General features: G+C 43.0%; 98 protein-coding genes, 2 tRNA genes and 2 rRNA genes (2 of these 102 running past the window's edge). 74 read left to right on the forward strand and 28 right to left on the reverse strand.

Going from position 1 to position 115,343, the window contains the following annotated elements; translation table 11 throughout:
* The 6 genes from WC473_03505 to WC473_03530 form a co-directional block, all read right to left on the reverse strand.
* Nucleotides 1-1,688: the 5' portion of an AAA family ATPase gene (locus WC473_03505; GenBank protein ID MFA5124858.1), read on the reverse strand. 262 nt of this gene lie to the left of the window's left edge; 1,688 of the gene's 1,950 nt are visible here — the first part of the coding sequence; it begins with the start codon at nucleotides 1,686-1,688; its stop codon lies beyond the left edge, outside the window.
* Nucleotides 1,678-2,910 carry a hypothetical protein gene (locus WC473_03510; GenBank protein ID MFA5124859.1) on the reverse strand — a complete coding sequence of 411 codons (1,233 nt, stop codon included), beginning with the start codon at nucleotides 2,908-2,910 and terminating at the stop codon, nucleotides 1,678-1,680. The genes WC473_03505 and WC473_03510 overlap by 11 nt, the downstream gene beginning before the upstream one ends.
* Nucleotides 2,911-3,001: 91 nt before the next feature.
* Nucleotides 3,002-4,327 (reverse strand): hypothetical protein, encoded by a 1,326-nt coding sequence (locus tag WC473_03515; GenBank protein ID MFA5124860.1) that lies wholly within the window; start codon nucleotides 4,325-4,327, stop codon nucleotides 3,002-3,004.
* 383 nt (nucleotides 4,328-4,710) lie between these two features.
* A complete protein-coding gene (locus WC473_03520) occupies nucleotides 4,711-5,583 on the reverse strand; it encodes a hypothetical protein (GenBank protein ID MFA5124861.1) in 873 nt (290 codons plus the stop codon).
* The gene (locus tag WC473_03525; protein ID MFA5124862.1) at nucleotides 5,580-6,374 is read right to left on the reverse strand and encodes a hypothetical protein; all 795 of its coding nucleotides are present in this window, start codon (nucleotides 6,372-6,374) and stop codon (nucleotides 5,580-5,582) included. The genes WC473_03520 and WC473_03525 overlap by 4 nt, the downstream gene beginning before the upstream one ends.
* Nucleotides 6,371-7,099: a hypothetical protein gene (locus tag WC473_03530; GenBank protein MFA5124863.1), complete on the reverse strand. Its 729-nt coding sequence runs from the start codon at nucleotides 7,097-7,099 to the stop codon at nucleotides 6,371-6,373. Before WC473_03530 ends, WC473_03525 begins: the two co-directional genes overlap by 4 nt.
* A gap of 810 nt (nucleotides 7,100-7,909) precedes the next feature.
* Between WC473_03530 and WC473_03535 the strand changes: the two genes are divergently transcribed.
* Nucleotides 7,910-11,632 (forward strand): 23S ribosomal RNA (locus WC473_03535).
* A 129-nt stretch (nucleotides 11,633-11,761) separates the two neighbouring features.
* A 5S ribosomal RNA gene (gene rrf / locus WC473_03540) occupies nucleotides 11,762-11,869 on the forward strand.
* A 149-nt stretch (nucleotides 11,870-12,018) separates the two neighbouring features.
* Here rrf and WC473_03545 read toward each other — a convergent pair.
* The 3 genes from WC473_03545 to WC473_03555 form a co-directional block, all read right to left on the reverse strand.
* Nucleotides 12,019-12,462 carry a hypothetical protein gene (locus WC473_03545; protein ID MFA5124864.1) on the reverse strand — a complete coding sequence of 148 codons (444 nt, stop codon included), beginning with the start codon at nucleotides 12,460-12,462 and terminating at the stop codon, nucleotides 12,019-12,021.
* A 62-nt stretch (nucleotides 12,463-12,524) separates the two neighbouring features.
* Entirely contained in the window at nucleotides 12,525-13,154 is a 630-nt protein-coding gene (locus WC473_03550; GenBank protein MFA5124865.1) for a hypothetical protein, read from the reverse strand.
* A 77-nt stretch (nucleotides 13,155-13,231) separates the two neighbouring features.
* Nucleotides 13,232-13,483 carry a hypothetical protein gene (locus tag WC473_03555; protein MFA5124866.1) on the reverse strand — a complete coding sequence of 84 codons (252 nt, stop codon included), beginning with the start codon at nucleotides 13,481-13,483 and terminating at the stop codon, nucleotides 13,232-13,234.
* A 113-nt stretch (nucleotides 13,484-13,596) separates the two neighbouring features.
* Between WC473_03555 and WC473_03560 the strand changes: the two genes are divergently transcribed.
* The 8 genes from WC473_03560 to WC473_03595 all read left to right on the forward strand — a co-directional run bounded on the left by WC473_03560 (nucleotide 13,597) and on the right by WC473_03595 (nucleotide 19,939).
* Nucleotides 13,597-13,668: transfer RNA gene (locus WC473_03560), tRNA-Gly, on the forward strand.
* A gap of 90 nt (nucleotides 13,669-13,758) precedes the next feature.
* Nucleotides 13,759-14,028 (forward strand): hypothetical protein, encoded by a 270-nt coding sequence (locus WC473_03565; GenBank protein ID MFA5124867.1) that lies wholly within the window; start codon nucleotides 13,759-13,761, stop codon nucleotides 14,026-14,028.
* Nucleotides 14,029-14,034: 6 nt separating this feature from the next.
* Nucleotides 14,035-14,991, forward strand: coding sequence for a GerMN domain-containing protein (locus WC473_03570; GenBank protein MFA5124868.1), 957 nt, complete (start codon nucleotides 14,035-14,037; stop codon nucleotides 14,989-14,991).
* A gap of 155 nt (nucleotides 14,992-15,146) precedes the next feature.
* Entirely contained in the window at nucleotides 15,147-16,040 is an 894-nt protein-coding gene (locus tag WC473_03575; GenBank protein MFA5124869.1) for an EamA family transporter, read from the forward strand.
* A gap of 25 nt (nucleotides 16,041-16,065) precedes the next feature.
* Complete coding sequence (locus WC473_03580) at nucleotides 16,066-17,085, forward strand: hypothetical protein (protein ID MFA5124870.1); 1,020 nt, start codon at nucleotides 16,066-16,068, stop codon at nucleotides 17,083-17,085.
* 34 nt (nucleotides 17,086-17,119) lie between these two features.
* On the forward strand, nucleotides 17,120-18,541 hold the full coding sequence (locus tag WC473_03585; protein MFA5124871.1) for a flippase: 1,422 nt from the start codon (nucleotides 17,120-17,122) through the stop codon (nucleotides 18,539-18,541).
* Nucleotides 18,542-18,547: 6 nt separating this feature from the next.
* Nucleotides 18,548-19,843, forward strand: coding sequence for an O-antigen ligase family protein (locus tag WC473_03590; GenBank protein MFA5124872.1), 1,296 nt, complete (start codon nucleotides 18,548-18,550; stop codon nucleotides 19,841-19,843).
* A gap of 8 nt (nucleotides 19,844-19,851) precedes the next feature.
* Nucleotides 19,852-19,939 (forward strand) — tRNA-Ser (locus WC473_03595).
* A gap of 391 nt (nucleotides 19,940-20,330) precedes the next feature.
* Here the strand turns inward: WC473_03595 and WC473_03600 are convergent.
* On the reverse strand, nucleotides 20,331-21,494 hold the full coding sequence (locus WC473_03600; protein MFA5124873.1) for a hypothetical protein: 1,164 nt from the start codon (nucleotides 21,492-21,494) through the stop codon (nucleotides 20,331-20,333).
* 345 nt (nucleotides 21,495-21,839) lie between these two features.
* The gene (locus WC473_03605) at nucleotides 21,840-22,163 is read right to left on the reverse strand and encodes a hypothetical protein (GenBank protein MFA5124874.1); all 324 of its coding nucleotides are present in this window, start codon (nucleotides 22,161-22,163) and stop codon (nucleotides 21,840-21,842) included.
* A gap of 316 nt (nucleotides 22,164-22,479) precedes the next feature.
* Between WC473_03605 and WC473_03610 the strand changes: the two genes are divergently transcribed.
* Both WC473_03610 and WC473_03615 read left to right on the forward strand, forming a co-directional pair.
* A complete protein-coding gene (locus WC473_03610; GenBank protein MFA5124875.1) occupies nucleotides 22,480-23,241 on the forward strand; it encodes a hypothetical protein in 762 nt (253 codons plus the stop codon).
* A 24-nt stretch (nucleotides 23,242-23,265) separates the two neighbouring features.
* Complete coding sequence (locus tag WC473_03615) at nucleotides 23,266-23,532, forward strand: DUF3850 domain-containing protein (protein ID MFA5124876.1); 267 nt, start codon at nucleotides 23,266-23,268, stop codon at nucleotides 23,530-23,532.
* A gap of 49 nt (nucleotides 23,533-23,581) precedes the next feature.
* Here WC473_03615 and WC473_03620 read toward each other — a convergent pair whose 3' ends face one another.
* From WC473_03620 to WC473_03630, 3 genes are read right to left on the reverse strand one after another with little or no spacing between them, the layout of a single operon-like run.
* Nucleotides 23,582-26,665: a hypothetical protein gene (locus tag WC473_03620; GenBank protein MFA5124877.1), complete on the reverse strand. Its 3,084-nt coding sequence runs from the start codon at nucleotides 26,663-26,665 to the stop codon at nucleotides 23,582-23,584.
* Between the two features lie 3 nt (nucleotides 26,666-26,668).
* Nucleotides 26,669-26,878, reverse strand: coding sequence for a hypothetical protein (locus WC473_03625; GenBank protein ID MFA5124878.1), 210 nt, complete (start codon nucleotides 26,876-26,878; stop codon nucleotides 26,669-26,671).
* Between the two features lie 7 nt (nucleotides 26,879-26,885).
* Nucleotides 26,886-27,209 (reverse strand): DUF5663 domain-containing protein, encoded by a 324-nt coding sequence (locus WC473_03630; protein ID MFA5124879.1) that lies wholly within the window; start codon nucleotides 27,207-27,209, stop codon nucleotides 26,886-26,888.
* A gap of 264 nt (nucleotides 27,210-27,473) precedes the next feature.
* Between WC473_03630 and WC473_03635 the strand changes: the two genes are divergently transcribed.
* From WC473_03635 to WC473_03665, 7 genes are all read left to right on the forward strand, one after another.
* Nucleotides 27,474-28,172 (forward strand): hypothetical protein, encoded by a 699-nt coding sequence (locus WC473_03635; GenBank protein ID MFA5124880.1) that lies wholly within the window; start codon nucleotides 27,474-27,476, stop codon nucleotides 28,170-28,172.
* Between the two features lie 115 nt (nucleotides 28,173-28,287).
* Nucleotides 28,288-29,706: a hypothetical protein gene (locus WC473_03640; GenBank protein ID MFA5124881.1), complete on the forward strand. Its 1,419-nt coding sequence runs from the start codon at nucleotides 28,288-28,290 to the stop codon at nucleotides 29,704-29,706.
* 36 nt (nucleotides 29,707-29,742) lie between these two features.
* The gene (locus tag WC473_03645) at nucleotides 29,743-30,165 is read left to right on the forward strand and encodes a hypothetical protein (GenBank protein ID MFA5124882.1); all 423 of its coding nucleotides are present in this window, start codon (nucleotides 29,743-29,745) and stop codon (nucleotides 30,163-30,165) included.
* Nucleotides 30,166-30,175: 10 nt separating this feature from the next.
* The gene (locus WC473_03650) at nucleotides 30,176-30,517 is read left to right on the forward strand and encodes a hypothetical protein (GenBank protein ID MFA5124883.1); all 342 of its coding nucleotides are present in this window, start codon (nucleotides 30,176-30,178) and stop codon (nucleotides 30,515-30,517) included.
* A 140-nt stretch (nucleotides 30,518-30,657) separates the two neighbouring features.
* On the forward strand, nucleotides 30,658-31,056 hold the full coding sequence (locus WC473_03655) for a hypothetical protein (protein MFA5124884.1): 399 nt from the start codon (nucleotides 30,658-30,660) through the stop codon (nucleotides 31,054-31,056).
* A 73-nt stretch (nucleotides 31,057-31,129) separates the two neighbouring features.
* Complete coding sequence (locus tag WC473_03660; protein MFA5124885.1) at nucleotides 31,130-31,588, forward strand: hypothetical protein; 459 nt, start codon at nucleotides 31,130-31,132, stop codon at nucleotides 31,586-31,588.
* Between the two features lie 46 nt (nucleotides 31,589-31,634).
* Nucleotides 31,635-32,012 carry a pilin gene (locus tag WC473_03665; GenBank protein MFA5124886.1) on the forward strand — a complete coding sequence of 126 codons (378 nt, stop codon included), beginning with the start codon at nucleotides 31,635-31,637 and terminating at the stop codon, nucleotides 32,010-32,012.
* Nucleotides 32,013-32,102: 90 nt separating this feature from the next.
* Here the strand turns inward: WC473_03665 and WC473_03670 are convergent, their stop codons facing one another.
* Nucleotides 32,103-33,155, reverse strand: coding sequence for an SIS domain-containing protein (locus tag WC473_03670; protein ID MFA5124887.1), 1,053 nt, complete (start codon nucleotides 33,153-33,155; stop codon nucleotides 32,103-32,105).
* A 116-nt stretch (nucleotides 33,156-33,271) separates the two neighbouring features.
* Between WC473_03670 and WC473_03675 the strand changes: the two genes are divergently transcribed.
* From WC473_03675 to WC473_03715, 9 genes are all read left to right on the forward strand, one after another.
* Nucleotides 33,272-34,222, forward strand: a complete 951-nt coding sequence (locus tag WC473_03675; GenBank protein ID MFA5124888.1) for a DHH family phosphoesterase — start codon at nucleotides 33,272-33,274, stop codon at nucleotides 34,220-34,222.
* Nucleotides 34,223-34,271: 49 nt separating this feature from the next.
* Complete coding sequence (locus tag WC473_03680; protein MFA5124889.1) at nucleotides 34,272-34,850, forward strand: ATP-dependent Clp protease proteolytic subunit; 579 nt, start codon at nucleotides 34,272-34,274, stop codon at nucleotides 34,848-34,850.
* A gap of 314 nt (nucleotides 34,851-35,164) precedes the next feature.
* Entirely contained in the window at nucleotides 35,165-36,691 is a 1,527-nt protein-coding gene (gene rny / locus WC473_03685) for a ribonuclease Y (GenBank protein ID MFA5124890.1), read from the forward strand.
* A 130-nt stretch (nucleotides 36,692-36,821) separates the two neighbouring features.
* The gene (locus WC473_03690; GenBank protein ID MFA5124891.1) at nucleotides 36,822-37,382 is read left to right on the forward strand and encodes a LemA family protein; all 561 of its coding nucleotides are present in this window, start codon (nucleotides 36,822-36,824) and stop codon (nucleotides 37,380-37,382) included.
* A gap of 126 nt (nucleotides 37,383-37,508) precedes the next feature.
* On the forward strand, nucleotides 37,509-38,591 hold the full coding sequence (locus WC473_03695; GenBank protein MFA5124892.1) for a hypothetical protein: 1,083 nt from the start codon (nucleotides 37,509-37,511) through the stop codon (nucleotides 38,589-38,591).
* A gap of 86 nt (nucleotides 38,592-38,677) precedes the next feature.
* A complete protein-coding gene (locus WC473_03700; GenBank protein ID MFA5124893.1) occupies nucleotides 38,678-39,562 on the forward strand; it encodes a M48 family metallopeptidase in 885 nt (294 codons plus the stop codon).
* Nucleotides 39,563-39,640: 78 nt separating this feature from the next.
* Nucleotides 39,641-40,456 carry a TIGR00282 family metallophosphoesterase gene (locus tag WC473_03705; protein MFA5124894.1) on the forward strand — a complete coding sequence of 272 codons (816 nt, stop codon included), beginning with the start codon at nucleotides 39,641-39,643 and terminating at the stop codon, nucleotides 40,454-40,456.
* Nucleotides 40,457-40,558: 102 nt separating this feature from the next.
* Nucleotides 40,559-40,897, forward strand: a complete 339-nt coding sequence (locus tag WC473_03710) for an HU family DNA-binding protein (protein ID MFA5124895.1) — start codon at nucleotides 40,559-40,561, stop codon at nucleotides 40,895-40,897.
* A 78-nt stretch (nucleotides 40,898-40,975) separates the two neighbouring features.
* Nucleotides 40,976-42,940 carry a right-handed parallel beta-helix repeat-containing protein gene (locus WC473_03715; GenBank protein ID MFA5124896.1) on the forward strand — a complete coding sequence of 655 codons (1,965 nt, stop codon included), beginning with the start codon at nucleotides 40,976-40,978 and terminating at the stop codon, nucleotides 42,938-42,940.
* 93 nt (nucleotides 42,941-43,033) lie between these two features.
* Here WC473_03715 and WC473_03720 read toward each other — a convergent pair whose 3' ends face one another.
* On the reverse strand, nucleotides 43,034-43,495 hold the full coding sequence (locus WC473_03720; protein ID MFA5124897.1) for an NUDIX hydrolase: 462 nt from the start codon (nucleotides 43,493-43,495) through the stop codon (nucleotides 43,034-43,036).
* Nucleotides 43,496-43,499: 4 nt separating this feature from the next.
* Nucleotides 43,500-45,074, reverse strand: coding sequence for a tRNA uridine(34) 5-carboxymethylaminomethyl modification radical SAM/GNAT enzyme Elp3 (locus WC473_03725; protein MFA5124898.1), 1,575 nt, complete (start codon nucleotides 45,072-45,074; stop codon nucleotides 43,500-43,502).
* A 243-nt stretch (nucleotides 45,075-45,317) separates the two neighbouring features.
* Here WC473_03725 and WC473_03730 point away from each other — a divergent pair, with 243 nt between their 5' ends.
* The 9 genes from WC473_03730 (at nucleotide 45,318) to WC473_03770 (ending at nucleotide 53,473) form a co-directional block, all read left to right on the forward strand.
* Nucleotides 45,318-46,070: a hypothetical protein gene (locus WC473_03730; GenBank protein MFA5124899.1), complete on the forward strand. Its 753-nt coding sequence runs from the start codon at nucleotides 45,318-45,320 to the stop codon at nucleotides 46,068-46,070.
* Between the two features lie 92 nt (nucleotides 46,071-46,162).
* A complete protein-coding gene (locus tag WC473_03735; GenBank protein ID MFA5124900.1) occupies nucleotides 46,163-47,047 on the forward strand; it encodes a class I SAM-dependent methyltransferase in 885 nt (294 codons plus the stop codon).
* A gap of 2 nt (nucleotides 47,048-47,049) precedes the next feature.
* Entirely contained in the window at nucleotides 47,050-48,414 is a 1,365-nt protein-coding gene (locus WC473_03740) for a hypothetical protein (protein MFA5124901.1), read from the forward strand.
* A gap of 163 nt (nucleotides 48,415-48,577) precedes the next feature.
* A complete protein-coding gene (locus WC473_03745; protein ID MFA5124902.1) occupies nucleotides 48,578-48,901 on the forward strand; it encodes a DUF5698 domain-containing protein in 324 nt (107 codons plus the stop codon).
* 113 nt (nucleotides 48,902-49,014) lie between these two features.
* The gene (locus WC473_03750; GenBank protein ID MFA5124903.1) at nucleotides 49,015-49,287 is read left to right on the forward strand and encodes a DUF5661 family protein; all 273 of its coding nucleotides are present in this window, start codon (nucleotides 49,015-49,017) and stop codon (nucleotides 49,285-49,287) included.
* A gap of 1 nt (nucleotide 49,288) precedes the next feature.
* Entirely contained in the window at nucleotides 49,289-50,059 is a 771-nt protein-coding gene (murI, locus tag WC473_03755; protein MFA5124904.1) for a glutamate racemase, read from the forward strand.
* Nucleotides 50,060-50,156: 97 nt separating this feature from the next.
* The gene (locus tag WC473_03760; GenBank protein MFA5124905.1) at nucleotides 50,157-51,533 is read left to right on the forward strand and encodes an immunoglobulin domain-containing protein; all 1,377 of its coding nucleotides are present in this window, start codon (nucleotides 50,157-50,159) and stop codon (nucleotides 51,531-51,533) included.
* A 189-nt stretch (nucleotides 51,534-51,722) separates the two neighbouring features.
* Complete coding sequence (locus tag WC473_03765) at nucleotides 51,723-53,108, forward strand: PhoH family protein (protein ID MFA5124906.1); 1,386 nt, start codon at nucleotides 51,723-51,725, stop codon at nucleotides 53,106-53,108.
* 128 nt (nucleotides 53,109-53,236) lie between these two features.
* Entirely contained in the window at nucleotides 53,237-53,473 is a 237-nt protein-coding gene (locus tag WC473_03770) for a hypothetical protein (protein MFA5124907.1), read from the forward strand.
* A 92-nt stretch (nucleotides 53,474-53,565) separates the two neighbouring features.
* On the opposite strand, the gene WC473_03775 is transcribed toward WC473_03770, so the two are convergent.
* Nucleotides 53,566-54,537, reverse strand: a complete 972-nt coding sequence (locus WC473_03775) for a phosphate--acyl-ACP acyltransferase (GenBank protein ID MFA5124908.1) — start codon at nucleotides 54,535-54,537, stop codon at nucleotides 53,566-53,568.
* A 143-nt stretch (nucleotides 54,538-54,680) separates the two neighbouring features.
* The gene (locus WC473_03780; protein MFA5124909.1) at nucleotides 54,681-55,934 is read right to left on the reverse strand and encodes a S1 RNA-binding domain-containing protein; all 1,254 of its coding nucleotides are present in this window, start codon (nucleotides 55,932-55,934) and stop codon (nucleotides 54,681-54,683) included.
* 193 nt (nucleotides 55,935-56,127) lie between these two features.
* Here WC473_03780 and WC473_03785 point away from each other — a divergent pair, with 193 nt between their 5' ends.
* From WC473_03785 to WC473_03795, 3 genes are all read left to right on the forward strand, one after another.
* Nucleotides 56,128-56,454: an RNHCP domain-containing protein gene (locus WC473_03785; protein ID MFA5124910.1), complete on the forward strand. Its 327-nt coding sequence runs from the start codon at nucleotides 56,128-56,130 to the stop codon at nucleotides 56,452-56,454.
* A gap of 196 nt (nucleotides 56,455-56,650) precedes the next feature.
* On the forward strand, nucleotides 56,651-57,130 hold the full coding sequence (locus WC473_03790) for a GreA/GreB family elongation factor (protein MFA5124911.1): 480 nt from the start codon (nucleotides 56,651-56,653) through the stop codon (nucleotides 57,128-57,130).
* A 69-nt stretch (nucleotides 57,131-57,199) separates the two neighbouring features.
* Nucleotides 57,200-58,084, forward strand: a complete 885-nt coding sequence (locus tag WC473_03795; protein MFA5124912.1) for a HAMP domain-containing sensor histidine kinase — start codon at nucleotides 57,200-57,202, stop codon at nucleotides 58,082-58,084.
* A 58-nt stretch (nucleotides 58,085-58,142) separates the two neighbouring features.
* On the opposite strand, the gene thrS is transcribed toward WC473_03795, so the two are convergent.
* Nucleotides 58,143-59,903 carry a threonine--tRNA ligase gene (gene thrS, locus WC473_03800; protein ID MFA5124913.1) on the reverse strand — a complete coding sequence of 587 codons (1,761 nt, stop codon included), beginning with the start codon at nucleotides 59,901-59,903 and terminating at the stop codon, nucleotides 58,143-58,145.
* 157 nt (nucleotides 59,904-60,060) lie between these two features.
* Here thrS and WC473_03805 point away from each other — a divergent pair, with 157 nt between their 5' ends.
* The 5 genes from WC473_03805 (at nucleotide 60,061) to WC473_03825 (ending at nucleotide 63,554) form a co-directional block, all read left to right on the forward strand.
* Nucleotides 60,061-60,189, forward strand: a complete 129-nt coding sequence (locus WC473_03805; protein MFA5124914.1) for a hypothetical protein — start codon at nucleotides 60,061-60,063, stop codon at nucleotides 60,187-60,189.
* Between the two features lie 108 nt (nucleotides 60,190-60,297).
* Nucleotides 60,298-61,113, forward strand: coding sequence for a hypothetical protein (locus tag WC473_03810; GenBank protein MFA5124915.1), 816 nt, complete (start codon nucleotides 60,298-60,300; stop codon nucleotides 61,111-61,113).
* 99 nt (nucleotides 61,114-61,212) lie between these two features.
* Nucleotides 61,213-62,919 (forward strand): arginine--tRNA ligase, encoded by a 1,707-nt coding sequence (argS, locus tag WC473_03815; GenBank protein MFA5124916.1) that lies wholly within the window; start codon nucleotides 61,213-61,215, stop codon nucleotides 62,917-62,919.
* Nucleotides 62,920-62,961: 42 nt separating this feature from the next.
* Nucleotides 62,962-63,345 (forward strand): response regulator, encoded by a 384-nt coding sequence (locus tag WC473_03820; protein MFA5124917.1) that lies wholly within the window; start codon nucleotides 62,962-62,964, stop codon nucleotides 63,343-63,345.
* Nucleotides 63,346-63,356: 11 nt separating this feature from the next.
* Nucleotides 63,357-63,554, forward strand: a complete 198-nt coding sequence (locus WC473_03825; GenBank protein ID MFA5124918.1) for a ferredoxin — start codon at nucleotides 63,357-63,359, stop codon at nucleotides 63,552-63,554.
* A 171-nt stretch (nucleotides 63,555-63,725) separates the two neighbouring features.
* Here the strand turns inward: WC473_03825 and WC473_03830 are convergent, their stop codons facing one another.
* The 4 genes from WC473_03830 to WC473_03845 all read right to left on the reverse strand — a co-directional run bounded on the left by WC473_03830 (nucleotide 63,726) and on the right by WC473_03845 (nucleotide 65,984).
* Nucleotides 63,726-64,079, reverse strand: coding sequence for a hypothetical protein (locus WC473_03830; GenBank protein MFA5124919.1), 354 nt, complete (start codon nucleotides 64,077-64,079; stop codon nucleotides 63,726-63,728).
* Nucleotides 64,080-64,339: 260 nt separating this feature from the next.
* Nucleotides 64,340-64,885, reverse strand: a complete 546-nt coding sequence (locus WC473_03835) for a macro domain-containing protein (GenBank protein MFA5124920.1) — start codon at nucleotides 64,883-64,885, stop codon at nucleotides 64,340-64,342.
* Nucleotide 64,886: 1 nt separating this feature from the next.
* The gene (locus WC473_03840) at nucleotides 64,887-65,480 is read right to left on the reverse strand and encodes a hypothetical protein (protein MFA5124921.1); all 594 of its coding nucleotides are present in this window, start codon (nucleotides 65,478-65,480) and stop codon (nucleotides 64,887-64,889) included.
* Between the two features lie 27 nt (nucleotides 65,481-65,507).
* Nucleotides 65,508-65,984, reverse strand: coding sequence for a hypothetical protein (locus WC473_03845; protein ID MFA5124922.1), 477 nt, complete (start codon nucleotides 65,982-65,984; stop codon nucleotides 65,508-65,510).
* Nucleotides 65,985-66,310: 326 nt separating this feature from the next.
* Between WC473_03845 and WC473_03850 the strand changes: the two genes are divergently transcribed.
* The 8 genes from WC473_03850 (at nucleotide 66,311) to WC473_03885 (ending at nucleotide 76,360) form a co-directional block, all read left to right on the forward strand.
* The gene (locus WC473_03850) at nucleotides 66,311-67,174 is read left to right on the forward strand and encodes a radical SAM protein (protein ID MFA5124923.1); all 864 of its coding nucleotides are present in this window, start codon (nucleotides 66,311-66,313) and stop codon (nucleotides 67,172-67,174) included.
* A gap of 513 nt (nucleotides 67,175-67,687) precedes the next feature.
* Nucleotides 67,688-71,380, forward strand: a complete 3,693-nt coding sequence (locus WC473_03855; GenBank protein MFA5124924.1) for a class I tRNA ligase family protein — start codon at nucleotides 67,688-67,690, stop codon at nucleotides 71,378-71,380.
* Between the two features lie 183 nt (nucleotides 71,381-71,563).
* Nucleotides 71,564-72,541 carry a hypothetical protein gene (locus WC473_03860; protein MFA5124925.1) on the forward strand — a complete coding sequence of 326 codons (978 nt, stop codon included), beginning with the start codon at nucleotides 71,564-71,566 and terminating at the stop codon, nucleotides 72,539-72,541.
* 211 nt (nucleotides 72,542-72,752) lie between these two features.
* Nucleotides 72,753-72,947 carry a helix-turn-helix transcriptional regulator gene (locus WC473_03865; GenBank protein MFA5124926.1) on the forward strand — a complete coding sequence of 65 codons (195 nt, stop codon included), beginning with the start codon at nucleotides 72,753-72,755 and terminating at the stop codon, nucleotides 72,945-72,947.
* A gap of 96 nt (nucleotides 72,948-73,043) precedes the next feature.
* Nucleotides 73,044-73,484 carry a GNAT family N-acetyltransferase gene (locus WC473_03870; protein MFA5124927.1) on the forward strand — a complete coding sequence of 147 codons (441 nt, stop codon included), beginning with the start codon at nucleotides 73,044-73,046 and terminating at the stop codon, nucleotides 73,482-73,484.
* 171 nt (nucleotides 73,485-73,655) lie between these two features.
* Complete coding sequence (locus WC473_03875; protein MFA5124928.1) at nucleotides 73,656-74,321, forward strand: hypothetical protein; 666 nt, start codon at nucleotides 73,656-73,658, stop codon at nucleotides 74,319-74,321.
* Nucleotides 74,322-74,418: 97 nt separating this feature from the next.
* Entirely contained in the window at nucleotides 74,419-75,165 is a 747-nt protein-coding gene (locus WC473_03880) for an SGNH/GDSL hydrolase family protein (GenBank protein ID MFA5124929.1), read from the forward strand.
* Complete coding sequence (locus WC473_03885; GenBank protein MFA5124930.1) at nucleotides 75,149-76,360, forward strand: acyltransferase; 1,212 nt, start codon at nucleotides 75,149-75,151, stop codon at nucleotides 76,358-76,360. Before WC473_03880 ends, WC473_03885 begins: the two co-directional genes overlap by 17 nt.
* Before the next feature lie 38 nt (nucleotides 76,361-76,398).
* On the opposite strand, the gene WC473_03890 is transcribed toward WC473_03885, so the two are convergent.
* Nucleotides 76,399-76,593 carry a hypothetical protein gene (locus tag WC473_03890; GenBank protein ID MFA5124931.1) on the reverse strand — a complete coding sequence of 65 codons (195 nt, stop codon included), beginning with the start codon at nucleotides 76,591-76,593 and terminating at the stop codon, nucleotides 76,399-76,401.
* Between the two features lie 96 nt (nucleotides 76,594-76,689).
* Here WC473_03890 and WC473_03895 point away from each other — a divergent pair, with 96 nt between their 5' ends.
* The 10 genes from WC473_03895 to uvrA all read left to right on the forward strand — a co-directional run bounded on the left by WC473_03895 (nucleotide 76,690) and on the right by uvrA (nucleotide 85,918).
* Nucleotides 76,690-77,556 (forward strand): thioredoxin domain-containing protein, encoded by an 867-nt coding sequence (locus tag WC473_03895; protein MFA5124932.1) that lies wholly within the window; start codon nucleotides 76,690-76,692, stop codon nucleotides 77,554-77,556.
* Nucleotides 77,557-77,558: 2 nt separating this feature from the next.
* The gene (locus WC473_03900; GenBank protein MFA5124933.1) at nucleotides 77,559-78,101 is read left to right on the forward strand and encodes a pyruvate ferredoxin oxidoreductase subunit gamma; all 543 of its coding nucleotides are present in this window, start codon (nucleotides 77,559-77,561) and stop codon (nucleotides 78,099-78,101) included.
* A gap of 1 nt (nucleotide 78,102) precedes the next feature.
* Entirely contained in the window at nucleotides 78,103-78,378 is a 276-nt protein-coding gene (locus WC473_03905) for a 4Fe-4S binding protein (protein MFA5124934.1), read from the forward strand.
* Between the two features lies 1 nt (nucleotide 78,379).
* Nucleotides 78,380-79,516 carry a transketolase C-terminal domain-containing protein gene (locus WC473_03910; GenBank protein MFA5124935.1) on the forward strand — a complete coding sequence of 379 codons (1,137 nt, stop codon included), beginning with the start codon at nucleotides 78,380-78,382 and terminating at the stop codon, nucleotides 79,514-79,516.
* Nucleotides 79,517-79,520: 4 nt separating this feature from the next.
* Nucleotides 79,521-80,414: a thiamine pyrophosphate-dependent enzyme gene (locus WC473_03915; protein ID MFA5124936.1), complete on the forward strand. Its 894-nt coding sequence runs from the start codon at nucleotides 79,521-79,523 to the stop codon at nucleotides 80,412-80,414.
* Between the two features lie 83 nt (nucleotides 80,415-80,497).
* Nucleotides 80,498-80,932, forward strand: coding sequence for a hypothetical protein (locus WC473_03920; GenBank protein ID MFA5124937.1), 435 nt, complete (start codon nucleotides 80,498-80,500; stop codon nucleotides 80,930-80,932).
* A 195-nt stretch (nucleotides 80,933-81,127) separates the two neighbouring features.
* The gene (locus tag WC473_03925; GenBank protein MFA5124938.1) at nucleotides 81,128-81,565 is read left to right on the forward strand and encodes a hypothetical protein; all 438 of its coding nucleotides are present in this window, start codon (nucleotides 81,128-81,130) and stop codon (nucleotides 81,563-81,565) included.
* Nucleotides 81,562-81,819: a hypothetical protein gene (locus WC473_03930; GenBank protein MFA5124939.1), complete on the forward strand. Its 258-nt coding sequence runs from the start codon at nucleotides 81,562-81,564 to the stop codon at nucleotides 81,817-81,819. Before WC473_03925 ends, WC473_03930 begins: the two co-directional genes overlap by 4 nt.
* 92 nt (nucleotides 81,820-81,911) lie before the next feature.
* Nucleotides 81,912-82,880, forward strand: a complete 969-nt coding sequence (locus WC473_03935) for a hypothetical protein (protein ID MFA5124940.1) — start codon at nucleotides 81,912-81,914, stop codon at nucleotides 82,878-82,880.
* 155 nt (nucleotides 82,881-83,035) lie between these two features.
* The gene (uvrA, locus tag WC473_03940) at nucleotides 83,036-85,918 is read left to right on the forward strand and encodes an excinuclease ABC subunit UvrA (protein ID MFA5124941.1); all 2,883 of its coding nucleotides are present in this window, start codon (nucleotides 83,036-83,038) and stop codon (nucleotides 85,916-85,918) included.
* Nucleotides 85,919-86,117: 199 nt separating this feature from the next.
* On the opposite strand, the gene WC473_03945 is transcribed toward uvrA, so the two are convergent.
* A complete protein-coding gene (locus WC473_03945) occupies nucleotides 86,118-86,870 on the reverse strand; it encodes an ankyrin repeat domain-containing protein (protein ID MFA5124942.1) in 753 nt (250 codons plus the stop codon).
* Between the two features lie 235 nt (nucleotides 86,871-87,105).
* Here WC473_03945 and leuS point away from each other — a divergent pair, with 235 nt between their 5' ends.
* Nucleotides 87,106-89,970: a leucine--tRNA ligase gene (gene leuS / locus WC473_03950; protein MFA5124943.1), complete on the forward strand. Its 2,865-nt coding sequence runs from the start codon at nucleotides 87,106-87,108 to the stop codon at nucleotides 89,968-89,970.
* Nucleotides 89,971-90,020: 50 nt separating this feature from the next.
* Here leuS and thiS read toward each other — a convergent pair whose 3' ends face one another.
* Nucleotides 90,021-91,748 (reverse strand): sulfur carrier protein ThiS, encoded by a 1,728-nt coding sequence (thiS, locus tag WC473_03955; protein MFA5124944.1) that lies wholly within the window; start codon nucleotides 91,746-91,748, stop codon nucleotides 90,021-90,023.
* Between the two features lie 574 nt (nucleotides 91,749-92,322).
* On the opposite strand from thiS, the gene WC473_03960 reads away from it, so the two are divergent.
* The 4 genes from WC473_03960 (at nucleotide 92,323) to WC473_03975 (ending at nucleotide 102,675) form a co-directional block, all read left to right on the forward strand.
* Nucleotides 92,323-98,943 carry a fibronectin type III domain-containing protein gene (locus WC473_03960; protein MFA5124945.1) on the forward strand — a complete coding sequence of 2,207 codons (6,621 nt, stop codon included), beginning with the start codon at nucleotides 92,323-92,325 and terminating at the stop codon, nucleotides 98,941-98,943.
* A gap of 3 nt (nucleotides 98,944-98,946) precedes the next feature.
* Complete coding sequence (locus tag WC473_03965; GenBank protein MFA5124946.1) at nucleotides 98,947-100,290, forward strand: ABC transporter ATP-binding protein; 1,344 nt, start codon at nucleotides 98,947-98,949, stop codon at nucleotides 100,288-100,290.
* Between the two features lie 3 nt (nucleotides 100,291-100,293).
* Complete coding sequence (locus WC473_03970) at nucleotides 100,294-101,493, forward strand: ABC transporter permease (protein ID MFA5124947.1); 1,200 nt, start codon at nucleotides 100,294-100,296, stop codon at nucleotides 101,491-101,493.
* A gap of 108 nt (nucleotides 101,494-101,601) precedes the next feature.
* The gene (locus WC473_03975; GenBank protein MFA5124948.1) at nucleotides 101,602-102,675 is read left to right on the forward strand and encodes a hypothetical protein; all 1,074 of its coding nucleotides are present in this window, start codon (nucleotides 101,602-101,604) and stop codon (nucleotides 102,673-102,675) included.
* 64 nt (nucleotides 102,676-102,739) lie between these two features.
* On the opposite strand, the gene WC473_03980 is transcribed toward WC473_03975, so the two are convergent.
* A complete protein-coding gene (locus WC473_03980) occupies nucleotides 102,740-104,386 on the reverse strand; it encodes an LCP family protein (protein ID MFA5124949.1) in 1,647 nt (548 codons plus the stop codon).
* A 260-nt stretch (nucleotides 104,387-104,646) separates the two neighbouring features.
* Here WC473_03980 and lepB point away from each other — a divergent pair, with 260 nt between their 5' ends.
* The 6 genes from lepB to WC473_04010 form a co-directional block, all read left to right on the forward strand.
* The gene (gene lepB, locus WC473_03985; protein MFA5124950.1) at nucleotides 104,647-105,240 is read left to right on the forward strand and encodes a signal peptidase I; all 594 of its coding nucleotides are present in this window, start codon (nucleotides 104,647-104,649) and stop codon (nucleotides 105,238-105,240) included.
* Nucleotides 105,241-105,307: 67 nt separating this feature from the next.
* The gene (gene hisS, locus WC473_03990; protein MFA5124951.1) at nucleotides 105,308-106,813 is read left to right on the forward strand and encodes a histidine--tRNA ligase; all 1,506 of its coding nucleotides are present in this window, start codon (nucleotides 105,308-105,310) and stop codon (nucleotides 106,811-106,813) included.
* A 96-nt stretch (nucleotides 106,814-106,909) separates the two neighbouring features.
* Entirely contained in the window at nucleotides 106,910-107,155 is a 246-nt protein-coding gene (locus WC473_03995; GenBank protein MFA5124952.1) for a 30S ribosomal protein S21, read from the forward strand.
* A gap of 154 nt (nucleotides 107,156-107,309) precedes the next feature.
* Nucleotides 107,310-107,765, forward strand: a complete 456-nt coding sequence (locus WC473_04000; protein ID MFA5124953.1) for a GatB/YqeY domain-containing protein — start codon at nucleotides 107,310-107,312, stop codon at nucleotides 107,763-107,765.
* 58 nt (nucleotides 107,766-107,823) lie between these two features.
* Nucleotides 107,824-111,144 carry a pilin gene (locus WC473_04005; GenBank protein MFA5124954.1) on the forward strand — a complete coding sequence of 1,107 codons (3,321 nt, stop codon included), beginning with the start codon at nucleotides 107,824-107,826 and terminating at the stop codon, nucleotides 111,142-111,144.
* 20 nt (nucleotides 111,145-111,164) lie between these two features.
* Nucleotides 111,165-115,343, forward strand: partial view of a LamG-like jellyroll fold domain-containing protein gene (locus tag WC473_04010; protein ID MFA5124955.1) — the 5' end (the start) only. 8,403 nt of this gene lie beyond the right edge of the window; 4,179 of the gene's 12,582 nt are visible here — the first part of the coding sequence; its start codon is at nucleotides 111,165-111,167; the stop codon falls past the right edge of the window.

The raw sequence follows: 115,343 nt of genomic DNA on the forward strand, positions 1-115,343 counted from the left end.
TCAGGTAAGTCAAAGTCTAATAGCCGATCATCAACGGCCCGTTGAATATTGCGGGTGTCGCGCGAACTGAATTTGGGGAATTGTCTTTGGACTTCTTGATAGAGCTTAGCAAAAAACTTTTGTTCATTAATATCATGTTCTTTGTTCACTCGGTTGAAAATATCCAAAATAGTCCGTTCCCTGGGTTGCTGATAGCCGACGTAGGTCTCGGCCATACTGCCGATTAAACGTTGGGCAAATAAGTATTTGTAATCGTCAGGATCGGTCATGGCGATGAAAGCAGGATCGATTTCGGCGATGCGCTTCCACCATAGGTGGTCCTGATCCAGGAAATCTTGCCACGTTGTGGCTCCTTCAATTTTGAAGCGGGTCACGATACGCGACAGTAGAGCCGAATCCAGTTGGTCGGGAATATTAGTCAGAAAGAACACTACGGAGTTGCCTCGCCAAATAGCCGAAGCTCCTTCCAAATTGGTCAGAGCCGCACCGATAACCTCACGGACACCGGCAGATACGCCTTGGCGAGTCCTGTCTTCATAATTAACTTCAGCATCATCGGCCGGTCCGAAAGAAATCCTGTCAGGATTTAAGATACGTTGCCACCATTCCTCGGCCCGTTCTCTGGATCCGCCTTGGTAGGTAGAAACGATATTGGGGGGATGAGGATCAAATACATAAGGTAATTCCAACCACTGACAGAGATCATAAAGCATGGTGGAAAAGGCGCCAATCATCATGGTTTTACCCGTACCGGGAATGCCAAACCCTATGCTGGCGGTCGGCATACCTCCTAAATCAAACATGACGTTGCGTCTTTCCGCTACTTTATAACAAGCTGTGCGTACTGCCAATCGTTGAAAAAAGCGTTTGGCATCGCGATTGCCGACAATAGTGTTGATATCAACCCGCTTGAACTCCACGCTAATCGCGTTGTTTAGTCCGTTTTCAAAACCGGAAATGGTAAAATCTTCCCCTGCCAACTTGTAAGTTATATCGGTAAAGAATTGAGTGTATTCCAACGAGTCGCGACGCAGTTTGATTTCATCCAGTGCTCCTTTAGCCGCCACTTGGACGGCTTTGAGCAGATCCAAATCATTCCTGACTTTTCCTGATTCCTGGACGAATTTTCCCATATAGACTAGCAGGCAGTTAAAACCGCGCAGATAGTCGGTCAGACAGATTTCCGGATAGCCCGGAAAGTCCATGGATAGGGAATCCAACTTTTCACCCTTGTAACGCGACAATGACCAAAAGACGAAAGAGGCGAAGCTGAACTGGGCGACGGCCGCAGCCGTTGCCAGTTTTTTGGAAAACTCCGCTTTTTGCCCTTCATTCAGTCGTTGGCGCGAATTGTCATCAAGCAGTTTAGCCAATCCCGAACTTTTAGCATACATCTCCACCACGTAACAGCCAATGCCGATTCCCGTGTATAAGGAGTTAAGCAGTTGGTTGACGTTGCCTGAATTAATTGTTCTGTTGGGATTGTATGGTTTAACGAGCTCCAGCCAATTGATTCTTTCCTCCATCGGCGCTGATTCGCTAAACTTTAATCCGCCAGCGGTCGAAGGAGGTGTTAGCGGCTTCTTTGGCAGCCAACCGGCGTTTTTTATTAATTTGTCGGCAAAAGCATCAAAAGATCTGAGTTGCTCTGCCGTAATCGGCACGCAGGATCCGTTTTTATCTCCCATTAATCAAGTCCTCCCCGTTAAAGGTTATGTATTTGAAGCTGGCAAATCCCAACTCGGAGAGTTGGTGATCATTGACGGCTTGTTGCAATAAACAATGAGGCAGAATGCAATAATGTCTGACTGCGGAAACGTGCCGTTGCTGGCATTCCATGGAGAGTTCGTTGATCTTAAAAACTTCTCGGACTTTGCGCCGCAAGGGCCGGCCATAGACTTCTTGCCGTTCGGAAATAACTTCTTCTTCAGTCAGCAATAAGACAAAGTCGTCTTCTTTCCGGCTGAATTCCGTCATAATCCGACACCAAGCTTCTTGCCATTTGTCAGTGTTTGCTGACAGGTTATCGCAAAGGAACTTGGAATATAACGGCCCTAAACCGATACGCCTGATAATTTTAGGATGGATATTAACCAAACGATCATCAATATCCAAAGCCAGGATTCCGAGCTGGGGAGCCCGCGAGCCGACATTGGTAATGATGTGCAAGAATTCTTTCCAGGTTTGCCCGTACTCTTCCAATGGTTCGCAATCATTGTCATGTTCAAAATTCATCAGATATAAGTAGGGGCGGTTAGTGGTAAAATCAAAACAAGCCCAAGCGAAACTGTAACATCGCGCCTTAGGATTGTCTGATTTTAACGCTGTCAATTCTCCAGCCGTAAACGGCAGGAATAATTTGTCCTCCGCTAACATGGAAAAATAAGATCTTTCGCCTAAAATCGCCAGAATATCTTCTGCTTCAGTCAGTTGATTGAACATGTATTCCAGCGCTGTCCTTTTCAGACGGTCCGATCCGGGCAAACTAGCCAGTCGTTCATCGCGTTGCAGATAGTCAATCCTTAGATTATCAAGCTCAATAAAATTAGGAAAGCCGGACTCGGTCAAGTCCACTCGCAGGCGATGCTGGTTGTTGTGGATATATTTCATTCTTAGGCATTCCATGGTGTAAGAAAAACGTTTTAGAAAATCAATAATGATGCCGGTTTGATTATCGGCGTTGTTGCCGATTTTATGACACCAGGATAGCAGAATTTTTATTACCCGGAGCTGCTGAGCGAAATACTTGACGTATTTGTCAGTATCTTCCAGTAAGGCAAAATCCATACTGCCTCCATCAGTAAAATCTCCGCCGACTAAGCTATTGAGCTCGTCAGCAGATCGTCTTAAATCAGCGGGGGTAATATTAACCGTACTTAATCCTTGGCCGAAAAATGATAGTCCTCCCATAACAACTCCTTTCATGGCCGTTAGCCATACTGAAAGAAAAAGGAGGAGATCCAAGATTAAGGATCTCCTCCGTTGCGTGTAGTTGTGTGTATTATTTACCCTCATCTCCTCCGAAGAATGATTCTTTTCTCAGATCAAAACCGTAGTTTTTTTGAAACAGTTCAATTTGTTCCTCTACGTCATTTCTGAATTGTCGATCCTGTTGATTGGAAGCCGCCATAATTTCGTGGTAGAGTTTGAGCCACTCCGGTATTTCTTGAAGCGCTTTAACCAACGCTTTTTGGGCCGCGGCTCGGATTTCCGCCATACTGGCCATACTTCTGGCGTCAACTCCCCGGCCGGCTTTGTTCAATTCTTCGGCCGTCGCCAAATCTTGATGGGATTTAGTGGCTTCCAACCAGGAACGCACCGTTGTCTGGCGGTATTCCACCTGTTTGGTGATCATGGCTTGCCAGGTGAGATTGATGGTCAGAAGGTCATTAAGTGTTTGGACATGAAGGTCCAATTGATGCGCAAAGTTTTGCGCTTCCTGGGCGATTGCCATACAAATATTATATTTGCCTTGCAAGGCATTCAGTGATTGCTTCAAATCGGAAGTTTTCTGGTCTTGCTTGGCAAAGCCTTTGTCTGTCCTATCCATTGTTACCAATGTCTGTTCGGCCTCGGCCAACTCACCTTTGAGCGCGACAATCTGTTGGTCAAGTCTTTCGCAAGCTTCGTTTGCTTGCGTGTGGGTTTCAAACGCCGCCCGTTTCTGCGCCTTGTCTTGTTCCAGTTGCATTTTCTGTGACTGAGCGCGAGCTTGCATGGCTTTCAAAAGCCGACCGCAAGCCAATTTGTAAGCCGTCAGACTATCTTCAATGGTTGCGTTGCTGAGGCGATCGCGCATTGCCTTATTGATACGTTCTTTGGTCGCCGCTTCCAATTGTTGGGCCGACGCTAAGTCAGTCTGGGCGTTGCGGATGGCGCTTTGGCGGAACAAACGTTTGGCCTTGGCCTTGGCTAAGGCAAGTTCAGCCTCTTTAATTCTGTTTCCGGCTTGTACCAGGGACGCCTGTTCTTGTGGCGTCATTTCTTTGAGTTGGATTACCTCGGCTCCCAATCCTTCCAGTATGATATTGAGACTTGCCATCATGCCGGCCAAGTCCGTTTTTTCTTTGGCCAAACTGGCGCGAACTTGCTCCCAGTCGGCCTTCTTTAAGCGACTCTTGATGTCTATACTAAGAGTCGGACCTTGGCTTTTGGTGGCTGTTTCCAGACCTTGTCGCATATCGCCAAGTATGGCGTTGATATCAAAGCCCAAATTTATTGATGCCGGTTCTTGCTCCAACTTTTGGCTGGCGGTATCCAAATTTTGTAGCATACTATCCAAGAAATTAGATCCGTCAACTCCACCGCCCGTTTGTTCTGTCGTCATGATTACAGCTCCTTGTTGTCGCCGGCCCGCTAAGCGGCGCGACTTTTGGTTGTTTCTAACAGTTTAATCGCCAATAATACTTGAGTGTATCTTGGTGTTACCTAATTTACTTTTTCCTCCTTATTTTTAAAGCTATTAAGTTGTCAAAGTCCGCACCCTTACGCCAAATTCTTTGGCATAAAGCGATTGATTACCTTAGCAAAAAAAATAATATTTGTCAACTAATTTGTCATAATAATAGAAACAGTCTCGGATTAAAGTAGTCATTTAGGCATTTTTTGTTTAAATTTAGATAATTTTTGTGGTTATTCTCTAACTTTTTAGTAATTTTTTGGCATAAAAAAGCCGACCAGGCAAGCTGGTCGGCGTAAGGTGCTGATTGTTTATGAGCCGAAGCCGTTGGCGTCGGGCCCTTTTGGTTTGCTCCGTCCCGCCTTCCGCGTCATCCTCGTTTTCTTCGGGCCGTCTTTCGATTCCCCTTCCGGCTTATCAACGGGTTGCTCTGGGGGTTGCTCCGGGGCGGGATCGGCGGTAGCAGCAGCGCCGTTGGCGGTAGCAACAGCCTGGCCGGCCGGAATGTTTTTTACCGTATCAGTTCGCTCGTAAGCGGTTTGATCTTCCGGACAGCTTTGTAACTGATCCCTTATTTCGTCATAATCCCTCTGTAATTCGTTAATCATCGTTTGCAGCTTCTCATTGTCTTCCCGTTGCTTTTTTAGAGTCAACTGGTACTCGCGATACTTGCGATAGGAGAATAAGGAAACGAAGTAAGCAACGATGATCGGCAATATCAGCCACCACGAGAAAAGTAACAGAATAAGCAATAAGCTGGCCATCCCTAGGGCCAGACCGGCAACCATACCGTGGATTATTGCGCCCATTAAACAGACAAAAATTGCGCCTAACAGACTACTGATAACACCGTAGCCAAGCTCCATTTCAATAGACTTAATAACGGCTTTAGCATTCTCTTCTCTGTACTCTTGGTATGTCGGGATAGGGAACCCCTTAATCTTTTTGGTGATGTTTTTTTCCCATAGGTAACTCCATAGATAATCATGCGCATGGAGACATTCCATCCACCACTGGGGCGGTAACCAGAGAACTTTGAAACTCCACCAGTGGTCGTGTCGTTGTTTGATGCTATTAACCAGGACTATGACCGGTATGGTCGACCAAGTAAAGAGCGTTAATGAGCCTATCAATATTCCGATGTAGAGAGAGTGCCAAAGGCAAAGAGTGAGCAGAGTGTTCATTGTTCGTCCTTTCCTGTTGGGGGCGGTGTTTCTTTTTTCTTTTTCGTTGTTGGCTGTTTTCTGGTGTGCGTTGGTTTGTTCTTTGGCTTATTATCTAGCGTCTTTTTGGGGGTATCCGCTCGTTTCTGTCTCGGTGGTCCTATATTCTTCGCACAAACATTGGTAACAGCGGTAGTTTGATCAGTCGTATTAGCCTCTGTTTCTTCTAATCGTTTGCGCAAATCATTAACGCAGTCACACATTCTTTCGCTCATAGCTATCAGCTGGTTCATAGTTGTCAGATTCTCGTCATATCTTTTTTTCTTTTCTTGGATTGATTGACATTTGTGATGAAAAAATCGGTAAATGAGATAGGTAATAATGATCGGAAAAGTCAGCCACCATAGATAGCCCAGTAACAGACTGGCCGTCACCAAAGCCAGACTGACGGCCGTGCCGCAGGTTACTGCTATTATCAGACAAGAGAGAAGTACGGCGAAAAATCCGTCAATGACCTCGTCTTTCGTTACCTCATTGATAGCTCTAATTATCTCCTTAGGTCTTGCGTTAGCGTACGTTTGGTAGGTTCTGATATCACCAATTATCCAAGGGAAACAGTCTATTATGTAGTCGATGGCATAAAAGCAGGCCATCCACCACCATGGAGGTAACCAGTCAACCTCGAAAGGTCGTCGGCGGTTATGACGTTGTTTGATACCATTGACCAAGACTATGGTTGGGAGAACCGAATAAGCAAAAAACGTCAATGCGGCTACTAACGTGCCGATGTAAAAGATAGTTAACGCGTTCATTGTTCGTCCTTTCCTGTTGGGGGCGGTGTTTCTTTTTTCTTTTTCGTCTTCGCTCTCGGCCTTCCGGCGCGCGTCGGCTTTTTTGGGTTTGGGGAGGCGTTGGTTGTTGCAATTGACGTTGCTATAGCGAACAGCGCTGATTTCAATTCTATAATCTCCTCGTCAATAACCTTTTGCCTAAGCTGATAGCTTTTGATAGCGCGCCAAATAATGTAAGCAACTCCGCCGATCAGCCATAACCACCAAGTGTATTTGAGTAGTAAGCCGATTATCGAAACAATCATAAGCAGTAATGTGCCGAATGAAAACAAGAGAAGCCAGGTGCCAGCCGCGACCATTGCCGGGAGTAATACTCCTAATACAAACGTAATAAAAATCATTGCACTAAGTGAGATATCCAGAGGGTGCTCATTAAGCAGTCTCTTTTTACCGCATTCTACCCAGCCGTCCAGCGTCTCATTGAAATTATCTTTGACTCCCGAGGTGAAAAGAATAATGTAGTAATAAATAAAAGCATGATAAGCGATTAGCCAATCGGGTGGTAGCCAAACAGCTTTATAATCTTTCCGACGGAATCGGCATTTGGCGCCGTTTACGATAATAACCAGTAAATGGATGAAAAAGGCTGAAAAAATGGCAAAAAATGCCAGTTCGGTGCCAAGCCGTACCAGATGATCAAAGTATAACGAAAAAGTCCAACTAATTGCTAAAAGTAACATTTCCATGATGTTCTCCTTGCCTTTTATGGCTGTTTTGGTTTGCGCAGTAATGTTTTTAAGTTTTGAATGTGCCGATCTTCGTACCACAATATCATATAAGCGGTGAAAAGTCAATGGTTAGTGGAGAAGTTGGGGAAAAGTCAGCAGTTTCATTATATAAGTCAGAAAATAAAGGAATTGGGAGACAGAAGCTATTTTTTGATTGATCTGTTTGGTTTTTGTCGACAAAGTTATAAAACTTGTTTAAATTTAGGCAAATTATTCATTAATTTTGTCTTGCCGCGTGCTTATTTATCCGTATATTTTCTATTTTTTTATTTATCTCTTGACATTGTATAAAAAATAACATATAATTGTAGACATCTGACTGACACCGTTGAATAACTGAAGATTCGGCTTTGCAGAGCCAAAATTCAGCTTAGTTTGTCTCTTTAATCCATAAATGCCGGAGGGCATATTGGAAAGGAACAATAATATGAGATTAAACATCACCAATAATTCTTCTCCAAGTCAAACGGACTAACCTTTTTAGTGTCCGCCAGAACCGCTTGGAGAAAGCGGTTTTTTTGTTAGCTTCCGAATCCGATCGATAATGGAATTTATCGCTCAAATTGCGGAAGTTAATGTCAAATATCCTGAACCTGGGAACATTGACAACTGAATAGTGTATAGTAAAGAAATGGGTAATTTAATGTCGCGCCAAAATTTATGGGCGTGGCAGCGAATTGCAATTATTAATGAGTACATACTTTTAGTATTTTAGTAATAAAATACAAAATAAGGAAAAACTCTTTTTAAGAGTTATCCAGATTCTTGCGATTAAACATTAAGGGCGAATGGTGGATGCCTAGACATCAAAAGGCGATGAAGGACGTAGCAGCCTGCGAAAAGCTTCGGGGAGGTGGCAAGCAACCTTTGATCCGGAGATATCCGAATGGGGAAACCCGGCGCGGCAAACCCGCGTCATTTGTGACTGAATTCATAGGTTACAAACGCAAACCCAGCGAAGTGAAACATCTCAGTAGCTGGAGGAAAAGAAAAAATTGAATCCTTAGTTCCGTTTTCTGCGTAAGCAGAACACGGATCTATGGATTGCATTCCGCGAGTAGTGGCGAGCGAAAGCGGAGCAGCCTAAACCTTAGCAGTGTTGACGGTGTGAAACTTTTCCCGCAAGGGGAAGGCGTAGCGCCGGCATAAAGGAGTGCCCGTTGCTGCTTTGGGGTGATGATTATAACTTTCGGATTGCACTTATATCCGAGCGGAATAAAATTTTTAGCGGAACGGTTTTGGAACAGCCGGCCAAAGCGGGTGAAAGCCCCGTACGCGAAAAGAATCGTACTTCCGTCGTTATAATCTAGAGTACTACAGGACTCGTGAAATCTTGTAGGAATCCGCCATGACTATATGGCAAGGCTAAATACTTTTGATGATCGATAGCGAACAAGTACCGTGAGGGAAAGGTGAAAAGCAGCCCGGTTAGGGCGATGAAATAGTATCTGAAACCATTTGCTTACAAACGAGTCGGAGTCCAAGGTCGTAGCAATACGAATTCTGGATGACGGCGTTCCTATTGAAGAATGAGCCAACGAGTTTATTCTGCGTTGCTTGCTTAATCCCTTCGGGGAGAAGGCATAGTGAAAGCGAGGATTAATAGTCCGAACAATTGTAGCGCGGATAAGACCCGAAACGAAGTGATCTATCCATGGCCAGGGTGAACCAGATGTAACAGTCTGGGAAGGCCCGAACCCACAAGCTGTGCAACACTTGGGGATGAGCTGTGGATAGCGGAGAAATTCCAATCGAACTTCGTGATAGCTGGTTCTCCTCGAAATAGCTTCAGGGCTAGCTTCGAAAATAGACCCGGGGGTAGAGCACTGAATGAGGACAGGTCCGCAAGGTTACTGTCTTCAATCAAACTCCGAATACCGGTAATCTTTATTTCGGAAGTCAGACTATGGGCGCTAAGGTCCATCAGTCAAAAGGGAAACAGCCCAGATCGCCAATTAAGGTCCCTAAATCTATGTTAAGTGTAAAAGGTGGTATCAAGACCGCGACAACCAGGAGGTTGGCTTAGAAGCAGCCATCCTTTAAAGATAGCGTAATAGCTCACTGGTCAAGTTTTCTTGCGCCGAAAATGTATCGGGGCTAAACATAGTACCGAAATTGCGAATTCTATATTTATATAGAGTGGTAGAGGAGTGTTCTTAGCGGAACGAAGCCGTAGCTGTGAGGCGCGGTGGACTGCTAGGAAGTAAGAATGTTGGCATAAGTAGCAAGAATCTAGATGAAAATTCTAGACACCGTAAATCCGAGGTTTCCTGGGCAACGAGAATCGACCCAGGGTTAGCCGGTCCTAAGACGAGGCCGAAAGGCGTAGCCGATGGACGAGCAGGTTAATATTCCTGCGCTGGCTTGATTTTCCGAAGGAGTGACGCATCAGGGGAGATATATCGTCCTATGGCTATGACGATGACGTTAGTAGTTGTGATCGGTAGGCAAATCCGCCGATCATTAAGCAACGAATACGCCAGCAGAGGAAGCCGCAAGGCGGACTCAATTATATTAAACCGAGTGCCATGAAAAACTTCTAGGGCTAAGATCAAGGCAACCGTACTTAAACCGACACAGGTGGATGAGGCGAGTAGCCTCAGGTGTATGAGAGAAACTTCGCTAAGGAACTCGGCAAAAAATCGGCCGTAACTTAGGGATAAGGCCTCCCCAAATTTATTTGGGGCGCAGCTAAAGATGTCAAGCGACTGTTTACCAAAAACTTAGGTCCCTGCTAAAGCGCAAGCTGATGTATAGGGGCTGATGCCTGGCCAGTGTCTGAACGTTAAGAGGAGAGGTCAACCGGTTTACCGGGGCAGCTTTGAATTGAAGCGCAGATGAACGCCGGCCGTAACTATAACGGTCCTAAGGTTTTGCATCGGAAGCATTCGGATGCAAAAGGACTGGGACCGTTATCTATTAACGCTACCTCTTCTTATAGTAATATAAGAATGGTCCAAAAATACTTAGCCATATGCTGGGAAAATCGGCAAAACTATGGTAAAATTATACCATAGAAAATAACTTAATTTATGCCGATTAATCAGCAGGAAAGGCTAAAATTCGAGCATTGGATAGTTGGTTTTACTGATGGCGAAGGCTGTTTTTCAGTCAGCATCATCAAGAATCACACTACCAAGTCAGGATGGCAGATTTTTCCTGAATTTGTGATTACACAGGGAGAAAGAAGTCTTAAGGCGCTGGAAAAAATTAAAAAATTTTTTCGGTGCGGTAAGATTTATATCAACCGTCGGAAAGATAATCATCAAGAGAATCTTTATCGTTATTGTGTAAGATCAGTCAGTGACTTATCTGAAATTATAATTCCATTTTTCTCCGCTCACCGGTTGCAAACAGCCAAAGCGGATGATTTCAAAAAGTTTATCAAGATAATAAAATTGATAAAACAAGGAAAGCATCTCAAAGAGAATGGAAAGATACAAATCGCCAGGATCATTGAACAAATGAACCGTCGAACGCCAGCTCGATTTTTAGAATCCCCAGAGACCAAACGCTAAGCATCCCATCGGGATGAAGATAGAGTCCTAAGAAAGGAAACTTAGAGCGAAATTCCTTGACGGGTAAGTTCCGTCCCGCACGAATGGCATAACGACTTGACAACTGTCTCAGCGAAGTACTCAGCGAAATTGCAAGGGAGGTGAAGATGCCTCCTACCCGTGGTTAGACGAAAAGACCCCGTGAAGCTTTACTACAACTTTGCACTGAATTGTGATCTAATATGTTTAGAATAGGTGGGAGCCTTCGGGCGCCAGTGAAATACCACCCTTATTATATTATAATTCTAACTTCCTCCCGTAATCCGGGAGAGGGACAGTGTATGGTGGGTAGTTTAACTGGGGCGGTTGCCTCCCAAAATGTAACGGAGGCGTTTACAAAGGTTGGCTAGCTCCGGATGGAAATCGGAGTGATAGCGCAAAAGCACAAGCCAGCTTTACTGCGAGACCTGCAAGTCGAGCAGTTACGAAAGTAGAATTTAGTGATCCGACCATTCAATGTAGGATGGTGGAAGCTCATCGGATAAAAGCTACTCCGGGGATAACAGGCTAGTCTGGTCCAAGAGTCCATATCGACGACCAGGTTCGGCACCTCGATGTCGGCTCGTCGCATCCTGGGGGTGGAGAAGCTCCCAAGGGTTTGGCTGTTCGCCAATTAAAGCGGCACGCGAGCTGGGTTCAGAACGTCGTGAGACAGTTCGGTCTCCTATCTACCATGGGCGCAGAAATTTGAGAAGGCCACTTCCTAGTACGAGAGGACCGGAAGTGACGAACCTCTAGTGTACCAGCTGTTCTGCCAAGGGCATCGCTGGGTAGCTACGTTCGGTTAAGATAAACGCTGAAAGCATCTAAGCGTGAAGCTGTCTTCAAGATTAGATTTCATTAAACCCCTTCGAGACGAGGAGGTTGATAGGTCGCAGGTGTAAGCGCAGTAATGCGTTCAGCCGAGCGATACTAATGGTTTAGTTTAATCGCAAGAATGGATAACACCCCGCTAACCGGTTTCCGGTTTGTCGGGACATGCGATTCGCTGTCACACCCATGAGTTTTGCGGCACAAGCCGCAACGATTCATAAACATTTCTTTACTGATTTAGCTATAGAATTTCCGTGGCTCTAGCGGGGGTGATACACCTGATCCCATCCCGAACTCAGCAGTTAAGACCTCCAGCGCCGATGATACTCCTTGTGGGGAAAGTAGGCAGCCGCGGGTATTGTGTAGCTAAATCGCCGTAACTGTCGAAAACCTCGACAGTTTTTTGTTGAATAAAAAAAGAGCGAATTTATTCGCTCTTGATAAAGTGCTGTTTGGGGTTATGATTTTGTTTCAATTTTACATAATTCTTTTATTGGCCCGATCACCTTATAAGCCGGTTTTTTTTGGTCCGGGATATTGGCCGCCTTTTTTGAAAGGGTGGTGATTCAGCCAGTAAGGATCTTCGGCTTGTAAAGGATCTTCGGCTCTCTCTTCAGATCTCTCTAGATCGTCTCTAACCGGTGGTTTACATCCTAATTGATCGGCGATTGAAGCATCCAACTGTTTTTGATGTTCTTTTTTTGCCTCCACTATCGCTTGTTTGGCGGATTCGGATATTGCAAAAAACGGGCAGCGGGTGACAGTCAGAGCAATATCAGCTCCTTTGCAAAGTTTGTATAATTTCTTAGCCACCGGGCAACCTTCCGGTTGGTCGGATTTCAAATCGTCGCAATTCAAACAAAGACATTCCTCTCGTCTAACTGATTCAGTAGTCGGATTGACCCAAACATTTTTGTTATAGTGTTGCTCTCTTGCTGGCTGTTCTTTCATAAGATTTGGTCTCCGAAGCGCATGTCGCTAGCGCGGTTTTTCTATCTTGTTATTGGATTAATCTAACCTCTTTCCCATGGTGATTTATTCCGCCTAAATCGCAATCCACCTCGCTGGCGTTCTTCATAGACCCTGGCTGATTTTTGGACTATTCTATATCTCTCTACTTCGCAGGCAGTTTCATAATCATTAAATTCTTCAATAGATTTAAAATTACTTTTCATTATAGCAATCGCTTCTTCTATTGTCGGGATAATCAAGCCATAATGGCCGATGGTTTTTTTGGTGAAATCAGGGTTGACTTCGTCCGGCCAGATCAGAATGACATAATGAACTGGTATGGTTCGTTTGATTTTCAGGTTAGAAATCGCAAGATCGGCATTCTTAGTTTTGCCGTCTTCGTAACCAATGAATAATCCTTCGCGACCCCTTACAATTCGTTCTTCATGGCAACGATAGAAATAACCAAGTTCCGGACCAATGCCCGGCATGGGAAATCCCGGCACCAGCGAAACCATCATCAGTGATTGCGCCAGTATAGCATCATTATGCGCTTGGTAGTCATCGCCTTTGTAGTCTTCCCAGTCATAGATCCTTAAAGCAGGAAAGGCGGCTTTAATTTGTGCTCGATAAGGCATTGGTGCGTGGCGATCCGACGGACCACCTAGGAAAATGTCGTATTCAAATGGCATGGCTTATTCTCCTTTGAGTCTTTCTTTATTACAATTTTATTACAGTGATTAGATTGTTGCAGAATTTTATGTAATTTTTAAGCATACCTGTTTATCTCATCTTCTTCCTCTTCTTCGGCAGTGGGCCCGCCACATTCAGTAACCGGCCCTTCGCATATAACACAGCCGCCGCCGTCATCAATGGGGATGCAATAATTTTCTGGTCGACAGCCGGCGCAGAGACAGAATTGGCCATAATATTCAGGATGCAGACTACTATCACAAGTAAACCATTCCATTATTAATTCGTCGGGAGTTTTCTTTTTCTTTTTATTTTTTCTTGGGCTCATCTATTACCTCCTTCCCAAGGTTTGTCAAGGTTCAGTCCTTGAATAGTAAAGGTTTAATCGGTTTTTGTCAATCTTGATTGTTTAGTTGATTTATGTTAATATAACCGCAGATCGCAGGTATCATATAACGGTTATTATCCCAGTTTTCCAAACTGGTGACAGGAGTTCGACTCTCCTTACCTGCTTGATTTAAAACCGCCCTTGGGGCGGTTTTTATTGTCTTTTGATTTATTCCCCCTTGACTGATAAGTATTTTTAGCCTAAATTGAAACTATATGGAAATAATCATCTCCTCGGCAATTTATGTCTTTTATGTCTTACTGATCATCGCGGCGGTAATCTTTTTTTGGGGTAACCAATTGTTTGGTTTGGTTATGTTCTCCCTGTTGTTTTTGAGCGCTTGCACCTTGATTTATTATTTGAGTCGCAATATTGACGGTGAACCCGCCATTTATATGAGGAAATTAATGATTTTTTCTTTTCTTGCGGGTTTGGCCGTAATGTTATATAATTTGGCCAAGCTGATATCATCTAATTATTTATAAAAATATATGACTGAAGAGGAAAAAATCCAATCCGCCCTGCCTCTTGACAATCAATCGGATAATCAGGGATCATCAGCTTTGCCGGTTGCCGATGTTATTGTTTCAACGGAGGAAGCGGTCTTGCCGGAAGCTAAGGCGGAAGCCGAAGGAGCAGAAGAAGCGATTACTGAAGAGTCAAAAGGACTAACCGAAACATTAGAGACAGAAGTATCTTCAGATGCGGAGAGTGGAGCGCCAATAATTGAAACCGAGAATCAGCCGGAATCGCCGGACAGCCCGGAAATGACAGAAGTGGTAATACCATCAGAACAGGTCAAGAAAGATGAAGAGCCTAAATCGGATCGGCCGCAACCGAAAACCATTATAGCTGCGGTGGTGGCCTTACTTATCGTTGTCGCAGTCGTTTGGTTGATTGTCAGTAGTATGAATCAGGATAAAACAGTTGACGGAGACGGAACGGTAAAAGTTTCTACAGCGCTGGAAAATGGCAAAGTTAGCATTATTGAAGAAGTGCCGGATGAAATCCAAGTCAATGTTACTAGCGATGATGTGCCGGTTTGGCCTAAGATAAAAATTATCGCCTATTACGGCAACACGGTCAGCAATCCCAATTCCAATGATTGCTCCAAGGTGGAGCCGTTGGAAAGGGAGGTTGATGATAAGTTTGATTCCAATATTGTGAATACGGTTATCGGCTTATTACAGCCGTTGTCATCCACGGATAAGGCTGCTGGATATTATTCCGCTATCCCCTTGGGAACTCGCTTAAAGTATGTTAAGATTGATGATGATGGCACGCTGGAAGTGAATTTTGATTCCCAACTTGATAAGGCTGCCGGTTCTTGCGCTGTTACCGCTATTAGAGCGCAAATCACCAATACTTTGATGCAGTTCGCTCAAATCCAGTCAGTCAGGATCTGTATTGATAGTAATTGTCAGCAAGATCAGATCCTTCAGCCATAATAGTAACTTGCTTTCGGCTCCCGCTATCTGTCGTGCCGGCGGGAGTCGTTTTTTGTTTGGCTTAAAACAGCAGATTATGTTATGATATATGAGTTAAGGGCTAATAAATTTATAAAGCCATAAGAATAATTTGCAATTTAATTTATATTTTTTCTATGCTTTGGTTGCCTATTACTATCCTTTCTTACGCCTTAAACGCTGCCGCTTTGGCAACGGATAAATTCTTACTTAATAAAAAGATTCCTAATCCAGCCGTTTATACTATTATTATTTGTTTTCTGGGTGTTTTGGCGTTAGTGCTTTTGCCGTTTAATTGGATGCCGCCGACTGGCTCGCAATTAGTTTGGGAGTTAATTTCCGGTTTTTTATTCGGCGCCGGAATTTATTTAATGTTTGTTGCTTTGAATAAGGGCGAGGCCTCGCGCATCATTCCCTTTCTGGGCGGTTTGCAACCCTTAATCGTTTTACCCCTGGCCTGGTTGTTTGTCGGCGAGTCTGTTTCCGGCAAATTCTTGTTGGCTTTTATTATTATTATTATCGGTACAGTATTAATCTCTTATGGCAAGGGCAAAGCCAACAAAACCGCTTATTACGCTGCTGTTTTTTCTGCCATACTTTTTGCCGTATCGTTGATTATTGCCAAGTATGCCTATAATTCCCAAGGCAGTTTCATTACGCCGTTTGTTATGACGCGCGTCGGTTCATTGATATTCGCTTTATGCTTGTTTGCCTGGCCGCGCAATCGCCGTGCTTTTTGGGCTGTGGTGCGTCATCCTCAAGGCCAGACTAGCGGGCTCTTGATTTTCGGGCAAGTTTCCGGCGCTTTAGCTTCAATTTTGATTAATTTTGCTATTGCCATTTCTGTCGGTGCGACCGCTATCATTAATGCTTTGCAGGGATTACAATATGCTTTCTTATTGCTTATCGTCATAGTGGTGCAGAAAATTTGGCCCGGCGTTCTGAAAGAAAGAATGACCAGTAAAATCATGTGGCAGAAAATTATCGCCACGGCTTTTATTATTGCGGGCTTGGCTGTTTTAGCCCTATAAAATAATTAGAAGTTTATTAAACATTATGATATTTTTTTTCCGTCGCCATTGGTTTTTACTAATAGTTTTTCTGATTTTTTTGGCTTTAGTCAGCGCCATAGCCGGCAGTTACTTTTTTGATTTTTCCCGAACACGAATGGAATGGGGCGTCACTTTTTCTTCAGTCTATGCGCAAACCGAACTGGGTTTGGATTGGCAAGCGGCTTATTTAGCCATTTTGGATGATTTGCAGGTTGATAACATTCGCTTGTCCGCTTATTGGAATCAGATTGAAGCAGTTAACGGCCGTTATGATTTTAAGGATTTGGATTGGCAGATCAATGAAGCGTCTAAGCGCCAAGTGAAAATAGTTCTGGCAGTGGGCCGTCGTCTGCCGCGCTGGCCTGAATGTCACGACCCTGAGTGGCTCAAGGATTTAAAAGCGATTGACGCTGAGGAAGCCCAACTTAAATTTGTTCAAGCGGTAGTCAACAGATATAAGGATAATCAGCAGATTAAGTATTTCCAAGTGGAGAATGAGCCGTTTTTGTCCACTTTCGGCATCTGTCCACCGCCCAACAGGTTGTTGTTGAAAGAAGAAGTCGCTCAAGTAAAGAAGCTTACGGCCAAGCCGATTTTGGTCACTGACAGTGGTGAGCTATCAACTTGGTGGTCTATTTCCCATGTTGGAGGAGAGATTTTAGGTACAACCTTATATCGCGTGGTCTATAATCCGCAGGTCGGTTATTTTCGTTGGTTTACTCCCCCGGCGTTTTATTGGTTGCGCGTTCAACTGATAAAAATATTGACGCCGATTCAAAAGGTCATTGTGGCGGAGTTGCAAGCAGAAAGCTGGCACAAGCCCAACATCAATTTGGCCCAGATGTCTTTGGCCGATCATAATCTGTCATTAAGCCTGAATCAGCTGAAAGAAAATATTGCCTTTACTCGTCGTGCCGGTTTTGACGAAGCGTATTTATGGGGCGCGGAATGGTGGTATTATATGAAAACAGGAAAGAACTATCCGGAATATTGGAATGAAGCAAAAAAACTTTGGGTCAAATAATATTTTTTCAGTTATTAATTCGTAATAGATTATTATGGGTTTAGCGGCAAAAATCGCTCAGAATACTTTTTGGCAAATCGTCGGCAAATTTGCCGGTACGGTTTTGGGTTTGATTACCATCGCCCTGATGACACGCTATCTGGGTCGTGAAGGATTCGGCTATTACACCACCATTATTTCTTTTTTGCAGTTTTTCGGCGTCTTGATTGATTTCGGCTTGCAGATGGCCACGGCGCAGATGCTGTCCCGTCCAGGAGTTAATCAGCATAAAATTTTTGCCAATATCCTGACGGTCCGTCTGCTTTCAGCCATAGTTTTCTTGGGTACGGCATCGGCTTTAGTTTGGTTTTTGCCCTACCCATTGGCCATTAAACTGGGTGTTGGCGTCGCTTCGTTTTCTTTTTTCTTTATTTCCTTGCAATCGGTTTTGATCGGTTTATATCAGAAGCAAATGGCTATGGCTGAAGTGGCAATCGCCGAAGTCTGGGGCAGATTCATTCTACTGCTGGGCGTTTGGCTGGCTGTTATGCTGGATTGGGGTCTTTTGGCTGTTATCGTCGCCGTGTCTTTGGGCAGTCTGGTGAATTTTCTATACTTAGTCATCGGGGCGCGCAAACATCTGATCTTAAAACTGGAAGTTGATTTTAAGGTTTGGCGGCAAATCTGGGATGTGTCTTGGCCGTTAGCCGTTACCATTTCTTTGACCTTGGTCTACTTTCGCGCTGATACGATTATTTTGTCTTTGGTTCGCCCGGCCGAGGAAGTCGGTATTTATGGTGCGGCCTACAAGGTGTTGGAGACACTGATTCAATTTCCTTATTTGTTTCTGGGTTTGATTTTACCGCTTTTAACCGAGTTTTATTTGACCAGTAAAGTGTTATTTGAAAAGACTCTACAGAAATCTTTTGATTTTATGGCTATTTTAGCCGTACCTATGGTTATGGCCACTTGGCTTTTGGCAGAGAAAATTATGGAGTTTGTGGCCGGCGCTGATTTTGTTATTGCCGCCGGGCCATTAAGGATTTTGATTGTGGGAGCAGCCATGATTTATTTCGGCGCTTTGGCCGGCTACGCTATTGTGGCTTGCGGCTTACAGAAAAAAATGATTTGGTTTTATCTTTTTGACGCTGTCTTTTCTTTAGCGGCTTATTTGATTTTTATTCCTATTTTTTCCTATTGGGCCGCGGCGATTCTTACTCTGGCGACAGAAACAGTTATTGCTCTGTCTGCTTTTTATGTCTTGCGTCGGGAAACCAAGGCTAGGATTAATTTATGGGTTTTGGGTAAATCCCTCTTAGCTTCGTTAGTTATGGGTTTATGCCTTTATCCGCTGTTGAACCAAAATATTTTGACTTTAGTGATTATCGGCGCAGTTATTTATTTTCTCGCTCTTTATTTGCTTAGAGGTTATGACAAGCGCGAGGTAATGGATATGATCAAATTAAAAAAAATATAAAATTATATGGTCCCAATGTTTTTTCTCGGCTTAGCCGCTATTCTTTTTTTCTTTTTGGCGTATTATCGTCCGCTTTGGTCCGCTTACCTGATTATCGCTTTATTGCCGACTTATGTCGTGCGTTTTCAAATCCTGACTATTCCTTTTACTTGGTTGGAAGCGATGGTGCTGATTTTATTCGTGGTTGTTTTACTGAAAAGGAATTTTAATTGGCAAGTTATCAAGTCTGACCCTCTATTTTACCCAGCCTTGGCTGTTCTGGTTGCCGCTACGGTTGCGGTTTTTGTTTCACCTTTGCCATTGAAGGCCTTGGGCGCTTGGAAGGCTTATTTTTTGGAGCCGATTTTATTTTATTTTATTTTGATTTCATTGATTACTGTCCGACGGCAAATAGAAGGAGCGTTCTGGGGCTTGGGTTTGTCAGTGCTTTATATGGGGTTGATTTGTTATGTGCAAAAGTTTATTGGCTGGGGAGTACCCCAAGCGTTTTTGACTGCCAGTGGCAGTGTTGACCGGGTGGTCGGTACTTATGGTTACCCTAACGCCTTAGGATTGTTTTTTGGGCCGATTATTATTGCTTTTGTCGGTTTTTTATTTTATCGCAATCAGGATTCATTATTGCTTTACCTGTCCAACCGTCAGCGGCAGTGGCTGAAGTGGCTAGTGATTATCGTTGGTTTCAGTGTTATCGTTCTGGCGCAATCGGAAGGAGCCATGCTGGCTGTTTTGGTGGTTGGTTTTTTGTTGCTTTTATTCAATCGGCGTTCCCGCGCCTATGCCTTGATATTTTTGGCCTTTTCCGTTATAATTGTTTTGCTCAACAGCGGCTTACGCGAGTTGATTTGGCAGAAAATATCATTGCAGGATTATTCCGGCTTTATCCGCCGGTTGATTTGGGGTGAAACCTGGCAGATGATCAAGGATCATTGGCTTTTTGGCGGCGGCTTGGCCGGTTATCCGGCTTCCATTTTACCTTATCATACCCATTGGTTTGAGGTTTTTCCTTATCCACACAACATTCTGCTTAATTTTTGGAGTGAAACAGGGATTTTGGGCATCGGCGCTTTTTTGTGGCTAACGGGTAAGCTCGTTTATGATAACTTGAAGAATATTTTTTCCATTGTTTGGCGCTATAGCCAAGAATGGCCGTTTGATAAGATCGCCAGCGTGGTTTTTCTGGCTGTAATTCTGGAAATATTGATTCACGGCTTAGTAGATGTGCCTTATTTTAAAAATGATTTATCCCTGTTAGTTTGGATACTTCTGGCCGTATCAACGTTGAATATCAGGTATAAGAAATGATTTATTTTGGAGAGGTGTCTGAGTGGTTGAAGGTACCGCTCTCGAAAAGCGGCAGGGGTTTATAGCCCCTCGGGAGTTCGAATCTCCCCCTCTCCGCATAGTGAGATTTGCCCGATTTTCGGGCAGAAGTTTCAGAATTCGCCAACCAGTTTTGGCCTGAAATTCAAATTTTTTGGCTTCCAAAATGAAGTTCGAGCCGATATTTTTCCAGGTTCTTTAGTGGTTTTCAATCCGAAAGGACGGGCGGATGGAGGGGTTGGGGGAGGAAATTCGCCCGCTCATCAATTTTTGGGGGTGAAATCGGTTCGAATTTTTTTGTAAACACACCATAAACTAAAACAATATAAAAAGACCTGACTTTTGCAGATCTTTTTATATTGTTTTATGGTTAGGGCGGACATACCTACCGGCGGACAGGCGGGACGGAGGGGATTTTAGAAAAAATAAAAACGCCATCCGAGAAAACCCGGATGGCTGGATATGTGTTTTATGCGAGTTGCAGTTGGACGGCGCGGCGATTGACCAATCCGCCATACAATTTTATTTGTTTCGCACTCATGGCGGATTGGAAATCATTGATCGCTTCCAGGGACTCGCATTTAGCGACGGCCGCAACAAACCAAGAGTCGATCATTACTCGTTCATCTTGGCTATATGATAGCCATTCTTTTGAAGTTACCAGGCGTTCGACTTCCCCCAGATTAGTACAGAGCCCCAGCAACTTCTTGAGCACTATTTTTGTTATGGTTTGCGATTGCTCTTCAATTGCATCGCTTAGGCATTTATAAGTGATATTTCGAGCTCTGTTAGCCAAGCAAGCAAGAAGATCTAGATCGTCCGTTGCGGCACAAGCGTTCTCAATGATTCGCGCCTCCGCAACGGCAATTTTCTTACCGAGTAATTCTCGTCGTTCTTCTCTCTCGCCTCTTTTGGAATAGAAGTTTCTGTTGGTATCGGTCCTCTCTAAGATTTCGACAATCTTCTGCATGACGCTGTCGATCTGTCCTACCATTTCAAGTGTTGTTACTTGATCCAGTTCGGCAACACACTGATACAATAGTCCGTTATAGTTGCAGTCCAAGTTGAATAAACGGATCAACTCAAACTTCTTGGAAACATTCGGCGCCGAATCGATGTAGGCGCGTTTGGCGCTGTAGTCAAACCGCATCTTGCCGACTAAGTCAAGCAGTTCGCTAAATTCTTGGAAACTACTACAACTACTGCCGGAAACCAGACACGCGTATTTCAGCTCGTTTTCTTCCTCCCATAACGGCAGGGGGCTCTTCCCCGGCCAGTATTCTCTGATGTCATCGGCCGAAATGTTTTTGACAAGTCGCTGCCGGCAATTCTTGTCTTGAGCGGCAATGTAGTTGAATAGGTTGACACCCTTCTCCTCGCATAACCGCTTGGTCGCTTGGAACTCCTCCAGCTCGCGTTGCTCTCGCGCCCGCTGTTCTTGTTCCTTTTGTTCGGCTTGAGCAGTCTCCTCCCCCAGTGTTTCAGTGGTTACCCGGATGCTTTCCGGAGTAACTTCTGGTTGCCATTTCGATTTTTCGGTTTCCTGCGTGTTTTTCGTGCGGGTGAACCACCCCTGCAAGTAACCAAACATCACGACTCCAGCCACAATACAAATTATCGTTGCATATACCATGTCCGTTCTCCTTGTAGTGGCGTTCTAAGGCCACGTTTTGAAAGGCCGATATTCCATACTTTGGAATATATAATTATAGCATATGGATATTATTTTGTCAATATATTTATCCACAGATTAATTATATTTTCTCTAAATTTAGCTAAAAAATTATTATAAATTATTAAAATTTATCTAATTTTAGTTGAAAACTGGTGAAAATCTTACCTAATCAATTTTTCCAAAATCACTCCATAAGTCCCGCTAAACAATACTAATATGAGGTACTTATTTTATGAGTATCAAATCTGGTAACAAAAAATGCCGAAAACTTCTTGTTTCCGGCATTGTTGTGCTTTTAGCGCGTTAATTAATAACTTCCTGCGGTCTTTGTTCATTGTCCAGCTTAATAGCCAGCGCCAGGAGCATCAGCGCATTTTTTACCCTGGGACTGCTTCCTCCGCCGAGAGGAGATCGATAACGCAATGACGGACCGTGATGTTTATCGGTTTTGATCCAAGCGTCTCCATCTTTAGTAAACTGCACCATTAAACGGCCGGTAAACGTTCCATCATGATCATCATGAATTCTTTCAAATACCCGATTTGCTTCTAACTCGGGAATCCAAAAGGGATTATTTAGAACGCGATGCGCATCTTTGATTAAACGTTCAACTGATGGCTCTGTCATTTGTCGGTCTCCTTTGTTTTCAGTTGGTTGTATTACCGGACACTATCTATAGTAGTTATGATAATCTATCATGGAGTAATTCGTTTGTCAATCAGTGTATCTTTTTCGGGATGCAATAATAATTAGCTCTTAAAAATTTTCTGTTTTTCATTTGCACAAATTTCTGTATTTTGTTATAACTATACTTAGCAGATCTTTTATCGCGTTTGAAATGGCAAGTCGATTATTTTAGGCGCTTAAGAGATTATTAATCATTAACTTTGTTTTATGCTTAGCTCGCGCTTAGCGTCGGGCAAGCGGAAAGAAGAATAAAACTATGAAAAATAAAATTTTAACGATTGTCACCATAGTGGCAACTCTCACTTTTGCCGGTCAGGCCTATGCCGCTAATCAGGGCAGTAATAACGGATCCGATAGTCAGACTCAGCAACAAACTCAAACCACTAACCAAGGGGAGGACAGTCAGATCCAGGTACAGAATAACGAGCAGGCTCAAAGCGGAAACACCACAGGAATAAACGCTGAAGAACCGGTACAGCAACGGACACAGCAACAATTACGGGATGAAAGCGAAGCGGGAGGGCAAATCCAAAACCAGAATCAGATTCAAGCTGGTGGACAGGAGGCGGTACAAAGCCAAAGTGGCATGGATTCTGTAATTACGCAACAAAGAAGAAGCCAGGTCGCCAATGCCGTGCAGGAATTATTGCAAGTGTCCGAGAGAAACGGCGGTATCGGTGAGCAAGTGAGAGTGATTGCCCAGTCGCAGAATCAGAATCGGGAAAATCTGGAAGCCAGCTTGGAGAAAGTCCAAAACAGAAGCGGTTTAGCCAAATTTTTTGTCGGTCCCGATTATGGCGAGATAAATAAAGCGCAAAAATTTCTGGAGCAAAACCGCGAGCAAATTCAGCAATTAAACCAAATTAAAGATCAGTTTGTGAATCAAGGCGATCAGCAGATGCTGATCCAGCAAATACAGATATTAGAGCAGGCCGACTTGGAAATTGGCAATTATTTGGGAACGGCGCAGAAAGGCTTCAGTTTATTGGGCTGGATGTTTAGATTGTTCGCCAGATAATTCATTATTTTTTGTGATTATCATATGGCGACAATACATAAGAAAATTTGGCCCCAATATTTTTCTGCCGTGACTTCAGGCAAGAAAAAGTATGAATTGCGCCTGAATGACTTTGAAGTGCGCGAAGGCGATATTCTGGTATTAGAGGAGTGGGATCCATTGACAGAAAAGTATACCGGCAGGTCTATAGAAAAGACGGTGACTTATGTCGGCAAATTCAATTTAGATAAGCTTTTTTGGCCTAAGGAGGAAATAGAAGACAAGGGATTATTAGTGATTTCTTTGGAGTAATAAAATAAAAAGCCGCCTTGCTTGATGAGGCGGCTTTTATAATAGATCGCTATTTGCCGGCAATCTTATCTTTAAGTTTGTCTAATAATGACTCAAAAGTCCGGACAAGAATCTGATTGGGGTCATTCTCTCCTGGTTTGGCGGCAAAGACTTCACCAAGGAGTTGCCCGCGGAAATTAACCGTGGCCCTAAAGGAGTTTTTTGACGGATCATAAAGCCAATCAATCAGCGGCGCTTGTCCTTTGGTTAATCCTAAGTTAATCGGCGTTGGTGTCTTAAAAGTAACATCGCCGGTGAAAGCGCTGACATGGGTTTGCGACACTTCAAAATCCGGCATATTAAATTCTTTTTTGTAATAACCATTTAAGCCATTGGTTTGAAAAACCCTTTCCAGTGATCCGCCTACTCCTTGGCTACGACCCAAAGCCGAGCCATGCAACACTTCCAGCCAATCAGCTATGTTTTTCTGGTTACGAAAAATATCATTAGTGTTGATGAGCCCGATTAGTTTGGCATTCCCGGCCACTTCCGGGTGGTCTAAAAATTCCAGCAGTTTTTCCGCCGATTGATCATGGCTGGAAACCAGTTCTATTAAGCCGACTGACGGTTTGAATTCCGGATGATGGTAAAAGTAATCGGTTAATACCGCGAGTTTTTCTTGGTCAGTTTGACCAGTCGTCTCCATGGCGGCAGTCTGAAGGATCTCAGCCGATCCCGGGTACTTGGCATCAATGTTGCTTAATATTTTTTCTGTTGCTGTTACAGAAATGGGTGATTCGGCAGTGACGGCCGGAGCAGTAACTTCGGCGGCTGCGGTCCCCGGCTTATTTTCCAGGTATTCAAATTCTTTGGCAATCATGGCGCCGTGCTCTCCGACCGGTTTGCTATCTATGAATTCGTGGACGTGATTTTTATTATCTAAAAGATATTGAGCGTGGCCAATGCCGCCGCCCGCAACGCGGATTTCCGCCCCGGTTTTCGGATCGACATAATGTTCGTCAATGGCGATTTGATGCGCTCGCATGCCAGCCCAATGATGCAGGGCGTTTTTGTTTTCCAGGTCTCCAGCATAGCCGAGTTCTTTGGCGTTAGCTTCCAATTGTCGATGCAGGGCGTGTTCGATACCCTCGCCTTTGCCAATAGTCGCCAGGCCTAGTTGTTCTTTGGGTGGGATAAACTCGGTATGCTCAAGCTTGGCAATGGCCGCCGGAGCAGTTCCCGTTTCAACTGAGGCAACTTCGGTGCTACTAGTTGACGGAGCTGGTTCATTCTGCCACCAAGAGCCGATTTTATGGGCCGCGGCGCCGGCCGCTTCTCCCAGGGCTATTCCGGCTAAGGCTCCAGCGATAACTCCCGCCGTTTTAACGGCGTTTCGTTTGTATTTTTTGCTGTCAAGATTTGTTTTTTCTGATTCTAACTCTTTGAATTTTTCAAAAATATCATTAGCCTCTGCCTCCTGATCAATAATATATTTTTCAGTGTTAATTTTTTCTCCCCAACCTTTTTTCCCGCTAAGGTATTCGGCTCCGACTGCTCCCAGTTTGGCGCCGGCGAGTCCGCTGACAACTCTTCTGCCCCAAGCGCCGGCTCCGCCATAACGCAGAGCTTGGCCGATCCCAAACAAGGCCGCGCTGGTGACAGTCTTTTCTCCGGCACTGCTTCCGCCGGCTAGAAAGAGTTTGTCTACCCCTTTGACCGCCTTGTTGGCCCAAGGGTGCTTATCCAGCCAATCAGCGTTGGTTCTGTTTAGTAGGTTATAATGTTGTTCTAAGGCCTCCAATCCCCGGGTATCAAAAGCCACCTCTACGGTAGAAACATTTTCCAATATGTCGGGGTTGACAGTCAAACAGTCAGCTAATGAACCCTCTCGGTTCTGGCCTAACTGCAATTGCTTGGCTATAGCCAAATCAGCAAAGAATCCTTTTAAGTAATCTTTTTGCGCTGATTCGTTTTCAGTCAGTTCTTGCCTGATTTCTTGCAATTTCTCCTCCTCTTCTTTTCTGGTTTTTTTGCCGACGAGGTGAATGTCCGCCAATCTAATGGCGCCAATAGCCAAAGGAGAGAAAAAAGATGCCAGGCCGCCGGTAGCAATTGAAATGCCAATGCCACCACCGATATACAGAGCGCTTTTAGCCAGGGCCTTACCCGCTTCTTTCTTAAAGCTTTTACTTCCAGCTATTTTTTTCTGCGCTTCCTGACGCAACTTGTTTTCTTGTTGTTGGAAGATTTGCCTTACTGCTTTCTCATCCAAGCCGGATGCCTCGGCATAATTTTTGACTATTTTTTCCAGCAAAACCGTATTTTCTTTTTTCTGGGGGTTAGATAGTATTTCTATCAATTGGTTTCCCGGTATCTTCCCCAGTTCTGATTTTCTGATTGTCTTAATGGAAGCAAAGCCGGCTTCGTATTTAGCCCGTAATTTTTCATCAGGACTCAAGGTCGCAATAGTATTATTGCCTCTTCTTCCGGCAACTAATCTTTGGGAATTGAGTTCGTTGAATATTTCAACAAGGTTCTTGCTGACGACAGCCGGTGGTGGCGTTTCCAAAGTGCTTAAAATATATGATAATTCTTCCGGACTTAGTGGTGATGATTCAGGCTCCTCCGGTTCAAGAGGTGCTTCTGCCGGGATGGTTTTTTTTGTTGTCGTTTCCGGTGTCGGCAATGCCGGGGTGGTCTTTTGAATTGGTGCGTCTTCGGTAATAGGCGGTAAGGCACTGACCTCGTCGGGCGATTCAAGTATAGCAGAAAGCGCATCAGGCACCTCGGGCAAGGCCGAGGTTACCGGTGCTTCGCTAGTGCTTGCTTCTTCATCTTCTCCCCCCAGCCAACTTTTCAATAAGGCATTAGTTGCTCTAGCCGTAGCCGAAAAAGTTTCTGCTTGTTTAACCGCCGCCTCTTTGGATTCAGCGGTATCGCCGGCAGCGGCAGCTTCCATTTCGATGGCATGTTCTATCTCTGCCAGAAGTCTTTCAGCAGTGTTTAAATCATTATTCGTCGCTTGTTCTTCGGATACGGCATCAAGTTCGGCAAGTAGTCTGGCTAACTCCGGGTTTTCATTCAAAGACAAGCCAAACTTTTGTTCGGCTCCGCCGTCTTTTGGCAATGTTTTTTCATCTTTTTTTCTTGTCATAAATTATCTGCCTAATCCTTTTAAGATCGCTTTGATTTTTTCTTCATCCAGTTTTTTTTGTTGAGCTTCTATCATTTTACGGCCTTCATTTTTTATTTTTTTTAATTGCAACATTGTTTCTCGATATAATTTATCCAGTTTTTTTAATTCTCGCGCCAGGTCGCCCTTTGTGGCTATTTTTTTAGTGACGATTTTTTGAACTTTTTTGGCCATAATATAGTTATGCCGGCTCGTTTTTTTGAGTTAAAGCAACAAAATCATTGGCGAAAGCAATTAAGCCATCCTTGACTTTTTGGTCAAAGTCAGGAATTTGATCGGCTAGTTCTTGGATTTTGGCATTGTCCAGTGTTTTATTATCAATCATAGCTTGGAACTCTTGTTGTTTGGCCTCGTCAAGGTTTTGCAAAAGAATCAGTCCTAATTGTTGGTTGAGTAGCTCTTCCAACTTAGTCATGTATTGCGCCTTAAATTCTTGGGACATTTGGTCTAGACCGGCTTCAGCCATCAGTTTTTCCAAAAATGATTTGATAAATTCTTTATCCATAAATTTTGATTAATTTTCTAATATTAATTATACCATATTTTGGCTAATTCAAGAAATTACTTATAAAACACTGATTATTATATATTATTTTATCTAATTTTAGATAAAATGTGTGATCAGCCGGCTAGTGGAGTTGATAAAGGTATTGACAAAATATTATAAGTATGATATAATGGAATGATTCGGCAACGTGAGCCGGAAGCACCTACTAACTTTTGAATTACTGGTTACAAATCGGCAATCACCAAAGAGGAGGAAGAAGCCATGTCTGGTGGTCAATTGAGTGGAAGCGTTCAGGATCAGCAACAAGATCAACAATCCGGCGGTAGCCAGGATAAGCCCGCGTTAGCCGTCCCCCGGTTTATTTTTTACGGGCTCTTACTTTGCCTGGGCATGATGTTGTTTTTTGCGTTTGTAGTCGGCGGCGTGAAAAAGGACGTGTCTTCGTTGACGACACGTGTGATCGCCTTGGCGGCTAATCAGTCTGTGACGGATGAAGCTCAGTCCGTGACGAATGAAGCGTTGGCATTCGGCGTGGCCAAGGCTAAGTCCCGGCTGGACAAACGCGTCCAGACCGAGAACGAGCAGCTCCTGGTTAAATGGCGGACAATTAGAGATCGGGGCGGCGATGATTCCGAACTCGGACAGAAATCCGAGAAGGAAATCAAACGACTGCTGACTAACGGCATCTGGGATATTGAGTCGACCATCACCAAGGAGTATGACGAGTTGATGGCGACGTCAATCAGTGATGTTAGCGCCTTGGCTGATACGGCTAACAAGAAAGCCAAAGCCGCGCAAGCCGCCGCTGACAACGCCCAAATAACGGCCAATGTCAGTATCCGGGCGACGGAAATTATTGCCCAACCGACGGCTTGCGCAAAACACTCGGTCAGCAAAGAGCAGAAGAAGAGTTTGCAAGAACTCTTGGCCGAGTACCGGCAAAGTCAAGCCGGAAGTTAAATCAGAAGAACATTTTTTACCCCCGGGTCCATTATGGATTCCGGGGGTGATTTTTTTAAGTTGTTTTTATATTTTTATGTTTTTATGTTATAATATTATGAGTAAGAATAATATTATGACTAATACTAAAATTTATCTTTTTGCTTTGGTGGTGTTGGCGTTAGTGATGGCTACCGCCGGTTTCGGCTGTAAATTACTCAGCTCTGCCGAACAGGAAGCCGTTAAGCCGATCACTTTAAGTTACTGGCGCGTTTGGGATGATTCTGACGCTTTTGATGCAATTATCAAAGATTACCAAGTCCAGCATCCCAATATCACCATTAATTACCGCAAGTTTCGCATGGAAGAGTATGAGAGCTATCTGCTTAACGCCTTGGCCGAGGACCGCGGACCGGATATCTTTTCTATTCCTATTACTTGGCTGCCCAAATATGAGAATAAGATTTCGCCCTTGCCCGCCAAATACCAGATGGGCTACATTATAGAAAAAGGCACGATTCAGAAAGAACAAGTTGTTGAGTTAAGAACCAAAACCTCGCCCACCATCAGGGAAATCAAGTCTTTATTTTTTGATACCGTCAGTAATGATGTGATTATAGACAATAGGATTTACGGCTTGCCGCTCAGCTTGGAATCGCTTATCATGTTCTATAATAAGGATTTATTGAATCAAAACAGCATCGCTCAAGTGCCGACCGATTGGTCAGCGTTTCAGGACGCCGTGGAAAAGATCACCAAAGTCTCCGATACTCAGAAAATTTTGGTGGCGGGCGCGGCTTTAGGTATGGGTTATAATATTAATTATGCTTTTGATATTTTGTCCGTCCTAATGATGCAAGCCGGAGCCACCATGGCCGATGGCAATGGTTATGCCACCTTTTTTAAGAATATCCAGCAAGCGGACGGCAGTGGCGGTTACAAGACAGCCAATCCCGGGCAGACCGGGTTGCAATTCTATACTGATTTCGCCACCGTAGGAAAACGCGTCTATTCTTGGGATGCCTCTCTGCCTAACTCTTTTGATGCTTTTACCCAAGGCAAGTTAGCTTTTTTCTTCGGTTATAATTTTAATATTCCTCAGGTGCGAGCGCAATCGCGAGTTAATTTCGGCGTAGCGCCGATTCCTCAGATTGCCGGCAATCCCAGTAAGAATTACGCTGATTATTGGGTAGAGACTGTGACTAAAGCCTCTGCTCATCATAATGAGTCTTGGGATTTTCTGTTGTTCATTAATGACGCCGGAACTAATAAGAGTTATCCGGAAATAAAAAAGTTTTTGGCTAAGACCTCCAAACCGACTGCTCTCCGCGATCTGCGCGATAGCCAATTGAGCAATGAAGATTTGTATCCTTCGGCTTATCAAGCGCCTTCAGCTTTCAGCTGGTACAAGGGCAAGAATTTCGACGCGGCCAAACAAGCCGTAATAGAAATGATTGAACAGTATCTCAAGATGTCCGATCCCCGACAGGAATTATCTAAGATTATCGGCGTGGCTGTGGAAAAAATCAATCAAACGGTCACCCAGCAGTATTAGCTTTTGTAATTGCTTTATTTTTGTTATAATACGCTTATGTTCAGAAAAGGACTGAAAATATTGGCTGTTCTTTCGGTGTTGCTGGCGTTGAATACTCCGGCAGTTTTGGCCGCCTGTACGGCCAAGCCGACCACTGGCCCGTCTTCCTATTTACTCAAAGATATCAGCGTGGACTGTTTTTGTAACGGCGTTTGCGGTCTTTGCGATTTGCTTCAGGTTGGAATTACCGGCACCAATATGATTTTGTCTCTCTCCGGCATTGTCGCTTTATTGTTGTTTATTTATGGTGGTACTTGGTTTTGGCTGTTGTCTTTCGGTGATCAGAATAAGATTAAAAAAGGCAAAAGCTTGATGATTAATACGGTTATCGCTTTGGCAATAATTATGGCTGCCTTTACCATAGTTAATTTCTTGTTTACTTCTTTAGTCGGTAGTTCTTTTGGAACCACTTGCGGTTAATAGTAATTTTATGAAAAACTTTTTTAAGACAACACTGTTACTTTTGTTTCTGGCTGCCGCGCCGTTTTCAGTTTACGCCGTTCAATTGGTTGATCCGTTGAATCTGCCGCCAGGCGAGCCGATTCCCGCCTTGGCCGCTCGGTTGATTAATGCGCTTTTAGGCTTAGTCGGCATTGCCGCTCTCTTATCCTTTATTTACGGTGGCATATTATGGATGACTGCCGGTATTAGTGCCGATAACGTCAAGAAAGGTAAAACCGTCATGATTTGGGCGGTCGCTGGACTACTGGTAATTTTTTCTTCTTACGCCGTTGTTACTTATATTTTCAGTATCTTGGTTCCTACCAGTTAAGGAGTAAAGGAATTCAATATAAATAGTGCTCTAAAATAATAATTTAAATTTTGCTTTTGTCGGGTAAAGTATTGCGATGTCGCAGCTGCGATCACAATCAAAAATTTGACGATTGCAAGCACGGAAGGGAGGTGACAAGAATGAAAAAAACTTTAAAGAAATTATTGGCCTCCATATTGGTTGTTGTGGCCATGTCCATGTTCGCTTTGCCGGTGTTGGTCAGCGCGCAAGAGGACGTCCAAAGCATTGACTTGGATCTTATAGCCAGTACGGCCGGAATTGAACAGGGAAACCTCAACAGCATTATTGGCGGTATCCTGAATGTGGCCATGGGATTTTTGGGTGTTATTGCGGTTTTGATCATCCTTTATGGTGGTTTTATCTGGATGACTGCCGGTGGCGAACAAGATAAGGTGGACAAAGCCAAGAAAATGATTTATGCCGGTATTATCGGTTTGGTCATTATTTTTGCCGCTTACGCCATTGCCATGTTTGTCATGAGTAATCTGCGATCAATTGTCGGTAATACTGGAGTTTAGTCAAAATTATTTTCTCCCCTTAGGGGGAGATTAGGAGATGATAAAATATTTTGTGATCTGCTAATTTCTTCTTATGAAAAAGACTCTTAAAATTTCAATTCTTACATTATTCATCTTTACTATTTTTGCCGTTTCTCCGGTTATGGCGCAGGTCCAGGAGGGCTTGACTAATCTGGGCAGTGTCGGCCAGGATACCGGACTTAAAGTAATCGGTGGAGGGAGCTTGCCGACGATTGTCGGCGGAGTGGTGCAGGCGGTTTTGGGTATTTTGGGCACTTTGTTGGTTTTACTTTTGATTTACGCCGGCTTTATCTGGATGACGGCGCAAGGCAATGAGAAAAAGGTGGATGAAGCCAAGAAAATGATTTATAATGCCGTTATCGGTCTGGCTATTGTCGCCGGTGCTTGGGCGATCACTTCTTTCGTTTTGGATCAGTTGCAACGGGCCGGATCAGGCAGTCAAGCAATTACTTCGCAACAAGTCAAGGGTTCGCCGACCAATCCAGATGATATTACTTACGATTGGGGTTAGAGCCGCAGCTTAAAAAGTTAGTATTAAAATAATTAAAATAAAAATTATGAAAAAAATGATTAAAAAAATCGGCCAACAGGGCATAGCTCTGGCTTTGTCCGCAATGGCTTTGTCCGTGCCGCTAATCGTCCGCGCCGTTGAATTCAGGACATTCCTTGGTGAGACTGGATTAGAAAGTCAATTCGGCAGTGGTGATTTGATGCCAATGATTGGGACAGCAATCAGTATTATCTTGGGTGTTTTGGGAGTGATTCTGGTTTTGATTGTTATTTATGCCGGCTTCTGGTGGATGACGGCTCAAGGTGATGAAAAGAAAGTAGAGAAGGCCAAGAAAATGATCTATAATGCTATTATCGGGTTGGTTATTATTTTTGCCGCTTACGCCATAACTAATTTTGTTTTGGATCAGTTGGAAAGCATATAAAAGAAAATTTCAATTAATAAAACCGATTCGGCTAACCGAGTCGGTTTTATTTTTGTTTATGGGTTGCCGGCCATCGTCGGTTAGCCAAAGTTATCTTTCCAATTCTTTTTTGAAAAAGTCCACCCATGGTATTTGCGCCGGGTTGACGTCGTTTAACATGGCCAGGTAAAAACTGAGCCAACTGCCCCGAGCCAGGGTTTCCAGAGCCGATAGCCATTTGTCGTTAGCCGTTGATTCCAGAGTTAGATGTTTTATTCCCAGTTTATCCAAGACTTTTTTCGTGACTATTATTCTTTTACTGATTCGGAGACTGTAAGTGGCGGAAGATAAGAATAAGACGGTGGTGTTTTTGGCGACTGGTTTGGGTAACGCCAGCGCTTCTAAGAAATGATGGTTGAGTTCGGGAATGGCATACGGGTGAGCCAACTGTTTGGCGCTTTCATTGAATTGATTGGCCAGGATATGCGCATTAGGAGCTAAATGCTCGGCGCCGAAAATTAAAATTTGCTTGCCGGACAGTTGCCGGGCTAAAGTTTTTGCCGGATTGTTTCTGGCGGGGATAACTGGCATCAGGGTCTGGCCGAGTTTTGCCAGAAATACTGCGGCAGAATCAATATCTGCCTCAATGGTGGTAAAATTTTTCAGGACTGTCAGAGATGCGCCTAACTGTGAGCCGATATCATAGCGCGGTTGGCGCGAAGGATTAAATTCGGGATTTAGATTGAAAAGAGGCAAGCGGTTTCTTTTGGCTAAGGCCGATAATTCTCCGCCGGAAGAAATAACCACAATTTTGGATTTGATTTTGACTGCTGTTTTCAGACAGAAGATCATTTCTTCGGTATTGCCGGAGTAACTGTCTATTATAACTAAAGTGTCTTTGTCTACGAAAGCCGGCAAATTATAGTTGCGGACCAGGGTGAAAGGCAATTGAAAAGGAAAAATTGCCCGTAACATTTCCGAAGCTAAGTTGGATCCGCCCATACCGCAGAATACAATGGCTTTAGCTTTTAAGTGACTGGCCGGTAACTTGAATTTCCCCCCTGCTTGCCAACTTAGAGCCAGTTGTTTCGGTAGATTGGCGATAGACTCGGCAACTTGGTTTTTGTCCCGCGATCTGATAGCTTTTAAATTATCCAAATTCATATGATTTATAATTTATAATTTTTATTATCTGTCAAGCATTATGAATTATATGCCATTAATTATACCATATTTGACAAGAATCGCTAATTCCGTTAAGATAAGCAATTGACTTTACTATGTTAGACGGAGCATTTAAACAAATTGATCGCTTAATTCTGCAGGCTGACAGAATACTTCTGGTTGGTCATCAGCGCCCCGACCAAGATACTCTGGGGTCGGTTTTAAGTTTAGCCTTGTATTTAGAGTCCCTAGGCAAGGACTATGTTTTGTATACGCCCGATCCGGTGCCGGGTTCCTTGAACTACCTGCCTAAGATAGATGAAATAATTAATGACCGGGATGTTCTTAAGCGGCCTTGGGATTTGATTGTATTTTTGGATTGCGCTAATTTGGCTATGGCCAAAATGACTGCTGATGACTTGGCGGGAGTAACAACGGCTTCATTCGATCATCATGCTTCCAATCCCGGTTATGCTTCAATTAATGCTATTGATGCTTCAGCCAGTTCCGCTTGCGAGATAGTTTACAAGTTTTTCAAAACTATCGGCTTATGCTTAGATCGGCGTATCGCCACTTGCTTACTATCCGGCATTATTAGTGATACCTCCGGTTTTGCTAATTCCGCCACTAACTCCGAGGCCGTAATTATCGCTTCAGAGCTTATTAAATATGGCGTTAAAATCAATCAATTATTCGCTTTCGCCATACAAAACAAAACCATCGGCGGTTTGCGGTTGTGGGGGGAAGCTTTGTCGCGGTTAATGATCAATCAGGAGTTGGGCGTAGCTTTCACTTATATTAAAGACGATGATTTGCGCCGGTACCGGATTCAGGAAGAAGAAGTGGAAGGACTGTCCAATTTCTTAAATGTTATCACTGATGTTTCCGCTACTGTTGTTTTTCGATTGTCCTCCAGAGAAGTCAAAGCTAGTTGGCGCACCAAGCGCGATGATGTGGATTTGGCCTCCTTTTGCCGTTTGTTCGGCGGCGGCGGACACAAGAAAGCCGCCGGTTTTACGGTTCCTTGGCAGGTGGTGGAAAAAAATGGGAAGTTAATTGTTTTGTAACAAAAATTATAGTAAGATAAGGTTGTTGTCTATTAATTATTCCTATCATATGTATCTAATTCCTACTGTAATAGAAAAAAGTTCCTTGGGTGAACGGGCTTACGATATTTATTCACGCTTACTTAAAGATCGGATTATTTTTTTGGGCGCGCCTATTGATGATGCCCTGGCTAATACCATTATTGCCCAATTATTATTTTTGGACAATCAGGATGACAAGTCGGATATTAAAGTTTATATTAATTCTCCGGGCGGTTCGGTTTCGGCCGGCTTGGCGATCTATGATACTATGCAGCATATCAAAGCTGACGTTTCCACTATTTGCGTCGGCACCGCCGCCTCCATGTCTGCGATAATCTTGGCCGGTGGTGCCAAGGACAAACGCTTGGCTCTGCCTAATTCAGAAATCATGATTCATCAAGTGATGGGCGGGGCTGAAGGGCAAGCGACCGATATTAAGATTCGCGCCGAACATATCCTGAAAGTCAAGAATAAGCTGGATAAGATTCTGACCGATCATACCAACCGTACTTTGTTGCAGATTGAAAAAGACACGGATCGCGACTATTATATGTCGCCGGATGAAGCCTTGGAGTATGGCTTGATTGACAAGGTGATAAGACAATAATTACCGAAAAGCTTAGGAAAAACAGCCGGATTGACCCGCAACTGTTTTTGTGATAGAATAGTATTAGATAATTAATAAGAATTAAGTGTTCGGGTGGAATCTTGTTGGCTTGGAGAAAGACGAATTTTATCTAATTTTGCTAATACTTTTGTGAAAATCTCGTATTTTAAACGGGCGAAAAAAATGAAATAGGATGATTATTAGGCGGGCTTATCCGTCTTTTTCCCATTTGTCCGTTATTTACGATTAACTCGTCTTTTGCCTAATTTAAGTGAAGTCAGCAGGTTTCTCCCTACCATTATAGAAGGAGAAATATGGAAATCATTATTTCAGGTATCATCGCTTTTTTGACATTACTTGTCGGTTTTGGCGGTGGCTACCTTATGCGCAAGAACTGGGCGCAAAAAAGAAAAGACAGTTTGGAATCAAAAATTGAAAAAATGCTGATTGAGGCCAAAGCCAAGCAGAAAGAGCTTGTCTTGGCCGCTCAGGAAAAATCTTTAAAAATTATTGATGAAGCGAAGGTTGAAGCTAAACAGGTGAAGGTGGAAATGGACAGTGCTAAATCCAGGTTGGAGAAGCGCGAAACCATGTTTGATCAGAAAATTCTGGATTTGGAAAATCAGAAAGCCGGTTTAGCCGACAAGGCCGACAAGATCAATAAGACTAAGGAAGAAATTCAGAAAATCAGAGAAGACCAGTTGGCCAAATTGGAAAAGATTGCCGGCTTAACCAAAGCCGAAGCGGAAAAGGTGCTTTTGGAGAATGCTGAACGCATGATTGCCGATAATTTGGTTAATCGCATTAAAAAATTGGAAAATGAAGCCAGTGATGAATTGGAAAGGAAGGCTAAAGGGCTATTGGCTACCGTGATCGAGCGTTGCGCTTCCAGTCATGCCGCAGAAACGACTTCTTCGGTTGTGGATATACCTAACGATGAGATGAAGGGACGCATTATCGGTCGCGAAGGCAGGAATATTAAGACTATTGAGCAATTGACCGGCGTAGAAATCATTATTGATGATACGCCACAGGCGATTACTTTGTCGTCTTTTTCTCCGATTCGCCGCCAAGTTGCTAAGAAAGCGATTGAGAAATTGATTTTTGACGGTCGTATCCACCCGGCCCGCATTGAAGAAACCATTAAAGAGGCCAAGCAAGATTTGGCTATTGACATTAAGAAGGCCGGCGAAGCCACGGTTTATGAGTTGGGTATTACTGGTCTGGATCCGAAGTTAGTGCAAATTCTGGGTCGCTTAAAATATCGCACCTCTTACGGTCAAAATATTTTGAACCATTCAGCAGAGGTGGCCAATCTATCAGCGTTATTGGCTGAGGAGTTGGGCGCTAATGTGGCTGTGGCCAAGAAGGCCGGGTTACTGCATGATATCGGCAAGGCCGTAGATCATGAAGTCCAAGGCACACATCCGGAAATTGGTCGGGACATCTGTAAGAAGTTTGGTATTACCGAGGATATTATCGCTCCCGTGTTCGAACATCACAATGATAAGCCATCTACTTTCGAAGGTATTATTGTCAAGGTTGCCGACGCTATTTCCGGCGCACGATTGGGTGCTCGTAAAGACAGTTATGAGAATTATCTCCAGCGCTTGGACGAACTGGAAAAGATCGCTCTTGGTTTCCCCGGCATTGACAAGGCCTATGCTATTCAGGCCGGCCGTGAAGTGCGCGTGTTTGTTACACCGGACGAGATTGACGATCTAGGCGCAGTTAAAATGGCCAAGGATATTGCCGAGAAGATTGAAGCCGAATTAAAGTATCCCGGAGAAATTAAGGTCAATGTCATTCGCGAAAAACGTGTGACCGAATACGCCAGATAAAGTAATTTGCGATTAATAATTAAAATTTTAACTTTAGGTTTTTCACTTACTTTGTCGTGTTTAGAGTGGCAATGATCATTGCTATCCTGAATAGAGTGAACGATCTATAGTCTATAATCTTAACAAAAATATGCTGTTAAACATCTTATGGATCGTCCTGATTGTGATAGCCGTGGCAGTTATTGCTGTCGTATTGCTATACAACGGATTGATTCGCGCCAACAATCGTGCCAAAGAAGCCTGGTCGGACATCGATGTCCAACTCAAGCGTCGTTATGATTTGATTCCCAATTTAATTGAGACGGTCAAAGGTTACGCCGCCCACGAACAGGCGACTTTGCAAAAAGTCATTGAAGCTAGAAATACGGCAATGGCTAGCGGCGACGGTTTGGCCGCCAAAGCTAAGGCCGAAGGCGAGCTTTCCAATACTCTGAAATCAATTTTTGCCTTGGCGGAAAGCTACCCCGACTTGAAAGCTAATCAGAATTTCTTAAAGTTACAGGAAGAGTTGTCTGATACAGAAAACAAGATCCAAGCCGCCCGTAGATTCTATAATGGCAATGTCCGCGACTTTAACACCAAAATCGAAGTTTTTCCCAATAACTTGATCAATCAATTGCTCAAGTTCAAAAAGTATGACTTTTTTGAAGCCGGAGAAGCGGAAAAACAGAATGTAGAGGTTAAATTTTAAATCAAATTGTCACTAAAAAAAGCAAGGCTGTAACGCCTTGCTTTTTTGTTGGCAATATGATAAAAATAAGCCAGCACTTTTATAATTTATCGATAACAGATCGGACAACCAACAGGAGGAATAGTCATGCATAGTCGCGCTGGCATTATGAGGATAACCACCGCTGAAGCGGCTGAAGCCGGGACTGAAGGTGAATTGACTGAGGCGATAGTCGACGATTGCCAGGAGATTGCTGTTGTCAATCCGGAAGCGGTGGAAAAACTCGCTGTTTATTTGAAAAGTTTGCCACCGGACGGTGATTTATTGAATTTTTACAGTTTCTACAATGCCCAAGGCGAAGAGATTATCGCTAGTGGCATGTACCCGCCGCTTAATCATCCGGCGACCGTGGATTTCTTTTTTTATGTCTGTTCCCAGCAGTTCGGTTTTTGGTATGGCGATTGCGACGGTTACAGCGAACCTCTTTGGGGTACCTTAAACGGTAAGAGAATCAAAGGGTCGGGTTTGTTGTGGCAGTTGGCTAAAAAGGCGTTGGATAATGACCCTAACTTTTTCAAGCCAATTAATTTGGCCTCTTTGTCGCCTGACGGTTTCGTAAAGTTTCTAAGTGATGACAACGGCCCGGTGCCTTTTCCAGATTGGGAAATCAGGTACATCCTGACCACCGCGTATGGGCGTTCCTTTTTTAAACTTCCCAGGGTTTTTGAAACGCCGCTTGATATTATTGAGCAACATCCGAAATTATTAGAATTTGTTAATTTTTTGACTTTGAACGTTTCCGGCTTTAGCGATCCGTTCACTAAGAAAGCTATGTTATTAGCCATGGCCCTGGCCAATCGCCCAGAACATTTTTTTAAGATCAATCCGGATAGTCCGCAATGGCGTCCAATAGTTGATTACCATTTGATGCGTTTGGCTTTACGTTTCGGTTTGGTGGACCTGGATGATCGTTGGGTTGACCGTATCAGTTGCCGTTCTTGGGTTGACTCTACTACTGAGCGTGCAATCAGGTTGGCGGTTTATGACGCAGTTGAACGGGTGATTGATTTTTCTGGTCGATCCATGGCCGAAGTTGATAAGTTTATGTGGTCAGCGCGTAAATATTGTCCGGAAGAGGAGTCGCCTCAATGCAATAAGTGTCTCTTGGAGGGGATCTGCCAGCAACGGACAGAGCTGTTTCAGCCGGTTCTTCGCACCACGGCTTATTAGTTCTCCTGCCCCGAAACTTTTCGGGGCTTTATTTTTTGGCTCAATTTTGTTAAAATAAGGATGATGGATTTTATAAATTAAAATTTATGTATAATCAAATAGATTCCAATAAACGCCGTACCTGGCTGTTAATAATTATTTTTACCGCGGTCATACTGTTTATCGGTTGGTTTATCGGTTATTATTTTAATTACGGCTATGGCACGTTGGTTATTGCGGCTGTTTTTTCTGTGGTTATGTCTTTATTCAGTTACTATGGCGGAGATCAAGTGGCTTTATGGTCAGCCAAGGCCCAGGAGATAAAAGAGGAAGACAATACTTATGTCTATCATTTGGTGGAAAATCTTTGCATTACGGCCGGCATCCCTTTACCAAAAATATATTTAATGCCGGAGCAAGCCATCAATGCTTTTGCCACCGGACGCGATCCTGCTCATGCTTCCATCGCTTTGACTGTCGGCGCAGTCAATAAGTTAAGCAAATTGGAGTTGGAGGGAGTGATTGCTCATGAGTTGTCTCACATTAAGAATTATGACATTAGATTAATGACTATTGTTATTGTTCTGGTCGGCATAATCTCTCTTTTAGCCAATTGGTTTTTACGCGGTTCATTGTTCGGCCGAGGCAGGAGCGATAATGACCGCGGTAATCCCGCTCTGTTGATTATCGGGATTATTTTGATTTTACTTTCTCCGCTGGTTGCCCAGTTGATAAAACTGGCGATTTCTCGACGCCGCGAATATTTGGCTGATGCTTCCGGCGCCTTATTGACGCGTTATCCCGAAGGCTTAGCCGGCGCCTTGGAAAAAATCGCTAACGATCAGTCAGTAATGTCTTCCGCTTCTTCAGCCACGGCGCATCTATATATTGCTAACCCCCTTAAGAATTCCAGACGACTTTTTGCCAACGCTTTTTCCACTCATCCGCCCGTGGAAGATCGGATAAGTAAATTAAAAGAAATGACTGTTTAACTTATAACTTGCAAGAAGGTTGGCCGTAAAAGTTAATGATTCAACAGTCGCCAGTCAAAATTAATTTTAAGATTTACTATGATTAAAATTTTATTCATTGCTGATATTGTAGGAAAAATCGGCCGTAACGCCGTTAAACAAGAATTACCCCGCTTGAGAAAAAAATATAAGCCAGACTTGGTTATTGCCAATGCAGAAAACCTAGCTCATGGCATCGGAGCCACACAGAAAACTATTGATGAAATGAAGGAAGTAGGGATAGACGCGTTTACTTCCGGCAATCATATTTGGGAAAAAGCCGGCAGTGATATCATGCTTGATGATGAACATAATAAGCTTATCCGTCCCGCCAATTATCCCACCAAGAAATCTGGTCGAGGACAGCTTATAATAAATATTGGCGAAAATAAGCTAATTGTGGTAAACTTAATGGGTAGAGTGTTTTTTGATTGCGGAGATAGGGAAAGGGATGCTCTGCATGATCCTTTCAAGACGCTAGATAAGATAATCAGCGAAGATCGGCGAGCCTTGTATTTGGTTGATTTTCATGCGGAAGCCACCTCAGAGAAAATCGCCTTGGCTAATTATTTTGACGGTAGAGTAACTGCGGTTTTTGGTACTCATACCCACGTGCAAACTGCCGATGAAAGAATCTTGTCCAAAGGCACGGCGTATATTTCCGATGCCGGCATGGTCGGTTATGCTGATTCTGTTATTGGCGCCGACAAACAGCAGATTTATAATTTATTTTTGAAAATCGGCCAGACCTCCAAGAAACATGACGTGCCGTCGCGTGGCCAGGCGGTATTAAACGGGATTTATCTTGAGTTAGATGAAAAGAGCCGTCGGGCTGGAAAAATAGAAAGGATAAACAAGACAGTGGAAGTAAGATAGTTCATGAAGAAAAACATAGACAGGCGGAATGAAGTAGCAAGGTAATTTTTTAATCTATTAATTAATAGAATTCAATCAGTAAAACATTTTTAAATCAAATATATGAACAAAGCAGAACTCTCTCAAAAAATTGCTGACAAGGCCGGTCTTAACAAGGCGCAAGCTGAATCGGCTTTAGAAGCATTTACGGAAATCGCCACCGAAACCATGAAAAGCGGCGGGGAAATCGTCCTGACCGGTTTCGGCACTTTTTCCGCTCGCGCTCGCAAAGGGCGAGAAGGTATTAATCCGCGCAATCCCAATGAGAAAATTGAAATTCCCACGGTTGTTGTGGCGAAATTCAAAGCCGGAAAAAACCTCAAGGATGCTTTAAAAGGCAAAGCTGGTAAAACTCAGCCGGTTGTTCCTGAATCAGCCGAGGCAGTTCCGGTACAAGAGTAAAATTAATTAAACACCCGAATTTTCAGGGTGTTTTTTATTAGCCCTGCCATAATTATTTATGGTGATTAATCTAATTTTATGATCACTCTCACAAAGACGCATCTTAAAACTTCAGCCGCATTAGTTTTGGCGGCTACTTCCGTCGCCTTATCGGTTTTGGCGACAGTCAACATTGGATCAGAGCCAAGAATTGCAACAGCTTTGTCATCTGCTTCCTATTACATCGGTTGCGATGCCTATAGTAATGACACTAATGACGGCACATCGCCAGTCACGGCTTGGAAAACTTTTTCTCGATTCAATCAGATGCAGGGGACAGTGGGATTAAGGGCAGGCGACCAGATTTATTTGCAGCGCGGTTGTACTTTTAAAGAGACATTGCAGATCGCCGCTTCCGGTTCGATTGGATCATTGATCAGTGTTGACGCTTATGGCTCGGGCAATAGTCCGATAATTGACGGCGAACAAGTCCGCCCTTGGAATGTTTTAATTTTGAACCAAAGCTATATTTCTTTGAAGAATATCAGTGTTATCAACGCCCGATCGGAAAATTCTCCTTCGGCCGGCTTGGTCGTTTATAATTCTTCTAATGTGGTTGTTGATGGAGTTTCCGCTATGAATAATTGGGGTTATGGCGGAATATATTTTCTGGCCGATGTGGCCGGAACTGGCAATGATAATGCCGTAAAAAATTCCATCGTCAACGGCACCAAGGGAACGGCTTATTCCCAAGTCAATGCTTATAATTATGGCGCTGGCATAATGTTCTACGCCAACGGATCAGATCGCGGTTTGGGCAATGAAGTTTTCAATAATCAGGCCTACAATAATGGCGCTATAGGCATTAGCTTTTCCGGTTCCAATGGCTCTATTAAGAATAATACCAGTTACAATAATGGTGACGCCGGCATTGCTCTTTATTCGGCAACTACGGCCGGCAATATTATTGAATATAATACGGTTTATGGTAACTGCCGCATTTTTGATGACCGCGCCGGCATTAATCTGTTTATGACCGGTGGCAATAATATTGTCAGATATAATAAGGTTTACGGCCAGTATGATACTTATAATAATCCCGAAGGATTAGCTATAATTATCGATCAGGGTAACAGTGGGCAGAAGTTGGGCACTCAAGGAATTCGTTTTGATGGCAGTGTCAATGGAGTTGCCGGAACCAATGGCAATGCCGTGATTTATAACGTGATTTATAACGAGGGCGATGGCATACAGCTTTATAATTTTGCTAATGTTGCGGTTTATAATAATACCGTGTATAACAGCAAACGTTTCGGTTTGGTTTTGGCTGGATCACTGATAACCGGAGCGCAAGTTAAGAATAATATTATCAGCACCATGGCGGACGGCAATACTTCCGGCAATTACAAAACTCTTTTGGGAATTGTCGGCGCTACCGGCAATACCATTAATTATAATCTTTACTATCCCAGCGGTTCCTATACTAAACCGGCCGGACAGGATGTTAATTCTTTGATTGTTGATCCTAAATTTAATAACGCTATTGCTTATGATTTTTCTCTTCAAGCAATTTCTCCGGCAATCAATAAGGGTGCAGTATTGGGTCTGACCCCCGATTATATCGGTTTGGCTGTACCGCAAGGCACGGTGCCGGATATGGGTGCTTATGAGTTCAGCGGCACGTTACCGCCGACTTGCATTGAGAATTGGTCTTGTGCTGATTGGAGTGCTTGTTCTAATGGCACGCAAGCCAGAACTTGCGTTGATAGTAATAGTTGCGGCACTACGGCGAATATGCCGGCCCTCAGTCAAGCTTGCGTCTGTACCCCGACTACCTGCGCGGTTCAAGGCAAGAATTGCGGTTCCATTTCAAACGGCTGCGGTGGAACTTTGAATTGCGGTACCTGCAATGCGGCCCAGAATTGTACGAGTAATGTCTGCGTGGCCAAGACTTGCACTAATTCCGCTTGTTGCAAAGTTAAAAATCGTACTTATCCCTATTATAACTCCTCCAAGAGAAAGTGCTGTAAGTCATTTTTTAGCTCTTCCTGCATCGCCCCGTAAAAATATTAGAATAATATAACATTGAAGTATCAGACTGCCCCGCCAGTTAGGGGAAATAAAAAGCAACCGGTTTTAACCGGTTGCTTTTTGGTATTAGAAACTGTTTAAATATTCGGTTATCACCGGTTTAATATTGGGTGCGCAATCATCAGGCAGATGGTTGATGTCAAACCACTCCAGAGCCAAAATTTCTTTTCCGGCTTGCGGGGTGCCGGTGATTTCTGCCAAATAGTGGATTAAGACAATCGCCTGAGGCAGATCTGCGCCGGTTTCCGGAATCTCATTCCAAACGATTATTGGTTTAAGCGGTTTGATCAGCTTAACTTCCGTTCCAATTTCTTCTCGGGCTTCCCGAATAGCATTCTCCTCCAGTGATGACCCGACCATGACTTTGCCGCCGCAAAACTTCCATTTAAGTTCGGAGATCGGCTTGTCGCCATGTTTGGTTAATAAAGTTTTTAGGATGCCGTCGCGCTGTTGGATAATGACCGGACCGGAGGCAATCAGGGTGGTAAAAATCCCAATTTCTCCCGGTTTGGTAGTGTTAATGCCCATATTGTTAAAAGTATTTAAGCATATAGGTTCCTTCTAAATTATAACCTAATTTTTTGTAATATTCACGTACGCCGACTCCGGCGATAATGGCGATTTTTTGATAACCTTGTCGTCGGGCTAGTTTTTCCGCTTCAGCTAGAAGTTTTTTACCCAGTCCCAGATGCTGGACCTTGCCCTCGCCCCCCAACTCTAAGGCTTGGCCGTAAGTGTGCAACTCGCGGATTAGAGAGGCGTTTTTTAATTCCGGCAAAACGGGTTGTTCCGATTTGTTCGGCAGTCGCAGACGCAAGAAAGCGTAGAGAATTTTTTCATCCGGCGACTCAAAACTCAAGAAGTACTCCGTACCCCCGTTGGCCTGATATTGTATTGTTCGCAATTTATAATTGGTAATTCGTAATTGTTTTTGGTGCCCAACTTCCCGACATCTGATGCATTTGCAAGACCAGCCGTCCTTAGCCGCTTGTTCGTTGATTAGTTGGCGTAAGTTGGTGATTTTATTGCCGGCAATAATGGATGTTTCGGGAATATCGCGGATAAGGCGAGTAATACGCACCCAGGGTGGCGTGATTCTTTTGATTTTTATCAGTAATTCAAGCAAATGTTTGGGGGTATAGGGTTTATGTTTGCCTTGTTTGTATAATTTATGCAAGTCGGCGTGTTCATTAACAACGCAAGGATAGATTTTTATCATATCCGGCAGGTAATTGCCGTCAGTATAAATTTTTTTAAACATAGCCATGTCCTTCGCCGGCGTAGAGCCGTACATGTTGGGCATCAAATGCAGATTGATTTTAAAGCCGGAATTTTTGAGCAATTTGATCGCTTCAATACTTTGTTTGGCCGTATGTCCGCGACGGTTTAACTTCAAGATTCCATCATCAGTATGCTGGACGCCCAATTCTACCCGAGTACAGCCTAATTCGCGCAAGCGTATAATCTCTTTGGGTGTGATATAATCCGGCCGGGTCTCCAGCGTTAGGCCGACACAGCGATGCTTGGCAGTCTCATTTTTGTTTTGCGCATCTTGCAGAGTTTTTGCCGGTTTGCCATTAAGCGCTTCCAAACAGCGTTTAATGAACCATTTTTGATACCGGGTAGAGTGATATGACCAGGTACCTCCCATGACGATAAGCTCTATTTTTTCCGTCTTATGGCCATTAGCTTCAAGCGCCTTAAGCCGCATCTCTACTTGGCGGTAAGGATCAAAGTCATTGAGGACCGCGCGCATCACCGCCGGCTCATTGCTCAGATATGATTTGGGCATGTTTTTTTCCGTCGGACAGAACAAACAATTGCCCGGGCAGGGCTGGGGTTTAGTCAAAACGGAGACAACTGCCACGCCGGAAAGCGTTCGTACAGCGCGTTTGGTCAGCAGACGCTCCAGATTCTTGTTCGGCTTGATTCTTTTTGTCTTGATTAATCGGCGGTACTGGGCAAGCAGAGCTGATTTTTCCGGAGGCGGGAGTTTCTGTTTTCCTGAAATTGAGCGGACAATATTAAATAATTCCTTATCTGAAACAGGATTGCTTTCGGCAATTTTTAAGATGATGTCGGCTAGTTGTTTTTGCTTGCCTTTCATCTGGAAATGATAGCATCAATTCGCTTAATTTTCAATTATTGTATTTTATTTTTGTTTAAATTTGGCTAATAATGTAGTTTACACATCTAAAAAGAAAGCTAAACATGTTGACAAATAATCGTTTATGCGGTATAATTATATATTAGTATTTGCCCTGTCGGCAAAGCTGATTCGCACCTAAAAATCGGTTAGCCGGCGGCTCTGGCATGGGGCTGGAGCAAGGGGCCGACCAAGGAGAACGCAATGAGTAAGCGGAAGAACGTAGAATCTGTAGTGTCGGCAATGGGTGCTTTACTGTCCATTGTCACTAACTTGGTCTCTTATATTCGTGATTTTGGCGGCGATGTCGGCGAATGCATTTATCGGTTATCTTTGCCGGAGGGCAGGGAAACGCTTAAGACCATAGCCAACTTGGCTGCAAACAACGCCTTGCTGGCGAAGGGGATTTACCGAGTGTTGGTTGATTATTCCTTGACGCTTCCCGAGATGATTGCCGCAGGAAAATATGATAAGTCGGGGACGATTCCTGATTATCAAATTAAAGGATTTGGCCGGCAACTGGTGGACATTGAGCTGTGGCGTCTCATTGAGAGTTGTCATGATGATAAGGAGGCGTTGGCTGAACTCCATAAAATGAAACCCGGCTATCGTTTTGCCACCTTGCCCGAGTTGTTGGCCCTGGGCGCGGCATACCCTAATCTCCAATTACTTTTTATGATTTTATCTTTGGGGTCAGTTTGGCCGTGGTCTGGCGACAAGCATCATTTGGAATGTGCCTGTCTTAATGGTTGGTCAACAAGTGGGAGGCGTTTTTTGGGTCGTTGCTTGGTTGGTCTTACCGATAGGCCCCAACAAGGTCATTTGCCCTTTGAAGGTAATTGTCTATTCGCGATTGTCAAAGAAATCGGCCAGCAAGCGAACGTAGCCGCGAATGTAGTTGAATTTAAATCGTCCAGCCCATCAACATCGCCCGATTGGTTTGAACGGACCGCTTAAAGCAGAACTTTTAATTTTATGCCCGCACGGCTTTCTGTTGTGCGGGTTTTCTTTTTGGCAAAAAGCTTAAAAAATGTTAAAGTTAGCTTATTATGAACAGACAAAAAATAAGAAGAGTCCTTGATCAAACCAAGGATATTTATAATCGAATCGCGCCTGATTTTTCAGATACGAGAAGTCATTGGTGGAAGGGTTTCGGCGATTTTGCCAAATATGTCAGACCGGGCGATCGGGTTCTGGATTTAGGTTGTGGCAATGGCCGGATGGCGGAGATTTTTACTGATTCAAAAGTGAGATATTTAGGTATAGATAATAGCGAGGAGTTGATAAAAATCGCTCAGGAAAGATTCAAAGATAAGCCATGGGTGAAATTTGAGGTCGGAGATATAACGGCTTTTGTCATTCCGAGCGAAGTTGAGAAATCTTTTGGAAATGAAAGCGATTCCTCCGCTCCGCTTCGCTCCGGTCGGAATGACAAGGAAGATAAACGCTCCGGTCGGAATGACAAGGAAGATAAACGCTCTAGTGGCAATGACAATACGAAGAATGGTTTTGATTTGGTTTTATTAGTTGCTGTTTTGCATCATTTGCCGACCAAAAAGCTACGGCTTAAAGTTTTAGAAAATATCCACCAGGCGTTAAAACCGGGCGGCAGATTGGTGATGGTCAATTGGAATTTGTGGCAGATTTTCGGCTGGAAAAAGAAATTCCGCTATTGGCCTTACCTTTTTAATTGGCCGGAAAAAATCAAGTGTGGCGTTTGGGGCGTGTCCGACGCTTTCGTACCCTGGAAGCCGGCAGGAAAAGAAACTAGGCGTTATATTCATTCTTTCACTAAGGGAGAAACGCGACGATTGCTGAGGCGAGCCGGCTTTGCTATTGAGGAATTGGAATTCAAAGCCAAAGGCGATAATAAAAAAGGCATAATGTATGGCGATAATCTTTTGTCCATTGCCGTTAAAAATGGTAAAATGTAATCATGAATATACCTGCTAAAATTTTCAAGGAGTATGATATCCGTGGCAAGTACCCGCAAGAATTAAATGAACAGACGGCATTTGTTTTGGGCTTAGCATTTGCCAAAGTAACTAAAGCCAAAAAAGCTGTAGTTGGCCGTGATGCCCGATTAGAATCAGAAAAAATTTTTTGGCCGTTACTGTCCGGTTTAAGCCAAGGAGGAGTTAAAGTGCATGATTTGGGAGTTTGCGCCACGCCTGAATTGTTTTTTGCTGTGGGTGAACATGGTTTCCCCGCCGGCGCCATGATTACCGCCAGCCACAGTCCGGCCGGAGAAACCGGAGTGAAGTTTTGCGACGGTCGGGGTCGGGTTTTTGGGCTAAAGACTGGACTGAAGAAAATAGAGGCTTTGACGGAAAAAGTCCAACCGCAGAAGGTTAATAAACCGCAAGCTTCCTTTGCCTCCGTAACTAAAGAATACCGGGATTTTGTTTTGTCTCTGATTAATCCTCAGGAGTTAAGAGGTCTGAAGGTAATTCTGGATGCTTCCGGCGGTTCGGGGGCGCGTTTGGCTGAAACGGTTTTTTCTTTTTTGCCGGTAAAAACGACGCGGATGAATTTTTTCTCCGGCGATCCCTACCCTGATCATGGACTTAACCCCTTACTTAAAGAGAATCAGTCATCCATTATTAAAGAAATCAAGGCTGAGAAAGCCGATTTGGGGGTGATTTTTGACGGTGACGCGGATCGGGCGATATTTATTGATGAGCGGGGAAAGTTTGTTGAACCATATTATTTGAATTGCTTATTGGCGGAAATAATCTTGGATTACAAACCGAAAATAGAAATTATTATTGATGCCCGCCTGGGCCTGGGCCTGTCTGAATTGATTCGCGCTAAAGGCGGACGAGTTATGCTCCATCGCGCCGGTTACGCCAATATTATCAAAACCATGAATCGGAAGAAACTTCTTTTCGGTTGCGAGAATTCCGGCCATTTTATGTTTAATTATCGTCTGTTTGGCCGTAGGAAGAATTATGTCTGGGGCGATGCAATTTTGCCGGTTTTACTTATTTTGTCGTATCTTAAAGATAATAAACTGACTTTATCGCGGGCTATTAATGATTATTCTACCAAGTATGCAATTTCCGGCGAGAAGAATTATAAACTAAAGGATTTTAATCGGTTGGCTAAAAAACTTAAGCGGGAGTTCAAAGGAGCGGAATTTTCCACGTTAGACGGTTTATCGGTTAAGGATAAAGGAGATCGATGGTATTTGAACCTTCGACCGTCGCATACGGAGCCGTTGGTGCGTTTGAATGTAGAAGCTAGAAATAAAGATATTCTGGCTGAAATATTGATAAAAACAGAAAAATTAATTAAATAAGACCCATTATTTCCAGGTGTAATTTTTGATTGACAAAACACCCTAAAAGGGCTATACTTAAGATATGAATAAAGCGTACGCGTGAGCGGGCGTTTTTTCATTAAAAAGGTCGTTAAAATTAACAATTCCCTGGATTAATCAGCGGGATTAAACCCACAAATTTATGAAAATAAGCATCATTCTATTTTTTGTGGGCGCCGTGGAAATGCTTATAGTTACCCTATGGACCAAAGCGGTTACGGAAACCAAAATTTGGTCTAGCGGAGCTATTACTGTGATCAATATTTTGATCTGGTATTATGTGGTACGGACGATTGTTGATAACGTCGACAATTGGTCGCTGGCTTTGCTTTATGCCTTGGGCTGCGCCCTGGGCACCATGGTGGGTACTTATTATTACCAAGTGGCGCGCAAAAGGATTCGTAAGTTGCGTCGTCAAAAACAACAGAAAGAATTAGATCAAAAGTATGACCGACGATTGGCCTAACGGCTGTCTTACGCCGTAAAAACCGTCTTTAGCTTTATTAAGCGGGACGGTTTTTGTTTTGACAAAAATCGCAATCGTGGTAAGATTTAAATGATTAAATGAATCAAAACTATATGGCACAACAGAAATTTACCGTCGAAAAGGCCAAAGCCGTCGGCGAACAATTGGGTCTGGATTGGTCTAAATTTGATGTGGAGCAATTCCGTATGGGCATGGATGTGGAATTAGAGCATGGCACTGTTGGTCCGGCTACTAATGTCACCAACGATGATCCTCTAATGACTGGCAAAATCGCCTTGGCCCACTTGAATGAATTCGCTGATTATTACACGCGGTTAGATGAGATGGAAAAGTCTGCCGATGAATTTTGGGGAAAGGCAGAGTAGTATGATTGGAATTTTCGATTCTGGCGTTGGCGGTTTAACCGTAGTGAAAGAAATAAAAAAACAGTTGCCCGACTGCTCTTTTGTCTATTTGGGTGATAACGCTCGTACGCCTTATGGCGCAAGATCACAGGAAACTATACAGAAGTATTCCTGTGAGATTGTTGATTTCTTGATCGGTCAGGGGGTTACGGCGATTGTCGTGGCTTGTAACACGGCCTCGGCTTTTGCCGGGGAAATGTTACAACAAAAATATCAATTGCCGATTTTTGAAGTGATTACCCCGGCCGCTACGGCGGCAGTAAGATTAACTAAGGGCAGGGTCGGCGTTATCGGTACTAGAGGTACCATTAACAGCCGAGCCTATGAAAGAGCGATTAAAAGTTTTAATTCGGAAATAGAAGTGAAAAACGCGGCCTGCCCCTTGTTTGTCCCGTTAATTGAAGAAGATTGGCTGAATAAACCGGAAATAAAAACAATCGCCCGTAAGTATCTCTATCCCCTTAAATGTCAAGAGATTGATGTGTTGATTTTGGGCTGTACTCATTATCCGTTAATAAAGAAAATTATCGCCGATAAAATAGGGCGCCGAGTAAAACTGATTGATCCGGCTGAAGAAGCAGTTAAAATGCTTAAACGGTATTTGTCAGATAACCCTCAGAGACAGAAAGGCCGGCAAGAGTATTTTGTTACCGATTTGAGTAGTCGTTTTAAAGAAATTGCCAAGAATTGGTTGAAAGAGGATATCCAAATTAAAAAAGCCGACTTAAATTAAGGTCGGTTTTTTTATCTTGACTTTTTACTGAAAGTGGTATAAATTATACATTCTGAATGTTCCTTACATTAATGATCAACCTAAAGGAGAAAGAACCATGAATAAGCGGTTGTTGCTGGGTGTTGCCTTGTGTGTCGCTTCATTTATCTTAATCACTGGTTGCGATGATCGTCCGCCGGAATTTACCCTTCAGCCGCTTCCCCGCATTGTTAACCCGGGAAGCGAAGTGCAATTTATTTGTGATGCTGATCGGGCTTGGAGCTGGCAGTGGCAAAAAAACGGAGAGAATATCGTTAATGCCAATTCCAATATCTACATTATTCCTTCGGCGGTTATTGACGATGAGGGAAATTATGTTTGCGTCGTTGGTAATCCTCATGGGCAAATATTTTCTGTTATCGCCACATTGAAAGTCAATCGACCCCTAATCATAGTGGCTGAGCCTCAGGATATTGAAATTGAAGCGGGGCAAATGTTTGTTTTGAGGGTTCTAGTGATTGGCACTCAACCTTGGCGTTTTCAGTGGTATCAAGACGGCAGTTTATTACCTTGGGCCAACCTTAGCGATCTGACCGTATCGGCTGCTGACGCCAATCATGCCGGTAGTTATTTTTGCGTAGTTAATAATATCACTAATCAACCAGTCGTTTCGCGGATCGTCGCTGTAAAGATTATCGCTCAGGAAGGCGAAGGTGAAGGCGAAGGTGAAGGCGAAGGTGAAGGTGAAGGCGAAGGCGAAGGTGAAGGCGAAGGCGAAGGTGAAGGCGAAGATTTTTGCCTTAATACTAATGAAGGTGATGATCCCAGCGACCCCCTGCCGGAACCGCTTAGCAGTTTTTGTGCTTGCTATCAGAAAGTTTACGAAGCGCCACGGGCGATATTGGGTGACTATGGAAGTATTTTGGACTTGTTTGAACCAAATACTGCCGATGTCAATGGTAGCCTCTGGATTGACCAAAGAACTGACCCGGTAACCTATGATGCGACTGGCAATAACTACCTTGATTGCGTAATAGAACTCAAATTAGTGGAAATAGTGCTGAAGGATTCGGAATTTTGCTTGCCTAATGGTTTGAACCATAAGTTATTGCATTACGCTTGGAATTACAATGAAGAACGATTCGCCACTGACTTCGGTACTTATTGGCAATTAGCGTCATTAATTTTTCCCGGCCTGGAAGAGGTTTTGGCCGGCCATATGCTGATAGGCGACGGCCAAGCTGATTATTCGGTGGAAAAGTATATTTCCGGTACCGGGTCAATCGGTATGGTTTTGGGGATGGCTTTCATTTTTGGCGATAAAATACCGAATTGTCGGCTTAACTTGTCCCAGTATATGACTTTTCCTGAGTATTTTGCCCCTAGTGGCGACGCCGATGGCGACGGCTATACCAATAGTGAGGAATTTGCGACTTACGGGACTGTTCCCGATCTTTACGTGGCCAACGCCCTTGATCCGGAAATTCATCCGTAGAAAAATCCATAGAAAACATAGAATATTAATTAAACTCGTCATTTGGCGGGTTTTTTATTTATTCTTGACAAATGTGGATATTTTGTTAAGATTACCTATTAATATAGAACCTTGACAATTTAACAGTAGTAGGGCCTTGGTCCGCGTAAACAGGCAACAAAACCGGTTTAGCCGGAGAGAGGATGTATAATGCCAGCAGTGAAACAGCCGAAGCCATTACCCGTCAACCCCGAAGCCAAGATTTATGTTTTGGATACCAGCACGATTATTAATTCCGCCGGTATCATCGATATTTTGGGGGATAACGTTATTGTAGTTCCGATTTGGGTAATTGAAGAGCTGGACAATATGAAAAAGGGTGTCAGTGAAAAAGCCCGGATCGCTCGTAATTTTTCCAAGCTCATGGACAAATACCGCGAACAAGGCAAATTGACCGAGGGCGTAAAAACCCAAGCCGGTGGATTACTCTTTGTCTCTTGTGAAATGGCTGAATGGGGAGATTTGCCGGCTGGCATGCAGAATAACAATGACAATCGCATTGTCATGGTAGCTCGCAAGTGGTCTCTTGATTATCCTGAACGTCGTGTGGTTGTCCTTAGTTGCGATGTCAACCAGCGTATTAAGGCTGACGTGATGGGGGTAGAAGCGCAAAATTATCAGCACAATGAAACAAATTATTTATTGGATCGTTTGTATTCCGATATCACGCGGGTGGAATTGCTTGACAGCCAAGGTGGCTTTTTGGTTGAATTGCATCAAAAAGGATTTATCCCAGTAGCCAGCTTCAGCGATAGGCAATTGGACAACCTTCGTTCTAATGAGTGTTGTTATCTTTGTCTTGGAGACAAATCGGCCATGGTAATTTATAAACAGGGAGTTGGTTTTAACCTAGTACCTAAGCCGAAGCTTCAAGAACGGGACAAAACCGGAATAATCAAACCCGTCGGTCCTTATCAGGCTTTTGCTGCTGCCTTGTTGGCCGATGATGGTATTATAGGCGTCTCTTTTGACGGCGTTCCCGGAGCCGGTAAATCGGTTTTGCCGATTCATTACGCTCTAAAGGGTATTGCTGCCGGCAAGTATCAAGACTTAGTCGTCTTCCGACCCTATGATTTCAGAGGTATGGGATTTTTGAAGGGTGATGCCGAACAAAAGTTCGGTCCTTATACTGATGCTATAGTCAGTCGAATCAGCGAAGCCTTGCAATCGCTTCGGAATGAGGGATGCCAATTTTTTCAAGAGCGAGGTATCAATACGGTCAATGATTTGAAAACCAAGGGCTTTTTTGAAATACGGCCGATTGATTTTGTGGCCGGTGAAACCATTCTTAACTCAGTAGTGATAATTGATGAAGTCCAAAACTTTACCTGGTATGAAGCTTACCTGCTCTGTACCCGTCCCGGAGATGGTTGCAAGATCATTGTTAACGGCGATTTGAGCCAGATCAGGGATCGCGATCGAATGGAGGATAACGGATTGGTTTGGGTGATTAAGAAGAATATTGATCACCCGGCGGCGGCGCATTTGTCCTTGCGTAGCAATGTACGCAGGGGGCCGTCTTCTATCTACGCGTAACTAAAAAAGTGTCACTAACAGCTGTCGAAAATTTTCGGCAGCTTTTTTAATTTGACATATTTCTTGCGGCATCCTATGATGACCACATCAGCCCCGTCTCTTAACTGCAAATACAAAAGGAGGCAATTATGGCGATTAGCTCGATTTTAGTCGATACCAAGTTAGGGCAGAAAATAATGATTATTGAATCGTGTTTCTTGGCTACTATGCCGGATAACGTCCATGATTTAGTGTTCATTAATCTGAACGGCCGGTTGTTAGTGGAATGCACTTGCACCTTCAGTAATCTAATTTGCCGGCGTGAGCCCACGACAGCTGAAATCGAGATATTTGGGCGCCTGCGCAGTCATAATCATTCAACATAACCCTTCTCTTACAGGAGGGTTTTAAATTAAAAAAACCGCAGAAGATCACTTGCGGTTTGGCATAAGGTGCGATGATTATCCGGTAATTGCGGTTAATTGGCGGTAGTCAGGCCTGTTTTGATCTTACTCAAGATGTCGGCTGTCGCCTCCATTTTGGCGCGACGGATGGCATTAGCAATGGCTAAGGGCTGTGATTTTCCATGGGCGATTATCTCAATTCCATCAACACCCAAAAGAATTGCTCCGCCGATTTCTTCGTGGTCGGTTTTTTTATGGTGTCCGTAAAGGAAAGAAAAAATTTTCCAGATGAATCCCAACTTATCCTTAATCAGTTTCATTACTCCCTCGGCTACCTTGATGGTGTTATTACCGATTTCCCCGGGACAAACGATAACATTGACTGGTTCGGTAAAAATTCTATCACCCTCAATATTGCCTTGGTAATTTAAGCCGTTTTGCTGTTTGAGTAGTTCATCAGCCAATTTCAGAGTGTCATTACCCTTACCTGACTCACTGCCGATATTCAATAACTTAATGATCGGCTGTTCCAAACCCCATATTTCTTTGGCATAGATTGAACCCATTAAAGCGCAATTAACCAGGTCAATGGCTTGGGCGTTATGAATTGCTCCGGAATCCAGAAGCAGACAAGGGCCGCATTCATTGGGCAAGGGCACGGCGATGGCTGGTTGCAGGCCGCGTTTGATGCGTCCCAGAATTATCGTTCCCCACAAAACCATCGCGCCCGTGTTACCGGCGGAGACGAAAGCTTCGGCGCCTTCGCTCGTGTTCTTCAGCAGTCTGACGCCTCGGGCAATAGTGGAATCTTTTTTCTTTCTGATTTGTTCTTTGTTGTCGGACATTTCAATTCTTTCTGAACAGCATAAAAATGACAGTCCGTTGAGTTTTTTATTCTTCTTAGCTAGAGCGACTGTCGCTTCCGTACCCACTGCCAAAAGCTCTTCCGGCTTGACGTATCCAAGTTTTAAAGCTAACTGTATGCCCTTGATGATGTTATGAGGTGATTTGTCACCGCCGTTTAAATCGATTGCTATATTTAGCATGACTACCTCCTTTGTTTTTTAAAAGTGCGAATTGTCAATTCTGAAAACATTTTACCATAATATTGCGCTTTGGCAAACAATATTTTTCGATATAACAAAACCCCGCTATAAACGGGGTTTTGTGGCGTTGTTACGCTTTTGTATTATTTTTCGATTACCACTTCTTTGGTTTCGTCTTCTTTGGCCTTCTCGCTTTTTGGCTTACGGCCGCGTTTTTTGACTTCTTTCTTTTCTTCTTTTTTTTCGTCTTCAGCCGATTCTTCAGTTTTGACTTCAGCTGTTTCTCCCGGTGCTTCTTCTGCTGCAACCTTTTCTGTCTTTTCGGTTTTTTCCGTCTTGCTCGGCTTAACCAAAGACAATCCTAAGCGATGATTCTTGGAGTCCAAGGAGACGACGTAGAAGTCTTTTTTTTCGCCTTCCTTGGCAACCTCTGACGGATCCTTGATTGGCTTGTCAGATAGCTGGGAAACATGGGCTAAACCCTGGATGTTTTCTCCTAATTCCACGAATAAACCGAACGGATTGACTTTAATGATAGTGCCGGAGATTTTTTGGCCAATTTCAAATCTTTTTTCAATGCCAACCCAAGGATCATGCTCTAATTTTTTCATGGATAAGAAGATTTTGGAATTTTCAATGGAAATGATTTCCGCTTGGACTTTTTGTCCGACTTTGACAAAATTATGCGGGTTATCTATTCTTTGCCAGGCAATTTCTGAAATATGGATCAGCCCCTCCAATTTGTCGTCAAATTCCACGAAGACGCCAAAATCAGTTACGGCTGTAACTACGCCTTCAACGATCATGCCGACTTTGTATTTATTTATGACGTCGCGCTGGGTTTCTTCCCAGGCAGCTTTTTCTGAAATAATCAGCTTGTCTTCATCCTCATTAGCATCAATGACCTTAATGTCGAATTTTTTGCCGACATAGCTTTTAAGGATTTCGTAGATGCGGTTCTTATCTCCGCCTGGAATGCGCGGGTAATGTTCGGGCGCCAATTGAGAAACAGGCAAGAAACCGGAAACAGTGTCAACTTTGGCCAATAAACCGCCCTTGTTAGCTTCGGTGATAGTGGCAGAAATAATTTCTCCTGATTTAACGTAATCTCTAAGGGTTTGCCAGGCCTTTTGTCTGCCGGCGTATTGGAAAGATAATTCCACTTCGCCATTTTCATTCTCTAACTCCAAAACTGTCGCTTCAATGGTGTCGCCGATAGCTAGGTTTTTGTATTGCTCGGCTTCAGCATAGCGTTCGCGGCCACGGACTACGCCGGTGGCTACACCGCCTAAATCAATATGGATAGCATTGTTGTCAATGGCAATAATTCTGCCGGTAACCAATTCGCCTGTTTTAGGCAAATTAAAATACTGCTTGCTTTCAAGCAGTTCATTCATTACGGAATCCTTTTTAGGTTGGATCATGCTCATATAATAAAAGCCATATATTAACTCGGAACGGGTGAGCGGTCTAACTGGCTTAATCGGCCGCTTTACCTTTTTCGTCCTCAAGCCCCGTTTTTTATAGTGTTACGGGTAAATTAATTAAGGTATTGAAATTATAGCAAAAGCATGGTAATATGTCAAGCATATGGCATTTATTAAAAAAATTGAGGATTTTAAGTGTGGGTATTGCGGGACTGAGGTTAAGGGGTCAGGCTATACCAATCATTGCCCCAAATGTTTATGGTCTAAACATGTGGATATTGAGCCGGGTGATCGCCAAGCGGAATGCGGCGGTTTGATGCGGCCGGTCGATCTGTATTATCATAGCGGCAGATGGATTATCTCTCAGCGTTGCGAATCTTGCGGTTTCATCCGCAAGGACAAGATCAGGGAAGAAGATGATACAAATGAAGTGATCCGGTTAGAGAAAGAGCTGGCTGAGAAAAAACTCCGCCAAATCAGACAAATATAGAGACTTGACAATTTTGTCTATTGGGGGTAGAATAAGTTTATTATGCTTTATAGTTTGGAAAAAATTGAACTAAGCGGCTGTTTGCCAAAACCATTAAGCCTCAGCCAAAACAAACCCATCAATAATACCGCCCGTTAGGATCAAAAATCCCCGGGCGGTTTTATTTTTACTAATTTATTTTTGCTAAATAATTTTTATGAAGTATTTTTTTCTTTCTGCAGATTATGACCGATTGATAGTCAAACGACAAGAGTTGGCGAGTAATTATCAACAAATAAAAAGCGAGTTAGCCGAAGACTCCAGCCAGAGTTCTGAGACTTGGCATGATAATTACATTTTTGAACAAGCTATGCGCGATTTGGATTTGTATGGCAAGCGTCTGGCGGAAATTGATAAGATGATCCGTCAAGCGGAAATAATTTTTCCGGCCAATGGGAATGATTCGGTCGCTATTGGCAATGGAGTGGAGTTAGCTGATGACCAAGGATTAAAGATGGTTTTTAAAATTGGCAGTTATAATTCCGGTGGCTGGTTGGAAACCGAGGGAAATAGGATTGCTGTCGTCGCTTATAATAGTCCGTTGGGCCAAAAGCTTTTGCATCGTCAGGTTGGTGAAGAATTAGAATTATTATCATCCGGTAATATTAAAAAATATCGGATTGGGATGATTGATTAGCCGGCTAACTAACTCGGCCGTTGTTTTTGGTGTTTTATTTGTGGTATACTATAAAAGTAAGTTAAGCCCATGCATGATTTTTACGTCATTTTAATCACCAGCGCTTTAGCGGCCTTCATGGTCGTTGTTATTGTTTGTTTTTTTGTTTCCATTATTAGGCGCGAGCGTTTGATGTTAAAGAAAAATCGTGAACTATTGGCCAAGTTGCAACAGGCTAATAGTGAGTTGCAACGGCTTGATGACGCCAAGTCGGAATTTTTATCCATCGCCTCTCACCAATTGCGTACGCCTACTACGATTATCAAGGGTTACATTTCCATGATGGAAGAAGGCAGTTTCGGCAAGGTGCCTAAAGTGGTCAAGGAAAATTTGGAAAAAGTCCATATTGCCACCGAACGCTTGCTTAATTTGATTGAAAATTTATTGGACATTTCTCGCATTGAGGCCGGACGTTTGGAGTTTGATATCCGGCCGGTTGATTTGACTAAAATCGCCGAAGAATTAAAAGATGAGTTCCAAAGCAAGGCAAATGCTAAGAAAATAAAATTGGAAGTCTATTATCCCGATAATCTTCCCTCTGCCAAGACCGATATGGTTAAAATCAAGGAGGTCGCCTCTAATTTAGTGGATAATGCCCTTAAGTATACCAAGAAAGGTGAAGTGAGTATTGACCTGCATCAAGAGGGTCAGTCATTGGTATTCTCTGTCAGTGATACGGGTTTGGGTATTTCAGCTGAAGATCTGAATCGCTTGTTCAATAAATTTGTGCGGGGCAAGAATATGACTATTGTCCATCCCGAAGGCACGGGCCTGGGTTTGTATTTTGCCCGGGTGGTTATTGAGAATTTGGGTGGTCGAATTTGGGGCGAGTCGCCAGGCAAGGGCCGAGGCAGCAAATTCAGCTTTTCTTTGCCTTTGGCGGATAAGAAAAAGGCTAAGAAAGTTTCCGGTTGAATTTGATTCTTAACGATAAAAAGAGACGCTCTTCAGAGCGTCTCTTTTGAAATGCGGGTTATTTTTTATCTTCAATTTCTTTTTGTATCAAGTCGCTGAATTCTTTGATTGATTTAGCCCCAAGGTCGCCTTCGCCACGTTTGCGGACAGCCACTGTCTCGTCTTTAGTTTCTCTTTCTCCCACCACTAAGACGTAGGGAGTTTTTTGTTTCTCAGCAGTTCTGATTCTTTTGCCTAATGATTCGTCGGCATCATCCAGTTCGACGCGTACGCCGGCGGCAAGCAGTTCGTCATACACTTTCTGGCCGTAGTCAGTGAATTTTTCCGACACCGGGATGATTATAGCTTGCACCGGTGAAAGCCAGGTAGGGAAGGCGCCAGCATAATGCTCGATCAAAAATGCCATTGTTCTCTCCAAACAGCCGATGGAGGAACGATGGATAACAATCGGCTTTTCCTGTTCGCCTTCTTTATTTGTAAAAAATAGGTCGAAGCGTTCCGGCATAACAAAATCGTATTGGACAGTAAAGGCCGTTTCCTCGCTGCCTGAAACCTTTTTTATCTGAATATCTATTTTCGGACCGTAAAATGCGGCCTCATTGGCGGCCTCATAAAATGGAGCTTTAACTTCGGTTAGAACCTCACGCAAGACATTTTCGGCATAATCCCATGAAGCATCATCCTTATAATATTTTTTGGTATCAGAGCGGTCACCGAGTGACAGGCGATAGCGATAATCCTTACCCTTGATTAAGCCCAGCGTTCCATTAATGAAATCAATTAATTCTAAAACTTCTTTAATGACTTGTTTGGCCTGGTCTTTGGCGGCAATAATATGGGCATCGGCGAGACAAAACATTCTGACACGGGTTAACCCTGACAGTTCGCCGCTTTTTTCATAACGATATTGATGAGCGATCTCACCGATACGGTATGGCAACTCGCGGTAACTGTGCGGTTTTGATTTGTAAAACATGAAGTGATGCGGACAAGTCATCGGCTTGAGAATTAGTTCTTCCTCGTCGATTTTCATTACCGGGTACATCGTATTTTTATAGTAAGGATAGTGCCCGGATTTTTTGTAAAGATCGATTTTAGCCAAATCCGGAGTAACAACATGATGATATCCTCGCTTCAATTCTTCATCAATAGTAAACCTTTCCAACTCTCTTTTAATGGTCGCGCCTTTTGGACCGAATATTGGCAAACCCTTGCCGACTAAATCAGAAAAAACAAATAAATCCAATTCTTTGCCCAGTTTGCGATGATCGCGTTTTTCTGCCTCCCCCATCATTCTTAGGTAATCAGCTAGCTGCTCTTTGGTTTCGAAAGCCGTGCCGTAGATTCTTTGGAGCATTTTGTTTTTTTCGTCGCCACGCCAATAGGCGCCGGCAGTTTTCATTAATTTGAATACGCCAAGCTCCTTGGTATTTTCCACGTGCGGGCCGCGACACAGGTCGGTAAAGTCGCCGACAGTGTAAAAACTGACTGTTTTTTCCTCCGCTTTTTCCAAATCCTTGATTAACTCCTGTTTATAGGGCTGATTGAACATTTTTTCAAGCGCTTCGGCGATGGTCGATTCTGATTTTTTAAATTCTAATTTTTTCTTGATGATATCTCCCATCTTCTTTTCAATCGTTTTGATATCTTCCGGAGAAAAGGTTTGGTCGTTCAAGTCAAAGTCATAATAGAAGCCATCGTCAATTGTCGGGCCGATGGCGAATTTAACTTTGTCGCCGAAGAGTTCTCGCACGGCATAGGCCATGACATGGGAAGTGGAATGGCGGATTTTGTCTAGTTGTTCATTTGAGGTGGTCATATAGTTATGAATTTTAAATTTATTTTTATTTTTTAAAAAACTCCCATCCTGAAAACACATCTTGAGTTAAAGACATATTTTCGGGACGAGAGTTTATCCTGTTGAACTTATTCCGTTCAATTGAGGTTATTCCCGCGGTTCCACCCGGATTTCCGCTTTGCCTCCGCCAGATGGCGGTGACACGGACGCTTTGGTTTTATTGCTTAGCCGGTTGGCCGGACTCTTGGGGAGTAAGCGGTTGGTAGCCGCTTCAATCACTGATTTTATTGTAGCTTTTTTCGGTTAATTTGTCAATTTTACAGCTATTGACAAATTCGGTTATTGGTCCTACTATTCCCTTATTGAACATTAAAAAGACTTAGATAAACGAAGAAAACCACAGAGGAGGCGTATCATGAATACTGCAACTGGCATTATCTCTCACGCGGAACCGCAGACAGTCGAAGATTTGATGGCACTAGTCAAACAGCATGCGACTTGGGCCAGGAATTTGCAAGCCCGCGTTGATGCGGTGCAGAATGATCAGAAGTTATTGGCTGAACAGCTGATAAAACGAATTAAGACGGGCGAAAGCTTGGGTGATAAGATTCTTGATTTCCTGGTGCGGCAAGAAGATCTGCTGGTTACTTGGCTGACCGATGGCGGACGCTTGGAGCATAATCTGCGCGAGTTGGATGAAGTCATTAGCAAAAATGCCGGCCAAACGGTGATGTTGGCGATGGAAACAGTAGAGGAAAGAACCATACATTTTAAATATGATTATGATGTGGCGTTCAGTTACTGTCTTCCTCAACCGTCTTTTATCCAGACTTGTTATTATTTGATTTTGGGAAATTTGAGGCCGGGTGGCTTGTTAATAGAGGGAGAACGATGGTTTTTGCCTATGGATGACTATACCTATTTGAATCCGTCGGAAGAGGAAAGAAGGATTATGGGTAATATTCCTTTGCCATCGCCCGATCATTTATTTAATTCTTCGGCTTGCCCCATGTTGGAATTGGGAGTGTTGTTGGGGTGGCATTCACTGGGAGCAAAGAAAGAGCAGGTTAAAATATTGGTAGGTGTGGCCGAAATCAGGCAATGGCTGGGCAAATGCGAGAATGAACAATTATGCCTGAGAGTTTTGGAAATTTTGGATGAACTGGAAACGGCTGAACCGGAAAATAAAGAAAGTGATTCTGCGCCTCAAGAGCCATCGCCGGAGTCGTAAATAGAAATATAAGTACTTTACCAATTGGCACTAATCTCATGGTTAGTGCTTTTTTCATTGCCATTTTAATGGTTTTATGTTATCGTAAAGCAAGTAAATATGCCGTATTTCATAAACAAATTGGAAAAGGAAATTTTGCATTCCATTGCAGCTGCCGTCGGACAGGATCTTGATATCGGCCAATTGGAAATTACCCGTCCGCCGGAAGCGGCCATGGGTGATTTAGCTGTGCCTTGTTTTTATTTAACTAAATTACTAAGAATCTCTCCCAATCAAATAGCATTGGAAATAAAACAGAAAATTAAGCTCCCGACAGGAGTCAGATCAGTCAGCAATCTCGGGCCGTATCTTAATTTTTTCTTGAATGAAAAATATCTGGCCAAGGCGGTAATCTCCGAGATTAAGAAAAAAGAGGATAAGTATGGCTGTTTGTCCTGGAATAAAGAGAAAGTAATGATTGAGTATTCCCAACCAAACACTCATAAGGAATTCCATGTCGGTCATTTGCGTAATGCTGTTTTAGGTTCGGCTTTGGTTAATTTATATCGGTTTGTCGGCCAGAAAGTTATTGCCGCCAATTATATCGGCGACATCGGTTCTCATGTGGCTAAATGCCTTTGGGCGCTGGATAAATTCCACAAAAAGGATCCGGAACCGACAGAACATAAAGGGCAATACCTGGGCAAGATTTACAGCGAAGCGGTGCAAAAATCCGAGGCCAGCGAAAAGTATCATCAAGAAGCTCAAGTAGTGCAGAAAAAATTGGAAGCCGGTGATAAGTACTGGACGGCCTTATGGAAGAAAACCCGCGCTTGGTCGCTTCAGGAGTTTGACGGCATTTATAAGATTTTGGGCATAAAGTTTGATAAATTTTTTTATGAAAGCGAAGTGGAAAAGCCGGGCAAGAAAATCGTTGCTGAACTGTTAGCTCAGGGCATTGCTGAAAAATCAGAGGGCGCGGTAATTATTGACTTAGAGCAATACGGTTTGAAGAAATTTTTATTGCTTAAAACCGACGGAACTTCATTGTATTCCACTAAGGAGCTGGCTTTGGCCAAGTTGAAGTTTGATAAATACAAGATTGATGCCTCCTATGTGGTGGTAGACAGCCGCCAAAGTTTCTACTTTCAGCAATTTTTTAAGACCTTAGAAATAATGGGGTTCCACAAGAAGACCAAACATATCGCTTATGAATTTGTAACTTTGCCCGAAGGAGCTATGGCTTCGCGTCAAGGTAACGTGGTTTTGTTTGAGGACCTTTTAGCCGAAATGACTGCTTTGGCGCAGGAGGAAACAGCCAAACGCCATAATGAATGGAGCAAAGAGGAAATTTCCTCTACGGCCGAGAAGATTGCTTTGGCCGCTATAAAATTCAGCATGCTTAAAGTAGGCAAGAACAGCGTGATTGTTTTTAATCCTCAGGAGGCGTTATCCTTTGAGGGTTATTCCGGCCCATATCTGCAATATACCGTAACGCGTATTAACAGTATTTTGAGGAAGAACAAGGATGCGGTTCAGGCCGCCGATTATGCTTTATTGGTTGATCCTATGGAGAAAGAATTGTTGATCAAATTGGCAGAATTTCCTCGGACGATAAATGAGGCCGCCCAGGAATTTGAACCTGGTGTGCTCAGTAAGTATTTGTTTGATTTGGCTAGGATTTTTTCCGCTTATTATCAGGAGGTGACCATTCTTAATTCTGAAGGAAAACTGCGCTCGGCTCGCTTAGCCTTGATTGTCAGTGTCAGACAGGTGCTGGTTAACGGTTTTGATTTATTGGGTATAGAAACTTTGGAGCGAATGTAGTATAATAAGGAAGTCAAAATTCATAAAGTTAAAAGTTGATTTATGCCGGAAGTAAAATACAAAGTAGCACTCATTGAAGACGAGCCTGATTTGGCCGAAATTTATCATTTGAAAATGCAAATGGAAGGAATTGAAGCGACGATCATCGGCGATAGCACTAAGGCCCTGGCGGAACTGAAACGGCTGAAGCCGGATTTGGTGCTGTTGGATATCATGATGCCGGAAGTGGATGGTTGGACCCTGTTTGATCAAATCAAACAAGACGGTGAGCTGGCTAAGATCAAGGTTTACATTTGGAGCAACTTGACTCAAAAGAAAGATAAGGATCGCGCCGCCGGATTGAAGGTCAACGGTTATCTGGTTAAATCTGATTTTACTCCCGGAACCTTGTCGCAGAAAGTCAAAGAGCTTATTAAAAATAAATAATAAGATTTATTATGTCAAAACCATTAGTCAGTGAAGCGTGTATCGCTTGCGGCACTTGCGAAGCCGTTTGCCCGGCAGTTTTTAAGGTAGTGGAAGTTGAAGGCAAACCGATCGCCACCGTTTTGGAGGCCGATTATGAAGCGGAAAAAGCCAAGATTGACGAAGCTATCGGCGCTTGCCCGGTGCAGGCAATCACTTGGGGAGAGTAACTTGATATAAAGTCACCCACTTAATGAAACAATATAAAAAGACCTATGAAAGTAGGTCTTTTTTGTTTATTTTATACCCGCTCTGGATGTGACGATGGAGCTCTTACTGGTAATCTAAGAAATAAAATAGGGACATTCAGCTTGGAACGTCCCAATAAGCGATTAAAACAGTTATGCGTTGATTTTATTTGGTTGATTTTTTTGAAGAAGAGCTTTGACATCCACATTGAATGCCTGATTTATCGTTGCTTCTACATCACTAATTGGATGCAAGCACGGTTTGGGAGGATCTTCGGGATTTAATCTTTGATCCTCATCGCACTTTCTGCAATGACCGATAACCTTAATGACACGAAGGTGTTGGTGCTCGGGGTCTGCAAGTGCTTGGACGATAGCGGGGAGTTTTTCCCAAAGTTCAGTTTCAGTCGCTACAACGAGTACTTTCCTTGCCCCTTCAATTCTCCTATTAGCAATTTTTACATATGCACAATTAGAGGCTTCCGGCATCATTTTAATGATTTTCATAAATTCGTCCGAGATTGCCATTACTTCATACCTCAAAGCCTCCCCATCATTTGTAATGAACGATGTAGCCGTCATAACTCGTCCTTTCTTCCCTTTAAGGGATTTTTTGCCTCGGCTAATGCTTCAAATCAGTATATAATAACATTAAATATCTGTCAACCTAATGCTAATATATAGGGATGATGAGGATTTTAGGAAAATGAAAACGCCGGGGACTTAACCGTCCTCGGCGTTGTAAAAATTAATTAATGTACTTCTAATTAATTACTGAGGTCTTTTTCGAGTTGCACTTTTAGTGGCTCGTAGCAGTCGCATACAACAAATGTTGCGACCAAAAGGTTACTTTCGGGGTATTCGGCCATAAATTTCTTGACGCCTTTGGCCATTTCTCGAGTAGCTTCTTGCGAGCTCTTTTCGACTACGCCGATCATAACCCCCATGCGAATCATCGGAAGAGTGACAGAAGTGAAGCCCGCTTTTGTGGCCGCAACTAGTCCATTGTAAATGATTTGATGGAGCGGTCCCTGCAAATCGTCGACCACGAAGATGACGTTTTGGAAGGTGTTCTTCCTGGGCAAGTCGAGGCTATTCGCGACAACCGTGTCGCCATGCTTTAGCGGCATGGCAGCCTCTGCTTGGCTATGGAATATATTGCCTCCGCAACTGCGCTGGATAACGCCATCAATACCGCCGAACCACATGCCGCCGGAATTGATCGCCGTAATGAGCGCGTCTGTTTCAAATTTTGAAATATCTCCCAGCTTAACTTCAACTTTTATGAGCGTTCTCCTTTTTGTGTTGAGGATTTTATCGTTCGATTTTCTCTACCCCCAGGAGGAAAAATCCGACATCATCACCGATATGTAAGCCATGGCGATTACAGTCGAGTCCATCGTCAAAGAAGCAACCAGCAAAAATATGATCGTTAACACAACGGGTATCTGACATCGCACTACAGCGATCTAGTGATGCACGTTCACCACCAGTAAAATTGAAATGTGCAAAAATAAGAGCAAACAGAAGCTGGATCGATCCAAAACTTGTCGCATGATTGCCAGGAAGCTCATAGCGCTTCTTGAGTTCGGCGCGGTACTCTTCCATTTGTTCAAAGCCCTTTCTCATGCTACCCTCTGCCAGACGAGGAATCCAAAATACTAGGCAATCCTCGGTGGGATAATCTCTGAACCAATACAAGTCATGAATTTCCCGAAGATTGTCGTGGCAAGGCCCGGCGAGTTGGGCGCGCTTCTTAAGAGTAAAGCCCTGCTTGACTAGCCATGCAACTGGCCCCGTGTAGCCCATCAGAGTCGCTAGTTTGCGCCAAGGGGCGAGACGATCCGCAAACTGCGGGAACTTCTCTAACAGTTCACTATCAGAACACGCGTTTGAATATGCGCTCATCGTAATCTCTCCTTTGTGTCGGTTTTTTTAATCAAAAATGCCAATCTTCTGAAACCAGTGCGGTTTATAAATTGCTGTGGGCTGCCAATCTTCGCTGTCCCTAGCAATTCTGATTGCAATGTCATCAACCGTGCTTAAAAACATGAATTGTGCCTCTCCCTTACCTAGATATGTAGAGAATACTGCAACTCCGTTTTGATCGGATTTAACGCAACCAAATGGATCAAAACCGCATCCTGAGTTTCGAGACATTTCAAAACGCATGCCGATTAATGCAGTAAACTTTTTCTTTGACTTTGACTCAATAATGATTCGTCGCATCCCAGGTTTCTGATCAGAAGGGCATCCTTCGTAGAAGAAACCTTTTGCATGGCCACTTTCAATGTTATCTATGTAATATGCAAATAGAAACTGAAATTTTTTCAGCAACTCCGTGCCAAGAAAGGCAACGACGATAATTAAAATAATGACAATAACTGACAGAACTATGACAGCGATGGTCATGGTTATTCTCCTTTGTAAATGTTCTGTTTCCACAACCCCTATGGTTGTAGCATACCATTTTGGTAATGCCTAATCATATCACAATACTGTCGCATTGTCAAGTGAAAAAATATGAATAAATCATGACTAATACTCTACTGGTTGATTAGTCTGATATTTATTGTAAATTCCCGCCACTCAATTTTTCCAAAATCACCCCGTAAGCCCCGCTTTATTAAGTACTCCAATTATGAAGTGTCTTTGTATCAAGATTATAGAGTATTCGGTGGGACTTGAACCGAACTTAATTATAGTCTATCATAAAGGCAAACTGATAAGCATTAGTAATGAAATCAACTTATCCTAAAATTGTTTGTTGGAGATTAACTTCCGTATGTAATAGGAAGTGTCCTTTTTGTTTCCGTCCAGAAAGTAATAATTTGGACACAAAATCAGTCTTTAAAATTATAGACAAACTGGCTGCCAGTGGCGTTAAGGGCGTAGGCATTACTGGCGGGGAACCTCTTTCACGTCCAGATATTTCAAAAATATTTAAACATCTTAGCGATAAGAAGATTAAAATTTGTCTTGCTACAAACACTGATTATTACAAAAAAAATCGTAATATTATAAATAAGTATGTCAGCACTATTGGTATTCCGATTGAAGCGTCCAGTGGACAAAATCATGATAAAATAAGAGGTAAAGGCAATTTTAAACATGTTATTGAAACTCTCAATGATGTCTATAAGGAAAATAAAATAAAAATGTATTTTAGCACTGTTTTAACAAAATATAATATTAACGATTTAGAAAATATAGAGAACTTACTATTACCATACAAAAAGAAAATAATATATTGGAAAATTTATGAATTAATGCGTTATTATAAGGCAAATTTTCAATCAAAGACAGAATGCAACGGCCTCTCTAAAATAGTCAAACCCAAATTTGAAAAGTTGGGAAAAAAACTTGGGAAGAATAAGTTTTTTTACCTATCCTCTGATGATCGTAGTGGTGCTTCATTTTTGATTAACCCCGATGGGAGGGCAATTGTGCCGGTAGAATCCGATGGTAAAACAAAAGACATTGCCTTGGGTAATTTTTTAACTGACAATATTGGTGAAATTTTTGATAAATGGAATCATTATACGGATTTTAGTAAATACCAATGTCATAAATGTGCTTTGAAAAGTAGTTGTCTTAGGTAAATGACTTAGGATAACTTTGGGATATAATAATATCCTTGCGCTTCCAGTCCAGTACGGCCGATAAAACGCTTTTACGTAAATTAATGGCGAAATATTTGGAGCAAATTCCTGAAAGAATTTGGTGCGGTCATGTTGCTTGGATCTGCGGTCAAAGGGTTTTATTTGACGCTTACTATCCTAATTTTAACTGGTTTAATCAGCAGTGCGTACCCGAGTGAACTAAATCACCATACCATTAGTAATGGTGATTTTTATTTTTGACTTTTTATTTGTTTTTTGTTATATTGAAAATATCGCATAGGCAAGTTAAACAATTCATAACAGCGCCAGACAGTGGTTATCACCATTGGAGCTGCCGAAAGAAATCCGTTCAGAGCGGAGAGTAAAATCGGCCGGTCAGCCCGTAACAGCTGAAATTAAGTCAAACACCGAGATGGTACCGCCCGCGAGGGCTCCGGCAAGCCAAGTTGGTGTTTTTTATTTTTAAAGTAAATAGTAATCATAATTAATTATATGGAAGAAAAAAAGTGGGTTAATCCGATTCCGGAAAGAGAGCGGGAAATCCAAAAATTTTGGGCGGACAATAAAATTTTTGAGAAGTCTTTGGAACAAACCAGGGCCGGCGAGGCTTACAGTTTTTATGATGGCCCGCCGTTTGCTACGGGTACGCCACATTACGGCCATATGGTTGCCAGTCTGATGAAGGACGTGGTGCCGCGATTTTGGACGATGCGTGGCAGGTATGTGGAACGTCGCTGGGGTTGGGATTGCCATGGCCTGCCAATTGAAAATATCGTAGAGAAAGAATTGGGCTTTAAAAGCAAAAAAGATATTGAAGATTACGGCATCGGCAGATTCAACGAATATTGTCGCAGCAAGGTTTTGGTTTATGTCGAGGAATGGAAGAAAACCATCGCCCGTTTCGGTCGTTGGGCGGATATGGATAATTCTTATAAAACCATGGATCTGCCTTATATGGAATCAATTTGGTGGGTGTTTAAGGAATTATATGATAAGGGTTTGGTGTATGAGGGTTATAAATCCATGCATATTTGCCCTCGGTGCGAGACGACTTTGAGCCAGCAGGAGGTTAGTGAGGGTTATAAGGATATCAAAGACCTATCAGTAATCGCTAAGTTTAAATTAAAGGCTGGACAAAAAATTAGAAATTTTATTACCGATGATAATACTTATGTTTTGGCGTGGACGACTACGCCCTGGACTTTACCCGGTAATGTGGCGCTCGCAGTGGGGGAAGACGTGGATTATGTTTTATTTAAAAGATATGACAATAAAAATGACGTTGAAGAATCTTTTATATCTTCCAAACAATATTTTAAAACGTTAGGTAATATAAATGGAGAAATGGCATATTTTCGGGATGCCGGTAATGATCCGTATGTTCGTTATGGAAAAGAAGAGTTAATCAAAGAATTCGGAAGTCTAGAATTGATTGATAAAAAATATCAGCCATTATTTCCATATTATGAAAAAGTTGCTGATATTTACGGAGCACCAGACTCTCAAATTAACCCAGATAATAATAAGAGAAAAATTGGTAAGAGACTATTAAGTGGTAGTTATTCAGGTGCTCCTACGAATTGTTTTGATCGAGATGATTTAAAAGAATGGCATAAATGGGATAATGCTTATAAAATTGTGTCCGCGGATTTTGTTACGACAGAGGACGGTACGGGCGTAGTGCACATCGCTCCGGCTTATGGCGAAGAAGATATGCAACTGGGTAAGGAAGAGAATTTGCCTATGATTCAGAACGTCACGTTTAATGGAAATTTTAAGGACGAGGTTGTTGATTTTTCTGGCCTGAACGTCAAACCGGCGGAAGATACTAAGGCGACCGACAGGAAAGTCATTGAATATTTAGATAGGCATAATCTGCTTTTTGCCAGCGCCGAATACGAACATAGCTATCCGCACTGTTGGCGTTGCGACACTCCGCTTATCAATTATGCCACCAGCTCTTGGTTTGTTAAGGTAACAGACATTAAATCAAAAGCCTTAGAGACCGCTAAAGGCATTAATTGGTCGCCGGCGCATATTAAGGACGGACGGTTCGGCAAGTGGCTTTTGGGCGCGCGCGATTGGTCAATTTCCCGCCAGCGGTTCTGGGCCAGCGTTATTCCCTTGTGGCGTTGCGAGTGCGGTGAAATAAAAGTCATCGGCAGCGTGGCTGAGTTGGAAGAATTGAAAATAAATCGGAATAATTTTTTTGCCATCAGGCATGGCGAAGCGGAAAAGAATATCAAACACGTGTTTAGCAGCGGCCTGGGAGTTTATCCTTTGACAGCTAACGGCCGAGAGCAAATTAAAATCGCCATTGATAAATTAAAAGACAAAAAAATCAGTTTAATCGTTTCTTCTGAAGTGTTGCGCGCCAAGGAAACGGCTCAGCTTATTGCCGAAGCCACGGGCGCGGAATTGATTTTTGATGCCCGCCTGAACGAGCTTAACGCCGGCGAGCTGGAAGAACGATCTGATGTTGACGGTCGAGCCAAGGAGGCTATTGCCAAGTGGAAAACCGATTGGGACGCGGCTTATCCCGGAGGCGAGAGTGTCCGGCAGGTGACGGAAAGAACTCTGGCGTTATACCAGGAATTAAATGAAAAATACGAAGGCAAAAATATTTTGTTGGTCAGCCACGAGGATACGCTCAAGTCGCTTTTAGGTAAGCTTTACGGTTATGAGCCGAGCCAGACCTTTGGGGATTTGGTGGCCGAAAAGGGGCAAGTGCTGGAAATAAAACAGAAAATAACCGATCTGCATAAGCATTTTGTGGATCAATGGCAGATCGTCTGTCCTAAATGCGGCCGGAGAATGGACAGAATCCCCGATGTTCTGGATACTTGGTTTGACTCCGGTTCCATGCCTTACGCCCAACAGCATTATCCATTTGAGAATCAAGAGAAATTTCTAGCTGGTTTCCCGGCGCAATTCATTGCCGAAGGCGTGGATCAGACGCGCGCTTGGTTTTATTATTTGCATATCATTGCCGCAGCCGTCAGAGGCAGTGAAGCGTTTAAAAATGTCATCGTTAATGGCATTGTTTTGGCTGAAGATGGCAAGAAGATGTCCAAACGCCTGCAAAATTACACGGAACCGGAGATAATCATGGATAAGTACGGCGCTGACGCGTTGCGTTTTTATCTTTTAACCGCACCAGTCATGTCCGCGGAGAATTTGAATTTTTCTGACGAGGCCGTTAAGGAAGCGATGCAAAAAGTCACCATGTTATTGAATAATATCTTGAGTTTTTATAAATTGTACGAAACTCCCGGAATAGCGGCGTCCCAGTCAGCCAGGAGTAATAACATTTTAGACAAATGGCTGTTTGTGAAATTGAATTTGTTGATTTTGGAAGTGACCAAGAATATGGAAGCCTACGATCTGCCACGCGCCACCCGGCCTTTGGCTGAATTTATTGATGAGTTTTCCACTCGTTGGCTACAATCATCACGTGATCGCTTGAAGGGCGATGATGAAGCGGACAAGAATCAGGCTATCGCCACTTTCCATGTAGTCTTATTGGAATTGTCCAAGATTATGGCGCCCTTTACGCCTTTTGTCGCCGAGTATGTTTACAAGCAAATCGGCGGCGACAAGGAATCGGTTCATTTGGAGACCTGGCCGCAGATTGCTGAGGAGTTTTATGGCAGTAAAGAGGCAGCCGCCTTCAGCGATAAGCTGAAAGAACAAATGAGTTTGGCCGCTACCATAGAAGAGATGGGTTTGTCCGCCCGCGCCGAGGCTAAAATAAAAATCAGACAGCCGCTTAGCAAGGCTACGGTTTTCGGCTTGTCACTGGCTGAAGAGGAATACAAAGGGCAACTCATGGATTTGATTAAAAATAAATTGAATATCAAGAATCTGGAATTCGCCGGCGGGACTGAGATTAAATTGGAATTAGATACTGATCTGACTGATGAATTGAAAACTGAAGGCGCCTGGCGTGAGCTGGTCAGGACTATCAATACCTTGCGCAAGGATGCCGGCCTGACCATCAAAGAGCGGATTAAGCTGAGCTGGCAGAGTGAAGGGAGTATAGTTAAAAGAGTTTTTGCCGCCGGAGACTTAGCCGAAGAATTGAAAAAAGCCACTCTCGCTCAGGAATTAATTGAAGCTGACAGTGACGCTAAAGCGGTTAATATCAATGGCGAAAAGGTAAAAATAAAAATTGAAAAACTTTAGTCGGTAAATAATCTTTCTCTAAAAGAAGCGGTCGGTGACGGCCGCTTTTTGGTTAAACCGCGATTATTGACAAAATTTGTTAGATTTGTTATTATCATTTGATATCCTAATAGTTTAGGATTTCGCTTGGCCCGAGCGGCATAGCGCTAATAGGGCAAGAACTTTGACAAAGGAGAATTCGTCATGACAGAAAAAAATGTCGCGGACGAGACAACGGGACAGCGAAAGGCACTGGAGGTTGAGCGAGAATTGGCCCGCCTAAGGGTCATGGATCAAGAGGCTGATTTGAACCGTCGGATCAGGGAAGGAACCATTGATCCAAGGTTGGTTAAGAGGCCCTTGCAGGATTTAATCGAAGGGCGCTATGATGATCCCGACGCCGACAAACTGCCTTATGCCAATGAAAAAGTGAATTCAAATTTTACCTACTCGCGTGATTTTCGTCGGCGCTCCGTAAGGGAGCAGCTTAATTTTTGGCGCCAATTGGGCTTGACTAAGGATTTAGACGATTCCCACGTTTATGATCTTTGTGGAAACAGGCATCTTGAGGAGCGGCCGTTGCCCCAGAAGCTTGAACTTGATCTTGTGGTGCCGAAATTTTCCTGTCTGGGCGGTTACTACAAAGCGACAAGTGATTTATTTTGGTTGCTTCAGAAGTCGTTGCCTCTTGGAGGACGCACTGTTGATGAAGTCAAATACAACAGTTGCTTTCGTCCCACTACCAGGACTCGCGGTTTTTTGTGGCAAATGGATGAGTATCTGCCCGGTGGTTATCTGGTAATCCCAGTTAATTTTGGCTTGAGATGGCGCGGGGCCAGTATTCGCCATGCCCAGAGACGTTTTGAGGGAGGTTTTAATGGTGAAGCGAATGAATTCGGTTTGTGCCATTATATTATGGCCGCCGCTTTACTGACTCATCCTGATCTCATCAGTCAAATCGGCTGTCTGGGCATTGATTGCGCTGGCACCGAGTACTCGCCTGGCGAGAATCATAGTCGCCCTTGCGACGTGCCATTGGAAACACGTGTTGATTTTTACCTGTCTCTTTCCTTCGTTTGCCCCTCCGATTCACCGGAATCACAAGCTATTTTTTGTCCAAGGTTTAGGACTGCAGTATCGGAAAAGTTTGGTTCAGCCGTGGGTTTTGCCCCGGCATGCTGAAAAATTGAGTTTAGAACTTTAAGCATTCAAGCTTGGAAATTAGTTGTGTTGTTGCGACTAATTCCAAGCTTTTTTATTTAATTTTAGCTGTGAGCGCTTTACGCCTGTTTTCCGGCGAAGACAGCTGGCTGTGCCAAAACGGCCAGTGAATTAAGCATGGCCAGCCGGATTTTCCCGCTCCGAAAACGGGATGCAAATAAACAGCGCCAATATGAAAAATCACATCAAAGAATTACGCGCCAAGTTCGGCTTAACGCAGGAGGAGTTGGCGGAAATTGTCGGTGTCCGGCGGGAAACTATTCTTTTTTTGGAGCAGGGCAAGTATAATCCGTCATTGGAGCTGGCGCATAGAGTCGTTCAAACTTTAGAAACTAAGATTGACAAGCTGTTTGAGTTTGAAGATTGACCATTTGATTTTTTTGATGTTTTGATGTACTGTTTTTTTAGTGTTTTTTTTAGTACTTTAACAATTAAAAGCCAATCGAGGAGGAGGAAGCAAGCAATGCCGAATAACAGTCCCGAGATAACTATTGTTAATTATACTGACGGGAATTTTGATGAAGTCAAAGCTGTTTGGGAAGAATGTGGTTTATTCTATGGCGAATGCGATAAGCGCGAATCGCTCAGAAAAAAAATCCAACAGGATCCCGAATCCATTATGGTAGCCAAATCAGGGGGTAAGATTATCGGCACGGTGGTAATTATTTTTGATTATTATATTTCCTATGTTTATCGCTTGGGAGTACTGCCGCAGTATCGTTCACAGGGGATCGGCAAGCTTTTGGCGGACGAGGCTCTGAAAAGATTGAAGCGGAAAGGGGCTAATGGAGCTTGTTTTTTTGTGAATCCCGGTAATTCTTTGATGTTGAACGCCTGTCTTAAACATGGCGGCTTGAAGAATTATGGCCCGTTTATTTATTTAGCCAAACCCTTAGACGACTGAATAGGTTTTTAGATTTCCGTTAAAAGCGGGAGTTTTTGTTTTTTTGATTTGGTTGCTTCTTGACATAATCACGGTTATTTGATAAGGTATGATGATTATGTTGATTCTGGCGGGCTAGTACATTAAAACAGAGGGTAACGGATAGTTTCTTGCAACAGAAGGAGACAGATTATGGCTATGAGTGTCAGGAAGCTGGTTGATTTGGTTGGCTTGAGGATGGCTTACAAGATTGCCGAGAAGCGCTTTGTTTCAATTGAAAGTTTTTTAAATAATTTGACTTTTGCCGATTTGGAGAGATATTTGGAACATTTTTCCGGTAATTTTGGCGATTTTGATTTGTTTACCGACCCACTTAAACATCGGCTAATGGAAACAGCCAGTTCTTTTTCCGATTGGCACAGGCTTTACCAGCATATTTATTCTGGTCGGGATTGGGAACGGGTCATCCTAGACTCGCTGATTGAAAAGGCTGACACTTTGGAAGAGCTGCTAATTGTTTCTGGTATCATGCTGAGTTGCGCTAATCACATTATAAATGATAAAGAGGGCGATCCCGACCTATCGGCAGTTGATCCTTATGCGTCTATTAGAAGAGACATATTAGTGAAGATAGGGCAGAAGACCCAGGAGATTATGGACGCTACCGACTGCTCTGGCGGTTGTTTCAATGTTGATCGGCCCACTCTTCGTTTTATTTTTACAGCACTGTCTTGTATTTATGATAATGCCAGATTGGAATTGACGTTGTCCTCTCGGCCTGATCCGCAGTTTATCTTGATGCGCGACAAGGCTTTGGAAAATCTGCGGATTTTAACTGCATTCGAGCGGTCTGCCTGATCTGATCAAGGCTTGTTCAACTACGTTGCCTCTAACGGCAACGTTTTTTATTACGCTAGTTTTTGTTTTTTTGCTTTCAATTTGCTAAGATAAAGCCATGACTAAATATTGTAGAGTAATTATTATTCTAGTGTGCGTGGCGCTTATCGGTCTATACCTTAATCGCGCTTATGCTTATATTTACTCCAAATTTGAATTAATTCATCCGCCGGAAGAAAAAAATTATATGACTGAGGAAAAGGGGCAAAGGATGACTTATGTGGCTATAGGCGATTCGCTGACGGCTGGCGTAGGAGCTACTTCCGCCGCCGCTTCTTTGCCCGGAGCTTTGGCGCAGAAAATTTCTGTCGCTTTGGGGGTGCAAGTCATTGTCAATAATTTGGGCGTGCCCGGAGCCACTAGTTTTGATATTCTGACCGGTCAAGTTATTGACGCTGGGCAGATGCAACCCCAGATGATTACTTTGTTCATCGGCACTAATGACATGCATAATTTTGTACCGCGGGAAAAATTCAAAAGCAATCTGGAGGCCGTAGTCAGATCATTGCAACAAACCACTCAGGCGCAGATCTATCTGATTAATTTGCCTTACTTAGGCGCTCGGGATTTGGTGCTACCGCCTTACAACTGGTATTTTGAGTTAGAACTTAAGGAATATAATGCTGTTATTGCCGAAGTGGCGCGAGAGTCCGGAGTGAAACTGATTGATTTGCATACTATTTCGGTCAAGCCGTTTTCCGCCGATCAGGGTGCTGTTTCCGGTGTGTATTCCCAAGACAGGTTCCACCCTTCGGATAAGGGTTACGCCCTGTGGGCTGATTTGATTTATGATGTTATTCAATAATTACATCAATTACATCGCCGGCCAGACCGCTATCTTTTTAGCGCTTTTAGGCACGGCGGTTTTTATTTCCGCGCGTCGCCGAGTTACTCCCGGACTCTTGCCCAAGGAGATATCCAATGAGTTGCGCGGTTTGGCGATTTTAGGCGTGATTTTTTCTCACCTGACTTACGGTAAGTTTTACGGCACTGATTTTTTATTTCCTTTAGGGATTTGGGGCGGCGTGGCCGTTAATTTGTTTTTCTTTTTGTCCGGCTACGGCTTAGCCGCATCGGCTATTTATCATCCTAAAACGATCGGGCAGTTTTATAAAAAACGGTTGTTAAAAATTTATTTGCCACTATGGCTGTCTTTGATTTCATTTTTGGCTTTGGACGCTTGGTTACTTAATCGTTTTTATCCGTCCTCAGAAGTTATTTTTTCTTTTGTTGGGTTTTTTCCGACCGCCAATCTTTGGTTTTCACTCAATTCGCCCCTCTGGTTTTTGACACCGTTAATTTTTTACTATTTATTATTCCCTTTGATTTTCCGGCCCAAGCATCCTTGGTTTTCTGCAGTGGCGATTACGGCCGTCAGCTTCCTGGCTTTTTGGCCGGGCTGGCCGGTATCAGGGCAAGTTTTAAAATTCTATCAGACGCATTCGCTGGCCTTTCCTCTGGGCGTTTTATTTGCTTTACTTTTGGTTTCTCCTCAAGCGGTTTGTCGGTTATGCCTTCGTCGTGACCGGTGCCGGTCTCGAGCGGTGGCGGAAAAGATTAAGTTTTGGTTTAGTAAAATGAGCCAGAGAAAGTGGCCGGCTGAATTTTTAATGCGCCTTAGATTCCAGTCTGATTATTGGCGTTGGTTTTTGGTTATTATTTTGGCTATAGCTGCCATTTATACCGCTTATTATTCCGGCGTCGGTCAAGGAATTTGGCATGAGCAACTAATTGCTTTGTTTACTATGCTGTGTCTGGTGCTGGCCTTTATTCTTAAAAAGACAAAATTTGTCCTGTTAGAGCTTTTTGGTGTTTATTCTTTTGAAGTTTATCTATTGCATTGGCCGATTATCGGCCGTTACAGCAACTGGCTGGAATCCTGGCCGCCGGCGTTACTGGCTTTTATTTGGCTGACTGGCTTGCTGTTCTTGGGTTGGCTGTTCAGTTACTTAGTCAGGTTACGTTTAAATAAAATTCTTAATAAAAAATCCTCTTGTTAACTCAAGAGGATTTTAAAATCATGGCTTGTAATCCGACGCTATTCTGTTCTATCGTAAATAGTTTTCCTTTTCTTTTGGCCGACACCGGATAACCGTTGGTGTAAGTCGCGTTCCCATCGGGGTGTTTCTACTTGGCCGACTTGATCTGATGGCGGAGTGGCTTCATAAAACTCCTCGCCGTTTTTATCAGTGTAAATGTGGCGTCCTCTGTCGCAGTTTTCGGGATTTAGCATATTTTTGTCGTTATTTGTATGAATTATAACTCTTGAGCCGAAAAAATCAAGCAGTGGCAATTCTGAGTAAAAATTGTTATAATCAAGATAACAATTATGGATTATCCGTCGATTGACAACCGCCAGCGTAATTGGTGGAAAATGATATTGCTTGGTGTGGCTGTTTTGGTGGTTTTAGGTTTTTTTGCTTTGGTGGCGGTAGAGGTGGCATCACGGGAACAGAAAATGCGCGAGATATTAGATTTTGCCGGACAAGCTGAGAGTGGCCAGATTTTGGTTGGTAATCCGCTCTTAGAGCAATTATTGAACCAAATACCTAACGGTGTCACGACTCAATCAACCGTGACTGAAGCACTGTTTCTTAACATCGTCAGTTCTACTATAAACAACTCAACTGTAGCCGCGTCTACCAGTATTAGTTCTGCTACCATGAAAGATCCGGCTCGACAAAAAGCAGAGAAGACAGATCGTCCATACTTGGGTAATATTAATGCCCAATTAGTCATTGTGGAGTTCGCCGATTTCCAGTGCTCGGTTTGCCAAGAGGAGTTTTCTGTTATTCGCACCATTGCCAATAAGTATGAAAAGGATATTTTGTTTATTTTCCGTAATTACCCGGTCAAGGGTGATGACTCTATGGTTTTGGCGCAGGCCGGTTATTGCGCTCAAGAGCAGGACAAGTTCTGGCCGTTTCACGATCGTTTGTTCCTGCAACAAGGAAACTTCAATAATGAGGAAGAGTTTAATGCCATTATCAAATCCGCCGGTCTTAATCTGACGAAATTCAATAATTGCCTGAAGTCATTGAAATATCAGCCAAAGGTAACCGAGGATATTGCTGATGCTTTGGATTTGGGCGCTCGTGGCACCCCCACTTTTTATGTTAACGGCAAGAAGTTAGAGGGCGCTGTGCCCTTGGTTACCTGGGAAGAGTTGATTAAATTATATAAAGGAATCAAATGACTATGATAGAAGTAAGAATACACGGCCGTGGCGGCCAGGGCTCGGTAACTTTGGCGGAACTTTTGGCGGAAGCCGCCTTTTATTCCGGCCAAGAGGCGCAGGCCTTTCCCAGTTTTGGCGTGGAGCGGCGCGGGGCGCCGGTAATGGCTTTTGTGCGTCTGGATAATAAGCCGATTCGTTTGCGCAGTCAGGTTTACGCTCCTGATTATGCCATTGTCCAAGACGCTTCATTGCTTAACGATGAGAAACTGCTGGCTGACTTGAAGTCCGGAGCGGTAGTTTTGGTCAACACCAAAGAAGCGGAGTTGACGGCTAAATTGCCTCGCGGGATAAGAGTCAAATCGTTAGCCGCAACCGATATCGCCAAGGAAGTTTTAGGCCGGCCGATAATCAATACGATTATGCTTGGCGCCTTCGCCGGACTTATCGGCACCATTAAGATGACGGCGGTAGAGCAGGCGATCAAAAATCGTTTCAGCGGAGAGTTGGCGGACAAGAATATTCTCGCTGCCAAGAAGGGTTATGAAATAATCAGCAATAATTAGTATGAAGATAAAAATAACAGCCAAGCCCGGTACTACCAGTCAAGTCAAAACAGGCAATTGGCGAGAGAGCCATTATCCGGAGATTGATCACGAAAAGTGCATAGGTTGTTCGTTATGCGAACAAGTTTGTCCGGAAGGTATTTGTTTTAAAACGGGCGAGAAGAATAAAGCCGGCAAGTTCTTTTATGAAAAGGACTTGGATTGGTGCAAGGGTTGCGGTATTTGCGCCGAAGTCTGCCCGGTTAAAGCCATAACTATGAGGGAAGAAGAGAAATAATATGAAAAAAATATTGGAAGGATCGCGAGCGATCGCGGAAACAATCAGGAATATCGGCGTAGGTGTAGTTTCGGCTTATCCGATTACGCCTCAAACGCATATCGTTGAGGATTTGGCCAAGCTTAAGGCTGATGGCGAGGCGGATTACGAATACGTCCGGTCGGAAAGCGAATTTGCCGCTTTATCCATACTTGTCGGCGCTTCGGCTGCCGGCGCGCGTACTTACACCGCCACCTCTTCGCAGGGCTTATTACTGATGACCGAAGTGATATTCAATGTTGCCGGTATGCGTTTGCCTATTGTTATGACTGACGCCAATCGTGCGATTTCGGCGCCGATTAATATTTGGAATGATCAGCAAGATGCGGTTACGATGCGCGATGCCGGCTGGATCATGTTCTATGGCGAAGATATGCAAGAAACGGTGGATTTGCATGTGTTGGCTTACAAGGTGGCCGAACAAGCGCTTATTCCGGTTATGGTTAATTTGGACGGCTTTGTTCTAACCCACGTAGTTGAACCGGTGGAAGTTCCGGAAAGCAAACAGATCAAAAAGTATCTGCCGAATTTCAAGGCGTCAGAAAGATTAGATGTAAAGAATCCTTTAACTTTCGGCGCTTTCGCCACCCCGGCTCATTATATGGAAATTCGTCAGGAATTGCATGCTGACTTGGCGGTCAGTAAAAAGTTAATCGCCAAAGAGATGGTAGAGTTTACAAAGGTTTTTGGTCGCCGTCTTTCTTTGGTTGATTACTACGGCGATAAGAACGCCGATACTGTAGTGGTGACCATGGGTTCAGTCTTGGGGACGGTAAAAGAGGCGACGGATGAACTGAAAAAATCCGGCAAAAAAATTGGCGTGGTGAAAGTCAGTATCCTGCGGCCCTTCCCGACTGAAGAATTATCTAAATTGATCGGTAAAAAGAAAAATATTTTAGTAATTGATAAGTCAGTGTCCTTGGGCGAAGAGGGAATATTGGCTGGAGAGATCCGCCGCAACTTTTATGGTCGAAGCCAGGCCAAAATTGTCGGCGCAATCATGGGGTTGGGAGGCCGCGATATTACCAAGGAAATGATTAAGCAGACAGTTAAGTTGGCAGGGAAAACTAAGAGTCAAACAATTTTTGTCGGAAAATAATTCTATGAAAAAATACAAAGCGCCCCTATCTCATATCCTTAATCCCGGGCACTCGGCTTGCGCCGGTTGCGGTATGATTATTGCCGCTCGGTTAGTGACTGATACGGCCGGACCCAATACTATTTTGACCAACGCTACCGGTTGCAGTGAGGTAACCACGACGCAATATCCCATGACCGCTTTTAAGGTACCGTGGATTCATTCATTATTTGAGAATCCCTCTTGTCTGGCTTCCGGTATTTATCATGCTCTAAAGCATGAAGGAAAAGATCAGGAAGTGAACGTTATTGCCTTGGGTGGCGATGGTGCCACTTTTGATATCGGTTTGGGCCATATTTCCGGCATGTGGGAACGGGGTGATAATGTTTTGTACGTCTGCTACGACAATGAAGCGTATGAGAATACCGGTTACCAGACATCAGGGTCTACGCCGCTTGATGCTAATACTACCACTGCGCCGGCCGGCAAAAAATCATTCGGCAATCCTACCAGAAAGAAGGATATGGTAGCCATCGCTTTGGCGCATCATGTGCCTTATGTAGCTACGGCTACCGTCGGTTATCCGGCTGATTTAGTTGCCAAAGTTAAGAAAGCGCTAAGTGTTAAGGGACCAAAATATTTACAATTGTACGTACCGTGTGTTCCGGGTTGGGGTATAAATCCTAAGGATACGATTAATGTCGCCAAGTTAGCCGTGCAAACCGGCTATTATCCGATCGTGGAATATGTTGACGGCGAGCTGACTAACAAAATGAAGATTACGCGGAAAAAGCCGGTGGAAGAATTCTTGAAGTTGCAGAAGCGCTTTAAGCATTTGTTTAAGCCGGGCGCGGAAGCCGAACTTAAAAAACTGCAAGATATTTGCGAGGAGAATATCAAGAGATTCGGATTGATGTAGATTATGATATTTCCTGTTCGTTTCTGGCCGGGTAATTTATTTAGGCAAGTTAAATATAAGTTATAAAGAAAGGGGGTGATAATATGTTAGCATTAGTTTTACAAGTTGCGGGAGCGATGCCTGACGCGGCGCAACTGCAAGAATTGCAACGCCAGGCTATGGAGGCGGCTCAAGCCGGTCAAATTCCGGCCGGAGCCGGAGCCATGATGGGTGGCGGACTGGGCGCCATGATGGGCGCTATGGCTATTTTCGGCGTTGTCTTCGTAATCGTCGGCATTGTTTTGGCTGTTTTGAGTCTGATTAATATCTATCACTGGGGCATGGCCGATAAAGCCGCTTTTATTGCGGTTAATGAAGACAAAAAGAAATGGTTTTATATTTTGGTTTTAGTTCCGATTGTTTGCAGTTTAGTCGCCATTATTCCTATTCTTGGTTGGATTGTATCATTTATTGGAGGTATTTATTGGGTGGTAATGACACTGGTGTATTTTTTCGGCTTACGTACCAAGATTAAGTAAATGTAAGTTAAATTTTAAAAAATCGTCTAACTTTCTAGTTGGGCGATTTTTTATTTAAATTTAGATAAATAATCAGTTATCTGGCGGAGTGGATAAAACTATTGACAAAATTATATAAATTTGCTATAATTATATATTAATTCGGGAATCAGCCCGAGTTGAATTCGGCTGTAATGGCTGAAGGAGAACCTTACAATGAGTAAGAATTGGAAAAATCTGGCTTTAGCGACCGGCATGGCCTGGTTCATTATCATCGTTATGATTGTGGGAGCCTCGTGCTCCCGGGATCCGGAACAAGCAGATAATCAGCCGTCGCCGATCATTGATCCCATTAAGGAAGCGATTACTGTTGGTAACCATTCTTGGATTCCGTTTAATTGGGATTATGAGTACACTACTCAGGGAATCAGTGTTTCTGAAGCTAGTAGGATATTGAATGTTATCGATAATTTTGAATCGGCGAGACCCTGGCTGGAAATGACCGCTTGGAAACTAGAAGTGACTTATAAGAGTTATTTTCATTGTCAGTGTATTTACGGCGTTTGGGTTGATCACCGACTTAGGCCGGGGTATGTTGAGGAATATCAAGCCGGCGGTTATCCGACGGGGCGATATATCAAACAGGAGGAATGATGATTGTTTGGGCGGCAATTAGGAAGGACGGTAAGATATTTACCGCCTGCCGTCACGGCAGGATTATCCAGAAATACGGTCGTTTTGCGCCACCTGGATTTTTTATTGGCGCGGAGCAGGGATTTGTGACTGAAGGTGGGGAGTTTGTTAACCGTCAGGAGGCAGCGAGAATCGCCTTTGAGTGCGGCCAAATCAAACAACCTAAAAAAAGATTGTTTTCCGAAGATGTCATACCTTACTGCCCCGATTGTTAGCATTCATCGTGTTATTACTGTCTGACAATGTGAGTCAGGCGGTTTTATCCATAATCAAGCCGGAATAATCCGGCAACCCAAGGAGATGAGACATGACGAATCAGGCTTCAGGAATTATTCCTGCAATTGGTGGAGCGGAGGTTGTGGTTTGCGCACAATTTGTAGTTGATGGGACACTCAATAATGTTCCCATGACTGGCGAAGTAACTCCATTGGAGGAGTGCCCGGATAATCCATGCCGAATGTTGCTGGATGTTACCACCTTCACTCCAGTCGAATTGACTTTCCGGCCTTGGACGGTGTTGTTGGCCGATGGCAAGGGTAACTTGGTTGAAAAACGGTCCGGCAATTGGGCTAAAGGTGATCGGGAAGTTACCGTCAATTTCAATCGGATAGTGCCGGTTAGCTGGTCGGATAAGCACGGGTGCTTCACGAGTAAATCGCAAGATAACAATCTGCATCTGGTTGGAATTGACTCGCTTGGCCGGGTTCAAATCTGGCAGGCGGCCATCGTCAGTCAGTATGGCGAATTTTTTGCCACTTTACAGAAAATTGGTGAGCATCAGGCTGTCTGGAACGGCGCCGGCGTTTATTTCCCGACTGTGGATTGGCCGCAACTGAATGACTGGTTGGCCGCTCAGTTCGTTGGTTGGCAGCAAAACGAAGACGGCATCTTGCCCGAGGAAGCACTGATGCTGAATCCGCCCCCGCCCCCGCCCTCTATCAGTTGTGTTGAGGTGGGAGAGGTAGTAAGTGACCATTCCGTGGTCTTGTTCTGGAATTTGTCTCGCGGTTTTGGCGCCATTGCAATGCCGGACGGCGAGGTGGCTCGTGTCCATTGGACACAGGTGCCGCTACGCGAGGATGGACTGGCTTATCTGAAGCGTGGGGAGTGGGTGAAGTATAATGAATTGGTTTCCGCTCAGCAGATCCAGGATACTCATGGCGAGGACCGTAAAACCAGCTTCCAATGGGAAGCGCGTGTCGTAACATTGCTTATGGAGGAGCCGAAAGAAAATATCCTTTTCCGCTATAAGTTTGCTACTGAGGCGCACGCCTGAACCACTGAATCGCATCGTTAAACCGCACATTTACCCCGCCGGGACTCGCAAGAGTTTCCGGCGGTTTTTTTGTCCGCATTTGTCATTTTCGGCTCCATCTTGACTGCTCTGGCAGTTTGTGATATGCTTTTTGTTGACATATCCTAAAATATTTTATGCCTAAATCATTCCCTTCCAATCGCAAACAGATCAGTGTCCGTGGCGCTCGAGTCAATAACTTGAAAAACATCTCCGTGGACATTCCCAAAGACCAATTAGTGGTTATTACCGGTTTGTCGGGATCAGGCAAATCGTCATTGGCTTTTGATACTGTTTATGCCGAAGGGCAAAGACGTTATGCCGAGTCCTTATCTTCTTATGCTAAACAGTTTTTAGATTTAATGGATAAGCCCGATGTTGATTCGATTGAGGGGCTGTCGCCGACTATTGCCATTGATCAGAAATCTTCCTCTATTAATCCTCGTTCTACTGTCGGTACAGTAACGGAGATTTACGATTATTTGCGTTTGCTTTACGCCAAGGTCGGCGTGGTGCATTGCCATAAGTGCGGCGAACCCTTAACCCGTCAAACCCCTGGCCAGATTTTGGAACGTTTATCCAAATTGCCGGAAGGCAATCGCATTTCCCTATTGTCGCCAGTGGTAATCAATAAGAAAGGTAATCATACCAAAATTATTGATAACCTTCTGCGCGTCAATCATGAAATTTTTCGTATTGACGGCAGTTTTTACCAAGCGCATGAAATCTCCGGCGGTAAGCTGTCTTTAGACAAGGATTTATCGCATACTATTGAGGTACAACTTGATAATTTGCCTATCACTAAAGAGATTAAAGCCCAGGATGATAAGGATGTATCATTCCAGCGCCTGAACAAGGCCTTGCTTTTGGCTTTGGATTTAAGTAACGGCTTTGTAAATATTATCGTTTCTTCCGCTCAGGCCTCCGGTGAAAATCAAGAGATTCCTTTTAATCTTTATTATTTTTGCGCTAAATGCCAATTGAGCATTCCTGAGGTAGAACCAAGATCTTTTTCTTTTAATTCGCCTTTTGGCGCTTGTCCGTCTTGCCGCGGCTTGGGGGTTAAGTTGAATCCTGATCGCGATTTGATCATACCCAACAAGCGTTTGACTTTAGCCGAAGGCGCCATTAAGCCCTGGTCGCGTAATTTTGCCAGCCAGAATTCCAATATGAAATTATTGGAGGCGGTCGCTGAAGCCCACGATTTTTCTTTGAATGTGCCGGTGGCAGAGTTGCCGGAAAAAATTGTTGATTTGATTTTTGGAGGCGACGGCCGGGAATATTCCATTGACGGCAAACCATTATTGTTTGACGGTGTCTTGAAATTTTTGGATGATAAATATAATGACACTAAATCGGAATACCTGCAGAAAACGCTGGAAGATTATATGCGCGTATCTACTTGTCCCACTTGTCATGGCACCAGGCTTCGGCCGGAAAGCCTAGCTGTTAAAGTGGAAGGCAAGAATATTTCCCAGGTGACTAATTTATCTTTGACTGATTTGGAAGAATTTTTTTCTGGTTTCACTAAGAGATGGGAGGATAGGCGCGAAGGCAAGATAGCCAAGCAATTGATTCGCGAGGCGTTGAAAAAATTGTCATTCCTAAAAAACGTCGGTTTGGAATATTTGACTTTATCGCGCGCCGCCAATACCTTGGCCGGCGGTGAAGCTCAGCGTATTCGTCTGGCCGTGCAAATCGGTTCCGGTTTGGAATCAGTGACTTACGTGCTGGATGAGCCGTCTATCGGCTTGCATCCGCGCAATACGGAAAAGTTGATCAATACTTTAAAGACCTTGCGTGATAAAGGTAATTCGGTGATTGTCGTAGAACATGATGAACAGATTATGGAGGCTTCCGATTGGCTGATTGACATCGGCCCGGGCGCTGGCGCTTTAGGTGGGGAAGTGGTGGCCGAAGGCACGATTAGTCAAGTGAAGAAAAATAAAAAATCATTAACCGGGCAGTATTTGGCTGGTGTCAGGCGTATTGAAGCCAAGAGCCAGTTGCGCGAAGGCAATGGCAAGTTTATTGAAATCATCGGCGCCAAAGAATTTAATTTGAAGAATATTACCGCTAAGATACCGCTGGGTAAATTAGTGGTGATTACCGGCGTATCCGGCAGCGGCAAATCAACTTTAATGAATGAGATTCTGGCTAAAGCCTTATCTAACAGATTTTATCGCACCAAAGATTTACCAGGTCAGCATAAAGAAATCAAAGGATTGGAGAATCTGGATAAAGTGATTGACATTAATCAGTCGCCTATCGGCCGGACGCCACGTTCCAATCCCGCGACTTATACCGGCGTGTTCACTTATATTCGCGATTTATTTTCTGAATTGCCTGAAGCTAAGATGCGCGGATTTAAACAGGGCCACTTTTCTTTTAATGTTAAAGGCGGAGGTCGCTGTGAGACTTGCGGCGGGGATGGCATGGTTAAGATTGAAATGCAATTTTTACCTGATGTCTATGTGGAGTGTGAGGAATGCCACGGCCAGCGCTACAATCATGACGCCTTGGAAATTTATTATAAAGGTAAGAATATTGCCGATGTTTTAGCTATGTCAGTGACCGAGGCTAAGAAATTTTTCTCCGGCCATGATCAGATTATTGATAAACTTGATATCCTTGATCAAGTCGGTTTGGGTTACCTCAAGTTGGGGCAGCCTGCCACCACTTTGTCCGGTGGTGAAGCGCAACGTGTTAAGTTGGCGACGGAATTATCCCGCCGTCCGACCGGTAAGACCCTGTATATCCTGGATGAGCCGACCACGGGTTTGCATTTTGAGGATATTAAACGCTTATTGCATGTTTTGAATCGTTTGGCCGACAAGGATAATTCAGTGCTGATCATTGAACATAATCTTGAGGTGATAAAGTCAGCTGATTGGGTAATTGATTTGGGTCCGGAAGGCGGGGAAAAAGGCGGTTATGTGGTAGCTAGTGGCACACCTTATGAGGTGGCGAAAGTCAAGGAGAGTTATACCGGCCAATACTTGAAAAAAATATTGAAATAATTCGATTATAAATCAGTTTTTAGTTTTAGGAACTTCGGGAAGATGAGTTATGATTCCGTTTGGCACGGTTGTAAAAGAAGAGTCCACTGGAACCGTCCCCTTTGGGGCGGTTTTTGTAAAATAAAAAATCCTCGTGAGTTAATGATTCGCGAGGACGGAAAAAGTACTAAGGTAAAATAGTTGTGCCGGTTATTAATAATCAGCCGGGCAGTGGATAGGTATTCTGGGTGATTGTCGGGCTACCCGTTTTAACGTTAGCTGTCCGAAAAACGCTTTTTTCAATCAGTCTTAGTTCGTCAGGAGTAATACCCTGATTTTTCATTAAAATTCTGATTACCGGGATGTGGGCTCGAGCTACTGCGCAGTGGATGGCCGACATGCCGTTGGCATTGATTATTTCGGCATCGGCGTTGTCGTCAAGCAGTTGTTGAACAATTTTGGCATGGCCTTTGGAAGCGGCGAAAATCAAGGCGGTGGAATTATTGCGGTCTGTAAAATTAACATTGGCTTTGTGTCGCAGTAACAGTTCGGTTATTTTTTCGTAGCCAATCCAAGACGCGATCATCAGCGGTGACGTCCAGAAATCGTCAGTCGGTTGAAAGTTGGGGTCGGCGTTAAGCTGTAGCAATTCCTTGACGATTTCTAACCGCTCGTCTTCCTCGCTCCGCTTGGCGAAGTTGCTGGTCAACATTAAGCCGCAAGCAGCGGTAAGCGGGGTTAAGGCTTTAAGATCTGTTGTCGGATGTTCTTTGACACTGTAAGCGTTAAAATCAAGTCGGAGCGGATATTGGCGAGTGGAACAGTAATCCGCTAAGTGTTTTAGACTGTCCCTGCTAATGCCCCAAGCGCAAAGTTCTAATAATGCATAGCGAGTAGCCTTTTCGTGTTTATGTAAGTGGCCAGATTCCTGCCCATCAGCACTACCGTTTGTCTTATCAGTACTGTTAGTCATTTGTCACTCCTTCTTGGTTGGTTTTTTATTTTCGGATAATGTTATGGAATTACGATGTTTCTAACTTAAAACAATCTTCTATTTGGTTTTTTATCAAAATGTCAACGTTCTATCGTTAATAAATCATTATAGCAAAGTTTGGCCAGAATGTCAATATCTCTGATTGGTAAAGATGGCTGTTGAAAAAGGCCTTAGTTTATGGTAATCTTTAAATATCTAAATTAAAGCGTTTTTTATGGCTTCATACAAAGAATTCGTCGTTTCAGGCGGAGAAAAAAAATGGCAAGACAAGTGGTTGAACACCAAAATTGATCAAGCCGAAGACTTCAGCGTCAAGCCTAAAAAGTATGTTTTGGATATGTTTCCTTATCCGTCGGGAGCCGGACTCCATGTCGGTCATCCCGAGGGGTACACGGCAACTGACATTTATTCCCGTTACTTGCGTTTAAGGGGTTTTAATGTTTTACATCCTATGGGTTGGGATGCTTTCGGTTTGCCGGCGGAAAATTACGCCATAAAGACGGGTACTCATCCGCGCATTACTACTGAAGCCAACGTAACTACTTTTAGGCGTCAGATTCGGAGTTTGGGTTTTTCTTATGATTGGGACAGGGAAGTGGATACGACTGATCCTAAATATTATAAATGGACACAGTGGATATTTTTGCAATTATTTAAAAAGGGTTTGGCTTATGAGGCTACGGTGCCGATTAATTTTTGTCCGTCCTGCAAGACCGGCTTGGCCAATGAAGAAGTTAAAGACGGCAAATGTGACCGTTGCGGCACAACAGTGGAGAAAAAAGATTTACGTCAATGGATGTTGAAGATTACCGCCTACGCCGATAGATTATTGGAAGGGATTAATGAATTGGATTGGCCGGAGTCAATCAAAGCCTTGCAGAGAAATTGGATTGGCCGAAGCGAGGGTGCGGAAGTTGATTTTAAAATTAGTAATAGTGAAGAACAAATTAGAGTTTATACTACGCGTCCCGATACTTTATTTGGTGCTACCTATATGGTTTTAGCGCCAGAGCATAAATTAGTTCAAGAGTTGAAAGACAAAATTAGTAATTTCTCTGAGGTTGAAGATTATATTAAGGAAGCGAAAAATAAATCAGATTTGGAAAGAACAGAATTAAATAAAAACAAAACTGGTGTGGAATTAAGGGGGGTGAAGGCGGTTAATCCAGTCAATAACACTGAAATTCCGATTTGGATTTCTGATTATGTTTTGGCGACCTATGGCACCGGTGCGATCATGGCTGTGCCGGCGCACGATGAACGTGACTTTGAGTTTGCTAAAAAGTTTGATTTGCCGATTATTGAAGTGATTGTCCCGGAAAGAGTTGACAAAAGGAATCCACCGGTAGACGGCAAGGAAAAGATAGAACGAAAAAATGTCCAAGTCGTTGTTCGCAATCCCAAGACAGGCAAAATCCTTTGCCTTCACTCAAAAAAATATAATTGGGTTACTTTTCCCATGGGAGGGATCGGTGAAAATGAAGGGTTGCTTGAAGCCGCTAAGCGGGAAGTGCTGGAGGAAACCGGTTATAAGCATTTGACCAACGGTAAGGTCTTGGGCGGGCAGGTGCGCGCTGAGTATTTTGCTAATCATAAAAATGTTAATCGTGTTTCTTTCACTAATTTGGTGCAGTTTGATTTGGTTGATGACAAACAAGATGAGATAGCGGAAGAAGAAAAAGAAGCGCAGAATGAAATCTTATGGTTGGAACCGGAAAAACTGACTAATGAATTCATGGTGCATGCGGAAATGGATATTTGGCAGGAACGTATCAGAAAAGGCGATATGGCCTATACCGATGTTGACAACGGTATCATGATTAATTCCGGATTTCTTAATGGCTTAGTGCCGGCAGAAGCTATTGGTAAGATGGCTGATTGGTTGGAAAAACAGGGTGTTGGTAAAAAAGCGGTTAATTATAAATTACGCGATTGGGTGTTCTCGCGTCAGCGTTATTGGGGTGAGCCGATTCCTTTAGTGCACTGCGGGAAATGCGGAATTGTACCTATGGCTGAGAAAGATCTACCTTTGGTTTTGCCGGAAGTGGAGAAATACGAGCCGACGGGAACTGGTGAGTCGCCACTGGCAACTATTGATGAATGGGTGAATACGATTTGCCCGAAATGCGGCGGTCCGGCTAAACGCGAAACCAATACAATGCCACAATGGGCTGGTTCATCTTGGTATTGGCTCAGGTACATTGATCCGCATAATAATAAAGTTTTTGCCGACCAGAAGAAATTAAAATATTGGTTGCCAGTCGATCTATATTTGGGCGGAGCCGAGCATGCGGTTTTGCATTTGCTTTATGCCAGATTTTGGAATATGGCTTTATTTGATATTGGCGTGATGCCTTTTGAAGAGCCATTTACCAAACTAATTAATCAAGGTTTGATTTTGGGCGAGGACGGTGAGAAAATGTCTAAATCCCGAGGCAATGTGGTTAACCCCGATGACATCTTAAAAGAATATGGCGCTGATACCTTCCGTCTGTATGAAATGTTCATAGGTCCTTTGGAAGATACGAAGCCCTGGAGCACTAAGAATATTCTAGGCGTACATCGGTTTTTAAATAAAGTGTGGGATATCGGTCAGCAAACTTTAGGTAGGGAAGAAAATAGCGAGGTAGAGATTTTGCTTAATAAAACCATTAAGAAAGTCGGCGATGATATTGAGGTGATGAGTTATAATACCGCCATCTCGTCCATGATGGTGCTAATAAATAAGGTTCAAGAAGTAAAAACTGCCAGTCAGGAACAGTGGGAGAAATTTCTAATTATTCTTTCTCCTTTTGCACCGCACTTGACGGAGGAATTGTGGGAAAAACTTGGCCATACAGCTAGTATTTTTAAAGAGTCGTGGCCGCAGTATGATCCGGCCAAAGTTATTGACACCGAAAAGGAAATCCCAGTTCAGGTTAATGGTAAGGTTAGAGCCAAATTGGTTTTGCCGACAAATGTAACAGAAGAGACGGCCAAAGCCGCGGCCTTAGCCGATGATAATGTAAAGAAATATTTGACCGGCGAGCCGAAGAAAGTAATCTTCGTTAAAGGTAGAATGATCAGTATCGTGGTTTAAATTTTAAATAAATTATAAAAGACGAGGTTTTGATGCCTCGTCTTTTTAATTTAAAAAGTTACGATTTCAACCGTATCGCCTGATTTCAGTTTAACTTTTTCAAAGTCAGCTGAATCTACGACTTGGCCATGGAAAACAACTGTAATATCTTCTGGCTGGTTGTTCTCCCTAGCTAACAATTCTTTGATTGTTATTTCGCTAAAGACTATCCGTTTATATCCCTGGCGCGGAATAATAGTTACTGAATGAGTTTCAAAGAGTTGCTTGACCAGTTCAAATAATTCAGTTACGGCTTGGCAAGCTTCCTCTCGGATAAATTCCTGTTTTCGGGATAGCGTACCGATTCCAGTGATCAATTTGGAAAACTTAAGAGCCATTTCGTCCTTGGTTTTATCCGGATGGACTAATTGTTGCCACTTTCGATAGCCGGCAGTAAGTTCTTCAGGTAGAGGATTCTTTTTGCCGCAGAGTATCAGCGACAAGACACCGCGCGCGTAAGGGTCATAATCAGCGAGTTGACGAAAATCAATAGAGTTAGAAAGATAGATCTTTTCTAAGCGGTCAAGTGGTTCTAGAGTTGAAAAGTCTTCTTCCCTCGCGATTAACTCAACTGGTTTGCTGGGTTTTGTATTAGTTATGTTTGGCTTACCAGCTTGAGGTTTAGGAATATTATCAGCCTGAGTTTCTTTCTTAAACCTCTGCTCAAAGAAAAATTCTATTTCCAAACTTTCAAATATTTTACTGTTGGCTTGGGCTAGTTTATTGACTCCATTAGTAATTGTCTTTTTTAATTCAGGATGTTTTTTTATACAAGCCATTAAAATGTTGCCAAATATGTTTAACCGCTCATCCTTAACTCGTTGCGGAGTCTTGAATGGTTTGAGTGATTTTTTTGCCTCTTTGCTGTCAGTAATGGCATAGAGCGGTATTTTATCATCTATAATATGACAGAGAGCAGTAAAAAGTTGGCCTAAAGCCTCAACCTCTTTGTTGTTTTTCTGAGAAGTTGATAAACCCTCAAAAATATCGAAACCACTTTTTACCAAATGATCAATATTGGTAGCAATTGATTCTGGGTTAGAGATATGTCCAGGATACTGTGGCTTAAAAATCTGTTTGGTGATTTTAGCATCTGGCTGAGTCGGACCGGTCAAAAGCAATTGTCCGGATTGGTGTTCCAATTGTAATTGCAATCTTCCTGTTTCTTCATTGTGGCCGATAAGCGTAACGGTTTTTCCGGTTATGACTTGAGCAATTTTTATTAATCCGGCCGGCTGGGTTGTCTGATCGATTTTTTGCGCTAAAAGCTTGTCAAAATCAAACAAGACAATAACTAGCTTTTCTCGAATATTGGGATATTCCCTTAAACACAATTCAAATAATAGCGATTCCAGAATTTTAATAATTATTTGTTGTCCGTGTATTTCTGATTGGGTAATCAAGAAAAAATTATTACGCAGGCGTCGGAATAAGTCTAGAGCTTGTTGCTGGTTTTCTTGATGCAATGACCAATTGATGTTTTCTAGTAGATATGAAACATAGCCATCTCGAGTCAGGCGAGAAAATTTACTCGCTAAACTAGTTTGCTTTTTTTTGACACGAGCAATATTAATACTTTCAATTGTCATTTCGAAAAAGTTTTTTTGCGCTTTACACAATAATTCTTGATTATTAAATCTAGCCTCATCTTCGTCGTTAATTGTTCGTAAGGGGTCAGTCCGATTATTATTAGCGATCGGATTTTTCCCAATGAATAAGCCGTCTCCGCGGTTGTTCATTACGTAATCCTCCGTTTTTTTGTAAAGAACTAATCATTTGACCCTATCATTTTTCATTATTTTTGTCAAATAATTATTATCAATAAAAAGAGTACTCATTTTGAGCGCTATTAAAGTTGATGGTAGTAGTTGTTACAGATTAAATCCTATCGAATGTAACAGATTTTTATCGGCGGATGGTAATTTTTTTTAAATTCTTACTTAGTTAAATTTTCGTACGGCTTTGTTTTTTTGTACCAATTGTCGGCATTTTTAACTGTCGGCATTTTTGACGTTCTTCAATCTTTTTTGTTTTTCTGATTCGAGGAGTATAGATCTTAAAAAATAAAGAATGAATTCTAATTAAAATCATCGCCACCATTGGTTGTCATTTTTTTCAGATTTAGTGATCCCAACTTACAAAACCTGATAGTTTGATTATTTAGAATATAACGGAAAACCGCTTTTCTTCTAAAAAAGGCGGTTTTTTAAAAATAAGTTTTGATTATTAATAAGATTAAACAATATTTGGAGTAATTATTGTTTTTATGTTATAATAATAATAATTAAGAGTTAATAAAGTTGTCTTATTTCAATGAAATTGTTTGTTGGAAAGTTGTTAGATTTTTTTTCTTTCATAATCGCCGTGATTGTAATGTTTTTTTTGTGTTATTTTTTGGGTTATTGGGGGTTATTCTTGTCGTTATTGGGGGTATTTAATTTTTTTGTTTTTTACTTGCGTAAAACCGATAAGATTTTTCCGGTATTAGACGATTTTTTTATCCGCAAATGTCTTAAAGCCAAGGATAAACTTAATCTAAAAAGCAGTAATCATTTAGCCAAAGCTTCTTTTAGATTTTGGCATTTTTTATTTTTGCTTTTAACCAGCACTGATAGGGGATTTAATAGTCTAGTCGACGCCGGTCAGCCGTTGGGTATCAAATTTCCTCTCAAGAGGACCAAAAAACATCAAGTGGTCGCCGAGTTATATTTGCAAGAGTATTACTTAATTCATCAGCAGAAAAAACAAAAAGCTTTTTATCAATCTTTTGTCGGTTCTTTTTTTGTTTTCGTTATTTCTATCGGGTCAGGGCTATTCGTTTCTTTACTTCTACCGTTTATTTTCTCCACTTCCGCCGCTACTTATACTTTTATTCAAACTGATTGGTCGGGAGGAGCCGATACTAACGCCACTTCTAGCCACAGTAACGATAGAACCGGTTGGAATAAATTTTATAGTAAAGATGAATACATTTATGCCGGTACCAGTCTAAGCTTGGTTCAGCAGATGACTACCTCCACTGATGATAGCGACTCTGATTTTTCAACCGGAACTTTTGATAGCACGCAGACTAATGGTAGCGGTTCATCAGCCGATCTTTCTTTGGCTACTCAATTTTTACCAACAGATTGGTCAACAAAATTAAAGAGTCATTTATCTTCTCCAACCATAACTCAACCTTTAGATGTTTTTGTGTCTGGTATATATGCTTATGTGGCCGATGCTGCGAGCGGACTTAGGGTTGTTAATATATCAGATCCAACTAATCCAACTATTGTCGGAACTTACAATAGTCCGGGAGCAGCTTATGGGGTGATTGTAATCGGTTCTACTGCCTATGTTGCAGATGGGGGAAGTGGGTTAGCTATTGTAGATATTACTAATCCTGCCAGCCCTAGCTTGATTGGAGCATATACGACTGGGTTTTATAATGCTTATAAGGTTGCCATCTCAGGTAGTTATGCTTATGTGGCTGATGGCGATAATGGACTGAAAATAATTGATATTTCTAATCCAGCTTCCCCGTCTTTGGTGGGGACTTACAATACTCCAGGGAGAGCTTACGACGTTGTTGTTTCTGGAAGCTATGCTTATGTGGCTGATAATAATGGTGGTTTACAAATAATTGATATCTCCAGTTCCACCAACCCAACATTAACTAAAGCGGTCACAACTTCACTAAACAAGGCTCGTGGCGTGTACCTTTCTGGCAGCTACGCCTATGTAGCTGATGACGACAATGGTTTAAAGGTGGTAAATATTACTGTTTTGGCCAGTGCTTCGGTGGTTGGTATCTATAATACTCCAAACCAGTCTTTTGGTGTAATGCTATCTGGAAATTATGCTTATGTGGCTGATAATACTGCTGGATTACAGATAATTGATGTTTCTTCTTCTACGGCCCCAACTTTAGCCAGCAATGCCAATATTAATTATGGTGGTGAAGCCCAGAGAGTTTTTGTCTCTGGTAATTATGCTTATGTAGCAGAACGTAATTCGGGATTTACAATTTATGATATTAGCAGTACTCCCTATGTTCCAGTCAGTCAAACAGGAGTATATAATAGTAGCGGCAACGCTAGAGGGGTTTATGTATCTGGTGATTATGCTTATGTAGCTGATGATGGATCTGGATTGCAAATTGTTGATATTTCTAATTCGGCATCCCCAAGCTTAGTCGGCACTCTTGGTTCTATTGGAAATGGTTATGGCGTTTATGCTTCTGGCACTTATGCCTATCTTGCTGCTTATGGTTCTGGTTTGCAGATTATCAATGTTTCTAATCCAGCTAGTCCTGTCGTCGCCGGTAACTACGACACTACCGGAAATTCTTGGGCAGTAGATGTAAATGGTAACTATGCCTATGTGGCCGATAATACTGCCGGTTTACAGATAATTGATGTCTCTAATGTTGCTAGTCCGTCACTGACCGCTACTTATGTTCACACTGCTGGCAAGGCTGTTTATGACGTTAAAATTTCTGGTTCCTACGCTTATATAGCTTATAATGACTTAGGCTTGGTGATTATTGATATTAGTAATCCAGCCTCTCCAGCTTATAAGGGAATTTATAATACTTCCGGCGCAGCTCGTGGAATTTCAATAGTTGGTAATTATGCTTACGTGGCTGATAGCGCGTCTGGCTTACAGATAATTGACATCTCTAGTTCCACCAACCCGATCCTTATAGGGACTTTCAATACTTTTGGTTCATCTGCCAGAGTTGATATCTCTGGCAATTATGCTTACGTGGCTGATACAAATGGTGGTTTACAAATTATAGATGTAGAAGATCCTGCTAATCCACGCTTAGTCAACTCTTATTTCTCAGTTACTAACATTGAAGATGTTAAAGTTGTAGGAAATAATGTATATCTTGCTTCAGTAGCTACGGGTTTAGAAATTCTTAATGTTTCTGGTTATGTCTCCTCGGGTACTTTTGAGTCTAGTATTATTGATACTACTTTTAATAAAGAATTTACTAATATTTATTTTGATTCTGCTGTTCCTGGTAGCACATCCTTATCAGTAAAGGCAAGGTCATCAGCTAATTCCGATATGTCCGGAGCAACTGACTGGGTTAGTTGTAACGCCTTAACCAGTAATCATGATCCATCCTCTAATAATTGCATTACCGACGGTGAGCGTTATTTGCAGTATTATCTTTCTTTTGCTTCATCAGATCCGGATGTTTCGCCGGTTGTAGAGTCGGTAGCCGTGGCCTATTCCTCTTATCCCACTAGTCAGACTTTGGTTTCTTCCCCCTTTAACACGGAAGATGTCAGCGTGATCCTGGGCGATTTATCTTGGACTGAGGATTTGCCCACCGGTACTAATGTTAAATTTCAGCTTCGCACTGCCTCTAGTTCCGATGGCGTCTGGACTGATTGGTTGGGGCCGACCGGAACTTCCACTTATTATTCCTCGGCCGACGGCGATAATGAAATTAACTCTTTGCATAATGATCGCAGTGACGATCAATGGATTCAATATAAAGTTTATCTCACTTCTGCCGGCGATGAGACGCCGACTCTAAGTGATTTTAATTTAGTTTATGTGGTTAATGCGGCACCGGAATTTGAGAACGATCCCACTGTCTCACAGCGAGAAAGCGACGGATTAGTGGGAATAGCTTATTCAGTAAAAGATCGCGATACTGCTTCTACTGGGGTAGCTTGTCCCAATTGCGTGGTGCCGTCTTTTGAATATTCTATTGATGGCGGGGCGAATTGGAATCCGATTACAGCTGGATTATCGGCTGGCGCCACTTCTTCCCTAACTGTTGCCTCTTCAACTTATACAACCTCAACAGTCACCTGGAATGCCAAGGAACAAATTGATGGCACTTATTCCGAGGAATTCAGAGTTAGAGTTACTATTAGCGATTTGGAAGGAGCCAATAGCACTGCTACGGGAATTTCTGAAATTTTTACTTTGGATGTTAAAGATCCGACACTGGGTGATCCGTCAATTATAGTTGATGCTTCCCAGTCTCCAGCCGTTTTGACTTTGAACGCTTCTGATGATACTTTATCCGGGTTGCAGATGTGTATTAGTTTGGACAACTCTCTAACCAACTGCAAGGATTATGCTACCAGCGACACTATAGATGGGTTAAGTTCTCCGGATACGGTTTATGTAAAGTTCCGAGATAAATTTGGCAATGTTTCTTCCGATAACGCAGTAACTCCGGAGAAGCCGATTAATATGATTATTCGCGATGTGTCCAATTTGGACACGAGTGAATATCAGGAATTCATCGTTTGGAAAGCAGTTTCTCTGCCTTTCCATGATTATAAAATCTATTATTCGACTGACGGAGAAAATTATTCTTTACTACCCCTCATTGAGGATCGAGCCATTAACTATTACTTTCATAAAAACTTGAGCGTTGGTGCTACTTATTACTATAAGGTGGCAACGGCTGATGGCGATGGTAATGTTTCCGCTTTTTCTAGTGTTATATCCGATGAGCCTAACGGCCAAGGTGGAACAGATACTACTCCCCCGACAATTTCTAATGTGGCCACTTCTACTGTCAGCACACAATCAGTAGTTATCACTTGGGATACGGACGAACTATCTAAGTCTTATGTTGATTATTCAACAAGCCCATTAGATCTAAATACTACTGTCGGCTCGGTTAGTATGGTGGATAATGCCACCGGTATCGGCGCGCATCAAGTAGTATTAAGCGGGCTTAGTCCCGGTACTCACTATTATTTTAGGGTTCGTTCCACTGATATCGGCGACATTGAAGCAATTGACGATAATGATGGCGGCAATTATGATTTTACCACTTTGTCTGGTCCGGCTATCTCTGATGTGGCAGTGAGCCAAGTCAGTAATTCCGGAGCGACTATTGTTTGGACCACTAATGACACCGCCGATTCCTATGTTTATTATTCCACTTCTTCCGATTTGACCAACTCCAGTTACTCTGGTTCAGCCACAGCCGTTACCAATCATGAAGTTGTTGTTACTGGTCTTTCAGCCGGCACTACTTATTATTATTATGTTAAATCCGGTGTTGGTGTAGCTAATAATGCAGGGGATTATTATTCGTTTATTACCACTAATGACGGCGTACCCCCGGTTATCAGTAATATTACAGAATCGATTATTACCGACGTGGCTGTTTTAATTAATTGGAGCACTAATGAGTTATCCGATTCGGCGGTTTATTTTGGCACCTCCACCGGTTCTTACTCTTCTTCCAGCGCCGATACCGCGCAAACTACAAATCATGCCGTGGCATTGTTTGGCTTGACCACTAGTACCGAATATTTTTATATCGTGGTATCGGTTGATGCTAGCGGTAATATTTCTACCAGCACCACCGAATATGATTTTACTACTTTAGAAACTTTATCCGAGGAATCTATCGTGATTACTCGCGAAGAGCTAGCTCGTTTGGAAGGAGCTGCCGAAGCTGCTGAGTGTCCAGTTTGCCCGACCTGCGGTGGAGGCGGTGGTTCTTCAAACGATACCACAAAACCCATTATAACTGACGTTTCCGCCATTAAAGAGACGGAGGGAAAAATAAAAGTTACTTGGAAAACTAATGAAAATAGCAACAGTTTTGTGGAATATAGCGTGGATGAATCTTTTAATTTAATCGCCGGGCAATTTGATGCTGTTTCCAATCATACGGTCAGTATTAATAATTTACAGTCAGGCAGTATTTATAATTATCGGGTGGTTAGTCAGGATCAATACGGTAATTTGTCGCGGTCAGACAACAAAACATTTGCTTTAGATAGTGGCTTGAATGAAATCAGTTCTTTGGCGCAAACCATCGGGGGAGATAGTAACCAACTGTTAATGTCGGTCGTCAATAAAGCCGGAGAAATCATCAGTCAGTTGGCTTTAAATGTTTCTATTGGGGCACTGGAAGACGCATTGAGTGCGCAATACAATTTAATCAGGCAATTATCTAATGCCATCCCGGCACCATTATTGTCCGGCGAACCGAAAGTTTTGGTTACTGCTAATACCGCCACTATCACTTGGCGAACCGACAAGGAATCAAACTCCCTCGTAGCGATTTCTCCGGCAGATAGTTATGATAGCACCAAAAAAGACGATGCCTATTTGCAGGTGATCGGCAAATCCAATGAATTGACTCAACTCCATATAATTACGATTTCCGATCTGGAACCGGAAACTATCTACTATTATCAGGTTAGGAGTCGTACTCAATTGGGCTCAGACAGCCGTTCGGAAAATTTTAGCTTTAAGACTTTAAGGAAGGAATTGGAAATAAACACTTATGCTGTGGAAAATATCAGTACGGAGAGAGCTATTTTCCGCTGGGTTACTAATATTGAGACCGATTCCCAAGTTAAATATGTGCCGTATCGCGGAGGTAAGCTAGCGGTTGAAGAAATGAAAACCGTAAAAAGTAAAGCCTTTTCCACAATTCACGAGATAACTGTAAGTGATTTTGAATCAGGTGTGGTTTATGAAATTGAATTATCCGGCAAAGATCCGGCCGGCCAGATAATCAGCAAGAAAATTGAGACATTTTCTACCGGCCAAGACGATCTACCGCCGGTAATCTATCAAGTGCAAACTGACTCTGCTTTGTCGGTGGGCAAGGAATCAAATGTGCAGACAATTATTTCTTGGCTGACTAACGAATTATCAACTGGTAAAGTCTATTATCAAAAAGGCGTTGGTCCGGTTGATGAACAGGCTTGGGAGGAAACGGCTTTAGACAGTAATTATACTAAAAAACATATCGCCGTAATCACCAAATTCGAGTCCGGAATGATTTATCGTTTTAAAATAGTAAGCGCTGATTCGGGCGGCAATGAAGCTACTTCTAATGTTTTTACTGTTTTAACGCCCAAACAAAAAGAGTCGGTATTCCAGGTGATTATGAATAATGCCGAAGATATTTTCGGTTGGACTAAGCAGTTAGGAATTTAATTTATGTCTAAGCCGATAATTAAGACTAAAGACCTAAATGTTACTTATTTCCTGGGTAAAAGCAACCAGGTTAATGCTTTAATTGGCATTAACTTGGAAATTTATCCGGGCGAGTTCATAATTTTTTTCGGGCCATCCGGTTGTGGTAAATCCACGTTGCTTTATTCCATTGCCGGTTTGGAAAAAAATATTACCGGTGATGTCTTTATTGCCGATAAAAATTTATCTCAGCTTAGGGAGAAAGAGATTGATAAGCATCGGCAAAAGGTCATCGGTATGATTTTCCAGGCTTATTATTTAATTCCTTCTTTGAGTGTAGTCAATAATATAGTTTTACCGCAGCTGCCTTTAGGCATCAACATTAAAGACCGGGAAACAAAAGCGTTGGAATTAATGAAATATTTCGGCGTTGAGGTTCAAGCCCGGAAATTGCCTAATGAGTTATCTGGTGGTCAGCAACAACGGGTAGCAATTTGTCGCGCCCTGATTAATGATCCGGAAATAATCTTAGCTGATGAACCGACCGGTAATTTGGATTCCAAGTCGGTTCAAGATGTAATGAAGTTGCTGGTCAAACTTAATGAGGAAAAAAAGAAGACTATTATTTTAGTCACCCATAACCCGGCAACTTTGGACTACGCCCATCGGGTTTTTTATATGCGAGATGGCAAATTGACTGACATCAAGAATAACCGCGAGGTTGGTACGATTCTGGATCAGGATAAATTTGTTGCCCCCGGTACTCCGGCTGAGAATCTGGAAAAACTGACGAAAACTCAAGCAGATTTGGCACTATTGGGGGGAGATAGCTTACTACTGGATATTAAGGCCAAAGCGATAGTCGCCGAAGCTCTTTCCGGACTTTCAACCGAAGAGATAGGGGAGATTGAATACAAAGTTAAGGGCTTATTGGTCAAAGGAGTTAGACAGAGCGGGAAGTTGAAATCATTTTTACAGGAAAGGGTTAACCCTTTTGGTCCGGCTTGGTCCAAAAAAAGGTCAGTGATTTTAGCCGATAAGATTTCTGCTATTGTTAAGGAAATCAGGAGCTTATCTTTAGTTGAGCGGGAAGCTAAAGGGTTAGTGGAGAGTAATATACATGGCTTATCCCAAGCCAAGGAATTAAGGAAGTATTTATTTGATTATTTTGATTTCACCGCTTCCGGAATCAATTCACTCAAGAGAATTGATGATTTATTAAAGGATTTTATTTTGGATAAGATAGACGAAACTGAATTAGCTAGGCTTTTGGATGAGTCGGTGGCGACCGGGGGAGCCGGTTTAAATCGTCGATTAGTCAGAAAAATAATCAAGCATTTGAGACTTTTAAAACTGGGAAAAATATAAGTTATGAATTTTTTTGATGCCCTAAATCTTTCATTAAGAATGTTTAAAAATCGTCCGCTTAGGACTTTGTTGACTATTCTAGGCGTCGGTGTCGGTATCGGCACAGTTTTATTTTTAGTGTCTTTTGGTTATGGCATCCAGCGGGCGATTTTGAGCCGCATTACCACTGCCGATTCTTTGTTGAGCTTAGATGTCAATCCTGGCGTATCCGGCTTAGTGGAAATAAATAAGGAAAATATCAGTAGCATGGCGACAATTCCCGGCGTAGTTGAGACCAGCCGTATGGCTAATATTTACTCGCAGATAAATTTTAACGGCAATTCTTCAGACGGTTTGTCATACATTATTGATCCGTCCTTTTTTCGTTTAGGCGGCATTAAGGTTTCAATTGGGCAAGAATTTTCAGAGACGGAAGAGGATAGCGCGGTTATTTCCACTGCTGTGGCCTCGTTGTTTAATGTTTTACCGGAGGAGATAATAGATCAGGAGATTGGCTTAACTTTTTATATTAATAAAGTTGATGAAAATGGCAATGAAGATATCCAAGCGATTCAAGCCAGCAGGAAATACAGAGTTGTCGGGGTAGTGGATGATGAGAATACCAGCTATGTTTTCGTACCTTTTGATGATATAACAGAGAGCCAAATAAATAAATTTGACCAGCTAAAGGTCAAAGTATCATCAGTGGAGGAGATGGGAGCAGTGCGCGATGGCATTATTGAAAAAGGTTTTTTAGTTTCTTCATTGTCTGACACGATTGATCAAGCTAATAAAATTTTTGGTGTAATCCAGATTATTTTGTCGTTATTCGGCTTAGTGGCGCTTTTGGTTTCCGCGATCGGCATGTTTAATACGATGACGATTGCTTTATTGGAACGGACTAACGAAATCGGTATTATGAGGTCAATTGGCATTACCGGCAAGGATATCAGAAAAATATTTTTATTGGAATCTGGCATCATGGGACTTATGGGCGGGTTGGGCGGAATCATAATCGGTTTTATAGGCGGATTATCGGTCAATTTGGCGATTAATATGTTAGCTAGGAATTTTGGCGGCAAAGCGCTCAATCTTTTTTATACGCCCTGGGAATTTATTTTTTTCATTGTTGTTTTTTCCATTATTGTCGGTGTTCTCACTGGTATTTATCCTTCGTTTAGGGCTTCCAAACTTAATCCGCTGGACGCTCTAAGATATAAATAAGTTCTGGTGATTACAACAGCCACAAACCTTTTAATCGGCCTTGCTGGACAATAAGGGCGGTATTTGGTAATTTATAGAAGGCAATGATTATTATTAGTAATATAGTTTATGTCTACTCACAAAGCGCATGGCGATTTTTCTGATTTTTTAGACTCTCGTGGCGTTATTACCTATGCCACCGGCAATGAGGTCTATGATGGTAAATTACTTAAGGCCATTATGGCTCAACAACCTAAAGAAGGAACCTTTATCGATTTTTATCCCGCGACTGAAATTCAGTCCGACCTAGATCTACTGGAACAAATAAAAGGAGATCCCAAGTATCGTCGAGAGCGCAGTTCGGCCGAAGTTTTGGGCGAAGCGGAGGTTTTTCGTTCTATTGCCAGGCGCGATTGGTTTGTTGGGGCTATAGCTAAAAAAGCCAGTGAGTATGATGATTTGGTCCATGGCACTGATGTCGTAGCTTACATACCAGATATTGATGATCCGGACAATGAAGAAGCCATGATTCCCTTAGCGATTGATGCAACAGTAACAACAGAAGAAGAAGTGATTGATAAAAAGATAACGACTTCTTTGGCGCGCGTCCGTTATCAAAAAAGAAGCCCGGGAAATAGAGGCGGAAGATTAACTAAATTGAAATATATCCGTGATGATGATGGACAGCCATTAAAACGGACGATGAATCATTGTATTTTGGCTCTAACCCCGGATAAGGCTAAGGTTTTAGGGCAAGAGAGTTTAGGCCAAGATATTTCTCCAGACATTAAATTGGAGACGGAATTGCAAAGCTTGTTGGCCGTTAGGCGGCAAGCCTTAGTCCACATAATTATCATACTTTCCGATTTTCATCTATGGGGCATAAATGAAAAGATTAAAAATGAACTAAGACTTGCCTTCCAGCAGGATGGCGGTCGGCAATTAGAAGTTGATATTATAACAGAATATTTGTCAAAGAATATAGAGTCGCTTAGGCAGAATTTGAAGCGGAAAAAACAAGCTCCGGAAATAGCAATAAGCTTAGAAGAGGATTGGAAAATTATGCGCTATTTTGATCAATTGATTAAGAATAAGAAAGCGTTGGAAAAAAATCAGGGGTGGTTTAATGCTGTTTATGAGGACTGTTTCAATGCATCAGAGCGTGTTACTGATTTGATATTATTAAATCCATATAAAAGCTAAATTTAAATAACAAAAAATAATCAGTCGCGGCTGATTATTTTTTTTGCCTATTTATTTAAGATAATTAGGATTTGCCTAAGATGATCGCAATGTCGGCGGAAGATTTTAAGCTAGCTGGCGCGGCAGTAGCGTCTACGCCGTAAATAATTTGCAATTCTGAAGTGGTTAACTGGTATTTGCCGCCGCTTAAATCATAAATTTTTATCGTCGTATATCCCTTGGTGGCGGCGTTGCCGCTATTTATTACATTAAATCCCTTGGTTTTCAAACGAGTCGCTTCTTGGCCGGCCCAGCCAGTTATCATTGTGCCGTTTAGCACTTCAATGCGTGCCCGTTCTTTTTGGTAAGTCGGCTCCCCTTGAATTGTCGGATCATCAGGGTATAGCTTGGTTGTATCAGCTGTAGTGATAATCGGTTTTGTTGCGGGGGTGTTGGCTGTGTCGTTCGTTTTTATGGTAGCAACGGTGGATGAGGCGGTGGTGGCTTTAGTGGAGGTAGTATCTTTGAACTCCGCCCATTTAGTCTTATTAATCAATAGGTCTTTGCCGATCTCCGGCAGGTAAATATTTTGCCAGATGAATTTAATTTTGTCGTAGTTTCCGCCATAGGGCAAAAGCACATAGGCACCGTTAACTATCTGATCGTATAGAAATTGCTCAGTCCCATCAACTAAACTGTAGGTGATGACACCTTGACTGAAATCGATATCGCGTCCGAATTGTAAAAGACGCATCATTTCCCAAACCTGCAAATTAGTATGGACGTTTTCATTATACATCTCGAGTAGCCCGTTGATTTTTTGTGGATTAAAGAAAGTGCCGGGAGCGAGAATTTTGTCTTTTAGGGCCAAAAGGATTTTTTGCTGGCGTTTGGATCGGGCAAAGTCCGAACCTTCCACACCCAGGGCGTGGCGGCTACGGGCGTATTTGAGAGCCAAAGAGCCATCCATATGTTGCTGTCCTTTTTTGATTACCAGTTTTTCATAGCGGCTTTCAATTGGGTAAGAATCTTCACGTCCGCGGACGGGGTAGGAATAATCCACTAGATCACGCTCTACATCAACATCTACGCCACCGAAATTATCAATCAGTTTTTCAAAACCGTCAAAATCAACCGTAGCGTAATACTGGATGTCAATATCTAATAGGTCAGATAAGGTCTGACGCATAGTTTCATCGCCACTGCCCGCTTTCTTTTTGTCGGCAATAGCGCGGATGCCATTGATTTTTACCCAACCATAGCCAGGACTTTTGACGTATAGATCTCGAGGAATAGACATTAGGGCGATTTGTCTGGTTGATGGTTTATAACTGGCTAGAATGATTGTGTCGGCTAATTCTGCTCCTTCATGATCGCCGCCGCCAATACCCATAATTATGAAATTAATGCGATCTTCGCTTTCGCCCTTAAGCTCGCGATCGGCTGAAGTGATTAAGCTACCGACTTGGCTTAGCCAATTGAACTGGGACAGGTTTTTTATTAAATTTTCATTAGAGAAGGCGATGGAGGAAGAAAAAACGATAAAAGCCACAATGGAAGCTATAGCCAGGCTAATAATCAGTTTTTTAAAACTAAAACGCCGCCTGCGGGGTGCAGACACGGCTGGTCCGGCAGTTTCGGAATATGGCATAGTCTGCTGTTTGGCAGTAAAAGCCGGTTTTTCTTGGATTATTGGATCATTGATAAAGTTGACTCTGATGGGGTCAGACATAGTATCGGTCGGTTCTGGTTTTTTTAAAAATAAAAGCAGTTAATCTGTTTGAAAGAGGCCAAATATAGTTGTTTATTTACTTTTTTAAAAATAGAATATCTTCATATATCATAACATATTGCTTTGATTTGATCAATTGTGGAAAAAAAGCCTTTTTAGACCTTGATTTTTTCTGATGTTTTATGTTATTATTAGAATATAATAATTAAATAGTTGGGGATAACTCAATTGTTTTATCTCTAATTGATTTTTAGTGTTTTATGGATAATTATCAGGTTTCCGACGGTTTTAGTCCTAATCATTCACGGTGGCAGGCCATTTCCGAATTTATTTGGGAAATGGTCAGGGTGGCCATTATTTCTTTGGCTATTATTTTACCAGTCAGGTATTTTCTGATTCAGCCTTTTTATGTCAAGGGTGCATCCATGGAGCCTAATTTTTATGATCATGAGTATTTGATTATTGATGAGATAAGCTATAGATTTAATGAGCCGCAACGTGGCGATATCGTAGTTTTTAAATATCCCAAAGACATCAAACAATATTTTATTAAACGCGTCATTGGCTTACCTGGCGATAAGGTGAAGATTCAAGATAATGCTGTATATGTTAACGGCAACAAACTAGAGGAAACTTATTTATTGACTGGTACGGAAACGGTTTTGCCGGTACGCGGCTATGGCGAAGTGATCCTGGGTGAAGATGAATATTTTCTACTAGGTGATAATCGCGGGCAGTCGTTGGATTCTCGTATTTTTGGATTAGTCAGAAAGGATCTGATTGTCGGGCGGACCTGGATTCGTGGTTGGCCATTCAGTCGTTTTACTATTTTTAGCACGCCGGAATACAAATAGTAACAGATAAGAAGTAAAAGTGAAACTATAAGATTTTTAATGATCAGTAATTGAAAATTTTTAAACTATGCATAGAACTAAAAAAGTAGATAAGGAATTAGCCGATAAACCGAGAAAAAAACGTAGCCGTGAGTTTATCACGGTTACCGGCATGCGTGATGTTTTGCCGCAGGATCACAAATATTGGCAACTGGCGGAGAATGTTGCTGTCAAAATTGCTAATGATTACGGTTATGGCATGATTGAGACGCCGATTTTGGAATATACCGATGTTTTCGCTAGGGGTATCGGTAAGCAAACTGACATTGTAGAGAAGGAGATGTTTTCTTTTATTGATCAGGGCGGGGATAATCTGGTGTTGCGCCCCGAAGGCACGGCCAGCGTTGCTCGTGCTTTTATTCAACATGGCCTATTGAATCAACCTCAGCCCGTGAAGTTTTTTTATTACGGCCCGATGTTTCGTCACGAAAAGCCTCAATCCGGACGTTTCCGTCAATTTTATCAAGCCGGTTACGAAGCGATTGGTGAAGACGGTCCAGCCTTAGATTCTCAGTTGATTTTGATGGGTTATAATTTACTTAATGATTTGGGCATTGAGGCTGTTATTCAGGTTAATTCCATTGGTTGTCCAGATTGTCGTGAAGAATATAAGAAGGCCTTGGTGAAATATTATCGCCAACATGCTAAGGATTTGTGCGAGAATTGCGAATCGCGTTTAGTTAAAAACCCCTTGCGCTTGCTTGACTGCAAAGAGCCGGGTTGCCAAGAGCTTAAGGCTGACGTGCCTCAAATATTGGATTATCTGGACGATGGATGCAAGAAGCATTTTATGAAGGTTTTGGAATATTTGGATGAACTCGATTTGCCTTATACCCTTAATCCCTGGATCGTGCGCGGTTTGGATTATTATAATCGGACGATTTTTGAATATTGGTCAGTTGATGATCCTGAAGGTAAGAACGCTTTGGGTGGCGGCGGGCGTTATGATGGCTTAGTGGAATTGATGGGCGGACGAGAAAACACCCCGGCTTGCGGTTTATCGATCGGCATGGATCGCGTGATAGCAAAATTGCGCGAGAAGAATCTAGATGTGGCCGAATCTTACCAGCCCGATGTGTTTATTGCCCAATTAGGAGAAAATGCCAAGAAAAAAGCTATTGTTTTGTATGAATCTTTACGCCATAAATTTAAACTGTCCCAGGCTTTCTATAAAGACGGCTTAAAAGCTCAACTTGAACAAGCCGGCAGATTGAAAATCAAGTATTGCTTGATTTTAGGGCAGAAAGAAGTTAGTGACGGCACGATTATGTTTCGCGATATGAATGGCGGTGTGCAAGAGATTGTTGATTTTAATAAAATCGAAACTGAATTGACTAAGCGATTGGAGAAATATAGTGGTGATGAAGGAGTAGCAGTAATTGATACAGAAGAGACCAAGGCCGCCCTATCTCATAAGCGTTTCAAACATGATTATGGCGAAAGAGAAGCGGAAAATGATTTAAACGCGATGGATGAACCGGCCGAAGCCGCTGTTGAAGAGAGTACGGCAGACTCAAGCGGGGAGGATTACTAGGATAAGCTAAAATTGAAAAGCATTAAATGAAAATTTTCATTTTGAGCTTTCAACTTTTATATAATAATTAACCAAAAGAAAGAGAGGTGAAAAATTGTGGCAGAAGTAAAAAGAAAGAAGGGCGAGAGTTTTGAGGCGTTAGTGCGCCGATTTTCCAAAAAAGTTCAGCAGAGCGGCCGGATTTTGCAAGCCAAAAAAATTCGTTTTCATAAACCGAAAAAGAATAAAACCGCCGTCAGATCAGCCGCTGCCCGCCGAGAAGAGATTACCGTCAAGCGCGAATATTTGAAAAAAATAGGCAAGCTGGTGGAAGAACCGACTCGTGGCGGATATAAGAGATAATTGTTTAAGGCCTTTAGGCCGCTTTCCAAGCTGTTTGATCAGGTTGGAAAGAGCGTGAAGGAACTTATTTATAAGTTAAAATCCACAAAGTCCCAAACTGATAATTTCTAAATTTATAGGTTTTAAACTTTATAGATCTCAGGACTAAAATTATATGTTAGATCAACAAATCAGCGAGGCGTTTATGACTGCCTACAAAGCTAAGGATGAAGCCGTTGTCTCCACTTTACGTTTGCTTAAATCCGCTATTGCCAATAAAAAAATAGAAAAACTGATGCCTAAGGAAGAATTACTTCCTGATGAAGATGTTCTGGCGGTTTTAAAATCGGAAGTTAAAAAGCGCCTGGATTCCATTGTTTCTTATAAACAAGCGAATCGTGAGGAGTTGGCCGCCAAAGAACAGGTAGAGATTGATTTAATAGCGAAATTTCTGCCGGAACAAATGTCAGAGGAAAAAGTCAGAGAATTGGCGGTTAAGATTGTAACTGAGCAAGGCCATCCAGGCATGGCCGGTTTTGGCAAGGTTATGGGATTGGTCATGGCCGCTACTAAAGGCGCCGCTGACGGTACCGTAGTTAGTAAAATTGTTAAGGAAGAGTTAGGTAAATAGTTTGATCATTTTGGAAGGTGATAAATAATCGGACTTGATCCGAGTATAAATAGTAACTATGTCAAAAGCTTTTGTCCCCATGCAAAAGTTCTCTCGATCAAATTCCGCCTGGGGCGGAAATTTAAAGTCGTTTTTGATCGTGACCGGAAACACCAAACGAGCGTTGGCGCTGATTTTGGTGTTTTTTATTTCTTTTTTCGGTTTTGTTTTCGCCAGCTCAGTCTTAGCGCAAGATGCTAATCTGCAAGCCGTTGGCCAAGCTGCCGGAATCGCTACCGAAACTTCACTCGCCACTTATATTGGTCGGGTTCTACAAGTCATTTTCGGATTATTAGGCGTGATCGTGTTGTTGCTTATTATTTATGGTGGCTTCATCTGGATGACTGCCGGCGGTGATCCGGATAAGGTCAATAAAGCCAAGAAAATTATTTATAATGCCATTATCGGCTTAATAATAATTTTCGCTGCTTTTGCCATCACCACTTGGTTGATGGGGTTATTTGGTCCAAGAGGCGGCGGTGCGGGTGGTGGCGGAGGCATACCCGGTGGACCGGATGATTGGGGTCGTGGCGGTGTTGGCAATGGGCCGATTGAAAGCGTCTATCCTGCGGCCAATCAAACGAATGTGCCGATTAACACCAGAGTGGTTGTAACCTTTAAATCAAATATTAAATCCGACAGTATTTGCGTTCCTAATGCCGAGGGTTATTGTTCTAATAGTGCCAGTAAAAATATTGAAATTTGTGAGGCCGATACAACGGCTATCCCGCGCAAATGCTTGGAAACCGGTGATTTTACCGCTCAAGCTTTTGATGGCGCCAATACAATTGTCACACAAACGCCGAATAATGCTAAAACCTTTGTCTTTATGACCACCGGATCCTTCTTGGGAAAGGAAGATAATACCAACCGGGAATTCATGGTAACTCTAAAGAACGGCATTATTGCTTCTTCCACCGGCGAATCTATTTTCAAGCTATGGAAAATGGATTATTACAGTTGGTCATTCAAGACTAACGGTAAATTGGACTTAGACCCGCCGCAAATAGTAAAATACGAGATTTATCCTTATCCGGATACTGATAAGGATTTGTATTCGGTTTCTTCTCAGTCCACCTTAGGCAGGTCTACCACTACTATCTTGTCTCTGGCCGGATTGAAGGCGGAAAAACCAATCAGATTGCAGGGTGAATATTTTCTAGGTCGGCCGCTAAAAAAGGAGTTGACTAACACTAGTGGTAATGCCCCTTCCGGGTTTAAGGCTTACGTCAGTACGCAAAGCGGTTTTGATCTTGGTGCGGGGACTGCCTCTTTTACCGTTTCCAGTGACGGCAGGACGGCTACTTTCTCCTCTGATTCTCCGGCCCCGCTTATCAGCAAGGCTTTTACCATAGTTAATGGCGTAAGTTTTGATTTGGGTAATGGCCTGACTATTGCTGCTGAAGGTGGAACTTTTTCCCAGGGCAGTCGATGGATGTTCACCGCTGAAACGGCTGTTGCCGGCGATACCTATGCTATTAATAATGGCAGTAATAAAATTAACTTCATTTTTTCTTCCGATGCTTACAGTAATGGCGCAAATATTTCTAAGACTCAGGTTGGAGCCGATGGCCAACCAGTGACTGTTAATTATGTCGCCGCAGTCAAGGCAAATAATATTGGTGATACGTTGGAAAATTTACGGAGTGCGATTGCTGGTTCTGAAGCCAAAAATTCAGTTAATGCTTTCATTGCGCCGATTGGTTTACTTAGATATTTGATTATTGAGCCTAAAGGGTCCGGGGCTAATGCCTTAAGCATTGAAAAATCTGCGGCTAATGACACGATGACTGTCAGCGGTGATTTGTCCGGAAAAGACAAAGCGCAGCTTAAGACTCCGCAAGGCGCGGCGCCCGATCCTTATAATAATTCCATTTTTTTTGTGACTTTCAATAAAGCGATTAACCCGCTGAATTTGTCCGATACTATCAGGGTTCAAAATCAAGTCGGTACCGTTTGGACTGATATTGCCGCAGAGAGAATCAAATATGAAATCTCCAACCAATACAGAACAGTGCAGATGACTGGCATTTATGCTTGCGGTAAGAATGCCTGTGGCAAAGAAAGGTATTGCTGGATTGACCCGTCGGCTGGAATTGCCGCTAAATCAGAGCCATTTAGAGTGGCTGTTTCCGCGGCTGTTTTGCAGTCTTGTAAAGGCAAAAGTATAGATGATGTTGATAATGCTTGGTGTAAACGCTGGGGAGGGCAATGCGAGGGTGATGCTTATGATCGTTGCCGGAAGAATGATATTTATTATCCGCAAGCCGCCTTAGAAAGTACTACCGGTATTACGGATATGGCCGGTAACTCCTTAAATGGCAATTATACCAGTGCCGTTGATGATAAAGGTAAGGTAGTTGGTGCAGCTGATGGCCGTACAGGTCAAGCTACTGCCGGTACGTTTTACGGTTATTCCGGTAAAGCCAACCCCTACTTAGTCAACGATACTTTTATGGTTGAAAATGGCGTTGAGAAGCCGACTTATGATGCTAACCCCGCCAAAGGCGATGATTTTTCTTGGTCATTTTTTATCTCAACTGTTATTGATGATAAGTCACCATTATTATTTTCAATTCAACCAAAGGGTGACCAGCGTTGGGGGCAGGATATTAGTGAAACTTTCGGTGATCCGATTATTTTTGCCTTTGATCGTTTAATGAATCCTGCAACCCTGAAACCAGGATTTGGTTACGGCGAAGGATTGGCTGATAGAGATTTTTATATTCGTTTTCTAATGTTGAATACGGTAACGCAGAATGCTAATCCTGTCGGTTATTGGGGCAGTGTAAAAAATTTGGACGAAGGCGATGTTTATGGCCAGGGTTCGGGCGATGGCTTGATTGATTACAGTGCAGCTTTACTTGATCATAACCCCTACGATCAGGCGGTAACTTATGCGCCCGGAGCCGGTTCTGGTCTGGAGTCAATTACACAGAATTGTTATTTGCCCGGCGCCGGACCGCGGAACGCGGCCGCTGATTCTTCAGTGTTGCCCTCGGGTTGGGGTTATCAGGCCAATATCGAGTTCAATAAATGCCGTTATAAAATAGATGATGAATATAATACTGTAGGTTGTGTTACTGATTTAGATTTGACCATGCCGTCTCCCGTTAATAAAGTCAACCCAGTTTCTTTTGGTTATATGAACTGCAAGGATATTGTCAGCGCTAAGCCGAATTGTACTAAAACTTGTATGGAACCAATTGCCACCTCCGCCGATGCAACTCAATTCAAATATGGCAGTTGGGTGATAACTAAGGATTTCCCTACCGCCGACGCTAGTGGAGTTACTCGGTGTTGTTTGGGAAAATGCTGCGATGGCGCCAGTTGTAATTAAAATTAAGTTAATAGGCGATCATGCCTTTAAAACGTAAAGTACAACTTAAGATTGTTTTGTCTCTGCTAACTCTAGCAGTGGTTTTTGCCGTTGGTAATTTTGCATTGGCGCAAGCGCCTTCTGCTCCGACACTGGAAAGCTTGTCAGGAGTTTTTGGCACAGCCAGTTTGGGTGTAATTATTGGGCGGATTTTACAGGTACTTTTTGGCTTGCTTGGGGTCGTTGTAGTGTTATTGATTATTTATGGCGGATTTATTTGGATGACCGCCGGCGGTGATCCCGATAAAGTTAACAAAGCCAAAAAAACCATTTATAACGCCATTATCGGATTAGTGATTATTTTTTCCGCTTTTGCCATTACCTCTTTCTTGATGTATTGGTTTAATCCGCAAAGCCAAGCGTGTAATCCCGACGATATCAGGTCTTGCAGTAGTGGCGGTTGTAGTGGTCAGCAAATTTGCGGTGATGATAGAATCTGGGGCAGTTGCGCCCAGACTGATCCAAATTGCGTGCCGAATTGTATCGGTGTTGATTGCTTGTTTGATGCTACTAAGAAAAGAGCAACTATCTGCGAGTTTTCTGATCCCGCTTTTCCCAATTGGCTGCCACAACGGCGCAGCCGTGAATGCTCAATTGGTTTTTTCGGCAGTGTGCAGGTTCCTAAAAGTCCGACCCTGCAGGTGAGAGTTTATTCGTATAATTCCGAAGATACGATCAGTGACTTATCGTTGTTTGATTTAAAAAATTCTACTGAAACGCAAATTGGCGCGGTTAATGTCTCCTCGCAGACAGTCACCATAAACGGCCAGCAGTATAATGCCGCCTCCACTACCTTCCCCTGGGATACTTTCTCGGTTGAATATAGAGATTTAACTTCCACAACTTTAAGGTCTTTTGCCAACAGTAAGTCATACTATTCCAATAAAGTTCAAATAAAATTTTCTCCCGACCATTGCTTTAACGGTAAAAAGGATGCCGATGAGCAAGGTATTGATTGCGGTGGCGGTTGCACTCAGAATTGTCCGGATTTTCCCTGTACTCGCCCTGAAAATTTAGTATGTGATGATGTTAACTGCACTAATTATTGCGGTGCTAACTGCTATTGTGTCGGAAATCCGACGATTAGTTGGGTGGATCCTTCTTTTGATATTAATAGTGACAGCGATCTGAGCAGTATCAGTACCTTGGATGATGATATTGGCTATGGCGCTAGTGGCAACTATTTAACCATTTATGGTCGCGGTTTTGGCCAGATCGTCGGTGAAGTAAGATTTGTCGCCAAAGGAGATGGTGTTGTAATTTTAGCCAGGCTGGCCGATTGCGTCACGGCGTGGCAAGACAATAAAATCATTATTGAGGTGCCGGCAGGGTTGAATTCAGTTAATGATCTACCGGCTAATTATGATATTGAGGTAATCAATAAAACTAAACCGCAAATGCCACTGACGAGCAATACTTGGTCGTTTTTAGCAAATAATATCAAGTTACCTGGCTTATGTTTGATCGATCCGACTAGCGGGATTTTTCCGACAGCCGTCGACTTGAATGGCCGCGGCTTTACTGCCGACGGCGCGAGTAAGGTGATTTGGTATATTAGAAATGTTGGTGTTAATTTTGGTAATCTAATTGGTATAACTTCCACCGCCGCCACTTCTTGGACTAGTACCGCAGTCAAAGACATAGTGCCGGAAAATAAACGTGGCAGTTCAGCAGTAAAAGTTTATAATAAGGGTTATAGCAATTCGGTCTTATTTAATATTGGCAACGGCTCGGAGGGCGATCCGTGTGGCGAAAATATCGGTAGTGATCCGGCGGTATGTTTGGCTTCAAGTGAAGATTGTAAGAATAATTTATCTTGTCAGGGTTGCAGTAATAGAGTGGAAGATATTGGTAAATGGTTTTATCGCGCTGACTGTGATATGGGTAAGAACTGCACTTGCCAGAAGTCAGTTGGTCAAGAGTGTGTTTATAATTCTGATCCGGAGCAAAATGCTATTACTGGTTGCGACCTGGGAGGATGCCTGGGAAAAAGAACTTGCCGAGCGGATAATACGTGGGGTACTTGTGTTAAGGAAGATCCTAATTGCGTTTCTTATTTAGGGGTCACACCGGCTTCGTTGGGTCTGTATTCTTGGTCGTTTTTGGCTTCGCTTGCTCCACAATCCGGCCGTCGTTGTTTGTCTGATTTATGGCACGACGGTACCTGTGATCCGCAAAATTGTGGCAGTAATTTGGGTTGCGATACTACAAAGTCTGATGAGGAATGGGTGGAAATTTATAATCCTACTGCTTCCGATATCAGTTTGGATAATTGGCGTATCGTCTATTCCGGCAAGCAAGAGAGTGTTGACGATTTATTAAACGACGGCAGTGCCGTAACTTACTATATACCGAGAGGCGTTACTTTGAAAGTTGGAGATTATTTTGTTGTTAGTACTTCAACTCTCAGCCCTAGCAACAATTTTAAACTCAATAAGAATCAAGGTACTATTGCTTTTGTCAAGGATCAGGAAGATGAGGTTGCTGATGTGGTTGTTTATGGTTCTTCTACAGTAGCTTTTTCACCCGGTTCTTGGGGCAGGAAGGTTGACGGTTTAGATACTGGTTCAGTCAGTGATTTTATTTATTTTTCTAATTCTTCAGCTGGCCAAGAAAATGCGGTTGGTAAATCGTCTTCTACTGATCACTTAGTTATTAATGAGATTTCTCTTGCTCATGACGCTTGCACTTGCGTGCCAAAAACCCAGCTGTGCACACCCAACCAAGTGGATTTGAAGAGTTGTCCGGTTTTGGGTAATTGCAAGCAGCAGCGTGTTTGCCAGACCAGTGGCCATTGGGGTGGTTGCGAACCATTGCCTAACCAAGTTTGTTATCCGACGGGACAACAGGCTTCTTTGTCGTTATATTCTTGGACGTTTTTAGCGACTCACGAGTTGGGTCCCAAAAAGTTTTATGTTGTAGTAGATTGTTCTCGCAATCAGAGCTGTAAAGATGAGGACAATCTGCCTTCACCGACCCCTTCGGACAAATGGACGATAGTTATTCCCGGAGTAACTAACTCAGACGCCTGTTTAAACGCCGCAATTTCAGCTAGGTTCAATCGACCAATGGATAAAAGGTCATTAACTGAAATAGATTCAGTGGCGCCGGGTTGGAAAAATTTGAAGATTTATAAAAAAGATAGTGCCGGAGATTGGCAGTCGGTAGTGCCCAATGGTTCTTTTGGTTCTTATGCCAGTCGCGATTTTGGCAGTCCTGATTTGTTTGATTATTTTGAATTCATGCCTCAAAGCTTGGAGCCTGATGCCGATTATAAAATAATGCTTACTAACGGGGTTGTCAGTTATGAAGGATTTCCTCTATATATAGATAATCAGGCGTTGCAGTCATCAGGTTGCGATGATCCGGTAAGATTTCCCAATGCTGCTTTCTGTTGGAACTTCCATACTCGCAGTCAAAGTGATAATGATAAATATTGTCGCGTTGGTTGTGTGCACTGCTCGCCGCAGAATTTTGTTAATCGTTATTATGGCCAAGAGCGGCCACATAAATCCGATATTGTTAGCGAGGATAATGTTTGTATCATACTCAATGCCGACACCTATAATTGGAGCTGGCAGGAAGAGGAGCAGACTAATGATGCTTGGAGTAGGGGGACGATTAATTATTCCATCGTTAATGATTTTGTCAGATCAAAAGCCACCTCTACGGCGCAAAAAGAAACTGATTGGCGGACTTATCAGGATGCCCTATTTACTTCTTCCGATAAGAGTTATTTTAGGATTGCCAGTATAGAGTTGACCACCAGCAATCAAGGCTCTTGCCCGGGTCATAATAATTTTACCGATCCGATCGTTGTAGAGAATCCTATTTGTAGCGTGGGTGATAATGGCCTGGTTGGAAAGTTACAAAGCCCCTCGCCGTTTAGGGGTACCACCACCCCGGCTTGCATTAATGCTTCATTGATGGCGTTATTTAGCCGTAACATGGTAAACGCTACCTTAGACAAGTCACGTATCAAAGTGCAAAAATGCACCGGAACAGATGCCGCCGGCAATGTGTTGTCCACTAACCTAAACGCCTGCGCCGATGTTGATTTTAGTAAATGGCAATTGGACATGTTTAATTATAGCCATAATGATTTGTCTTGGCAGGAGACTTTCAGCGCATCAGCCGAAGAATACGATTCTCTCGCAGCC

The sequence above is a fragment of the Patescibacteria group bacterium genome (assembly GCA_041650895.1).
Lineage (GTDB): Bacteria > Patescibacteriota > Patescibacteriia > 2-01-FULL-39-33 > 2-01-FULL-39-33 > CAISTG01.

Coding starts and splice junctions, on each gene's coding strand:
- WC473_03510 (MFA5124859.1), bottom strand. CDS start 2,910: ATGGGAGGACTATCATTTTTCGGCCAAGGATTAAGTACGGTTAATATT.
- WC473_03515 (MFA5124860.1), bottom strand. CDS start 4,327: ATGACGACAGAACAAACGGGCGGTGGAGTTGACGGATCTAATTTCTTG.
- WC473_03520 (MFA5124861.1), bottom strand. CDS start 5,583: ATGAACACTCTGCTCACTCTTTGCCTTTGGCACTCTCTCTACATCGGA.
- WC473_03525 (MFA5124862.1), bottom strand. CDS start 6,374: ATGAACGCGTTAACTATCTTTTACATCGGCACGTTAGTAGCCGCATTG.
- WC473_03530 (MFA5124863.1), bottom strand. CDS start 7,099: ATGGAAATGTTACTTTTAGCAATTAGTTGGACTTTTTCGTTATACTTT.
- WC473_03545 (MFA5124864.1), bottom strand. CDS start 12,462: ATGAAAGAACAGCCAGCAAGAGAGCAACACTATAACAAAAATGTTTGG.
- WC473_03550 (MFA5124865.1), bottom strand. CDS start 13,154: ATGCCATTTGAATACGACATTTTCCTAGGTGGTCCGTCGGATCGCCAC.
- WC473_03555 (MFA5124866.1), bottom strand. CDS start 13,483: ATGAGCCCAAGAAAAAATAAAAAGAAAAAGAAAACTCCCGACGAATTA.
- WC473_03565 (MFA5124867.1), top strand. CDS start 13,759: ATGGAAATAATCATCTCCTCGGCAATTTATGTCTTTTATGTCTTACTG.
- WC473_03570 (MFA5124868.1), top strand. CDS start 14,035: ATGACTGAAGAGGAAAAAATCCAATCCGCCCTGCCTCTTGACAATCAA.
- WC473_03575 (MFA5124869.1), top strand. CDS start 15,147: ATGCTTTGGTTGCCTATTACTATCCTTTCTTACGCCTTAAACGCTGCC.
- WC473_03580 (MFA5124870.1), top strand. CDS start 16,066: ATGATATTTTTTTTCCGTCGCCATTGGTTTTTACTAATAGTTTTTCTG.
- WC473_03585 (MFA5124871.1), top strand. CDS start 17,120: ATGGGTTTAGCGGCAAAAATCGCTCAGAATACTTTTTGGCAAATCGTC.
- WC473_03590 (MFA5124872.1), top strand. CDS start 18,548: ATGGTCCCAATGTTTTTTCTCGGCTTAGCCGCTATTCTTTTTTTCTTT.
- WC473_03600 (MFA5124873.1), bottom strand. CDS start 21,494: ATGGTATATGCAACGATAATTTGTATTGTGGCTGGAGTCGTGATGTTT.
- WC473_03605 (MFA5124874.1), bottom strand. CDS start 22,163: ATGACAGAGCCATCAGTTGAACGTTTAATCAAAGATGCGCATCGCGTT.
- WC473_03610 (MFA5124875.1), top strand. CDS start 22,480: ATGAAAAATAAAATTTTAACGATTGTCACCATAGTGGCAACTCTCACT.
- WC473_03615 (MFA5124876.1), top strand. CDS start 23,266: ATGGCGACAATACATAAGAAAATTTGGCCCCAATATTTTTCTGCCGTG.
- WC473_03620 (MFA5124877.1), bottom strand. CDS start 26,665: ATGACAAGAAAAAAAGATGAAAAAACATTGCCAAAAGACGGCGGAGCC.
- WC473_03625 (MFA5124878.1), bottom strand. CDS start 26,878: ATGGCCAAAAAAGTTCAAAAAATCGTCACTAAAAAAATAGCCACAAAG.
- WC473_03630 (MFA5124879.1), bottom strand. CDS start 27,209: ATGGATAAAGAATTTATCAAATCATTTTTGGAAAAACTGATGGCTGAA.
- WC473_03635 (MFA5124880.1), top strand. CDS start 27,474: ATGTCTGGTGGTCAATTGAGTGGAAGCGTTCAGGATCAGCAACAAGAT.
- WC473_03640 (MFA5124881.1), top strand. CDS start 28,288: ATGACTAATACTAAAATTTATCTTTTTGCTTTGGTGGTGTTGGCGTTA.
- WC473_03645 (MFA5124882.1), top strand. CDS start 29,743: ATGTTCAGAAAAGGACTGAAAATATTGGCTGTTCTTTCGGTGTTGCTG.
- WC473_03650 (MFA5124883.1), top strand. CDS start 30,176: ATGAAAAACTTTTTTAAGACAACACTGTTACTTTTGTTTCTGGCTGCC.
- WC473_03655 (MFA5124884.1), top strand. CDS start 30,658: ATGAAAAAAACTTTAAAGAAATTATTGGCCTCCATATTGGTTGTTGTG.
- WC473_03660 (MFA5124885.1), top strand. CDS start 31,130: ATGAAAAAGACTCTTAAAATTTCAATTCTTACATTATTCATCTTTACT.
- WC473_03665 (MFA5124886.1), top strand. CDS start 31,635: ATGAAAAAAATGATTAAAAAAATCGGCCAACAGGGCATAGCTCTGGCT.
- WC473_03670 (MFA5124887.1), bottom strand. CDS start 33,155: ATGAATTTGGATAATTTAAAAGCTATCAGATCGCGGGACAAAAACCAA.
- WC473_03675 (MFA5124888.1), top strand. CDS start 33,272: ATGTTAGACGGAGCATTTAAACAAATTGATCGCTTAATTCTGCAGGCT.
- WC473_03680 (MFA5124889.1), top strand. CDS start 34,272: ATGTATCTAATTCCTACTGTAATAGAAAAAAGTTCCTTGGGTGAACGG.
- rny (MFA5124890.1), top strand. CDS start 35,165: ATGGAAATCATTATTTCAGGTATCATCGCTTTTTTGACATTACTTGTC.
- WC473_03690 (MFA5124891.1), top strand. CDS start 36,822: ATGCTGTTAAACATCTTATGGATCGTCCTGATTGTGATAGCCGTGGCA.
- WC473_03695 (MFA5124892.1), top strand. CDS start 37,509: ATGCATAGTCGCGCTGGCATTATGAGGATAACCACCGCTGAAGCGGCT.
- WC473_03700 (MFA5124893.1), top strand. CDS start 38,678: ATGTATAATCAAATAGATTCCAATAAACGCCGTACCTGGCTGTTAATA.
- WC473_03705 (MFA5124894.1), top strand. CDS start 39,641: ATGATTAAAATTTTATTCATTGCTGATATTGTAGGAAAAATCGGCCGT.
- WC473_03710 (MFA5124895.1), top strand. CDS start 40,559: ATGAACAAAGCAGAACTCTCTCAAAAAATTGCTGACAAGGCCGGTCTT.
- WC473_03715 (MFA5124896.1), top strand. CDS start 40,976: ATGATCACTCTCACAAAGACGCATCTTAAAACTTCAGCCGCATTAGTT.
- WC473_03720 (MFA5124897.1), bottom strand. CDS start 43,495: ATGGGCATTAACACTACCAAACCGGGAGAAATTGGGATTTTTACCACC.
- WC473_03725 (MFA5124898.1), bottom strand. CDS start 45,074: ATGAAAGGCAAGCAAAAACAACTAGCCGACATCATCTTAAAAATTGCC.
- WC473_03730 (MFA5124899.1), top strand. CDS start 45,318: ATGAGTAAGCGGAAGAACGTAGAATCTGTAGTGTCGGCAATGGGTGCT.
- WC473_03735 (MFA5124900.1), top strand. CDS start 46,163: ATGAACAGACAAAAAATAAGAAGAGTCCTTGATCAAACCAAGGATATT.
- WC473_03740 (MFA5124901.1), top strand. CDS start 47,050: ATGAATATACCTGCTAAAATTTTCAAGGAGTATGATATCCGTGGCAAG.
- WC473_03745 (MFA5124902.1), top strand. CDS start 48,578: ATGAAAATAAGCATCATTCTATTTTTTGTGGGCGCCGTGGAAATGCTT.
- WC473_03750 (MFA5124903.1), top strand. CDS start 49,015: ATGGCACAACAGAAATTTACCGTCGAAAAGGCCAAAGCCGTCGGCGAA.
- murI (MFA5124904.1), top strand. CDS start 49,289: ATGATTGGAATTTTCGATTCTGGCGTTGGCGGTTTAACCGTAGTGAAA.
- WC473_03760 (MFA5124905.1), top strand. CDS start 50,157: ATGAATAAGCGGTTGTTGCTGGGTGTTGCCTTGTGTGTCGCTTCATTT.
- WC473_03765 (MFA5124906.1), top strand. CDS start 51,723: ATGCCAGCAGTGAAACAGCCGAAGCCATTACCCGTCAACCCCGAAGCC.
- WC473_03770 (MFA5124907.1), top strand. CDS start 53,237: ATGGCGATTAGCTCGATTTTAGTCGATACCAAGTTAGGGCAGAAAATA.
- WC473_03775 (MFA5124908.1), bottom strand. CDS start 54,537: ATGCTAAATATAGCAATCGATTTAAACGGCGGTGACAAATCACCTCAT.
- WC473_03780 (MFA5124909.1), bottom strand. CDS start 55,934: ATGAATGAACTGCTTGAAAGCAAGCAGTATTTTAATTTGCCTAAAACA.
- WC473_03785 (MFA5124910.1), top strand. CDS start 56,128: ATGGCATTTATTAAAAAAATTGAGGATTTTAAGTGTGGGTATTGCGGG.
- WC473_03790 (MFA5124911.1), top strand. CDS start 56,651: ATGAAGTATTTTTTTCTTTCTGCAGATTATGACCGATTGATAGTCAAA.
- WC473_03795 (MFA5124912.1), top strand. CDS start 57,200: ATGCATGATTTTTACGTCATTTTAATCACCAGCGCTTTAGCGGCCTTC.
- thrS (MFA5124913.1), bottom strand. CDS start 59,903: ATGACCACCTCAAATGAACAACTAGACAAAATCCGCCATTCCACTTCC.
- WC473_03810 (MFA5124915.1), top strand. CDS start 60,298: ATGAATACTGCAACTGGCATTATCTCTCACGCGGAACCGCAGACAGTC.
- argS (MFA5124916.1), top strand. CDS start 61,213: ATGCCGTATTTCATAAACAAATTGGAAAAGGAAATTTTGCATTCCATT.
- WC473_03820 (MFA5124917.1), top strand. CDS start 62,962: ATGCCGGAAGTAAAATACAAAGTAGCACTCATTGAAGACGAGCCTGAT.
- WC473_03825 (MFA5124918.1), top strand. CDS start 63,357: ATGTCAAAACCATTAGTCAGTGAAGCGTGTATCGCTTGCGGCACTTGC.
- WC473_03830 (MFA5124919.1), bottom strand. CDS start 64,079: ATGAAAATCATTAAAATGATGCCGGAAGCCTCTAATTGTGCATATGTA.
- WC473_03840 (MFA5124921.1), bottom strand. CDS start 65,480: ATGAGCGCATATTCAAACGCGTGTTCTGATAGTGAACTGTTAGAGAAG.
- WC473_03845 (MFA5124922.1), bottom strand. CDS start 65,984: ATGACCATCGCTGTCATAGTTCTGTCAGTTATTGTCATTATTTTAATT.
- WC473_03850 (MFA5124923.1), top strand. CDS start 66,311: ATGAAATCAACTTATCCTAAAATTGTTTGTTGGAGATTAACTTCCGTA.
- WC473_03855 (MFA5124924.1), top strand. CDS start 67,688: ATGGAAGAAAAAAAGTGGGTTAATCCGATTCCGGAAAGAGAGCGGGAA.
- WC473_03860 (MFA5124925.1), top strand. CDS start 71,564: ATGACAGAAAAAAATGTCGCGGACGAGACAACGGGACAGCGAAAGGCA.
- WC473_03865 (MFA5124926.1), top strand. CDS start 72,753: ATGAAAAATCACATCAAAGAATTACGCGCCAAGTTCGGCTTAACGCAG.
- WC473_03870 (MFA5124927.1), top strand. CDS start 73,044: ATGCCGAATAACAGTCCCGAGATAACTATTGTTAATTATACTGACGGG.
- WC473_03875 (MFA5124928.1), top strand. CDS start 73,656: ATGGCTATGAGTGTCAGGAAGCTGGTTGATTTGGTTGGCTTGAGGATG.
- WC473_03880 (MFA5124929.1), top strand. CDS start 74,419: ATGACTAAATATTGTAGAGTAATTATTATTCTAGTGTGCGTGGCGCTT.
- WC473_03885 (MFA5124930.1), top strand. CDS start 75,149: ATGATGTTATTCAATAATTACATCAATTACATCGCCGGCCAGACCGCT.
- WC473_03890 (MFA5124931.1), bottom strand. CDS start 76,593: ATGCTAAATCCCGAAAACTGCGACAGAGGACGCCACATTTACACTGAT.
- WC473_03895 (MFA5124932.1), top strand. CDS start 76,690: ATGGATTATCCGTCGATTGACAACCGCCAGCGTAATTGGTGGAAAATG.
- WC473_03900 (MFA5124933.1), top strand. CDS start 77,559: ATGATAGAAGTAAGAATACACGGCCGTGGCGGCCAGGGCTCGGTAACT.
- WC473_03905 (MFA5124934.1), top strand. CDS start 78,103: ATGAAGATAAAAATAACAGCCAAGCCCGGTACTACCAGTCAAGTCAAA.
- WC473_03910 (MFA5124935.1), top strand. CDS start 78,380: ATGAAAAAAATATTGGAAGGATCGCGAGCGATCGCGGAAACAATCAGG.
- WC473_03915 (MFA5124936.1), top strand. CDS start 79,521: ATGAAAAAATACAAAGCGCCCCTATCTCATATCCTTAATCCCGGGCAC.
- WC473_03920 (MFA5124937.1), top strand. CDS start 80,498: ATGTTAGCATTAGTTTTACAAGTTGCGGGAGCGATGCCTGACGCGGCG.
- WC473_03925 (MFA5124938.1), top strand. CDS start 81,128: ATGAGTAAGAATTGGAAAAATCTGGCTTTAGCGACCGGCATGGCCTGG.
- WC473_03930 (MFA5124939.1), top strand. CDS start 81,562: ATGATGATTGTTTGGGCGGCAATTAGGAAGGACGGTAAGATATTTACC.
- WC473_03935 (MFA5124940.1), top strand. CDS start 81,912: ATGACGAATCAGGCTTCAGGAATTATTCCTGCAATTGGTGGAGCGGAG.
- uvrA (MFA5124941.1), top strand. CDS start 83,036: ATGCCTAAATCATTCCCTTCCAATCGCAAACAGATCAGTGTCCGTGGC.
- WC473_03945 (MFA5124942.1), bottom strand. CDS start 86,870: ATGACTAACAGTACTGATAAGACAAACGGTAGTGCTGATGGGCAGGAA.
- leuS (MFA5124943.1), top strand. CDS start 87,106: ATGGCTTCATACAAAGAATTCGTCGTTTCAGGCGGAGAAAAAAAATGG.
- thiS (MFA5124944.1), bottom strand. CDS start 91,748: ATGAACAACCGCGGAGACGGCTTATTCATTGGGAAAAATCCGATCGCT.
- WC473_03960 (MFA5124945.1), top strand. CDS start 92,323: ATGAAATTGTTTGTTGGAAAGTTGTTAGATTTTTTTTCTTTCATAATC.
- WC473_03965 (MFA5124946.1), top strand. CDS start 98,947: ATGTCTAAGCCGATAATTAAGACTAAAGACCTAAATGTTACTTATTTC.
- WC473_03970 (MFA5124947.1), top strand. CDS start 100,294: ATGAATTTTTTTGATGCCCTAAATCTTTCATTAAGAATGTTTAAAAAT.
- WC473_03975 (MFA5124948.1), top strand. CDS start 101,602: ATGTCTACTCACAAAGCGCATGGCGATTTTTCTGATTTTTTAGACTCT.
- WC473_03980 (MFA5124949.1), bottom strand. CDS start 104,386: ATGTCTGACCCCATCAGAGTCAACTTTATCAATGATCCAATAATCCAA.
- lepB (MFA5124950.1), top strand. CDS start 104,647: ATGGATAATTATCAGGTTTCCGACGGTTTTAGTCCTAATCATTCACGG.
- hisS (MFA5124951.1), top strand. CDS start 105,308: ATGCATAGAACTAAAAAAGTAGATAAGGAATTAGCCGATAAACCGAGA.
- WC473_04000 (MFA5124953.1), top strand. CDS start 107,310: ATGTTAGATCAACAAATCAGCGAGGCGTTTATGACTGCCTACAAAGCT.
- WC473_04005 (MFA5124954.1), top strand. CDS start 107,824: ATGTCAAAAGCTTTTGTCCCCATGCAAAAGTTCTCTCGATCAAATTCC.